68 protein-coding genes (2 of these 68 running past the window's edge) are annotated in these 115343 nt (G+C 73.3%); 32 read left to right on the plus strand and 36 right to left on the minus strand.

What is annotated here, in order from left to right; translation table 11 throughout:
• On the plus strand, positions 1 to 13271 hold the 3' portion of the coding sequence (locus L3i22_RS41405) for a type I polyketide synthase (protein ID WP_221322893.1). 2452 nt of this gene lie to the left of the window's left edge; 13271 of the gene's 15723 nt are visible here — the last part of the coding sequence; the start codon falls outside the window, past its left edge; it ends in the stop codon at positions 13269 to 13271.
• Positions 13272 to 13321: 50 nt separating this feature from the next.
• Here L3i22_RS41405 and L3i22_RS41410 read toward each other — a convergent pair whose 3' ends face one another.
• Together L3i22_RS41410 and L3i22_RS41415 are read right to left on the minus strand one after the other, a co-directional pair.
• On the minus strand, positions 13322 to 13909 hold the full coding sequence (locus L3i22_RS41410) for a dihydrofolate reductase family protein (protein ID WP_221322894.1): 588 nt from the start codon (positions 13907 to 13909) through the stop codon (positions 13322 to 13324).
• Between the two features lie 72 nt (positions 13910 to 13981).
• On the minus strand, positions 13982 to 14824 hold the full coding sequence (locus L3i22_RS41415) for a helix-turn-helix domain-containing protein (RefSeq protein WP_221322895.1): 843 nt from the start codon (positions 14822 to 14824) through the stop codon (positions 13982 to 13984).
• Positions 14825 to 14883: 59 nt separating this feature from the next.
• On the opposite strand from L3i22_RS41415, the gene L3i22_RS41420 reads away from it, so the two are divergent.
• The 4 genes from L3i22_RS41420 to L3i22_RS41435 are packed head-to-tail and all read left to right on the plus strand — an operon-like array spanning position 14884 to position 16827.
• Entirely contained in the window at positions 14884 to 15318 is a 435-nt protein-coding gene (locus L3i22_RS41420; RefSeq protein WP_221322896.1) for an SRPBCC family protein, read from the plus strand.
• Complete coding sequence (locus L3i22_RS41425; protein WP_221322897.1) at positions 15315 to 15731, plus strand: EVE domain-containing protein; 417 nt, start codon at positions 15315 to 15317, stop codon at positions 15729 to 15731. The genes L3i22_RS41420 and L3i22_RS41425 overlap by 4 nt, the downstream gene beginning before the upstream one ends.
• A complete protein-coding gene (locus L3i22_RS41430; protein WP_221322898.1) occupies positions 15728 to 16168 on the plus strand; it encodes a MarR family winged helix-turn-helix transcriptional regulator in 441 nt (146 codons plus the stop codon). The genes L3i22_RS41425 and L3i22_RS41430 overlap by 4 nt, the downstream gene beginning before the upstream one ends.
• Positions 16169 to 16212: 44 nt before the next feature.
• Positions 16213 to 16827: a hypothetical protein gene (locus tag L3i22_RS41435; RefSeq protein WP_221322899.1), complete on the plus strand. Its 615-nt coding sequence runs from the start codon at positions 16213 to 16215 to the stop codon at positions 16825 to 16827.
• A gap of 46 nt (positions 16828 to 16873) precedes the next feature.
• Here L3i22_RS41435 and L3i22_RS41440 read toward each other — a convergent pair whose 3' ends face one another.
• A complete protein-coding gene (locus L3i22_RS41440; RefSeq protein ID WP_221322900.1) occupies positions 16874 to 17434 on the minus strand; it encodes a hypothetical protein in 561 nt (186 codons plus the stop codon).
• 134 nt (positions 17435 to 17568) lie between these two features.
• On the opposite strand from L3i22_RS41440, the gene L3i22_RS41445 reads away from it, so the two are divergent.
• On the plus strand, positions 17569 to 20223 hold the full coding sequence (locus tag L3i22_RS41445) for a BTAD domain-containing putative transcriptional regulator (protein WP_221322901.1): 2655 nt from the start codon (positions 17569 to 17571) through the stop codon (positions 20221 to 20223).
• 47 nt (positions 20224 to 20270) lie between these two features.
• Complete coding sequence (locus tag L3i22_RS41450; protein WP_255658759.1) at positions 20271 to 20951, plus strand: DUF998 domain-containing protein; 681 nt, start codon at positions 20271 to 20273, stop codon at positions 20949 to 20951.
• A 27-nt stretch (positions 20952 to 20978) separates the two neighbouring features.
• Here the strand turns inward: L3i22_RS41450 and L3i22_RS41455 are convergent, their stop codons facing one another.
• Complete coding sequence (locus L3i22_RS41455; protein WP_221322903.1) at positions 20979 to 21452, minus strand: hypothetical protein; 474 nt, start codon at positions 21450 to 21452, stop codon at positions 20979 to 20981.
• 250 nt (positions 21453 to 21702) lie between these two features.
• Here L3i22_RS41455 and fxsT (L3i22_RS41460) point away from each other — a divergent pair, with 250 nt between their 5' ends.
• Positions 21703 to 24936: an FxSxx-COOH system tetratricopeptide repeat protein gene (fxsT, locus tag L3i22_RS41460; RefSeq protein WP_221322904.1), complete on the plus strand. Its 3234-nt coding sequence runs from the start codon at positions 21703 to 21705 to the stop codon at positions 24934 to 24936.
• 4 nt (positions 24937 to 24940) lie between these two features.
• On the opposite strand, the gene L3i22_RS41465 is transcribed toward fxsT (L3i22_RS41460), so the two are convergent.
• The 17 genes from L3i22_RS41465 to L3i22_RS41545 form a co-directional block, all read right to left on the minus strand.
• Positions 24941 to 26212: an HEXXH motif domain-containing protein gene (locus L3i22_RS41465; protein ID WP_221322905.1), complete on the minus strand. Its 1272-nt coding sequence runs from the start codon at positions 26210 to 26212 to the stop codon at positions 24941 to 24943.
• Complete coding sequence (locus L3i22_RS41470; protein WP_255657563.1) at positions 26209 to 27363, minus strand: FxsB family cyclophane-forming radical SAM/SPASM peptide maturase; 1155 nt, start codon at positions 27361 to 27363, stop codon at positions 26209 to 26211. Before L3i22_RS41470 ends, L3i22_RS41465 begins: the two co-directional genes overlap by 4 nt.
• Before the next feature lie 32 nt (positions 27364 to 27395).
• Positions 27396 to 27596, minus strand: coding sequence for a hypothetical protein (locus L3i22_RS41475; RefSeq protein WP_221322907.1), 201 nt, complete (start codon positions 27594 to 27596; stop codon positions 27396 to 27398).
• Positions 27597 to 27763: 167 nt separating this feature from the next.
• Entirely contained in the window at positions 27764 to 30637 is a 2874-nt protein-coding gene (fxsT, locus tag L3i22_RS41480; protein WP_221322908.1) for an FxSxx-COOH system tetratricopeptide repeat protein, read from the minus strand.
• Between the two features lie 625 nt (positions 30638 to 31262).
• Entirely contained in the window at positions 31263 to 32006 is a 744-nt protein-coding gene (locus L3i22_RS41485) for a thioesterase II family protein (RefSeq protein ID WP_221322909.1), read from the minus strand.
• The gene (locus tag L3i22_RS41490; RefSeq protein WP_221322910.1) at positions 32003 to 33280 is read right to left on the minus strand and encodes a methylaspartate mutase; all 1278 of its coding nucleotides are present in this window, start codon (positions 33278 to 33280) and stop codon (positions 32003 to 32005) included. Before L3i22_RS41490 ends, L3i22_RS41485 begins: the two co-directional genes overlap by 4 nt.
• Positions 33277 to 33693, minus strand: a complete 417-nt coding sequence (locus tag L3i22_RS41495; RefSeq protein ID WP_255657564.1) for a cobalamin B12-binding domain-containing protein — start codon at positions 33691 to 33693, stop codon at positions 33277 to 33279. The genes L3i22_RS41490 and L3i22_RS41495 overlap by 4 nt, the downstream gene beginning before the upstream one ends.
• A 28-nt stretch (positions 33694 to 33721) precedes the next feature.
• Positions 33722 to 34975: a type III PLP-dependent enzyme gene (locus L3i22_RS41500; RefSeq protein WP_221322911.1), complete on the minus strand. Its 1254-nt coding sequence runs from the start codon at positions 34973 to 34975 to the stop codon at positions 33722 to 33724.
• The gene (locus L3i22_RS41505; RefSeq protein WP_221322912.1) at positions 34975 to 36462 is read right to left on the minus strand and encodes a class I adenylate-forming enzyme family protein; all 1488 of its coding nucleotides are present in this window, start codon (positions 36460 to 36462) and stop codon (positions 34975 to 34977) included. The genes L3i22_RS41500 and L3i22_RS41505 overlap by 1 nt, the downstream gene beginning before the upstream one ends.
• Positions 36459 to 38027: an AMP-binding protein gene (locus tag L3i22_RS41510; protein ID WP_255657565.1), complete on the minus strand. Its 1569-nt coding sequence runs from the start codon at positions 38025 to 38027 to the stop codon at positions 36459 to 36461. Before L3i22_RS41510 ends, L3i22_RS41505 begins: the two co-directional genes overlap by 4 nt.
• The gene (locus tag L3i22_RS41515; RefSeq protein WP_221322913.1) at positions 38024 to 38272 is read right to left on the minus strand and encodes a phosphopantetheine-binding protein; all 249 of its coding nucleotides are present in this window, start codon (positions 38270 to 38272) and stop codon (positions 38024 to 38026) included. The genes L3i22_RS41510 and L3i22_RS41515 overlap by 4 nt, the downstream gene beginning before the upstream one ends.
• A 32-nt stretch (positions 38273 to 38304) precedes the next feature.
• On the minus strand, positions 38305 to 39204 hold the full coding sequence (locus tag L3i22_RS41520) for an ACP S-malonyltransferase (protein WP_255657566.1): 900 nt from the start codon (positions 39202 to 39204) through the stop codon (positions 38305 to 38307).
• Positions 39205 to 39328: 124 nt separating this feature from the next.
• Positions 39329 to 50254 (minus strand): SDR family NAD(P)-dependent oxidoreductase, encoded by a 10926-nt coding sequence (locus L3i22_RS41525; RefSeq protein ID WP_370644564.1) that lies wholly within the window; start codon positions 50252 to 50254, stop codon positions 39329 to 39331.
• Positions 50255 to 50274: 20 nt separating this feature from the next.
• Entirely contained in the window at positions 50275 to 55449 is a 5175-nt protein-coding gene (locus L3i22_RS41530; RefSeq protein ID WP_370644565.1) for a type I polyketide synthase, read from the minus strand.
• A gap of 97 nt (positions 55450 to 55546) precedes the next feature.
• Positions 55547 to 60235, minus strand: coding sequence for a type I polyketide synthase (locus tag L3i22_RS41535; RefSeq protein WP_221322916.1), 4689 nt, complete (start codon positions 60233 to 60235; stop codon positions 55547 to 55549).
• 6 nt (positions 60236 to 60241) lie between these two features.
• Positions 60242 to 68452, minus strand: coding sequence for a type I polyketide synthase (locus tag L3i22_RS41540; protein WP_221322917.1), 8211 nt, complete (start codon positions 68450 to 68452; stop codon positions 60242 to 60244).
• A gap of 19 nt (positions 68453 to 68471) precedes the next feature.
• Positions 68472 to 73553, minus strand: coding sequence for an SDR family NAD(P)-dependent oxidoreductase (locus tag L3i22_RS41545; protein WP_370644288.1), 5082 nt, complete (start codon positions 73551 to 73553; stop codon positions 68472 to 68474).
• 222 nt (positions 73554 to 73775) lie between these two features.
• Here L3i22_RS41545 and L3i22_RS41550 point away from each other — a divergent pair, with 222 nt between their 5' ends.
• The 7 genes from L3i22_RS41550 to L3i22_RS41580 all read left to right on the plus strand — a co-directional run bounded on the left by L3i22_RS41550 (position 73776) and on the right by L3i22_RS41580 (position 81342).
• Entirely contained in the window at positions 73776 to 75365 is a 1590-nt protein-coding gene (locus L3i22_RS41550) for a PQQ-binding-like beta-propeller repeat protein (protein ID WP_221322919.1), read from the plus strand.
• Positions 75366 to 75488: 123 nt separating this feature from the next.
• Positions 75489 to 76076 (plus strand): TetR/AcrR family transcriptional regulator, encoded by a 588-nt coding sequence (locus L3i22_RS41555; RefSeq protein WP_221322920.1) that lies wholly within the window; start codon positions 75489 to 75491, stop codon positions 76074 to 76076.
• 483 nt (positions 76077 to 76559) lie between these two features.
• On the plus strand, positions 76560 to 78923 hold the full coding sequence (locus L3i22_RS41560) for a nitrate- and nitrite sensing domain-containing protein (RefSeq protein ID WP_221322921.1): 2364 nt from the start codon (positions 76560 to 76562) through the stop codon (positions 78921 to 78923).
• Positions 78924 to 78970: 47 nt separating this feature from the next.
• Positions 78971 to 79396, plus strand: coding sequence for a roadblock/LC7 domain-containing protein (locus L3i22_RS41565; RefSeq protein WP_221322922.1), 426 nt, complete (start codon positions 78971 to 78973; stop codon positions 79394 to 79396).
• Positions 79393 to 79803 carry a DUF742 domain-containing protein gene (locus L3i22_RS41570; protein ID WP_221322923.1) on the plus strand — a complete coding sequence of 137 codons (411 nt, stop codon included), beginning with the start codon at positions 79393 to 79395 and terminating at the stop codon, positions 79801 to 79803. Before L3i22_RS41565 ends, L3i22_RS41570 begins: the two co-directional genes overlap by 4 nt.
• Positions 79787 to 80389, plus strand: a complete 603-nt coding sequence (locus tag L3i22_RS41575) for an ATP/GTP-binding protein (protein ID WP_221322924.1) — start codon at positions 79787 to 79789, stop codon at positions 80387 to 80389. The genes L3i22_RS41570 and L3i22_RS41575 overlap by 17 nt, the downstream gene beginning before the upstream one ends.
• Positions 80383 to 81342, plus strand: coding sequence for an ABC transporter substrate-binding protein (locus L3i22_RS41580; RefSeq protein ID WP_221322925.1), 960 nt, complete (start codon positions 80383 to 80385; stop codon positions 81340 to 81342). Before L3i22_RS41575 ends, L3i22_RS41580 begins: the two co-directional genes overlap by 7 nt.
• Before the next feature lie 54 nt (positions 81343 to 81396).
• Here the strand turns inward: L3i22_RS41580 and L3i22_RS41585 are convergent, their stop codons facing one another.
• From L3i22_RS41585 to L3i22_RS41600, 4 genes are all read right to left on the minus strand, one after another.
• Positions 81397 to 82992: a GMC oxidoreductase gene (locus L3i22_RS41585; protein ID WP_221322926.1), complete on the minus strand. Its 1596-nt coding sequence runs from the start codon at positions 82990 to 82992 to the stop codon at positions 81397 to 81399.
• Between the two features lies 1 nt (position 82993).
• Entirely contained in the window at positions 82994 to 84745 is a 1752-nt protein-coding gene (kstD, locus tag L3i22_RS41590) for a 3-oxosteroid 1-dehydrogenase (protein WP_221322927.1), read from the minus strand.
• A gap of 62 nt (positions 84746 to 84807) precedes the next feature.
• A complete protein-coding gene (locus L3i22_RS41595) occupies positions 84808 to 85833 on the minus strand; it encodes an LLM class F420-dependent oxidoreductase (protein ID WP_221322928.1) in 1026 nt (341 codons plus the stop codon).
• 1 nt (position 85834) lies between these two features.
• Positions 85835 to 86923 (minus strand): zinc-binding dehydrogenase, encoded by a 1089-nt coding sequence (locus L3i22_RS41600; protein ID WP_221322929.1) that lies wholly within the window; start codon positions 86921 to 86923, stop codon positions 85835 to 85837.
• A gap of 95 nt (positions 86924 to 87018) precedes the next feature.
• On the opposite strand from L3i22_RS41600, the gene L3i22_RS41605 reads away from it, so the two are divergent.
• The 4 genes from L3i22_RS41605 to L3i22_RS41620 are packed head-to-tail and all read left to right on the plus strand — an operon-like array spanning position 87019 to position 89781.
• Entirely contained in the window at positions 87019 to 87624 is a 606-nt protein-coding gene (locus L3i22_RS41605) for a TetR/AcrR family transcriptional regulator (RefSeq protein ID WP_221322930.1), read from the plus strand.
• Between the two features lie 39 nt (positions 87625 to 87663).
• Positions 87664 to 88416 carry a glucose 1-dehydrogenase gene (locus L3i22_RS41610; protein WP_221322931.1) on the plus strand — a complete coding sequence of 251 codons (753 nt, stop codon included), beginning with the start codon at positions 87664 to 87666 and terminating at the stop codon, positions 88414 to 88416.
• Position 88417: 1 nt separating this feature from the next.
• Positions 88418 to 89305 carry an SDR family NAD(P)-dependent oxidoreductase gene (locus L3i22_RS41615; RefSeq protein ID WP_221322932.1) on the plus strand — a complete coding sequence of 296 codons (888 nt, stop codon included), beginning with the start codon at positions 88418 to 88420 and terminating at the stop codon, positions 89303 to 89305.
• Complete coding sequence (locus L3i22_RS41620) at positions 89302 to 89781, plus strand: pyridoxamine 5'-phosphate oxidase family protein (RefSeq protein ID WP_221322933.1); 480 nt, start codon at positions 89302 to 89304, stop codon at positions 89779 to 89781. The genes L3i22_RS41615 and L3i22_RS41620 overlap by 4 nt, the downstream gene beginning before the upstream one ends.
• Before the next feature lie 17 nt (positions 89782 to 89798).
• Here the strand turns inward: L3i22_RS41620 and L3i22_RS41625 are convergent, their stop codons facing one another.
• Both L3i22_RS41625 and L3i22_RS41630 read right to left on the minus strand, forming a co-directional pair.
• The gene (locus L3i22_RS41625) at positions 89799 to 91307 is read right to left on the minus strand and encodes an aldehyde dehydrogenase (RefSeq protein WP_221322934.1); all 1509 of its coding nucleotides are present in this window, start codon (positions 91305 to 91307) and stop codon (positions 89799 to 89801) included.
• A gap of 27 nt (positions 91308 to 91334) precedes the next feature.
• Positions 91335 to 92066 carry an SDR family oxidoreductase gene (locus L3i22_RS41630; protein WP_221322935.1) on the minus strand — a complete coding sequence of 244 codons (732 nt, stop codon included), beginning with the start codon at positions 92064 to 92066 and terminating at the stop codon, positions 91335 to 91337.
• Between the two features lie 46 nt (positions 92067 to 92112).
• On the opposite strand from L3i22_RS41630, the gene L3i22_RS41635 reads away from it, so the two are divergent.
• The 4 genes from L3i22_RS41635 to L3i22_RS41650 are packed head-to-tail and all read left to right on the plus strand — an operon-like array spanning position 92113 to position 95418.
• Positions 92113 to 92850, plus strand: a complete 738-nt coding sequence (locus tag L3i22_RS41635; RefSeq protein WP_221322936.1) for an enoyl-CoA hydratase family protein — start codon at positions 92113 to 92115, stop codon at positions 92848 to 92850.
• Positions 92847 to 93692 carry a CoA transferase subunit A gene (locus L3i22_RS41640; protein WP_221322937.1) on the plus strand — a complete coding sequence of 282 codons (846 nt, stop codon included), beginning with the start codon at positions 92847 to 92849 and terminating at the stop codon, positions 93690 to 93692. The genes L3i22_RS41635 and L3i22_RS41640 overlap by 4 nt, the downstream gene beginning before the upstream one ends.
• Positions 93689 to 94372, plus strand: a complete 684-nt coding sequence (locus L3i22_RS41645) for a CoA-transferase subunit beta (protein WP_221322938.1) — start codon at positions 93689 to 93691, stop codon at positions 94370 to 94372. The genes L3i22_RS41640 and L3i22_RS41645 overlap by 4 nt, the downstream gene beginning before the upstream one ends.
• Entirely contained in the window at positions 94369 to 95418 is a 1050-nt protein-coding gene (locus L3i22_RS41650; RefSeq protein ID WP_221322939.1) for a nitronate monooxygenase family protein, read from the plus strand. Before L3i22_RS41645 ends, L3i22_RS41650 begins: the two co-directional genes overlap by 4 nt.
• Positions 95419 to 95483: 65 nt before the next feature.
• Here the strand turns inward: L3i22_RS41650 and L3i22_RS41655 are convergent, their stop codons facing one another.
• Complete coding sequence (locus L3i22_RS41655) at positions 95484 to 96449, minus strand: alcohol dehydrogenase catalytic domain-containing protein (protein WP_255657567.1); 966 nt, start codon at positions 96447 to 96449, stop codon at positions 95484 to 95486.
• 79 nt (positions 96450 to 96528) lie between these two features.
• On the opposite strand from L3i22_RS41655, the gene L3i22_RS41660 reads away from it, so the two are divergent.
• From L3i22_RS41660 to L3i22_RS41670, 3 genes are read left to right on the plus strand one after another with little or no spacing between them, the layout of a single operon-like run.
• Positions 96529 to 97686 carry a hypothetical protein gene (locus L3i22_RS41660; RefSeq protein ID WP_221322940.1) on the plus strand — a complete coding sequence of 386 codons (1158 nt, stop codon included), beginning with the start codon at positions 96529 to 96531 and terminating at the stop codon, positions 97684 to 97686.
• A 3-nt stretch (positions 97687 to 97689) separates the two neighbouring features.
• Positions 97690 to 98463, plus strand: a complete 774-nt coding sequence (locus tag L3i22_RS41665) for an SDR family oxidoreductase (protein ID WP_221322941.1) — start codon at positions 97690 to 97692, stop codon at positions 98461 to 98463.
• Between the two features lie 8 nt (positions 98464 to 98471).
• Complete coding sequence (locus tag L3i22_RS41670) at positions 98472 to 99587, plus strand: sulfotransferase (protein ID WP_221322942.1); 1116 nt, start codon at positions 98472 to 98474, stop codon at positions 99585 to 99587.
• A 23-nt stretch (positions 99588 to 99610) separates the two neighbouring features.
• On the opposite strand, the gene L3i22_RS41675 is transcribed toward L3i22_RS41670, so the two are convergent.
• The 3 genes from L3i22_RS41675 to L3i22_RS41685 are packed head-to-tail and all read right to left on the minus strand — an operon-like array spanning position 99611 to position 102524.
• Positions 99611 to 100483 carry a TIGR03619 family F420-dependent LLM class oxidoreductase gene (locus L3i22_RS41675; protein ID WP_221322943.1) on the minus strand — a complete coding sequence of 291 codons (873 nt, stop codon included), beginning with the start codon at positions 100481 to 100483 and terminating at the stop codon, positions 99611 to 99613.
• 2 nt (positions 100484 to 100485) lie between these two features.
• Positions 100486 to 101340, minus strand: a complete 855-nt coding sequence (locus L3i22_RS41680) for an acyl-CoA dehydrogenase family protein (RefSeq protein ID WP_221322944.1) — start codon at positions 101338 to 101340, stop codon at positions 100486 to 100488.
• Positions 101341 to 101348: 8 nt separating this feature from the next.
• A complete protein-coding gene (locus tag L3i22_RS41685) occupies positions 101349 to 102524 on the minus strand; it encodes an acyl-CoA dehydrogenase family protein (RefSeq protein WP_221322945.1) in 1176 nt (391 codons plus the stop codon).
• A 68-nt stretch (positions 102525 to 102592) separates the two neighbouring features.
• Here L3i22_RS41685 and L3i22_RS41690 point away from each other — a divergent pair, with 68 nt between their 5' ends.
• Complete coding sequence (locus L3i22_RS41690) at positions 102593 to 103726, plus strand: acetyl-CoA C-acetyltransferase (protein WP_221322946.1); 1134 nt, start codon at positions 102593 to 102595, stop codon at positions 103724 to 103726.
• On the opposite strand, the gene L3i22_RS41695 is transcribed toward L3i22_RS41690, so the two are convergent.
• Positions 103710 to 104804 (minus strand): nitronate monooxygenase family protein, encoded by a 1095-nt coding sequence (locus tag L3i22_RS41695; protein WP_221322947.1) that lies wholly within the window; start codon positions 104802 to 104804, stop codon positions 103710 to 103712. The genes L3i22_RS41690 and L3i22_RS41695 overlap by 17 nt on opposite strands.
• The gene (locus L3i22_RS41700) at positions 104794 to 106404 is read right to left on the minus strand and encodes an acyl-CoA synthetase (RefSeq protein ID WP_221322948.1); all 1611 of its coding nucleotides are present in this window, start codon (positions 106402 to 106404) and stop codon (positions 104794 to 104796) included. Before L3i22_RS41700 ends, L3i22_RS41695 begins: the two co-directional genes overlap by 11 nt.
• 55 nt (positions 106405 to 106459) lie before the next feature.
• Here L3i22_RS41700 and L3i22_RS41705 point away from each other — a divergent pair, with 55 nt between their 5' ends.
• Positions 106460 to 107239 (plus strand): crotonase/enoyl-CoA hydratase family protein, encoded by a 780-nt coding sequence (locus L3i22_RS41705; RefSeq protein WP_221322949.1) that lies wholly within the window; start codon positions 106460 to 106462, stop codon positions 107237 to 107239.
• A 28-nt stretch (positions 107240 to 107267) separates the two neighbouring features.
• Here L3i22_RS41705 and L3i22_RS41710 read toward each other — a convergent pair whose 3' ends face one another.
• Positions 107268 to 108809: an acyl-CoA synthetase gene (locus tag L3i22_RS41710; protein WP_221322950.1), complete on the minus strand. Its 1542-nt coding sequence runs from the start codon at positions 108807 to 108809 to the stop codon at positions 107268 to 107270.
• An 89-nt stretch (positions 108810 to 108898) separates the two neighbouring features.
• Here L3i22_RS41710 and L3i22_RS41715 point away from each other — a divergent pair, with 89 nt between their 5' ends.
• Genes L3i22_RS41715 through L3i22_RS41725 form a run of 3 tightly spaced genes read left to right on the plus strand, consistent with a single transcriptional unit; the run spans position 108899 to position 112037 of the window.
• Positions 108899 to 109846 (plus strand): Zn-ribbon domain-containing OB-fold protein, encoded by a 948-nt coding sequence (locus tag L3i22_RS41715; protein ID WP_221322951.1) that lies wholly within the window; start codon positions 108899 to 108901, stop codon positions 109844 to 109846.
• Complete coding sequence (locus L3i22_RS41720) at positions 109843 to 110892, plus strand: thiolase domain-containing protein (protein WP_221322952.1); 1050 nt, start codon at positions 109843 to 109845, stop codon at positions 110890 to 110892. The genes L3i22_RS41715 and L3i22_RS41720 overlap by 4 nt, the downstream gene beginning before the upstream one ends.
• Positions 110889 to 112037, plus strand: a complete 1149-nt coding sequence (locus L3i22_RS41725; protein WP_221322953.1) for a thiolase domain-containing protein — start codon at positions 110889 to 110891, stop codon at positions 112035 to 112037. Before L3i22_RS41720 ends, L3i22_RS41725 begins: the two co-directional genes overlap by 4 nt.
• Before the next feature lie 32 nt (positions 112038 to 112069).
• Here the strand turns inward: L3i22_RS41725 and L3i22_RS41730 are convergent, their stop codons facing one another.
• Positions 112070 to 113278 carry a cytochrome P450 gene (locus L3i22_RS41730; protein ID WP_255657568.1) on the minus strand — a complete coding sequence of 403 codons (1209 nt, stop codon included), beginning with the start codon at positions 113276 to 113278 and terminating at the stop codon, positions 112070 to 112072.
• A gap of 108 nt (positions 113279 to 113386) precedes the next feature.
• On the opposite strand from L3i22_RS41730, the gene L3i22_RS41735 reads away from it, so the two are divergent.
• A complete protein-coding gene (locus L3i22_RS41735; RefSeq protein WP_221322954.1) occupies positions 113387 to 114505 on the plus strand; it encodes a steroid 3-ketoacyl-CoA thiolase in 1119 nt (372 codons plus the stop codon).
• Between the two features lie 87 nt (positions 114506 to 114592).
• Here the strand turns inward: L3i22_RS41735 and L3i22_RS41740 are convergent, their stop codons facing one another.
• Positions 114593 to 115343 carry the 3' end of a cellulase family glycosylhydrolase gene (locus L3i22_RS41740; protein ID WP_221322955.1) on the minus strand. Its footprint extends 1013 nt past the window's final position, so the window shows 751 of its 1764 coding nt (coding positions 1014-1764); its start codon lies beyond the right edge, outside the window; it ends in the stop codon at positions 114593 to 114595.

Genomic DNA, 115343 nt, shown 5'->3' on the forward strand with positions numbered 1-115343 from the left:
TGACGGCGAAGCTCGGGGTGAAGGCCACCCGGCTCAACACCTCGCACGCGTTCCACTCGCACCTGATGGAACCGATGCTGGCCGAGTTCGCCGAGATCGCCGAGGTCCTCGACTACCAGCCCCCGCGGATCGCCGTCATCTCCGGCGTGACCGGGCGACCGGCCACCACCGCGCAGCTGTGCGACCCGGCCTACTGGGTCGGCCACGTGCGCGCCGCCGTCCGCTTCGCCGACACGATGACCACCCTCGCCGAGGCCGGCGTCACCACGTTCCTGGAGCTGGGCCCGGACGCCGTGCTCACCGCGCTGGGCGCCCGCTGCCTGGACGACGAGGCGGTGCTGGTGCCCGCGATGCGGCGCGGCCGCCCGGAGGCCGCCGAGCTGGTCGCGGCGCTGGGTGCGGTGCACGCGCACGGCGTCCCGGTCGACTGGGCCGCGTTCTTCGCCGGGCACGGCGCCCGCCGCGTCGAGCTGCCCACCTACGCCTTCCAGCGCCGCTCCTACTGGCTGCACGCCCCGGCCGCGACCGACACCGCCGGGCTGGGCCAGGCCGACGCGGACCACCCGCTGCTCGGCGCGGTCGTCCGGCTGGCCGGCGGCGGCGTGGTGCTGACCGGCCGGATCTCCGCCCGCACCCACCCGTGGCTGGCCGACCACGAGGTCGCCGGGGCGGTGCTGGTGCCCGGGACCGCCCTGGTCGAGCTCGCCGTCCGGGCCGGCGACGAGGCCGGCTGCGGCCGGCTGGAGGAGCTGACCCTGCAGCAGCCGCTCGTGCTGGCGGATGCCGCCACCGCGGTCGACGTGCAGGTCGTCGCCGGGGAACCGGGCACGAACGGGATCCGCACGGTGGAGATCCACGCCCGGCCCGCCGGGTCCGTGGACGAGCCGTGGACGCTGCACGCGGCCGGCACCCTCGCGCCGGACGGTGCGGTGGCCGAGGCCGCCGCCGGCGCCTGGCCGCCGGCCGGCGCCGAGCCGATCGACGTGACCGGCCTGTACGACACGCTCGCCGCCGCCGGCTACGGCTACGGCCCGGCGTTCCAGGGCCTGCGCGCGCTCTGGCGGCGCGGTACCGAGGTCTTCGCCGAGGTCACGCTCCCCGAGGCGGCCGGTGGCGCCGGCACCTTCGGGCTGCACCCGGCGCTGCTGGACGCGGTGCTGCACGCCACCGACTTCGCCACCGGCGCGTCCCTGGACGGCGCCACCCGGCTGCCGTTCGCCTGGACCGACGTGACCCTGCACCGCTCCGGCGCGACCGCGGTGCGGGCCCGGATCAGCGCGACCGGCAGCGACGCCGTCACCATCGACCTGACCGACCCGGCCGGCGCCCCGGTGGCCACGGTCGGCTCGTTCGTGGCCCGCGCCGTCGGTGGCGTGGCCCCGGCCGCGGGCGGTTCGCTCTACGAGGTCACCTGGCAGCCGGTCACGGTCCCGGCCGACACGCCGGCCGGGCGCACCTACCCGGACGTGGCGACGCTGCGCTCGGCGCTGGCCGCCGGCGAGAGCTTCCCGCAGTGGGTGGCCGTCAACGCGACCGGCGCGGGCGCCGACGTGCTCACCGGGCTGCACGACCGCACCGGTGACCTGCTCGAACTGCTCGCGGCCTGGCTGGGCGACGACGCGACCACCGGCACCCGGCTGGTCGTGGTGACCGGCGCGAACCCCGGCCTGATCGACGGCGCGGTGACCGGCCTGGTCCGCACCGCGCAGGCCGAGAACCCCGGCCGCGTCCAGCTCGTCGACCTGCCCGGCGGCGACCCGGCGCTGCTGGCCGCGGCGGTCGCCACCGGCGAACCGGAGCTGGCCGTCCGCGACGGCCGGGTGCTGGCAGCCCGGCTGGCCACCGCGGTGACCAGCGAGAACGACGAAAACCCGTGGACCGGCGGAACCGTGCTGATCACCGGGGGCACCGGCGGGCTCGGCGGGCTCGTGGCCGCGCACCTGGCCCGCGCTCACGGCGTACCCAAGCTGGTTCTGACCTCCCGTCGCGGCCCGGACGCGCCCGGCGCGGCGGAATTGGCCGCCGGCCTCGCGGATCTCGGCGCGGAGGCCGAAGTCGTCGCCTGCGACGTCACCGACCGCGCGGCCGTGCAAGCGCTGCTGGCCCGGATCGGCGACGACCTGACCGGAATCGTGCACACCGCCGGGGTGGTCGCCGACGGCCTGATCGGCAGCCTGGACCGGGCCGCGGTGGACGCCGTGCTGGCCGCCAAGACGGACAGCGCCTGGCACCTGCACGAGCTCACCCGCGACCTGCCGATCCGCGCGTTCGTGCTGTTCTCCTCGGCGGCCGGCACCCTCGACGGCGCCGGGCAGGGCAACTACGCCGCGGCCAACGCCGCCCTCGACGCGCTCGCCCACCAGCGGCACGCGGCGGGCCTGCCGGCCACCTCGCTGGCCTGGGGCCTGTGGACCGGCGACGCCGGGATGGGCGGTCAGCTGACCGCGACTGATCTGCAGCGGGTGGAGCGCTCCGGCCTCGCCCCGCTGTCCCCCGCGGAGAACCTGGCGCTGCTGGACGCCGCGATCGCCGGTGGGGTCACCGCCGCACTGCCGCTGCGCCTCGACCACCAGGCGCTGCGCAAGCGCGGCGAGCAGCTGCCGGCCATGCTGCGGGGCCTGATCCGCACGCCGGTCCGCCGCGCCACCGCGTCCGGCACCACCGCCGCCGCGCCGCAGGGTGAGCTGGCCCACCGCCTGGCCCAGCTCCCGCCGGCGGACCGCCCGGCCGTGCTGCTCGACCTGGTCCGCACGCACGTCGCCGCGGTGCTCGGCTTCGACGACCCGGCCGCGGTCGACCCGCGCCGGGCGTTCCAGCAGATCGGTTTCGACTCGCTCGGCTCGGTGGAGCTGCGCAACCGGCTCGCCGCGGCGACCGGGCTGCGGCTGCCGGCGACGCTGACCTTCGACTACCCGTCGTCGCGGGCGCTCGCCGAGCACCTGCGCGAGCTGGTGCTGCCGGAGGCCGCGACGCCCGAGGCCGTCGCGCCCAGCACGGCGCACGACACCGACGAGCCGATCGCGATCGTGGGCATGGCCTGCCGTTATCCCGGCGGGGTGGAGACGCCCGAGGATCTGTGGCGGCTGGTCGCCGACGGGGTCGACGGCATCACCGAGTTCCCGGTCAACCGGGGCTGGGACGTCGACGGCATCTACGACCCGGAGCCCGGCAAGCCCGGCAAGACGTACGCCAACGAGGGCGGCTTCCTGCACGACGCCGCCGAGTTCGACCCGGCGTTCTTCGGCATCTCGCCGCGCGAGGCGCAGGCCATGGACCCGCAGCAGCGGCTGCTGCTGGAGGTCTCCTGGGAGGCCGTGGAGCGCGCCGGGATCGACCCGCAGTCGCTGCGCGGCAGCCGGACCGGCGTGTTCGCCGGCGTGATGTACCACGACTGGGCGACCCGGCTCGGCGAGGTGCCCGAGGAGCTCGCCGGCTACCTCGGCAACGGCAGCCTGGCCAGCGTCGTCTCCGGCCGGGTGTCCTACGTGCTCGGGCTGGAGGGACCGGCCGTCACGGTCGACACCGCCTGCTCGTCGTCGCTGGTCGCGCTGCACTGGGCGATCCAGGCGGTCCGGCAGGGCGACTGCTCGCTCGCCCTGGCCGGCGGTGTGACCGTGATGGCCACGCCGGACACCTTCACCGACTTCAGCCGGCAGCGCGGGCTGGCCGCCGACGGCCGCTGCCGATCGTTCGCGGACAGCGCGGACGGCACCGGCTGGGGTGAGGGGGCCGGCGTGCTGCTGGTCGAGCGGCTCTCCGACGCGGTCGCGAACGGGCACCCGGTGCTCGCCGTGGTCCGCGGCTCGGCGGTCAACCAGGACGGCGCCAGCAACGGGCTGACCGCCCCGAACGGCCCGGCCCAGCAGCGGGTGATCCGGGCCGCGCTGGCCGGCGCCCGGCTGGCCACGACCGACGTGGACGTGGTCGAGGCGCACGGCACGGGCACCACGCTGGGCGACCCGATCGAGGCGCAGGCGCTGCTGGCGACCTACGGTCAGGATCGGTCGGAGCCGCTGTGGCTCGGCTCGATCAAGTCGAACATCGGGCACACCCAGGCCGCCGCCGGCGTCGCCGGGATCATCAAGATGGTCGAGGCGATGCGCCACGGCATCGTGCCGAAGACGCTGCACGCCGACGAGCCGTCGTCGAAGGTCGACTGGACCGACGGCAACGTCCGGCTGGTCACCTCGCCGGTCGAATGGCCGGATGCCGGCCGCCCGCGCCGCGCCGGGGTGTCGTCGTTCGGGATCAGCGGCACCAACGCACACGTGATCATCGAGCAGGCGCCCGCGGTCGAGGCGCCGGCGGCGACCGTGCCCGGCCCGGTGCCGTGGCTGCTCTCCGGGCACACCCCGGAGGCGCTGACCGGGCAGGCCACGCGACTGCTGGGCTACCTGGGGAGCACCGCCGAGATGGATCTCGCCGCCGCCGCGCGCACCCTGGCGACCGGCCGGGCCGCGCTGGAGCACCGGGCCGCGGTGGTCGCCTCGACCGAGGTGGAGTTCGCCGACGGCCTGAAAACGATCACCAGCGCCGAGGTCGCCGGCGGGAAGCTGGCGCTGCTGTTCACCGGGCAGGGCTCCCAGCGCCCGGGCATGGGCCGCGACCTCTACGAGCGCTTCCCGGTCTTCGCGGCGGCCTTCGACGCGACCGGTCTTCCGGCGCCCTGGGAGCTGTCCGAGCAGGAGTTGGCTCAGACCGGGAACACGCAGCCGGCGGTCTTCGGTTTTGAGGTCGCTCTCTATCGGCTCCTGGAGTCGTGGGGCGTCAAGCCCGACTATCTGGCCGGCCATTCGATCGGGGAGATCGCCGCAGCTCACGTGGCCGGTGTGTTCTCCCTGGAAGACGCGGTGAAGTTGGTGACCGCGCGTGGTCGGCTGATGCAGGCGCTGCCGGCCGGGGGTGTGATGGTCGCGGTGGCCGCTCCGGAGAGCACGATTCAGTTGGTCGACGGCGTCGACATCGCGGCGATCAACGGCCCGGCCTCCACGGTTTTGTCGGGAATTTCGGACCGGGTCGACGAGGTCGTGGCGGCGCTGGGCGGTGTGAAGGCCACCCGGCTGAACACCTCGCATGCGTTCCACTCGCACCTGATGGAGCCGATGCTGGCGGAGTTCGGACAAATCGCCCGCGAAATCTCCTACAGCGCGCCGACCATCCCGGTCATCACCGTCGGCGACGTGACCGATCCGGACTACTGGGTCGGGCACGTCCGCAACACCGTCCGCTTCCACGACATCGTCACCGACCTGCTCGGCCGGGGCGTGACCACCTTCCTGGAAGCCGGCCCCGACGCCACGCTGACCGGGCTCGGCCGGCAGATCACCGACGACGCCTCGTTCATCGCGCTGCAGCACCGCACCAGGCCCGAGCCGACCCAACTGCTCACCGGCCTGGCCACCGCCTGGACCCGCGGCACCGACCTCGACTGGCCCGCCCTGCTCGGCCCCGGCCCCCGCGCCGACCTGCCGACCTACGCCTTCCAGCGCCGCACCTACTGGCTGGACGCGGTCGAGTCGGCCACCGGCGGCCTCCGCCAGGCCGGCCTGGCCACCACCGACCACCCCCTGCTCAGCGCGATCGTGGTGGCCGCCGACGGCAACGGCGTCACGCTGACCGGCCGGCTGTCGACCGGCACCCAACGCTGGACCGCCGACCACGTCGTGCTCGGCTCGACCCTGCTCCCGGGGACCGGCTTCGTCGAGCTGGCCCTGCGCGCCGCCGACGAGGTCGGCTGCGACCTGGTCGACGAGCTGACCCTGGAGTCGCCGCTCGTGCTCCCGGCCCGCGGCGCGGTCGCCGTGCAGGTCACCGCCGGTGCCGCGGACGAGACCGGGCGACGGGCGTTCGCCGCCTGGACCCGGCCGGACGACGCCCCCGCGGACACCCCGTGGACCCGGCACGCCGTCGGCTTCCTCGCGACCGGCGCCCCGGCTCCGGCGGCCCCGCTCGACGAGTGGCCGCCGCCGGGCGCCACCCCGCTGCCGGTCGACGGGGCGTACCAGCGGCTCGCCGACCGTGGCTACGGCTACGGCCCGGTCTTCCAGGGCCTGCGGGCCGCCTGGCGCCGTGGCGACGAGCTGTTCGCCGAGGTCGCGCTCCCGCCGCAGGCACATGCCGACGCCGCCCGCTTCGGCATCCACCCGGCCCTGCTGGACACCGCGATGCACGCCGACCTGCTGCTGGAGGACGCCGACGACACCGGGGAGACGCTGCTGCCGTTCGCCTGGACCGGGGTGCGCCTGCACGCCGCCGGGGCGACCGCCCTGCGGGTCCGGGTGCGGCGGATCCGCGGCGCCGAGGTGTCCACCATGTCGGTCGCCGACGCCACCGGCGCGCCGGTGCTGACCGTGGACCGCCTGGTGTCCCGCCCGGTCAGCGCCGACCGGCTGGCCACCCCGGCCGCCGACGCGCTGTTCGGCGTGGAGTGGCGCCCGGCCCCGGAGGCGACCGGCACCGAGGTTCCGGAGGCGGTCGTGCTGCGCTCGCCGGACGGCGACGACCTGCCGGCCCGCACCCGGACCGCGGTCGTCGAGGCCCTGGCCGTGCTGCGGGACCGGCTCGCCGGGGACCGCACCGCGCCGCTTGTCGTGGTCACCCGCGCCGCGGTCGCGGCCGCCGCCGAGGACGACCCGGACGTGGTCAGCGCCCCGATCTGGGGCCTGGTCCGCGCCGCGCAGGCCGAACACCCGGGCCGGTTCGTGCTGCTGGACAGCGACGCCGACGTCCCGGACGCGCTGCTGGCCCGGGCACTGGCCACGGGCGAGACCGAGCTGGCGGTCCGCGAGGGCCGACTCCTGATCCCCCGCCTGGTCGCCGCCCCGGCCACCGAGCCGGTCGCCTGGACCGCCGAGGACACCGTGCTGATCACCGGCGGCACCGGCGGGATCGGCGCGCTGCTCGCCGAGCACCTGGTCCGGCAGGGCGTCGGCGGCCTGGTCCTGACCAGCCGCCGCGGCCCGGCCGCCCCGGGCGCGACCGAGCTGGCCGAACGCCTCACCGCGGCCGGCGCCACCGTGCGCATCGAGGCCTGCGACGTCACCGACCGGGCCGCGCTCGCCGCCTGCCTGCGGACCCACGGCGACGCGCTGACCGCCGTCGTGCACGCGGCCGGCGTCTCCGACAACGCGATGACCGCCGACCTGACCGCCGAGCGGGTGGCGGCGGTGCTGGCCCCGAAGGTCGACGCCGGCTGGCACCTGCACGAGCTGACCGCGCGCCTGCCGCTCAAGGCGTTCGTGCTGTTCTCCTCGGCCGGCGGCCTGGTGCTCGCGGCCGGGCAGGGCAACTACGCCGCGGCGAACGTCTTCCTGGACGCGCTGGCCCAGCATCGCCGGGCACGGCACCTGCCGGCGACCGCGATCGCGTACGGGCTGTGGACCGCGGAGACCGGGCTGGGCGGGGCGATCACCGCGGCCGACCTGGACCGGATGCGGCGGCTGGGCACGCCGGCGATCGAGAGTGCCGACGCCTTGGCGCTGTTCGACCGGGCGCTCGGCAGCGGGCTGCCGCTCGCGGTGGCGTTGCCGGTGGACCGGGCGGCGCTGGCCGCGCGGGGCGGGGACCTGCCGGCACTGTTGCGGGGCCTGGTCCGTACCCCCGCAGCCGCCCGCAGGGCCGCCGCAGCCGCGACCGGCGCAGCCACCGGAACCGCGCTGGAGCAGCGAATCTCCGGCCTCGACGAGGCCGCCCGCGACCGGCTGGTGCTCGACCTGGTCCGCGGGCAGGTGGCCGCGGTGCTCGGGCACGCGTCCGGCGACGCGGTGGCGGCCGACCGGGCGTTCAAGGAGCTCGGGTTCGACTCCCTGGCGGCCGTCGAGCTGCGCAACGCGCTGAACACGGCGACCGGGCTGCGCCTGCCGGCCACCCTGGTCTTCGACCACCCGACGTCCCGCTCGGTGGCGGACCTGATCCTGGACGGCCTCGGCCGGGCCAAGGCGGCCACGCCGCGGACGGCCACCCCGGTGGTCGCGGTCAACGGTGCCGACCCGATCGCCATCGTGGGCATGACCTGCCGTTATCCGGGCGGGGTGCGGTCACCGGAGGACCTGTGGCGGCTGGTCGCCGACGGGGTCGACGCGGTCGGCGCGTTCCCCGGCGACCGCGGCTGGGACGTCGGCGCGGTCTACGACCCGGAGCCCGGCCTGCCCGGCAAGACCTACTCGCGGGACGGCGCGTTCGTCTACGACGCCGCCGACTTCGACCCGGCCTTCTTCGGCATCTCGCCGCGCGAGGCCCAGGCGATGGACCCGCAGCAGCGGCTGCTGCTGGAGACCGCGTGGGAGACGTTCGAGCGGGCCGGCATCGACCCGCTGTCGGTGCGCGGCACGCAGACCGGCGTCTACGTCGGCGTGATGTACCACGACTACGGCAGCTGGCTGCGCGAGGTGCCGGACGACATGGCCGGCTACGTCGGCAACGGCAACGCCGGCAGCATCCTCTCCGGCCGGATCTCCTACGCGCTGGGCCTGGAGGGCCCGGCGGTCAGCGTCGACACCGCCTGCTCATCGTCGCTCGTCGCGCTGCACGTCGCGACCCAGGCCCTGGCCACCGGCGAGGTCAGCATGGCGCTGGCCGGCGGCGTGACCGTGATGAGCACCCCGGAGATCTTCGTCGAGTTCAGCCAGCAGCGCGGCCTCTCGCCGGACGGCCGGTGCAAGTCGTTCGCCGGCGCCGCCGACGGCACCGGCTGGGGCGAGGGCGCCGGGCTGCTGCTGCTGGAACGGCTCTCCGACGCGCGCCGCAACGGGCACGAGGTGCTCGCGGTGATCCGCAGCTCGGCGATCAACCAGGACGGCGCCAGCAACGGGCTGACCGCCCCGAACGGCCCGTCCCAGCAGCGGGTGATCCGCAACAGCCTGGACCGGGCCGGTCTGACCAGCGCGGACGTGGACGTGGTCGAGGCGCACGGCACCGGCACCCGGCTCGGCGACCCGATCGAGGCGCAGGCGCTGCTGGCCACCTACGGCCAGGACCGGCCGGCCGATCGGCCGCTGCTGCTCGGCTCGATCAAGTCGAACATCGGGCACACCCAGGCCGCCGCGGGCGTCGCCGGGATCATCAAGATGGTGCAGGCCATGCGCCACGGCGTGGTGCCGAAGACGCTGCACGTGGACGAGCCGTCGCCGGTGGTCGACTGGGAGGCCGGGCACGTCCGGCTGGTCACCGAGGCGGTCGCCTGGCCGGCCGTGGACCGGCCGCGCCGCGCCGCGGTGTCGTCGTTCGGGCTCAGCGGGACGAACGCGCACGTCATCGTGGAGCAGGCGCCGATCGCCGCCGAGCTTCCGGCTCCGGCCGCGGTGACGGGTCCGCTTCCGATCGGGATTTCCGGGCGTACGGCGGAAGCTCTCGAAGCCCAGACGGCCCTGCTCGCGGAAGCCGGCGGGAGTCGCCTCGACGTCGCGTTCTCGTCGTTCACGACGCGGGCGGCACTGGACCACCGGCGGATCCTGCTGGACGACCGGCAGATCACCGGGTCGGTCACGCCCGGATCGCTCGCCGTGCTCTTCACCGGTCAGGGTTCGCAGCGCCTCGGGATGGGTCGTGACCTGTATGAACGCTTCCCGGTCTTTGCTGCGGCCTTCGATGCGGCCGGCTCAAAGATCAAAAACATCGCTTGGGGTACGGACATTGCCGCGCTCGCGCAGACGGCCACCACTCAGGTCGCGATCTTCGCGTTCGAGGTAGCGCTCTACCGTCTGCTGGAGTCGTGGGGAGTTCGGCCCGACTATCTCGCCGGGCATTCGATCGGGGAGATCGCCGCGGCTCACGTGGCGGGTGTCTTCTCGCTCGAGGACGCGGTGAAGCTGGTGACCGCGCGCGGCCGGCTGATGCAGGCGCTGCCGGCCGGGGGTGTGATGGTCGCGGTGGCCGCTCCCGAGAGCACGATTCAGTTGGTCGACGGCGTCGACATCGCGGCGGTGAACGGGCCGGCGTCGACGGTTCTGTCGGGAGTTTCGGACCGGGTCGACGAGGTGGTCGCGGCGCTGGGTGGCGTGAAGGCGACGCGGTTGAACACGTCGCATGCGTTCCACTCGCACCTGATGGAGCCGATGCTGGACGAATTCCGGCACATCGTTTCTTCCGTCGATTTTTCCGATCCGCAGATCCCCGTCGTGACCGTCGGCGACGTCACCAGCCCGGACTACTGGGTCGAGCACGTGCGCAACACCGTCCGCTTCCACGACATCGTCACGGATCTGCTCGGGCGGGGCGTGACCACGTTCCTGGAGGCCGGACCGGACTCGACGTTGACCGGGCTGGGCCGGCAGATCAGCGACGACGCGGCGTTCATCGCGTTGCAGCACCGCACCCGCGACGAGTTGCTGACCGGGCTGGCGACCGCCTGGACGCGCGGCGTCGAGGTCGACTGGACGCCGCTGCTGGCCGGCGGTCGCAAGGTCGACCTGCCCACCTACGCGTTCCAGCGGCAGCGCTACTGGCTGGACGGCGGCCACACCAGCGCCGCCGACGCGGCCGGCATGGGCCTGACCCGGCCGGACCACCCGCTGCTCAGCGCCGTCGTCACGGTCCCCGGCACGGACACCACCGTGCTCACCGGGCGGCTCGCGCTCGGCGCCGAGGCGTGGCTGGCCGAGCACGCCGTGCACGGCAGCACGATCCTGCCCGGCACCGCGTTCGTCGAGCTGGCCCTGCACGCGGGGCTGCACACCGGCGCGCCGCTGCTGGCCGAGCTGGTCCAGGAGGCGCCGCTGCCGATCCCCGAGCGGGGCGGGCGCACGCTGCGGGTGGTCGTCGGGCCGCGGGACGACTCCGGGTACCGCCCGGTCAGCGTGCACACCCGGCCCGACGACGCGGACCAGGACGACCCGTGGACCCGGCACGCCGCCGGATTCCTCGCCCCGGAGGACGCCGGGGACGCCGCCGGGCTGACCGCCTGGCCGCCGGCCGGGGCCGACCCGGTCGACGTCTCCGGGCTCTACGACGAGCTGGCCGCGGCCGGCTACGGCTACGGGCCGGCGTTCCGCGGGCTGCGGGCCGCGTGGCGGCTGGGCGAGGACGTCTACGCCGAGGTGGCGCTGCCCGCGGGCAGTCACGCCGAGGCCGCCCGGTTCGGGATCCACCCGGCGCTGCTCGACGCGACGATGCACGCGCTGAGCTACGGCGGGACCGGGGCCGGGGCCGAGCAGGGCGCGACGATGCTCCCGTTCTCCTGGGCGGGCGTGTCGCTGCGGGCCGGCGGTGCGGACGCGGTCCGGGTGCGGCTGTCGCCGGCCGGGCCGGGCGCGGTGCGGCTGACCGTCGCCGACACGTTCGGGGCGCCGGTCGCGAGCGTGGCGTCGCTGACCCTGCGGCCGGTCACCCCGGCGCAGCTGGGCACCGGGTCCGAGGTCGCGAACTCGCTGTTCACGGTCGAGTGGGCACCGGTGGCCGGAACTGCCGGGAGCGGCGACGACGCCCGGATCGTCCGGGTCCTCGGCGCCGCCGACCTCGACGGCGTGCGCGGCGCGGTGACCGTGGTCGCCGCGGTCGGCGCACCCATCGGACTCGGCGGCGGGCTCGCCGCCGAGCTTGGCGGCGGGCTTGCCGCCGGGCTTGGCAGCGCGTCGGTGCCGGAGCGGGCGCGGGTCGCGGCCGAGGAGGCGTTGGGCCTGGTGCAGGCGTTCCTCGGGCGGCCCGAGCTCGACGACGCGCGGCTGGTCGTGGTCACCCGGGACGCGGCGACCGTGCCCGGGCACGACGTCGACCCGGCGGCGGCTGTGGTCTGGGGGCTGTTGCGCTCGGCGCAGGCCGAGCACCCGGGCCGGCTGGTGCTGCTCGACATCGACGGCGAGAACATCGGCGCCCGCGCCGGCAGCAAGAACGGCGGCGACGACATCAGCGGGCTGGTCGGTGACGAGATGCTGCGCCGGGCGGCCGGGGCCGGCGAGCCGGAACTCGCCGTGCGGGACGGGCGGCTGCTCGCGCCGCGGCTCGTGCCGGCCGCCGCGGTCGAGCCGGTGGTCTGGGACTCCGGCGACACGGTGCTGGTGACCGGGGGGACCGGGGGCCTCGGGGCACTGCTCGCGGAACATCTGGTGCGGGCTCACGGCGTACGAAAGCTGGTTTTGATCAGTCGTCGCGGGTTGCGGGCCCCCGGCGCGGAAGCCCTCCGCGAGCGACTCGCCGAAGCCGGCGCCGAGGTGCGGATCGAGGCGTGCGACGTCACCGACCGGGACGCGCTCGGCGGCCTGCTCGACGGTGTGACCGGGGTGATCCACGCCGCCGGAGTGGCCGGCAACGCCCTGGTCGCGGACCTCACGCCGGAGAAGTTGCGGCAGGTCATGGCCCCGAAGGTGGACGCCGGGCAGCACCTGCACGAGCTGACCGCGGACCGGCCGCTGAAGGCGTTCGTGGTGCTCTCCTCGGCCGGTGGCCTGGTGCTCGCGGCCGGGCAGGGCAACTACGCGGCGGCCAACGTGTTCCTCGACGCGCTCGCCCACCACCGTCGGCACCGGGGGCTGGCGGGCACCTCGCTGGCCTACGGGCTGTGGGAGGTGAGCACCGGGCTCGGCGGCGACCTGACCGATTCCGATCTCGAGCGGATGCGGCGGCTCGGCACCCCGGCGCTCACCGTCGAGGACGGGCTGGCGCTGTTCGACGCCGGGCTCGCGAGCGGGCGGGCCAACCTGGTCCCGATGCACGTGGACCCGGTGGCGCTGGGCGGGCGGGCGGACGACGTACCGGCGCTGCTGCGTGATCTCGCCCGGCGGCCGCGACCGGCCCGCCGGGAGGTCGCCGCGGGCCGGCCCGGTGTCGCCGACCTGGCGGAGCGGCTGACCGGGCTCTCCGCCGAGGACCGCGAGGCGCTGGTGCTGCGGCTGGTCCGCACGCACGTCGCGACCGTGCTCGGGCACGCCGGCCCGGACACCGTCGAGGTGGACCGGCCGTTCAAGGACCTCGGCTTCGACTCGCTGACCGCGATCGAGCTGCGCAACGCGCTGAACAACGCGACCGGGCGCAAGCTGCCGGCCACGCTGATCTTCGACCACCCGACCCCGCGGGCGGTGACCGCCGAGCTGCTGACCATGCTGGCCCCGGCGGCCGCCCCGCAGGCGACGGCGCTCGACGACCTGGCGCGGCTGGAAGCCCTGCTGGACAGCACCCCGCCGACGGCGGACGAGCAGGCCCGGATCGCGGCCCGGCTGCGCTCGCTGGCCGCCCGGCTGACCGGCGGCGCGGAGGTCGAGGACACCGACGGGCTCTCCGCGGCCAGCGCCGCCGAGCTGTTCGACATCCTCGACGCCGAACTGGGGGCCCTCCCGCACTGACCGCTGACGACTGACAGGGCCGCCGGGATGCTCCGGCGGCCCTGCTCGAACTATCGGCGCACGTCGAACTTGAGGTGCAGCACCCGCTCGCCCTGCACGACCACGTCCGGATCCGCCAGCAGATGCTGTCCGTCGACGCCGCCGAAGTAGCGCTTGCCCGAGCCGAACACCACCGGCACCACGTCCATCGCCACCGCGTCCACCAGGCCGGCCGCCAGGGCCTGGCCACCGACGTCGCCGGCGTTCACCGCGACGACGCGGTCCCCGGCGAGCTCCCGGGCCTTCGCGATCGCCGCCGGCACGTCCCCCACGAAGTGGTACGACGCCTCGGGGTGCCACCCCTCGGGCTTGGGCCGGTGCGAGACCACGACCACGTGGTCACCCGCCGGCGGCCGGCCCTCCCAGCCGTTCACCAGGTCGAACAGGTGCCGGCCCATGACGATCACGCCGATCGACTCCCACATCGACCGGACGTATCCCGCCGACGCCCGGGAGACCCGGAACCGGTTGCCGCTGCCGTCCCCGGTGATCGGGGTGTCCCCGCTGAAATACCAGTCGTGCAGGGGCCCGACCGCGTCCTTCTCGTCGGCGATGAAGCCGTCCACCGACACCACGCTGTGCATGATCACGCTGCTCACGGATACTCCCGGTTCTCTCGTGCCGTCTCCGGTGATCGTGTCGCGCCCGGGACGGCCGGGTCTTGTAGGAAATCACTCGGCGGGCATCGGCCCGCGGTCCGGCGGGAACCCCGGCTCGGCCGGAAATCGGCGGCGCAGGTCCAGGTACCCGGTCGGGGTGTGGCCGGTGAAGTCCTTGAACTCCCGGCTGAGGTGAGCCTGGTCGAAGTAGCCCGCGCGGTGGGCGAGCCGCGCCCAGTCGACCGGGCGGCAGTCGTCCACGGCGTGGATCAGCCGCGCGAAACGATAGATCCGGGCCACCCGTTTCGGGGTCACCCCGACGTGCGACTTGAAGAGCGTGGCCAGGTGGTTGACGCTCACCCCGGCCGCGTCGGTGAGCGCGCCGATCGGCACCGCACCGTGGGCGACGGCCAGCCGCCGGGCGGTGTACCGGACCAGTTCGAGGCCGTGCGCCGGCGCCGCGGCCAGTCGCGAGCGCAGCTCCTGCTCCAGGATCCGCAGGGTGCCGGCGTTCGGGGCGTCCTCGCCGGCCCGGTCGCGGATCCGCTCCACCGAGCGCTGCCAGACGTCGTCGACCGGCGCCCAGCGATCGCGCAGCTCATCGGCCGGCATGCCGACGAACGGCGCCATCCCCCACGGCTTGAAGTGCACGCCGACGAGCCGGACCCGGGCCGGGTACTCGAAGACGAACCGCCTGGTCCAGACGCCCATGAAGACGCCGTCGGCGAGCACCCCCGGGGGCACCGACGGGTCGGAGTCCCACATCCGGGCGGGCTCGCCGAGGTTGATGAACAGGTGCGCGGACGGCATCGGCGGCACGTTCATCCGGCGGTGCCGCGGCACGCCGGTGAGGTAGTAGATGTCGTCGACGAACCGGTCGAGCGGCGGGGCGGGCACCAGCGCGACGTACTCCATCGGTCCAGTGTCGCCGACCCGGGTTGCGTCCGAGATAGTAAGTGCGCATACTAGTTTGCATGACGACGATCGCCACCGCCCAGCTCACCTCCGACCTCCAGCCCCAGGCGTTCTTCGAGCGCTGGGCCGACATGGCCACCTGGCCGGAGTGGAACACCGACACCGCGTGGGTCCGCCTCGACGGGCCGTTCCGCACCGGCGCGACCGGCAAGCTCAAGCCCAAGGGCGGGCCGGTCACCCGGTTCGTGGTCACCTCGCTGGTCCCCGGGCGCGAGTTCACCGACGTCTCGCTGCTGCTCGGCGCCCGGCTGACGTTCCAGCACCTGGTCACGGTCGACGCCGCCGGCTCCACCACGGTCTCGGTCGAGGTCACCCTGACCGGCCCGCTCGCCTTCTTCTGGAACGCCGTCCTCGGCAAGGACATCGCCAAGGGCCTCGGCGCCGACCTCGCCCGGCTCGAGGCCGCCGCCCGCGCCGCCGGGGTGCCGGCATGACCAACTGGCTCGGGGTGGTCTGCCGCGACCACGTCCAGCGCGGCGTGGCGCTCGGCATCGCCCAGCTCGGCCACGGCAAGCGGGACGGGCTCGCCCGGCTCGCGGCCGGCGACGGCTTCGTCTACTACTCACCGCGCACCAGCCTGCGCGACGGCAAGCCGCTGCAGGCGTTCACCGCGCTCGGCGTGCTCGCCGACGACGAGCTCTGGCAGGCCGACGAGGGCGACTTCCACCCGTGGCGGCGCCGGGTCGACTACGTTGCCGAGGTGCGCGAGACCCCGATCCGGTCCCTCGGCCTGGAGCTGACCGCCCAGCCGGGCTGGGGGTTCCAGCTGCGCCGCGGGCTGGTCCGGCTCACCGACGACGACTTCGCCCGGATCGGCGCCGCCATGCGCGCCGGGGCGGCGGCATGAGCCTGGCCACTCAGCATGACAGCGCCGACGACAGCCCGGGGCTTCTTTTGTGGCAGGTGACCAACCGCTGGCAGGCCGCGCAGCGGGCGGCGCTGAAACCGTTCGACCTCACGCACGTGCAGTTCGTGCTGCTGGCCACGCTCACCTACCTGCAGGCGGCCGGGCCGGTCACCCAGAAGACCCTGGCCGACATGGCCGCCACCGATCCGATGATGACCTCCCAGGTGCTGCGCGCGCTGGAGAGCCGCGAGCTGGTGCACCGGCCCGCGCACCCGACCGACCGGCGGGCCCGGGCGGTGGCCGTGACCGACGCCGGGCGTGCCCTGGTCAACGCGGCCGTGGTCGCCGTGGAGGCCTGCGACACCACGTTCTTCGCGGGCCTGGGGGCCGACCTGCCCGGCTTCACCGCGGCCCTGCGTACCCTGCGCCGGTCCTGACCGGGTCTGGTCAATGCCGGGGGTCCGGCGGATGATCCAGGACTATGGACATTCGATCGTCAGCTCCCGAGCCACCCGTCCCGGTACGGGTGACGACGGGCCCCGGGCCGGTGAAGGCGACGCCGCAGGGCCCGGCCGGCGCCGAGGTGCTCGTGGTGGCCGCGGCGGCGATCTGCTGGTTCCTCGGGATCGGCTGGCTGGCCGCGCCGGGGCTGCCACTGCCGCCGCTGGCGGTGATCCCGGTCGTCGTCGTCGAGTCGCTGGTGGTGGTCATCGCCATGTCGCCGCCGCTCGGGCAGCGCTGGGAACGGCGCCTGACCCGGTTGCATCCGGCCATCGCCCGCCGGTGGCGCCTGCTGGCGGCGGCGACGATCGTCGCCGGGGTGGGCTCGGTGATCCTGGCCGCGGCGTATCCGGTGTTCGTGCCGTACCAGGAGATCTTCCGGGGCCAGCCGCAGAACTTCGACGGCGTCTACTACTCCGACAGCCACGGCGACCTGACCCGGATGTCCGGCACCGACTACCGGCACTCCGTCGAGTACTGGGAGATGGGCTTCCTGCTGGTCGGCGTGCTGATGAACAGCGTGGCCCTGGCGGTTCTCGCCGCCGGCGCCCGGAAGACGGCCCGGCGCCAGGCCGCGCAGGCCGGCGAAGGGTGACCACGACCGGAGCGGGCCGGTGGCCCGCTCCGGCGGCAGGCCCTGTCTAGGACGCGCAGGTCCAGGTGACGCTGCCGGAGACGGCCGGGCCGCCGCCGCCCTTGGTGCCGTCGGCGTTCTGCGTCGACAGGTCGGTGAAGACCCACTTGCCGCCGCCCTTGCCGTCGGTGGTCACGCTGCTCGTGGTGTTCGACTGGGTGAAGTACAGCTCCCCGCCGAAGCTGATCCCGGGCGGGCTCCCGCTGTCGGTGAGGCTGCTCTTCGCGTACGTTCCGGCGCCTTTGTAGTCTTTGATCATCGCCCCGACGAAGACCGTCCTGCCGTCGATCGTGTCGATCAGCATCTGTGGCAGCACCAGGTACGGCCGGCCGTCGCTGTCCTTCTCTCCGCCGCCGTACTGGTCGCAGGACCGGTAGTCGACGCCGTTGTTGGTCGGCATCGGCGCGTTGCTCTTGCCCTTGACGGTGACCGCGCCGCTGACCTCCACGGTCACCTCGGTGTGCAGGCTCCCGACCGACATGCCGGTGTCGCCGCTGTCGCCGGAGCCGCCGTCGGCCGCCTCGCCGGCCGAGCCACAGGCCGTCGTCGCCGACAGCAGTACCGCCATGGCGGCGAAACCGGCCAGCCGACCAGATCGATTGATACCGCTGAACATCCCTTTTGCTCCCCGTCCACTGGCGTTCGTCACTGACCTGGCTAGCGTGTGGGCGGGCACTGAAGAAACGCTTAAGACGGAGACGCATGCGGTACGAGGTACTCGGCCCGGTCCGGGTGATCACCGGCGACGGACACCCGGCCGCGTTGCCACCGCGGATGCGCGCCCTGCTGGCCGCGTTGATCGCCGGCGCCGGACGCCCCGCCTCGGCGGCCCGGCTGATCGCCGAGTTGTGGCCCGGCGACGTGCCACCGACCGCCGCGAGCGCCCTGCAGGTGCACGTCTCCGGCCTGCGCAAGATCGTCGGGGACGCGCTGACCACCACCTCCGGCGGGTACGCGCTCGCCGCCCGCGGCGACGCCGACGAGTTCGCCGCGCTGGCCGCCAACGGCGCCCTGGACGAGGCGCTCGCGCTCTGGCGCGGTCCCGCCTACGAGGGCGGCGGCGCCGGAGCGATCGTCGCGGCCGCCGCCGCGGCGCTGGAGGAGTCGCTGCTCGCCGTCCGCGTGCGGTGGGCCGACCGGGAGGTGGCGGCCGGTCGGCCGGTGCTGGCCGGCCTGAGCGCCTGGGTGGCCGCCGAGCCGACCTCCGAGCCGCTGGTCGAGCGCCTGATGCTGGCGCTGCACCGGGCCGGGCGGACCGCCGAAGCGCTGGACCTCTACGACCGCACCGCGCTGGCGCTGGCCGGGTACGAGACCGAGCCGGGCCCCCGGCTGGCCGCGCTGGCCGCCGCGGTCCGGCGTCGCGATCCCACCCTCGACCAGCCGTCTCCCGGCGTGCCCGGGGCACGCAACCGGTTCATCGGGCGGCGCCTCGAACTGGACCGGGTGATCCGGCTGCTCGGCACGAACCGGCTGCTCACCGTGGCCGGCACCGGCGGCGCCGGCAAGACCCGGCTGTCCGTGGAGCTGGCCCGCGAGGTGGCCGCCGAGTACGAGGCGGTGCACATCGTCGAGCTGGCCGGGCACACCACCGGGATGCTCGCCGAGCGGGTCGCGGCCGCCGTCGGCGCCCGCGAGGAGCCGGGCGTGCCGGTGACCGGCAGCGTGGCCCGCCGGCTGTCCGGCCGGGTCCTGCTGGTGCTGGACAACTGCGAGCACGTCCGGGCCGACGCCGCCCGGCTGGTCTACGACCTGCTGCCGCTGGCCCCGGCCCTGCGGGTGGTCGCCACCAGCCGGGAGCCGCTCGGGCTGGCCGGCGAGGTGGTCTTCTCGCTCGACGGGCTGACGCGGCCGGACGCGGTGCGCCTGTTCGACGCACGGGTGGCCGCGGCCCGCGGCGGCGTCGCGCTGCGGCCCGCCGAGCTGCCGGTCGCCGCCGACCTGTGCCGGCGGCTCGACGGGCTGCCGCTCGCGCTCGAACTCGCCGCCGCCCGGCTGCGCACTCTGCCGCTGGCCGAGGTGCTGGCCCGGCTGGACCGGCGGCTCGACCTGCTGGTCGGCACGTCGCCGGAGGCCCGGCACCAGACCATGCGGGCCGCCATCGACTGGGACTACGACCTGCTCGACGGCGCCCAGCAGCAGTTGTTCGGCCGGCTCGGCGTCTTCGCCGGCGGGTTCGGGCCGGCCGCCGCCGACGCGGTGGCCGGCCTGGACGCCGCCGAGACGCTCGCCCAGCTCGTCGACCGCTCGATGGTGGAGCAGGCCGGCGACCGTTACCGGCTGGTCGAGACCATGCGCCAGTACGCGGCCGAGCGCCTCCCGGCCGGCGATCCGGCCCACGAACGGCACGTCGCCCACTGGATCGAGCTGCTCACCGCCCCGCGCCCGCTCGACGCGGCCGGGCACGGCCGATGGATGGCCGGGACCGGCCGCGACTACGACAACATCGTGGCCGCGCTCGGCTGGTCGCTCGATCACGGCGACCCGGTCCAGGGGCTGACCATCGCGGCCGCGATGTGGTGGTACTGGTGGGTGACCGGCCGGATGGCCGAGGGCCGGGCCTGGCTGGGCCGGGCCCTCGACGCCGCTCCCGAAACCGCGACTCCGCCGCGCGGGCAGGCGCTGCGCGGGGCGGCCTCGCTGGCCCGCAACTCCGGTGACCTGGCCGCCGCCCGGACCCTCGGTGACCAGAGCCTGGCCACGTTCCGTGAGCTGGGCGACCGGCCCGGCATGATCGCGGCGCTGAACAACCTGTCGATCACCGCGCAGGGGCAGCAGGACTACGAGGCGTCGCTGGCCTACGGCTACGCCGGGCTGGCGATGGCCGAGGAGGACGGTGACCGGCGCGGGGTGGCCGCCGCGATGAACAACACCGCCGGGACGCTGCGCTGCGCCGGGCGCCTGGACGAGGCCGGGCCGCTGTTCGAGCGGGCCCTGGCGGCGTTCCAGGAGATCAGCGACCCGCGCGGCGAGGCGGCCGCGCTCAACAACCTCGGCATCGTGACCCGGCGCCACGGCCGGCTCGCCGCCTCCGGCGACTACCTGCGCGCGGCGCTGCGCCGCTACGCCGAGCTGGCGATCGTGGAGGGGCAACTGGACGCCGTCGAGGGGCTGGCGCAGGTGGCCGTGCTCGACGGCGACCCGGCCGCCGGTCTGGTCCTGCTGCTGGTCGCCGCCCGGGAACGCGGCACGCTCGGGTCGCCGCTGTTCACCCCGGACGAACTGGCCGACCGCGACGAGGCGGAACGCTCGGCCCGCTCGGCGCTGACCGCCGACGAGATCGCCCGGGCCCACCGGAGCGCTGCCGGGACCACCCTGGACGCGGCGGTGGCCGCGCTGTCCCGGCCTCCAGCGCCGTAGTCTGCAGGTCCCGGACAAGATCGGGACAGGACGACGAAACGGTGCCGATGCTGGTCGCGCGAAATTCCGTACCGTGGTGGGCCCTGCTGTCCTCGGCGGCGGCGCCGGTCGCGCTGATCGGCGGCTGGACGCTGGCCGCCCGGCGGCAACCGGCCGGCTTCGACAGCGCGGTGGACACGATCAGCGCGCTGGCCGCGCGGGACGCCGCCGACCGGTGGCTGATGACCGCGGCCCTGCTCTGCCTCGGCGTCTGCCACGTGGTGACCGCGCTCGGGCTGACCCGGGCCGCGACGGCCGGCCGGATCGTGCTCGGGCTCGGCGGGGCGGCGACGATGCTGGTCGCGGCGTTCCCGCTGCCGGACCCGGCGCACCCCGCGGCGGCCACCACCGCGTTCGGCGCCCTGGCCGTGTGGCCCGCGCTGGCCTGGCGCCGGCCCGACCGGGGACCGGGGGCAGCGCACTCGGACGTGTCACCGCTTGACCGGGGGCCGGTGGCGCTGCGGCCGGTCGTGTCGTCGGCTGCCGCGCTGGTGCTGCTCGGGCTGGTCGCGTGGTTCGCCGTGACCCTCGGCGCCGGCGGCCGGGTCGGCCTCGCCGAGCGCGTCGCCGCCGGCGCGCAGGCCTGCTGGCCCCTGATCGTGGTGTGGTCCGCGCGCCTGCATCCCAGGTTGTCCGCGCGGCCGCACGCCGGCCGCGCGGCCGGCCCGGGCAGCACCCGGACCGGCTGAGCGGTCGGCTCGAAATCAGGCGTCGGCTCAGATCGAGCGCCAGTGCAGGTCGCTCCCGGCCGACTGGTACCAGGTTCCGCAGGCCTGGATGCCCACCCGGTACTGGGTGCCCTGCCGCACCGACCCGTTGAAGATCTCCGTGCCGTAGGTCGAGCGCAGCACCAGGCTGAGCCCCGGCGCGTTGGGCAGCTCGGTGGACCGGCCCTCGGCCTGCCGATCCCGCACCCGCATGGTGTACGTGTTGTCCCCCCGCCACAGGTACCGGTACTCCACCGCGTGGGCCTTGGAGTAGCTGTGCTGGAGCCGGACCACCTGCCCGTCCCCGTTCGTCATCTCGACCGACGACATGGACGGCACGTAGTAGCTCAGCCGGCACCCGCCGGCCCGCGCCGCGGCGTTCGCGGCGGCGACCTGGGTGGTCAGGAACAGGGCCGTGACCAGGAGTGCGGCGCCGGCCATCCGGCGAAGAACAGTGGCTGCGGTGCGAAGCGTCGTTGTCATGCCCGTGGGAGTCGGGGAAAGCCCGAGTTAGTTCCACACCTCCCGGCCTGTTCACTCACCGGAGTGACTGGGCGTATGACAACACCACGATCGACCGGTACCGAATCCCCACCGGCGGCGATCCGGTTCGGGAACCAGAAAATCCGTTTGCGCCGAAGGCGTGGTAACCGGGATCGAAGCCACTGCCCGAGGTGGAATTCGGTTAGCATGCGGGCATACATCCGAAATCGCGCGCAGGGATTGATGAGCCGTGCCGGAAATCAAACCGCTCGACGCATTGGTCGATGCTTTGCTGCAGGTCGAAAGCCTGTCAGATGGAGACGCCCGCGATCGCGCGGTAGATCGGTCGGCCACTCTTATCCGCCGAAAATTCTCGACCCGGCGATCCCCTGATCCGCGCCGCGATCTGCTGTCGCTGATCAATTCCTATGATCTGCTCAGCGGCGCGGTAGTGATCTTCACTCAGGTCGTTGCCGACCACCACCAGGAGCCGGCCGCGACCCGGGTCGCCGAGCTGGCGCGCGAGCTGCGCGGTCCACTGCTGCTGTCGCCGCCCGACCGCTTCGATCTGTGCCGGGTCCTCAGCGAGGTGGGCACCACATCGGTCTTCAAGGCTCTCGACGACCTGGCCCAGGTGCCGGAGTTGCAGGACTTCAACATCTGGCAGGACTGGGACGCGGTTGTCCGGGTCATGGAACAACAGCCGGTCCCCAGCGACGGCGTGCCACCGCTGCTGCGCTTCGTTCTCCGTCTCGCCAAGCTGGTCGGCACCAACACCGGCAACTCGCTGCGGCAGTGGGCGGCCAATGTGGCAGGTGGCCTCGGTGTCTCCGAGACCACGTACGGGGCGTTGCGACTCGCCGAGCACAACGAGGCCGAGGCGAGCGAGCCACGACGGCGGGCGTCCGGCGCCCGAGCCATCCGCGGTGGCGTGCCGCTGCAGAACAACAACTTCACCGGTCGATCGACGCTCCTCGACCGGCTGGCCGACACGCTGGCCTCCGGGTCCAAGGCGGCAGTGCTGCCGCAGGCCGTGCACGGCATGGGTGGTGTCGGAAAGACCCAGCTGGTCCTGGAGTACGTGTATCGGCACCTCGAAGATTACGACCTGGTGTGGTGGATCCCCGCCGACACGGCCTCCGGCGTGCTTGCCTCTCTGGAGCAGTTGGCCGGCCAGCTCGGCGTCCGGCCCGGTGAGAACGCACACCAGACGGCCCGCCTCGTGCTCGACGCGTTGGCCGCGGGGACGATGAAGTGGCTGCTGGTCTACGACAACGCGAACGACCCCGACTCGATCGACGAATATCTGCCGTCCACCGGTGGGGATGTCGTCGTCACCACCCGCAACAAGGAATGGGCGGCGTTCGGCACCGACATTGAGGTCGACGTCTTCGAGCGGGACGAGAGTATCGACCTGTTGCGACGACGGACCGGCAACAGCATCAGCACCATCGACGCCGACCGCCTCGCCGATCGACTGGGTGACCTTCCGCTGGCGCTGGAGCAGGCGGCGTCGTGGCACCTTCTCACCCGGATGCCGGTCAGTCAGTACATCGAGCTGCTCAAGCAGCATCAGAAGGAACTGCTCTCCGAGGGCAAGCCGGCCGGCTACCCCGACTCCGTCGTCGCATTCGTCACCCTGGCGATCGACCGTCTTCGCACCGAGACCCCGGCCACCGCGCAATTGCTCGAGTTGTTCGCCTTCCTGGGCGGCGAGCCGGTCCCGGTCTCGTTGCTGCGCTACGGATACGCCGCCGAGGTGGTGGAGCCGCTGCGCACCCTGCTCGGCAGCCCGATCAAAATCAACATAGCGATCCGAGACCTCACCCAGTACGGCTTGGTCAAGGTCGACATCGCCCAGCGCCTTCAGGTTCACCGACTCGTTCAGGGCGTGCTCCGCGACGTCATGGACGATGCCGGGACCGCCGAGATCCTGCGGAGTGTGCAGAATCTGTTGGCCGAGGCGAACCCCGGCGACCCGGACGAGAAGAGCTCTCGCGCCGACCTCGACCTGCAGCGCGAGATCGGTCCGCACCTGCGGCCCGCCGACATGATCGGCGCCGAGAGCGACCGCGCGCGTACCGCGGTTCTCGACCACGTCCGCTACCTGTACAACATGGGCGACTACGAGAACAGCAACCGTCTGGCCACGGACTCGGTCGCCGTTTGGGAGCGGACGACGGACAATCCGCTGCTCGGGCCGCACGGTGAGCTGACCCTCAACGGCCGGGCACACATCGCCAACTCCCGGCGCGCGCTCGGCGAGAGCGAGCCCGCTGACGAGATCAACACCGAGACGTACGAGCTGATGCGCCAACACCTGGGGGAAAATGCCCGCCCGACCCTGGTCATGGGCAACCAGATGGGCCAGGCCACGCGCATCCGTGGCGACTACGCCGAGTCGTTGTCGTTCTCGCTCGAGTTGCTGGAACGCCACCGGCAGGTGTTCGACAAGCCCGCGCCCTACATCCTCCGGGCCCAGTCGAATGTCGCCGTCGCCTACCGCATGGTCGGCGAGTTCGCCGCGGCCGCGGAGATCGACCAGGCCACACTCGACTACTGGGAGTCGGCCGGGCCGGAAAGCACGGGTCGCGAGAGCGGCAACGTGCTCACCACCAGCTTCGGCGCCCTCGAGGCGTACATGAACATCGCGCGTGACTACTACGGATTGGGCGCCTACCAGGCGGGGATCGCGGTGGTCGAAGGCTGGCGCGAAGCATTGATCAACGAACGCAACGGCTCCCACCGCCTTGTTCTGCTGTCCGGCCGGACCTACGGGATCCTGCTTCGCAAGGCCGGTCGGCTCCAGTCGGCGGCCGCCGTGCTGAGCGACAACCTCGATCAGACACTCGCCCGATTCGGCCCCAACCACGAGTACACCGTCGCGGTTCTGACCAGTTACGGCAACGTGCTTCGTCAACGTGGCGACGTCGCCGGCGCGCTGCAGCATCTCCGTGAGGCCGTGCGTCGCTACCGGGAGTACTTCGGCGACCACCACCCGCTCACGCTGAGCGCCTTGGTCAACGAGGCGATCGCGCGGCGCGCCGCCCGGGAGTACGAGATCGCCGCCGCGCTCGACGCCGACGTCTACCAACAGCTCACCACGGTGTTGGGCGAGAACCACCCGTACACCCTCTGCGCGGGCACCTCGCTGGCGACCGATCACGCCCTGCGCGGCGACACGGCCGCGGCCCTGGCACTGTCGACGGACGTGTTCGAACGCAGCCGCCAGGCCTCCGGGGGGCCACACGACGCGAGGGACAACGCCGAACATCCCTACCTGAGCGCACGGGCCATCAATCTCTCCCACGACCTGCGCGCGGCCGGGGCTATCGATGACGCCGACGAACTGCTCCGCACTTCGCTGCAGGAGTTGAGCAAGGTGCTCGTCCCACCCCATCCGGAGTTCGCCGTTCACCCTGAAGTGACTGCGGCCAGAGCCGGCGATCGACTCGAATGCGACATCGAGTCGCCGCCGACCTGATCCCCTACGCGCGGGCGTTCGCTGCCGACCAACGCTGGTGGATCGCCGCATAGCGGCGGTCCGACTCGCTTGTCACCGGATCGGGCAGCTGCACCGCGAGCAGCGAATCGGCGAAGCGGCGCAGTTCCCCGGTGAACCGCTCACCGGCCGCGGTCAACGCCCCGGAGGACTCCACCTCGGCCAGGCTCTTGTCCACGAACAGACGCGCGTCGGCGAACTCCTGCACCGCGAGATCGGCCACACCGTCCGCGGCGCTCAGCGCCCGCCACGCGTCGGCCACTCCAGCGAACGCGTAGACGCCCTGGACGAGCCCGGCAAGCGGCCGCGGATCAGTGCGCCACGGCGCGAAATACCGCCCGGTGTCGGCCGGGTCGGTCAGTTCCTCGAGGCCGACCAGCCCGCTGAGCTTGGCATGCTGGAATTCGTGCACCATCGTCACCACGAGATCGGCGGCGGTCGCGGGACGCGTCAGCCCGAACACTCCGAACAGATGCCGGATGGTGGCGCTACGACTGGATCGACCGTCGTCCCGCAGCGGCACCAGCACGCGTAGTCCCGCCGCGAGCTCGGCCGCGCGATCCGGCAGATGGTCGGTGAGCAACTGCCACGCCTCGGCGAACAGGTCCTGCCAGCGCGCGAACTCGTCCGCGGGCAGCCTCGGCGCCGGCGGCGCGTGGTAGCCGTGCCGGAACAGGTCCAGGTCGTCCAGCGCCACCTCGATGCCGATCCCACGGGACTCCGCGCGCAACACCCGCACCGGCTGCCACTTGTCGTTGCCCGGCGCCGCCATGCTGGACCCGACGGCCGGCACGCCATTCGTGATGGTCAGGGTCACCGCCGCGCGGTCGCCGACGGTCAGCGACCCCAGCCCCGGCAGCGACACCGCCCCGTCGCGGGTCTGGATGATCATCTCGGTGTCGACGCCCGCGGCGGCGCAGGTCACCGCGGCCACCGAGCTGAGGTGCGCCAGGTCCGCGGGTGCGGCGATGCCCTGCGCGGCCGCCCGGTTGACGATCGTGACCCACGCGCCGACCTGCGGTGACCCCAGCACGCGGTCGGCCGCGGCCGGATCGGCCGAGCGCGCCGCGTCCAGCGCGGCGATGATGCGGTCGTGCTCGGCGGCCGGACCGGTCCAGCGGCGCAGCAGATCGGAGATCAACAGCAGGTGCTTGCTCAGCTGCGCCTGCGCCAGTGCCCGGCACGCCTCCGGACCGCCGTTGCCCGCGGCCAGATCGGTGAGCAGACGTTCGGGCAGCCGGTGGTAGGTCGTCGTCATGCGGTCACCATCCCGGCGAGGGCACGGGTATCGGCGACGACCCGATCCCGGGCGTGGTCGATGAACATGCGCAGGTCGGCGCAGTACACCGACGGATTCCGGAATCCGGCGCCCGGGCGGTACCGATGTGCGTAGTGGCCGCCGCCGCAGATGTTCCGGACCGGGCACGTCGAGCATTCGGCACCGAGCGCGGCGGCCCCGATCTGCCGGGCCACCACTCCCGGGTGTGCCAGAGCCGCGTCGAACTCGTCCCGGCTCACGTCAAGGCCCGTCGCACACGCGCCCGGGTAGGCCGACTTCAGTGCGTCGATCTGCTCGATCGCGCCGTCCGATTCCACGACGAGCAGGGCCGCGGGGCTCAACCCGACCTGCTCGGAGCGGGACGCGCCACCCAGGACCAGATCGACGACGCTCTCGAACAGCCGAACCGGGACCGGATCGGGATCGTCGTACCAGGCGTCGAACGCGGCCGTCAGCCAGCGGCCGTGACCGGACTGCTCGGGCGGCACCCCCCAGTTGGCATGGGGTAGCAGGAAGTCGATGGCCGGCGGCTCGAAGTCTCGCAGCGTGCGGTAGCAGGCGGACGGGTCGGTATCGGGTGACACGGTGCAGAGCAGGCCGCCGAACCCCGCGCGGAACTCGGCCTTGGCCAGCAGCGCCAGCGCCCGGCTGACCGCGGCGAAGGTGCCGCGGCCACGTCGGGTGACCCGGAACCTGTCGTGGTCGGCCGCCGCCCCGTCGACGCTGACCGCCACGGTGACATCGTGCCGGCGCAACTCGCGCAGAGCCGGCTCGGTCAGCAGGACTCCGTTGGTCTGAAGGCCGACCCGCACCTCGCAGTCCCCGGGCATCGCGGCCCGCATCCGCTCGGCGAGTTGCCCGATCCTGCTCGCGCCCAGCAGCATCGGCTCACCGCCGTGCAGCACCACCCGCACCTGCCGCAGACCGTGGTCACGCACATGACGACCGAGGCGCTCCGCAGTCGCGTCGAACACCTCGGACGGCATCACGGCCGGCCGGCCACGCCAGGACTGATCGGCATGTTCATACACGTAACAGTACGAACATGCCAGATTGCACCTTTGGTGCACTTTGACGATGACCTCATGGATCGGTGTCGGCCGCCAGCCTCCGGCGAGCAGACCCGCCATGTCGAGATCCTGGTAAGGCCACCCGATCATGGTTACGACTTGTCGATGAATGAGCTGAAGGCCGACAACACCCCATTGGGGTCCGTCAGGTCCGCCTGCAATCGTCTGATGGATCGGAGGACCGGTGAATCGCCGCGCTCATTCACCAGATCGGTCAGCGAAACGCCCACGACATCGACGAGCCCGGTTTCCCGTTGCCCGTCTCCCGCGATCGGGTCAGAAACGGCACTCACCGGAATCCCTCCATCACTCAACATTAAACGTGTAAACACCGCCGAACGTTGCCATGAGTGGACCGGACGGCCGTGCGCCCCGAAGGGGCGCAACCATCTTCGTCCACCGCTAAATGATCTTTACACATGCACCCGTAAAGGAATTTGACAAATTTTGTCAAAAACACTTAAACCAGCGGAGGCTCCAGCACGCAGTCGACCCGCTCACCCCGTGCGACCTCCATCGCCACCGGGTGCGCCGAGCCGTAGCGGGCTTCCAGCCGATGCAGCACCTCGAGCCGGTGGGCGGCGGCCTGCGGGAAATGCGCTGCCGCCATGTCGGCCGCCAGGTTCGCCTCGGCAGCGAGCACGTGGGGATGGTCACGGTGGTCGGGGTACGCCCGATGGGCGAACTCAACGGCCTTACGCGAGGCGACGAGCCGGCTCGGATGCTCGCCCACGGCGTAGTCCGAAGCCAGGTTGACCTGGGCGGCCACCGAAAAAGGGTGATCCCGGCCGACCCGGTCGATCAGGGTCTCGCTACCCGCGATGTCGATGCGCATCGCTCGCGGATGATCGCCTCGGGCCCGCAACACGTTCGCGAGATTGATCTCGGCGACCACTGTCATCGGGTTGCGGGGACCGAACAACCTGCGGTAATGGTCGATGACCTGGGAGATCTCGTCGAACGCCTCGTCAGTGCGGTTCAGCAGGTGCAGAGTGTTGGCCCGGCTCATGCGGAAGGCCAGCGGATACTCGTGACCCTCGCCGAACAGGCCGGCGCAGTCAGCGTACGAGCTCCCCAGCAGTTCGAGCGCCTTCTCCCGCTGACCGATCCCACGCCACGCGAGGGCCAGGGCCCGCCGCGCCAGCAACAGGCCCCGGTCCCGCCGAGTCGGCACGTGTGGATTGACGCGGGCCAGCATCGGCTGCACCTCAGAGAGAACGTCCTGGTAGCGCGCCTGACCGCAGAGATCCTCGGCAACCGCGTTCATCGACAGCAGGGTCCGCCAGTTGGCGTCGTCGAACCGCCGCAGGGACCGCTCCAGCGCCTCACGGTCAGCCCGCTCAGCGGCCTCGAACGCGCCGGTGAGCCGTTGGCTGATGGCGCGGTTGCGCAGGCTCATGATGGTGCGCGGATGGTCGTCGCCGAATCTCTCCCGGCACACCTTGTAGGTCTCGTCGTCGAACTCCAGCGCACGCCGGTAGTCGCCGGCGACCCGGAGGTCAGCGGCCCGGCTGCCGGCCATGGCCAGGGTGTAGGGATGACTGTCGCCGTACGCCGGATCCACACCCAACTGACTCATCGCTCCGCGAGTCAGTTCCCCGGCCCGCTCGTACTGCCCGGCCGCCCGCAGCGCGTTCGCCCATTCGTGCGACAACCGCAGCACCAGATGATCGTCCTGCGACGGGTCGTTGCCCGGCCGCCACGCGATGTAGGCCCGTTCTCCCAGTTCACAAGCCGCATGGTGATCACCGGCCTGATAGCGGAATCGGATCTGGTGGTACACCGTGTTACGCGCTCTCAGATCGGCTGACTGCACCAACTCGGTCGCGTCCACGTGCGCCGCGATCTCCAGGTACATGTCGGTGGCATCACGGTGATCGTCGGGTGGGCCCGGATCGGCGGCGGCCAGCAGCGCGTGGGCACGGCGGCGCGCCCGGTCGCCGCCCTCACCGGCCAGCACACCGCGCATCACCAGGCCGGCCAACGGGAGCACCTCGACGTTGTCGCCGGCGGTGAATCGGGCCAGACCTCGGCGGCGCAGCTCGCCGATCGCCAGGCTCAGCGCGACCGGGCCACGTGGCGTCTCGGCCAGGGCGGTGCCCGGATCCGCCGGGGCGCCCGCGCCCCGGCTGAGCAGGTCCTGCGAGATCGGCATCGGGGCGAACCACGACAACGCTTCCAACAGGCGAAATGCCTGGCCGTCCGCCATCTCCAACCGGTCCAGCGCCAGCAGCAGAACCAGCGACGCACTGCTGCCGTAACCGTCGGCCGGCACCGTCGTCAGGCACTCCGCCGGATCGACGCCGCTGGGCACCCCGAGCGGAACGCCGGCGGCCCGGCACCAGGACGCCACCTGTCGCACGGCGAGTGGTGACCGTCCGTACGTCTCCAGAATCGCCGCGACCCCGTGGGACGGCATCGACGGCTGGTACTCCCGCAGCAGGCGTTCCGCCTCGACCGACCCCAGATCGGGGACGTCGAGCCCGGTGCTCGACCCGTCATCGCCGAGCACCGGGTCCCTCGTCGTGATGATGACGTGGCCGCCATTCGGGACCAGCCGCAGGAGATCGGGATCATCGAGACCGTCGAAGATCATCAGGTACGGGAAATGGCGTGCCTGCAGCGCTTCGAAGACCAGCCGGACGGTGTGATCGACCCGATGACGGCAGTCGACCCCGAGCGTCGCGGCCAGCTCGATCAGGGCGACACGCGCGGTGTCCGACGTCGTGCACGGCACCCACCACAACGGCCCCTCGGCCGGATGATGCCGATCCAGGTAGTGCAGGACCGCCTGGGTCTTACCCGCTCCCACGCCACCGGAGAGCACCAGACGTACGTCGTGGTCGTTGGACAGCGCCAGGCGCATGTCGTCGATCAGCGCCTCCCGGCCGACAAAGCCGGGCGCGGACGGCGGGCGGGAGCCGGTGAGCGGAGCGGCTTGCACAGCCCGCGGCGGCGGGGGAGCCTCGACCGTCACCAGCGGGCCCACCGGGACGAGCGGAAGGGTCTCCTGCATCTCGTGCCGGGCAGCCGTCCACAAGATCCGCATGGCGGGCTCGGGGTCCGGATCGTCGTGCTCGGGCGACAGGTCGGCCAGCACCTTCAGCATCGATCGGACCTTCTCCCACGCGGGCACCACACCGCCACGCAGGATCCCGCCCACCGTCTCGTGGGACACCGACTGGTAGTCCTTGGCCGGAAGACGCACAGTCGCATCGGCTATCAGGCGGACCGGCGGCTGGGTGGCAGCGTCATAGATCTTGTGCACGGCCGAGACGAAGTCGCGCACCGGCCCGTCAGGGACTTTGTCGCGACCCGGCATGGGGATGGCCACGTCGATACGCTCCGGCTCGGTAGCGCGTCAATTTATGTCAAGCTCGAGGATTCCATGCCGCGGTAGGCGTCCACAATGGCAGTCCTTGCCCAGGACGTACATCCCGCTCGAGTTCTTTTGGCGAACACACGGACGAGTGATGGCAAGTCCTTATTGATCGTCCGACTCGTCAATTGACAAGCAATGATCACTGGTTTGGACATCGAGAAGGCCACTCGGGCCTGTCAAGAGATGTCGGCATCGAGGCGGAAGCCCTTTCGCTTGACTTCCGGACTATTCAGCCTTGGTCGTGTACCCCATGACCTTCCGAGGAGCTGACATGTTCGATCTACCCGATCCGCCGACCCTGATCGCCCTGGCCCGCCTGATCGAAGCGGCATCCGCGGCTCTCGTCGCCGCCACCGCTCTCTGGACCCGCCGACGGCCGCCCCGAGAACGTCGGCCCCGCCGAGGCCGCCTCCCCCGGCCCCAGCGACCACCCCGCTTCCGGCGGCCACCGCGCTACGGACGAACGCCCCGGCACGGACGTCGTCCGCACACCCAGCGGCCTCCCCGCCACCGGCAGCCACGCCGTAACCCGGACGAGGCGGCTGATTGAGACGGTGCCGGCCCGGGCGACGGCGTTCTACCGGTTCGTTTGCCGGGCCAGTATGTCGATGACCGCGGCAGCGTGCTCGTTCAGGTAGAAGTGGCCGCCGGGGAAGACCTGCAGGTTGAACGGGCCGGTCGTGCGGGCGCTCCAAGCCCGGGCCTCGGGCTCGGTGACCTGCTCGTCCCGGTCGCCGATCAGGGCGGTGATCGGGCAGGTCAGGGGTGGCCCCGGCCGGTAGCGGTAGGTCTCCGCGGCCCGGTAGTCGGCCCGCAGCGCCGGCAGCACGGTCCGCAGGATCTCCTCGTCCCGCAGGACCGCGGCGTCGGTGCCGCTCATCCGGGCCAGGTCGGCGACCAGGCGGTGGTCGTCGACCAGGTGCATGCCCTCGTCACGCGGGCGGGTCGGGGCGCCGCGGCCGGAGACGAACAGGGCGGTCAGGTCGGCGCCGGGCAGCCGGCGGGCGACCTCGAAGGCCAGGCTGGCGCCGAGGCTGTGGCCGAAGAACGTGACCGGGCGGTCCAGCCACGGTTCGAGCTGCGGGACGATCATCTCGGCGAGCTCGATCAGGTCGCCGACGCACGGCTCGTGCCGGCGGTCCTGGCGGCCCGGGTACTGCACGCCGAGCACGTCGGCGCGCGGGGCCAGGGCGCGCGAGACCGGGAAGAAGTACGACGCCGAGCCGCCCGCGTGCGGGAAGCAGACCAGCCGGGCGGGCGCCTCCGGGGCGGGGTGGAACCGCCGGATCCAGGCGCCGGTGTCCAGGGACGTGACGGTCATGGTGCGGCTCCGATCGGGGTGTCGTAGGAGCGCCGGACGTACGACAGGTCGTCGAGCAGGCCGGCCGAGGTGAGCACCCGGGTGCCGGAGCCCGCGGGCAGCGGCATCGAGCCGGTCGCGGCCCAGCGCAGCCGGCCGTCGGTGTCCAGGTACGCGCGGGTCCGGCCCATGTTGTCCGGGTGCAGGCAGAACGGGATGTCCAGGATCCCGTGCCGGAACGCGGCGAGCAGTGCCCGTCCCAGGTCGGCGTCCAGATTCAACACCGCATGGACAAGAGCGAGGGCTTCGCCGTACGTCTCCGAATCGTCTTGTGAAGGGGTTGGCGAAGCCCGCACGGCGCCGGCCCGTTCCAGCGCGGTGACGTTCTCGGCGATCGTCGGGATGCGCTGCGCCTCGGCCTCGGTCTTGACGATGAGCCGCTCGGCGCCGGTGGTCAGGGCGAGCTCGGCGGCCCGCTCGAGCAGCCGGTACGCGCCGGCCGTGGTGTACGGGTACACCCCCATGTACGCGTAGACGACGACGTGCCAGTTCGGGGTGGGCAGCAGGTCGGCGCAGAGCCGGCGCAGCGCCGCGACCGCCTCGACGTCCTGGGCGAAGTTGGTCTGCTGGGCGTAGCTGACCGACAGGCTGCGCACGCCGTGCTGGTGGAAGAAGAGGGCTTCCAGCACGCTGATCGCGACCAGTTGTGAGGGCGGGCAGAGCTGGCCGAGCATGCAGCCGCCGAACGTCTCCAGGTGCGGTTCGGCGCCGTGGTCGCGCAGCGTCGCGAACAGTTCGGTGCCGCGCCGCCAGTTGGCGACCGAGTCGGCCAGCGGGGTGCGGCCGTAGGGCAGGCAGTACGACACCGGGCCGCCCTCGCTGGCGTTGAGCCGCAGCGCGACCAGCGCCTCGAAGATGTGCGCCGGCACCGCGGACCCGTGCCGGACCTGGACCGGGAAGTCGTCGTCGCGGACCCCGTCGAGCAGGGCGCGGGTGACGTCGTAGGGGTGGTTGACGATCGGATAGCCGTTGAGCTGCACGCCGTCGGCGAGCGCCCGTTCGGCGGCGGCCAGGTCGGCGACCCGGGTGTAGCTGTCCAGCGTGATCGTGCCGACCGTGGTGGCCCGCGCCGCCCGGGTGGCCCGCAGGCCGGCCCGCATCCGGACCGGGTCGCTGATGCCCATCCGGGGCTGGACGACCAGGGACCCACGGCCGCCGCGGCGGCGCACGAACTCCCCGAAGTCGACCGGGGTGTCCGTGGCGCCGCCGCGGCTGACTGTGCCGCCGGGACTCATACCGGCACTCCGGTGCCGCGGACGAACTCGCCGAAGTCGACGCGGTGCGCAACACCGTCCTCGAAGACCTCGGTGAAACCGGCCGCGCGTAGTTCCTCGGAATAGGAGCCGCCGGTCACGCCGAGCTTGCCGCCGATCACCACCGGGGTGTCGAACAGTTCGGGACAGGCCCGCAGCGCGCCGATCACGCGCCGGCCGTCCTGGTGGCCGTGCCCGTTCACCGAGCTGATCGCGACCAGGTCCGGCCGCAGCTCACGGCACTCCTTGACGAGCAGGTCGTCGGGCACGCAGGCACCGAGGTTGGTGACCGTGTAGCCGTGTTCCTCCAGCAGCAGCTGCAGGAACACCAGGTTCCAGGTATGTGAATCGGAAGCCACGGTGGAGACGATCGCCAGGTGGTTGCCGTTGGACACAAAAACTCCATTCAGAAGGGATGCGGTGTCACATCCGGACGCGGGGTCCCTCGCCCGTCGACCAGGTGCGCTCGTGCTCGATCCGGGAGACCGAGACGACCTCGGTGCCACGGATGACCACCTCGGTCGGGGCCGGCCGGCCGAGGAACATCAGCAGGCTCGCGGTGGGTCCGTAGGCGCCGGCGTTCGGGATCGCGACGGTGTCGCCGATCGCCAGGTCGGGCAGGGCGATCTCCCGGCCCAGCACGTCGCCGGGCGTGCACAGCGGCCCGACCAGGCTGGCCTTGCGGGTCGGTTCGGCGTCCGGCTGCACCGCCACCGGCAGCAGCCGGCCCAGGCCGGACATCCCGCCGAAGGTGTTGATCCCGGCGTCGGCGATCACGAAGGACCGGCCGCGGCTCTCCTTGATGTTGATCACCCGGGTGATCAGGGTGCCGGACGCGCCGACCAGGTAGCGGCCGGACTCGCAGGCCAGCTGCGGGCTGCCGGTGCGCCACTCCGGGAAGTGCAGGTCGAGCGCGGCGGACAGCTCGTCGCGCAGCTTCGGGTACGACGCCCGGGCGCCCGGCACCGCGTACGGCACGGAGAACCCGCCGCCGATGTCGAGGAACCGCAGCGGCAGGTCGTGCTCGGCGCACAGCTCGGCCGCCACGCTCAGCGTGTGCCGGAACTCGCCGATCAGGCTCTCCTCGTCCCGCGCGTTGCTGAGCGGGAAGAAGTGCAGGCCGGCCAGCTCGGTGCCGGGCACCGCGCGCAGCGCCGGCATCTGCTCGGCGAGGGTCTCGCTGTCCAGGCCGAACTGCGACGGGGTGCCGGTCATCCGGATGCTGGTGGTGGCCGAGGCGGCCACGTGGTTGATCCGCAGCAGCGCCTGGGCGACGACGCCCTGCCGCTGGGCGGCGGCGCCGATGTGCTGCAGGTCGGTGAGCGACTCGACGGAGAACATCCGGACGCCGGCCAGCAGCGCCACGTCCAGCTCGCCGTCGGTCTTGCCGGGGCCGGTGTAGAGGGTGGTCGCCGGGTCGTGCCCGGCGGCGACCGACACGGCCAGCTCGCCGGTCGAGCTGACCTCGGTGCGGCAGCCGTGGCCGGGCGTGCCCTTGAGCGCGGTGAGCAGCTCCGGGTGCGAGTTGGCCTTGACCGCGAAGAACAGCTCGAACTCGGCGGGCAGCGCGCCCAGCAGCTCGTCGCGGGCCGCCTCCACCTCGTCCAGGTCGTAGACGAACAGCGGGGTGCCGTAGTCGGCGGCGAGCCGGTCGGCGAAGTCCTTGGACAGGCTCATCAGTCGTTCTCCAGCATCTCGACGAGGGCCTGCCGGGCGTTCTTGCCGTGCAGGGTGAGCGGGAAGGTCTCCAGGACCCGGCAGACGGCCGGCACCTTGGCCGGTTCCAGGCGTGCCGCGAGCTCCTTGACGACCACCTTCGGGGCCAGGTCCGACTCGACGAAGATGGTCAGGTCGTGGCCGTTGCCGGGCGGCACCGCGGCGGCGGCGCGGACCCCGCCGATGTCCATCGCGGCGGCCTCGATCTCGGTGGTGCTCATCCGGATGCCGCGGCGCTTGAACATGTCGTCGCGGCGGCCCTCGAAGTACAGGTAGCCGTCGGCGTCGACGCTGCCGTAGTCGCCGGTGTGCAGGCGCAGCTCGCCGGCGGCGGTGCGCCGGAACGTCTTCGCGGACAGCTCGGGCAGCCGCCAGTAGCCGGGCATCACGTGCGGGCCCTCGACGCAGATCTCGCCGACCGTGCCGGCCGGCACCTCCACGCCGTCGGCGTCCAGGACCCGGACGGTGGTGCCGCGGAACGGCCGGCCGACCGAGTCGGGGCGGTCGCGGTCCTCCTCCGGGGGCATCACGGTGATCCGCTTGCACTCGGTCTGGCCGTACTGGCGGACCACCCGGACCCCGGGGAACGTCGCGCGCAGCGTCTCGATGGTGGCCGCCGGCAGCGCCGCGCCGGTGTTGCTGATCAGCCGGACCGGCGGCATCGGGTCCTCGGAGCGCTTGGCCAGCAGCGTGATCATGGTGGCCAGCGACGGCACGATCGGCACCACGGTGGTGCCGGTCTCCCGCATCCGGCGCAGCAGGACCAGGTCGGACTCGTTGTCGGCGAGCACGATCTCGGACCGGCCGAGCGCGCAGAGCAGCACCTTGTAGAGGCCGTAGTCCCAGGACAGCGGGAAGCGGCAGAACACCACGTCGTCCGGGCGGTAGTCCATCTCCGCCTGGATCGCCCGGGAGGCGAAGGTGACCTGGGCGTGCGGGGCCATCACCGCCTTGGGCCGGGCGGTGCTGCCGGAGGTGTAGATCAGCGCGGCCAGGTCGGTCGGCCGCACCTGGGTGGTCCGCGGCGAGCGCGGGCCGCGGGACAGGTGCAGGATGTCCAGGGCGACGTCGTCGAAGTCGTGGACCGGCGCGACGTCGAGCTCCTTGAGGTTCTCGGCCAGCTCCGGGGTGGCGATGATCAGCGCCGGGTCGGCGTCGCGGACCACCGAGGCCAGGTGGAACTGCTTCATCGACTTGTTGATCGGGACCAGGACCGCGCCGGCCCGGGACGCGCCGTAGAACATCGCGACCAGCTCGATGCGGGTCGGCGACTGGACCAGGACCCGCTCGCCGGGGCTCACGTTCTGCGCCCGCAGCCAGGTGGCGAACGCGTGCGCGCGGTTGGCGAGCTGGGCGTACGTCCAGCGACTGGTCGCGTCCCGGACCGCCCACCGGGTCGGCGAGTCGTGCTCGGCGTCGTCGAGGAGCTCGTGCACCAGCTGGTTCATGACCGTTCTCCTGTCCTGAGCTGGGAGGTCGCCTCCGCGGTGAGCCGCAGCCGGTCGATCTTCTTGTTGGTGTTCAGCGGGAACTCGGTGACGTGCCGGTAGTGCCGCGGGACCATCTGCGCGGGCACGGTGCGCCCGATGTGGCGGGCCAGCGCGGCCGGCGCCTGCTTCGCGCCGGTGTAGAAGACGAGCAGCTCGGTGGTGCCGCCGACGGCCGCGCCCACGGTGACCGCGTCCTCCACGCCGGGGGCGCTGCGGGCCGCGTGGTCCATCTCGCCCAGCTCGACGCGCAGCCCGTGCACCTGGACCTGGGAGTCGGCCCGGCCCAGGTAGACCAGCTCGCCACCGGCCACCTCGGCGACCAGGTCGCCGGTGCGGTAGTAGACGCGCCCGTCCAGCTCCAGGTAGCGGCCGGCGTCGTGGCGCGGGTCGAGGTAGCCGGCCGACAGCTGCGGGCCGGCGATGCACAGCTCGCCGTCGACGATCCGCTGGTCGTGCCCGTCGTGCAGGTGGCCGAGCGGGACCACGCCGTTCACGCCGATCGCCGTGGAGACCGCCGGGGACCAGGTGTGCCGGTGCGTGGTGATGGTGATCTCGGTGGGGCCGTAGACGTTGACCACCGACGAGTTCGGCGCCGCGGCCTGCCAGTCGGCGGTGTCGGTGAAGCGCAGCGCCTCGCCGCCGAAGTACGTCCAGCGCAGCGTCGGCATCGCGCCGGGCTTGAGCCGCCCGGTGCGCCGGACCAGGCCGATCGTGCTGGGTGCGGAGAACCACACGGTCACGCCCTGCTCGGTGACGAACCTCGGCAGGTCCCGGTAGTGCGGGCCGAGCACCGCGACCAGCCGGGCGCCGGCGCCCCACGCGCACCACAGGTCGGAGACGGCCGAGTCCCAGTTCAGGTTCGCGGCCTGGGAGAAGACGTCGTCGGCGGTGAAGTCGTACCAGCTGTCCATCAGGTCGAAGTAGTGGTTCAGGTTCGCGTGGCTGAGCCGGACGCCCTTCGGGGTGCCGGTCGAGCCGGAGGTGAACAGGATGTAGGCGATGTCGCGCGGGTCCGGCCGGAACGGCTCGTCCAGCCGGTGCTCCGGCACCGTCACGATCGGCCGGGTCACGTCCGCCTGGCCCGCCGCCACCAGCACCGGCAGGTCGACCCCGAGTTCGCGCAGCTTCGGCAGCAGTTCGGCGCCCTCCGCGTCGACGAACAGGGCGCGCACGCCGGCCGCGCGGATCATCTCGACCAGGCGGGCGGCCGGGAAGTCGGTCAGCATCGGCGCCGCGGTGGCGCCGGCATAGAGACAGGACAGAATTCCGAGGTACGCCTCCACACCGCGACCCGCGAGCACGGCGATCGGGGCCGGGCGGGGCAGGACCCGGCGCAGCGAACCGGCGTACTGCAGCGCCAGCTCGTGCGCCTCGGTGTAGCTGACCGTGCGGTCGCCGGCCTGGATCGCCGTACCGTCAGGGTTGGTTCTGAGGCCGCGCCCGAAGCGGGCATGGACCCCGCCGGGGGCTCCCCCGGCCGGGGTCACCGGTCCGGGGGAGGCCACCATGTCGAGCGTCGTCATGAGACTGTCTCGACCATCTTCGACACGCCGTCCCAGAGGGCTCCGGGGGTGGCAAAGGTCTGCATGTTCAACATGTCGTCACGGAAGCGCACGTCGTACTCGGCCTCCAGGACGCCCATCATCTCGATGATTCCCATCGAGTCCAGGCCGAGATCGCGCAGGCTGGTGTCCGCCTCGAGCTGCTCGTCGGCCTCCAGGAACGGAACGAACCGGCGCAGGATCTCCTCGAACTTGGCATCCCACATGTCACTGGCTCCTTGGTTGTGTGGTGAACGGATCAGGCCGCGACGCGTCGGCGCGGCTGCATCACGGAACGGGGATTGGCCGGTACGACCGTGAACGCCCCGGTCGTGCACGGCACCCGGGTGAACAGGCTGTCCGCGCCGGCCACCAGCAGCGTCCCGACACCCAGGCCGCGCAGCGTGGCGACGACGTCCGGCCAGCGCACCGGGCGGACGAAGCCGTCCAGCAGCCACTCGCGGACCTCGGCGCCGGTGCCGCGCGGCTTGCCGTCGAGGTCGGCGATCAGCGGGACCACCGGGTCGGCGAACCGCATCCCGGCGATCACCTCGGCCTCGGCGCGGCGCCGCAGCTCCCCGAAGGCGCGGGAGTGCATCGGCGGGCGCAGCGTGTAGAGCGGCAGGCCGCCGGCCGCGCGCAGCCCCTGCTCCAGCCAGCCGAGCCGGTGCTCGCGCAGCGACAGCATGGTGAAGTCGACGTCGACGTAGCAGGAGATGTCGTACCACTCGCCGGCCTCGTCGAGCTCGGCGAGCAGCTCGGCGAGCAGCGCCGGCGGGGTCCGGGCGAAGGACTGGGTGACCACGTCGGTGTGGCTGGTGGCGAAGTAGTCGGTCATCAGGCCGGCGAACCCGGCGGTCATGGTGACCGCGTCGGCGAAGTCGAGCGCGCCGGCCCAGACCGCGGCGGCCTTGCCCCCGAAGCTGGGGCCGGTGACCGCGACCGGAGCCGCGTCGCTCCGGTCGGCGTGCCAGTCGGCCAGGGCCAGGCAGTTCACCAGGAAGGCGAGCTGCGCGGCCGGGCTGTAGTCGCCCGGGGTCTCGCGGTAACGGCGGACCAGCGAGTACCCGAGCACCCGGTCGGCCTCGGCGACCCGGCGGCGGGCGAACGGATTCGCCACCATGAACCGGGAAACCTCGTCGAATGACGTCGGGCCCATTCCGGGGAATACCAATGCCGTTGCGTTCCGGATTTCCTCGGACATCTCCGTGATCCCCATTCCAGTCAACTCTTGCATTTCAATAATCCGCTGGCCGGGGGCCGTAGATAAGCCCCTAGCGCCCCTATCCGAGAAGCCATTCGTCGACGACCCGCGCGGTGGTGTCCACATCGGATTCGACGAGGGTGAAATGGGTGCCCGGAACCGTCCGGACGGCGTCCGCGCCGTCCCAGGTGGCCTGCCACGAGGTGTCCCCGGCCGGCTGCTCCACGAACGAGTCGGCGGCCTGCACGAACAGCACCGGGGCGCGCACCGGCTCCTTCTCGAAGTCGGGCAGCAGGTCGACGTACCGGCCGAACGCGGACAGCTGGGCGCTGTCGAACGGGCCGAACGTGACCTCCTTCTCCGGGATGGCCATCGCCATGTGCCCGAAGATCCCGTCGTGCTCGGCCCGCACCGGGTAGCTGTCGAGCAGCACCACCCCGCTGACCGCGGCGCCTTCCCGCTCCAGGTGGGCGGCGGTCGCGTGGGCCAGCAGACCCCCGGAGGAGAAGCCGAGCAGGACGAACGGCTCCCCCTCGGCGGCGGCCAGGACCGCGGCGGCCAGCACCCGCACCGCCGCGTCGAACGAGGCCGGAACCGGCTCGTCGCGCCCGAACCCGGGCGTCGGCAGCGCGGTGACGTGCCGGCCACCGGTGAGCCGGGCGGCCAGCCGGGCGTGCTGGTGCACCCCGCCGGCGATGGTCGGCGTACTCAGGCAGATCAGCCGGGGCACGTCCCCGGTCCCGGCGGCCAGCGTGACCGGCGCCGGCAGCGGCGAGTCCGCCGGGCCGTCGAACGCCGGTCGCAGATCGGCGACGCTCTTCAACATGGCCAGCGCGGGCTGCAGCCGTCCGGCCAACACCCCGTCCAGGAACAGCTGGTAGAGCGTGTCCGGGGCGGACCGCGGCCGCTCGATCGCGGCGCCGGTCCCGGCCAGCGCCGGGTCGGCCTGGACGACCCGGGCCAGCTCGGCCGGGGTCTTCGCGTCGAACACCGCCATCGCCGGCAGCGACAGCTCCAGCGCCGCGTTGATCCGGTTGCGCAGCTCGACCGCGGTCAGCGAGTCGAACCCGGACTCCAGGAAACCGCGCTCCGGCTCGACGTCCGCCGGGCCGCTGTAGCCGAGGATCTCCGCCGCCCAGCCGCGCACCAGATGGGTGAGCTGCGCCAGCTGCGCCTCGTCGGCCAGGCCCCGCAGGGTGGTCAGCGGCGAGCCGGCGGCCCGGGTCGCGGCCGCCTTCGGACGCGCCGCCGGGACCAGGCCACGCAGCAGCGCGGGCAGCTCGTCGGTGCGCTTGCGCAGCGCCGCGCGGTCGATCGGCATCGGCACCAGGTGCCCGCGGCCATCGGCGACCGCGCGGTCGAGCAGGGTGAGCGCGTCGGCGGCCGGCAGCGCGGGCAGGCCGAGCCGGTCCATCCGCTGCCGGTGGCCGTCGTCCATCAGGCTGGTCAGCCCGGTGTCGGCCTGCCACAGGCCGTAGCTGAGCGCGGTGGCCGGCAGCCCGTTCGCCCGCCGGTGGGCGGCGAGCCCGTCGAGGTAGACGTTCGCGGCCGCGTAGTTGCCCTGCCCGGCCGCCAGCACCAGGCCGCCGGCCGAGGAGAACAGCACGAACGCGGTCAGCGGGCGGTCCCTGGTCAGCTCGTGCAGGTGCCGGGCGGCGTCCGCCTTCGGGGCCAGGACGCGGCGGACCTGGTCGGCGGTCAGGTCGGCGACCAGGCCGTTCGAGGCGATGCCGGCGGCGTGAACAATTCCGGTCAGGCCGTCGCCAATTCGCTCCACCAGCGCCGCCAGGGCGCCACGGTCGGCGACGTCGCAGGCAACGGCCTCGGCTGCGCCGCCGAGATCCGCGAGGCGGGCGGTCAATTCCGCCGCGCCGGGCGCGTCCGGGCCGCGACGAGAGGTCAAAATCAGCTTGCGTACGCCGTGAGCGCGCACCAGATGCTCAGCCACGAGCGCGCCGAGCCCACCCGTCCCGCCGGTGATCAGCACCGTCCCGTCCGGGTCCCAGACCGGCCGCTCCCCCACCTCGGCCGAGGCGGGCGTCAGACGCGGCACCAGGGCGACCTCGTCGCGCAGCGCGGCCTCGGGCTCCCCCGACGCCAGGACCCGGCCGAGGGTCGCGTCGGTGACCGCGCCGTCGGCGTCCAGCAGCACGAACCGGTTCGGGTTCTCCGCCTGCGCGGCCCGGACCAGGCCCCACACCGGGGCGACCGCCGTGTCCACGTCCTCGCCCGGCCGGGCCGCGACCGCGTTGCGGGTCAGCACGACCAGCTTGGACGCGGCCAGCTCCGGTCGGCCGAGCCACGCCTGGATCAACTCCAGGGCAGCGACCGTGGCGTCGGCCGGCAGCGCGCCGCCGACCTCGACCACGATCGCGTCGGCCACCGGTGCCTCGCGGATATCGGTGGCCCGGACGATCGTCGCGGTACCGGACGTGGTCGACGGGGCCGGACTCCAGACGATCTCGAAGAGGGCGCGGGCGGCGGAGTCGGTGGCGGGGGCGGCGGTGACCGGGCGCAGGGTCATCGAGCGGACCGACGCCACCGGGGCGCCGGACTCGTCGGCCAGGTCCAGGGAGACCGAGGTGGCGCCGGTCGGGGCCAGCCGCACCCGGACCGCGTCGACCCCGGCGGCGTGCAGGGTGACGCCCTCCCAGGAGAACGGCATCAGCGTGCCCGGGTCGCTCTCCCCCTCGCCGAGCGCGCCGAAGCCGAGCCCGTGCATGGTCGCGTCGAGCAGCGCCGGGTGAATCCCGAACCGGCGTGCCTCGGCGCGGGCCTGCTCCGGCACGGCCACCTCGGCGTAGACGACGCCGTCCCGGCGCCACGCCGCGCGCAACGCCTGGAACGTCGGCCCGTAGCCGTAGCCCCGGTCCTGCAGCGTGCCGTAGAGATCGGAGACGTCGACCGGCTCCGCGCCCGGCGGCGGCCACTCGGTCAGATCGGCGGAGCCGGTGGCCGCGTCGTTCGCCGGGTGGGCGGTGGCGGTGGCGAGGAAGCCGGTGGCGTGCTGGGACCACTCGTCGGCGCCGGCGTCGGCGCGCGAGTAGACCGTGAGCGGGTGGCGGCCGGCCTGGTCCGGGCCGTCCACGACGACCTGCACGGCGACCGTGCCGGGGCCGGGGAAGACCAGCGGGGCCTGCAGGGTCAACTCGTCGACCAGGTCGCAGCCGACCTCGTCGCCGGCCCGCAGCGCGAGCTCGACGAACGCGGTACCGGGCAGCAGCACGTCCCCGAGCACCTGGTGGTCGGCGACCCACGGCGTGGCGCCGACCGACAGCCGGCCGGTCAGCACGACCCCGCCGGAACGCGGGGTGGCGACGACCGCGCCGAGCAGCGGGTGGCCGGCGCCGGTGACGCCGATCGAGGTGGGGTCGGTGGCCGGCTCGTCGTCGAGCAGCCAGAAGTGGCGGTGGTCGAAGGCGTAGGTGGGCAGCTCGGTGCGGCGGGCACCGGTCCCCTCGAACGGGCCGGCCCAGTCGACGGCGACGCCGCTGGTGGCCAGGCCGTTCAGGAGCTCGAACTCCTCCGGCCGGGTGCGGTGCTGCAGCGCGATGAACGTGGCGTCGTCGGTGATCTGCCGGCCGAGCCCGGTCAGCGTGGCGTCGGGGCCGGCTTCCAGGAAGGTGGTCACGCCCCGGCCGAGCAGGTCGGTGACGATGTCGTGGAAGCGGACGGTGTTGCGGACGTGCCCGACCCAGTAGTCCGGATCGGTCACGTCGCCGACGGTGATGACCGGGATGGTCGGCGCGCTGTAGGAGATTTCGCGGGCGATTTGTCCGAACTCCGCCAGCATCGGCTCCATCAGGTGCGAGTGGAACGCATGCGAGGTGTTCAGCCGGGTGGCCTTCACACCGCCCAGCGCCGCCACGACCTCGTCGACCCGGTCCGAAATTCCCGACAAAACCGTGGAGGCCGGGCCGTTGATCGCCGCGATGTCGACGCCGTCGACCAACTGAATCGTGCTCTCCGGAGCGGCCACCGCGACCATCACACCCCCGGCCGGCAGCGCCTGCATCAGCCGACCACGCGCGGTCACCAACTTCACCGCGTCGTCGAGCGAGAAGACACCCGCGACGTGAGCTGCGGCGATCTCCCCGATCGAATGCCCGGCGAGATAGTCCGGCTTGACTCCCCACGACTCCAAGAGCCGGTAAAGGGCTACCTCGAACCCGAAGACCGCCGGCTGCGTGTTCCCGGTCTGCGCCAACTCCTGCTCGGACAGCTCCCAGGGCGCCGGAAGACCGGTCGCGTCAAAAGCTGCCGCGAACACCGGGAAGCGCTCGTAGAGGTCGCGGCCCATGCCCAGGCGCTGCGAACCCTGACCGGTGAAGAGGAGCGCCAGCTTGCCGCTGTCGACCGATCCGGTCACCGCGCCGAGGGCCGCGATCACCTCCGCCCGGTCCCGCCCGACGACGACCGCCTGGTGGCCGAGCGCCGCCCGGGTCGTCACCGTCGAGAACCCGACGTCGAGAAGGTCCAGGTCGGGCCGAGCCGCCAGGTGCCCACCGAGTCGCGCGGCCTGCCTGACCAGCGCATCCGCCTTGCGAGCCCGCAGCACCACCGGCACCACGACGTCCGCACGACGCGGCGTGGCGGCCGGGACCGCGATCGGGCCCTGCTCGATGATCACGTGCGCGTTGGTGCCGCTGATCCCGAACGACGACACCGCGGCCCGGCGGGGCCGGTCCACGGCCGGCCAGTCGACCGCGTCGGTGACCAGCTCGACGCTGCCGGCCGTCCAGTCCACCATCGGCGACGGCTCGTCCACGTGCAGCGTCTTCGGCACCACGCCGTGCCGCATCGCCTCGACCATCTTGATGATCCCGGCGACCCCGGCCGCGGCCTGGGTGTGCCCGATGTTCGACTTGATCGACCCGAGCAGCAGCGGCGTCGCCCGGTCCTGACCATAGGTCGCGAGCAGCGCCTGCGCCTCGATCGGATCACCGAGCGTGGTGCCGGTGCCGTGCGCCTCGACCACGTCGACCTGGTCGGCGGTCAGCCCGGCCGAGGCCAGCGCGGCCCGGATCACCCGGCGCTGCGACGGCCCGTTCGGCGCGCTGAACCCGTTGCTGGCGCCGTCCTGGTTGACCGCCGAGCCACGGATCACCGCGAGCACCTCGTGCCCGTTGCGCCGCGCGTCCGACAGTCGTTCCAGCACGAGCAGGCCGGCGCCCTCGCCCCAGCCGGTGCCGTCCGCGGCGCCGGCGAACGCCTTGATCCGGCCGTCCGGCGCGAGCCCGCGCTGCCGGCTGAACTCGACGAACATCGCCGGGGTGGCCATCACCGCGACCCCGCCGGCCAGCGCGAGTGAGCACTCGCCGCTGCGCAGCGACTGCATCGCGAAGTGCAGCGACACCAGCGACGACGAGCAGGCGGTGTCGACGCTGATCGCCGGTCCCTCCAGGCCCAGCGTGTACGCGATCCGCCCGGACACCAGCGAGCCGCCGGTGCTGTCCACGCCGTAGTCGTGGTACATCAGCCCGACGAACACCCCGGTCGAGCTGCCGCGCAGCGAGTTCGGGTCGACGCCGGCGCGTTCCAGGGCCTCCCACGCGGTCTCCAGCAGCAGCCGCTGCTGCGGGTCCATCAGGATCGCCTCGTTCGGGCTGATCCCGAAGAACGCCGGGTCGAAGCGGGCCGCGTCGTAGAGGAAGCCGCCCTCGTTCGCGTAGGTCTTGCCGGGCTTGCCGGGCTCCGGGTCGAACACCGCCGGGTCCCAGCCGCGGTCGGCCGGGAAGTCGCCGAGCGCGTCGACGCCGCCGGCGACCAGGCGCCACAGGTCCTCGGGCGAGGCGACCCCGCCCGGGTAGCGGCAGGCCATGCTGACGATCGCGATCGGGTCGTCGTCGCGGGGCTTCGGGGTGGCGGCCGGGGCGGGCAGCGGTTCCACGTCCGTACCGGAAATGGTCTCCAGGATGTGCCGGGCGACCGCGACCGCGCTGGGGTGGTCGAAGACCAGCGTGGGCGAGAGCCGCAGGCCGGTCGCGGTGTTCAGCACGTTGCGCAGCTCGACCGCGGAGAGCGAGTCGAAGCCCAGGTCCTTGAACGCCCGGTCGGCGGCGACCGCGTCGGCGCCGGCGTGCCCGAGGACCGCGGCGACCTGCCCGCGGACCAGTTCCAGAACGGTCGTCTCGCGGTCGGCGGGGTCGAGGCCGGCCAGTTCGCGGGCCAGCGAGGAGCCGCTCCCGGCCGGTCCGGCGGTGCGCCGGCGCGCCGCCGGGACCAGGCCACGCAGCAGCGCCGGCAGCTCGTCGGTGCGTTTGCGCAGCGCCTGCCGGTCGACCGGGACGGCGACCAGGGCCGCGAGCCCGCTGCCGACCGCCCGGTCGAGCAGCGTGAGCGCGTCGGCGGTGGGCAGCGCGGGCAGGCCGAGCCGGTCCATCCGCTGCAGGTGGCTGTCGTCCATCTGGCTGCTCATGCCGGTCTCGGCCTGCCACAGGCCGTAGGCGACGGCGGTGGCCGGCAGCCCGGCCGCGCGGCGGTGCTCGGCGAGCGCGTCCAGGAACACGTTGGCCGCGGCGTAGTTGCCCTGCCCGGCCGCGAGCACCAGGCCGCCGGCCGAGGAGAACAGCACGAACGCGGTCAGCGGCAGGTCGCGGGTCAGCTCGTGCAGGTGCCAGCCGGCGTCCACCTTGGGGGTGAAGACCAGGTCGATGTGCTCGGTGGTCAGATCCACGGCCATGCCGTTGGCGGCGACGCCGGCGGCGTGCACGACCCCGGTCAGGCCTGATCCGATCCGGTCGATCAGCGCCTGCAGGGCGTCGCGGTCGGCGACGTCGCAGGCGACGATCTCGGCTTCGCCGCCGAGATCCGCGAGGCGGGCGGTCAATGCCGCCGCGCCGGGCGCGTCCGGGCCGCGACGGGAAGTCAGAACCAGCTTGCGTACGCCGTGCGCCCGCACCAGATGCTCAGCCACGATCGCGCCGAGCCCACCCGTCCCGCCGGTGATCAACACGGTCCCGTCCGCGTCCCAGACCGGACCGGCCTCGACCGTCCGGGGCGCGAGTCGCGGCACCCGGACCTGCCCGGCCCGCACCGCCAGCTCCGGTTCCCCGGTCGCCAGGGCCTGGGCGAGGATCCCGTCGGTGACGTCGCCGTCGGTGTCCAGCAGCACGAACCGGTCCGGGTTCTCCGCCTGCGCGGCCCGGATCAGGCCCCACACCGGCGCGACGGCCGGGTCGATCGGGTCGCCGTCCTGCACGGTGACCGCGTCCCGGGTCCGCACGACCAGCCGGGAGCCGGCCAGGCGCGGCTCGGCGAGCCAGCGCTGCACCAGGTCGAGCGCCTCGACGGTGACCGCCCGGGCCCGCTGCGGGACCGTGCCATCGGTGGGAGCGGCGATCTCGGCGAGCACCACCGGGGGCTGCGCGTCGGGGTCCAGGTCGGCGTACCGGACCCAGGTGGTGTTGCCGGCGACCGCGCCCGGGGCGGGCAGCCAGTCGATGCCGAACAGCGCCTGGTCGGCGCCGGCCGCCGCGGGGGCCAACTGGGCCGGCGACACCGGGCGGGAGACCAGCGAGCCGACGGTCAGCACCGGGCGGCCGTGCTCGTCGGCGACCGCGAACGACATGCTGTCGGTGGTCGGGGTGACGATCCGGACCCGGACCGCGGCGGCCCCGGCGGCGTGCAGGGTGACGTCGTTCCAGGCGAACGGCAGCAGGGTCTGCTCGCCCTCGGCGGCCTCCCGGTCACCGAGCATCGCGGCGTGCATCGACGCGTCCAGCAGCGCCGGGTGCACGCCGTAGGCGGCCGCCTCCTCGTGCCCGGACGCCGGCAGCGCGACCTCGGCGAACAGCTCGTCGCCGCGGCGCCAGGCGGCCCGCAGGCCCTGGAACATCGGGCCGTAGGCGTAGCCGAGGTCCAGCAGCTTCTCGTACGCCCCGGTCACCGCGACCGGCTCGGCGCCCGGCGGCGGCCAGGCCACCAGGTCCGGCGCGGTCGCGGCGGCGGCGACGCCGAGCACCCCGGCGGCGTGCTGCACCCAGGGCTGGTCCGGGCCGTCGGCCCGGGAGAAGATCTCGACGGTACGGCGGCCGGCCGCGTCCGCCCCACCGACGACGACCTGCAGGGTGGCCCCGCCGTCGGCCCCGGTCAGCACCAGCGGCGCCCGCAGGGTCAGCTCCTCCAGCGACTCGCAGCCGACCTCCTCGCCGGCCCGCAGCGCGAGCTCGACGAAGCCGGTCCCGGGCAGCAGCACGCTGCCGAGCACCTCGTGGTCGGCGACCCACGGGTGCCGGTCGAGCGAGAGCCGGCCGGTCAGCACCAGCCCACCGGACTGCGGGGCGGCGACCACCGCGCCGAGCAGCGGGTGCTCGAAGCGGGTCAGCCCGGCCGCGGTCAGCCGGCGGGCGGCGCCCCCGGTCCAGGCGTCGCTGAAGTCCCACTCGTCGATCCAGAACCGCTGGTGGTCGAAGGCGTACGAGGGCAGGTCGACCGGCCGGCCGGCGGGCAGCAGCGCGGTCCAGTCGACCGGCACGCCCCGGGTCCAGGCGCCGGCCACGCCGGTGAGCAGCTCGCGCTCCTCGGACCGGTCCCGGCGCTGCAGCGCGAGCACGGCCACGCCGTCATCGGCAATGTCATGGTCCAGGCTCTGCCGGGCCATCCCGGTCAGCACCGCGTCCGGCCCGACCTCGAGGAACGTGCGCACCCCGGCGGCGCGCAGGGTGGTCACCGTGTCGGCGAAGCGGACCGCCTCGCGCACGTGCCGCACCCAGTAGCCGGCGGTCGCGATCACCTCGGGGTCGGCGATCGCGCCGGTGACGTCGGAGACCACCGGGATCGCCGGCGGGTGGAAGGTGATGCCGCGCAGCGCCTCGGCGAACTCGTGCAGCATCGGGTCCATCAGGTGCGAGTGGAACGCGTGCGAGACGTTCAGCGCGGTCGACCGGACGTCCAGCCGGACCACCAGCGCCTCGACCGCCTCCCGGGTACCGGAGACCACCACCGCGCCGGGCGCGTTGATCGCCGCGATGTCCACGTCCGGGGTCAGCAGCGGGCGGACCCGCTCCTCGGGCGCGGCGACCGCGACCATCGCGCCGCCGACCGGCAGCGCCTGCATCAGCCGGCCGCGCGCGGCGACCAGGCGGCCCGCGTCGGCCAGCGAGAACACCCCGGCCACGTGCGCCGCGGCGACCTCACCGATCGAGTGCCCGGCCAGGTAGTCGGGCTGGACGCCCCAGGACTCGATCAGCCGGTAGAGCGCGACCTCGAAGGCGAAGACCGCGGCCTGGGTGTGGACCGTCTGCGCCAGGTCGGTGCGGGAGGTGCCCCAGGCAATGTCCTTGATCGGCAGGCCGGTCGCGGCCACCGCCGCGTCGAACGCCGCCGCGAACACCGGGAAGCGCTCGGCCAGCTCGCGGCCCATCCCGAGGCGCTGCGAGCCCTGGCCGGTGAACAGCACCGCGACGCCGCCGCCGGTGACCGTGCCGGTCACGGCCGGGGTCGCGCCGGTCAGAGCGGCGACGACCTCGTCGGTGCCGGCGCCGAGCGCGACGGTCCGGTGCTCGAACACCGCCCGCCCGGTGACCAGCGCGCGGGCCGTGCCGGCCAGCGGCGCACCGCCGGCGAGCAGGCCGGCCAGCCGCTGGGCCTGGCCGGTCAGCGCGGTCGCGGTCTTCGCGGTGACGGTGATCGGGGTCAGCGTGTGGGTGACCGGCGCGACCGGCTCGGCCGGCTCCTCGGCCGGGGCCTGCTCGATGATGACGTGCGCGTTCGTACCGCTGATCCCGAACGACGAGATGCCGGCCCGGCGCGGCTGGTCGGTCTCCGGCCAGGCGACCGGCTCGGTGAGCAGCTTGACGTTGCCGGCCGTCCAGTCGACGACCGGGGTGGGGGTGTCGACGTGCAGGGTGCGCGGCATGACGCCGTGCCGGATCGCCTGGACCAGCTTGATGATCCCGGCGACCCCGGCCGCCGACTGGGTGTGCCCGATGTTCGACTTGATCGAGCCGAGCCACAGCGGCCGGTCCTCGGGACGCTCCTGCCCGTACGTGGCCAGCAGCGCCTGCGCCTCGATCGGGTCGCCCAGCGTGGTGCCGGTGCCGTGCGCCTCGACCAGGTCCACCTGGTCCGGGCTGAGCTGCGCGCTGGCCAGCGCGGCGGCGATCACCCGGCGTTGGGAGGGGCCGTTCGGCGCGCTGAACCCGTTGCTGGCGCCGTCCTGGTTGACCGCCGAGCCGCGGACCACGGCGAGCACCCGGTGGCCCTTGCGGCGGGCCTCGGCGAGCCGCTCGACGATCAGGACGCCGGCGCCCTCGCCCCACGACGTGCCGTCCGCGCCCCCGGCGAACGACTTGCACCGCCCGTCCGGGGCCAGCCCGCGCTGCCGGCTGAACTCGACGAACACCTCGGGGGTGGCCATCACCGCGACGCCGCCGACCAGGGCCAGCTCGCACTCGCCGGAGCGCAGCGCCTGGATCGCCCAGTGCAGCGCGACAAGCGACGACGAGCAGGCGGTGTCGACCGTGACGGCCGGGCCCTCCAGGCCGAGCACGTACGAGATCCGCCCGGAGGCGTTCGCGCCGGTGCTGTTGTTGGCCGCGTAGTCGTGGTACATCATCCCGGCGAAGACCCCGGTCGAGCCGCCCTTGAGGGTGGCCGGGTCGATCCCGGCGTGCTCGAACGCCTCCCACGACGTCTCCAGCAGCAGCCGCTGCTGCGGGTCCATCAGCAGCGCCTCGTTCGGGCTGATCCCGAAGAACGCCGGGTCGAAGTCGCCCGCGTCGTGCAGGAAGCCGCCGTGCTTGCTGTAGGTGTGCCCGACCTTGCCCGGCTCGGGGTCGAAGACGCCGTCGACGTCCCACCCGCGGTTGTCCGGGAACTCGGAGATCGCGTCGACGCCGTCGTCGACCAGCTTCCACAGGTCGTCGGCGGAGGCGACCCCGCCGGGGTACCGGCAGGCCATCCCGACGATCGCGATCGGCTCGCGAGCCGCCGCGGTGAGCTTGCGGTTCTGCGTCCGCAGCCGTTCGGTCTCCTTGAGCGACGCCCGCAGCGCCTGGATCACCTTGTCCGCTGAGTCAGCCATCAGAGGTTCCTGCTTCCCGTGTGCGCGTCGTCGAGATCGAGGTCGAGGCCGCTGAGGGCCATGCTGATGAGGGCGTCGGTGTCCATCTCGTCGATGGACGGCTCGTCGCCGGCGGTGGGTTCGGGGTCGCCGCCCGCCGCGCCGCCCAGTTCCAGCAGCGCGTCGAGCAGGCCGGCCGCGCGCAGGCGGGCCAGCGGGATGTCGAGCAGGATCCGCCGCACCTCGGCGTCGCCGTCGTCGGCCGCGCCGTCCGGCGCCAGCTCGTCGAGCAGGTAGCCGGCCACGTCGGCCGGGGTCGGGTGGTCGAAGACCAGGGTGGCCGGCAGCCGGAGCCCGACCGCCGAGCCCAGCCCGGTCCGGAACTCGACCGCGGTCAGCGAGTCGAAGCCCAGGTCGTTGAAGGCCCGGCCGGCCTCGATGCCGCCGGCGTCCGGGTGCCCGAGCGTCGTCGCGGCCTGGTTGCGGACCAGGTCGACGAGCAGGGCGAGCCGGTCCGCGGCGGGCAGCGCGGCCAGCTGCCGGGCGAAGGCTTCGGTGGTCTCCGGCGCCGGCGCCGCGGCCTTGCGGGCGGGCCGGGCCAGCGCGCGGAACAGCGCCCCGGCGCGGTCCTCGGTGCTCTCCAGGGACCGGACGTCCAGGTTGATCGGGACCAGCGTGCCCGCGTCCAGCGCGGTCGCCGCGTCCAGCAGGCGCATGCCCTGCTCGGCGCCGATCGGGCTGACCCCGGAGCGGGCCAGCCGGCGCAGGTCGGCCGCGGACAGCTCGCCGGACATCCCGCCGCCGACGTCCCACAGGCCCCAGGCCAGCGACTGCGCCGGCCGTCCGGTGGCGCGCCGGCGGGTGGCCAGCGCGTCCAGGAACGCGTTGGCGGCGGCGTAGTTGGCCTGACCGGGCGCGCCGAGCACCGCCGAGGCCGAGGAGAAGAGCACAAAAGCGGTCAGCGTACGGTCGCGGGTCAGCTCGTCCAGGTGCGCGGCGCTGTCGGCCTTGGCCCGCAGGACGGCGGCCAGCCGCTGCGGGGTCAGCGTCGCGAGCGCGCCGTCGTCGACCACGCCGGCGGTGTGCACGACCGCGCTGAGCTCGACGTCGGCCAGCAGGGCGGCGAGCGCGTCGCGGTCGGCGGTGTCGCAGGCGGCGATCCGGACGGTGGCCCCGGCGGCGGTGAGCCGGTCACGCAGCTCGCTCGCGCCGGGGGCGGCCGGGCCGCGGCGGCTGACCAGCAGCAGGTCACGGACGTCACGCTCGGTCACCAGGTGCTCGGCGACCAGGGCGCCGAGCGCGCCGGTTCCGCCGGTCACCAGCACGGTCCCGGCCGGCCCGAACGCGGAGGCCGGGGTGTCGTCGCCGGTCGCCGCGCGGGTCAGGCGGGCCGCGTAGACCACGCCGTCGCGGACCACGACCTGCGGTTCCGGCAGGGCGAGCAGGGCGGGGAGGGCGACGCTGCCGTCGGTGTCGGCGAGCAGGATCCGGTCCGGGTGCTCGGCCTGCGCGGAGCGGATCAGGCCGTGGACCGCGGCGGCGGCCACGTCCGGCACGTCACCTTCGGTGAGCGCGATCGCGCCGCGGGTCAGGACCGCCAGGCGCGTTCCGGCTTTCGCCGGGTCGTCAAGCCATTGCTGTACGGCGGTGAGCACGTCCCGGGTCGCCGAGTGCACCGCCGCGAGGTCGGCACCCCCGGTCACCTCCACTGTCATGACGTCCTCAGCGACCGCCTCGGATCCGGCGGGCACCGGGATCGGGGTCCAGTCGAGCTGGAACAGCGACGACTGGCCGGCCGCCGCGTCCAGCTGGGCGGCGGAGATCGCCCGCAGCGCCAGGGAGTCGACGGTCAGGACCGGGCGGCCGGCCGCGTCGGCGACCCGCAGCGCGACGGTGCCGGGGCGGACGGCGGTGAGGCGGATCCGCAGGTTGGCCGCGCCCGGCGTGCCCAGGGTGACCCCGGACCAGGCGAACGGGAGGGTGGCCCGCTCGCCGCCGGCCGAGGAGAACGTGACGGCGTGCAGGGCGCTGTCGAGCAGGGCCGGGTGCAGGCCGAACGCCTCGGGGTGGGTGCCCTCGGGGAGGCGGATCTCGGCATACACGTCGTCGCCGGAGCGCCAGGCCGCCCGCAGGCCCTGGAAGACCGGGCCGTAGCCGAGTCCGGCCTCGGCGATGCCGGCGTAGAAGCCGTCGACGTCGAGCTCCTCGGCGTCGCGCGGCGGCCAGGCGATCAGGTCCGGGGTGACCGGTGCGGCCGGGGCGAGCAGGCCGTTCGCGTGGGTGGTCCAGGGCGCGTCCGGGCCGTCGGCGTCGGCGCGCGAGTGCACGCCGACCGGGCGGCGGCCGGTCTCGTCGGCGGGGCCGACCACCACCTGGATCCGCACGCCGCCGCGGTCGGGCAGGGCCAGCGGCGCGGCGATGGTCAGTTCGTCGATCCGGTCGCAGCCGGTCTCGCGGCCGGCCCGCAGGACCAGTTCGACGAAGCCGGTGCCGGGGAAGAGCGCCACGCCGCCGATCCGGTGGTCGCCGAGCCACGGCTGGTCGCGCAGCGAGAGCCGGCCGGTGAGGGTGACGCCGCCGGTCTCCGGGGCCGGGATGACCGCGCCGAGCAGCGGGTGCCCGGCGGTGTCGGCGCCGGCCGAGGCGAGGTCGGCGGTGGCGCCGGGGGCGGGCTGGATCCAGTAGGTGCGGTGCTGGAACGGATACGTCGGCAGGTCGATCTTCCGGCCACCCGCCAGCAGCGGCGTCCAGTCGATCTCGACGCCCCGGGTCCAGGCGGCCGCCAGGCCGGTCAACAGCTCGTCGCGGGTGCGGTGCTGCAGCGCGATGAACGCCGCGTCGTCGGTGATCTGCCGGCCCAGCCCGGTCAGCGTCGCGTCCGGCCCGGCTTCCAGGAACGTGGTCACGCCCCTGGCCAGCAGGTCCGTGACGATGTCGTGGAAGCGAACCGTGTTGCGGACGTGCTCGACCCAGTAGTCCGGATCGGTCACGTCGCCACCGGCGGTGACCACCGGAATGGACGGCGTGCCGTAGGAGATCTCGCGGGCGATCTGCCCGAACTCCGCCAGCATCGGCTCCATCAGGTGCGAGTGGAACGCGTGCGAGGTGTTCAGGCGGGTGGCCTTCACGCCGTCGCCGAGGGCCGCGACCACCGCGACGACCCGGTCCGAAATTCCCGACAAGACCGTGGAGGCCGGGCCGTTGATCGCCGCGATGTCGACGCCGTCGACCAGGTCGATCGCGCTCGCCGGCGCGGCGACCGCGACCATCACGCCACCGGCCGGCAGCGCCTGCATCAGGCGGCCACGGGCGGAAACCAGCTTCACGGCGTCTTCCAGGGAGAAGACACCGGCCACGTGAGCTGCGGCGATCTCGCCGATCGAGTGGCCGGCCAGGTAGTCGGGCTTGACGCCCCAGGACTCCAGGAGGCGGTAGAGGGCGACCTCGAAGGCGAACACCGCCGGCTGGGTGTTCCCGGTCTGCGCCAACTCCTGCTCGGACAGCTCCCAGGGCGCCGGAAGACCGGTCGCGTCGAAGGCCGCCGCGAAGACCGGGAAGCGCTCGTAGAGGTCACGGCCCATGCCGAGGCGCTGGGAACCCTGGCCGGTGAAGAGCACGGCGAGCGAGCCGGGCGTCACCGTCCCGGTGATCCGCTGGTCGCCGAGCAGGATCCGGCGGTGGTCCAGCGCCGCCCGCGTCGTGAACGACGAGAACGCCACGTCCAGCGGGTCGCCGGGAGCGGCGGCCAGGCGGGCGGTCTGCGCTTCGAGGGCGTCGGCGGTCTTGGCCGACACCGCGATCGGGAGCGGGCCCTCCGCCGTACGGGAAACCGGGTTTGCGGTTGACGGGTTTTGGGCTTCCTCGACGATGACGTGGACGTTCGTGCCACTGACGCCGAACGAGGAGATGCCGGCGCGGCGGGGCTGGTCGGCGGCCGGCCACGCGACCGCCTCGCTGAGCAGGCGGATGTTGCCGGCGGACCAGTCGACGTGCGAGGACGGCTCGGTGACGTGCAGGGTGCGCGGCATCAGGTCGTGGCGCAGCGCCTGGATCATCTTGATCACCGCGCCGACGCCGGCCGCGGCCTGGGCGTGCCCGATGTTCGACTTGATCGAGCCGAGCCACAGCGGGCGGTCCGCCGGGCGGCCCTGGCCGTACGTGGCGAGCAGCGCCTGCGCCTCGATCGGGTCGCCGAGCACGGTCCCGGTCCCGTGGCCCTCGACCACGTCGATGTCGCCGGTGGTCAGTCGCGCGTCGGCCAGCGCCTGCCGGATGACGCGCTGCTGGGACGGGCCGTTCGGGGCGGTCAGCCCGTTGCTGGCGCCGTCCTGGTTGACCGCCGAGCCGCGGATCACCGCGAGGATCGGGTGGCCGTTGCGCTCGGCGTCGGCGCGGCGCTCCAGCAGCAGCAGGCCGCCGCCCTCGGACCAGCCGGTGCCGTCGGCGCTCTCCGAGAACGGCTTGCACCGGCCGTCCGGGGCGAGCCCGCGCTGCTTGCTGAACGCGATGAACGGCGCCGGGGTGGCCATCACCATGACGCCGCCGGCGAACGCCAGCGAGCACTCCCGGCGGCGCAGCGCGGTGGCCGCCAGGTGCAGCGCGACCAGCGACGACGAGCAGGCGGTGTCGATCGTGACGGCCGGGCCCTCCAGGCCCAGCGCGTAGGCGACCCGGCCGGAGATGACGGCCGCCGCGGTGGCCGTGGTCAGGTACGCCTCGGCCGCTTCCGGGGCCGCGGCCAGCAGATACTCGTAGTCCTGCTGGCCGGAGCCGGCGAAGACGCCGACCGGCTTGCCGCGCAGGCTCAGCGGGTCGATGCCGGCCCGCTCCGCGGTCTCCCAGGCCAACTCGAGCAGGATCCGCTGCTGCGGGTCCATGGTCAGCGCCTCGCGCGGCGAGATGCCGAACAGCGCCGGGTCGAAGCCGGCCGCGTCGTCGAGGAAGCCGCCCTCGCGGACGTAGCTGGCGCCGGCCGCGTCCGGGTCGTCGTCGTGCAGGGCGTCCACGTCCCAGCCGCGGTCGGCCGGGAACTCGCTGATCGCGTCGGTCCCGTCGGCGACCAGGCGCCACAGGTCGTCGGCGGACTCGACCCCGCCGGGGTACCGGCAGCCCATCGCCACCACGACGATCGGGTCCTGCTCCTCGGTCTCGACCTCCTGCAGCCGCAGGCGGGTCTGGTGCAGCTCCGACGTCACCTTCTTCAGGTATTCGAGGAGCTTCTCGTCGTTGCCCATCGGGGGTCACCGGTCCTTCGCGTCGCAGCGGTACAGGAGGTCAGGGAGGTCGCGGCTGCTAGAGGCCGAGTTCTTGGTCGATGAAGGCGAAGACGTCCTCCGCCGAGCCCGCGTCGAGCCGGTCGCCGACGGCCGCGCCGCCGTCCGAGCCGAGGGTGGTGGTGAGCCGGGCCAGGACCGCCTGCAGCCGGGCGGTCATCCGGTTCCGGTCGATCTCGTCGGCGGTCAGCTCGCCGGCCGCCTGTTCGAGGCGGTCCAGCCAGGTCAGGGCGTCGCCGCCGGTGTCGCAGAGCGCGCCGTGCAGGTGCTCGGCGAGCGCCGCCGGGGTGGCGTAGTCGAAGATCAGCGTGGTCGGCAGCTTGCGGCCGGTGGCCTGGCCGAGCCGGGTCCGCAGCTCGACCGCGGAGACCGAGTCGAAGCCCAGGTCGTCGAAGGCCCGGCCGGGGTCGACGGCGGTGCCGGAGTCGTAGCCGAGGATCCCGGCGACGCCGTCCCGGACCAGGTCGAGCAGGATCCGCTGCTGCTCGGCGGCGGGCAGCCCGTCGAGGCGGGCGGCCAGCTCGCTGCCGCCGGCGGTGTCCGCGTCGCCGTCGGCGAGCGCGGCCCGAACCTCGGCGAGCTCGTCCAGCAGCGGGCGGCGGCGAGCCATCGTGTACGTCGGAGCGAACGCCGCCCAGTCGATGTCGGCCACCACCAGCGACGTGTCGTCCTGTTCGAGCGCCTGGCGCAACGCGGCGACGGCCAGGTCGGCGGGCATCGCCGGGGCACCGATCCGGCGCATCGCGGCGGCCAGCTCCTCGTCGACCATGCCGGTCCGCCAGGCGCCCCAGGCGATCGCGGTGGCGGTCCGGCCGGCCGCGCGGCGGCGCACCGCGAGCGCGTCGAGGTAGGAGTTGGCGCTGCCGTAGGCGCTCTGCCCGCCGCTGCCCCACACCGCGGAACCCGACGAGAACAGCACGAACGCGTCCAGCTCCCGGTCGCCGAGCAGCTCGTCCAGGTGCTCGGCGCCGGCGATCTTGGCGTGCCCGACCTCGGCGAACTCGGCCAGGCTCAGCTCGTCCAGCCCGGCGAGGCGCTGGGCCAGGCCGGCCGCGTGCACCACGGCGCGCAGCGGGCGGTCCGCGGGGATCGCCGCGAGCAGGGCGGCGACCTGGTCGCGGTCGGCGATGTCGCAGGCGGCCAGGGTCACCTCGGTGCCGGCCGCGGTCAGCTCGGCCGCCAGCTCGGCGGCGCCGGTCGCGTCCGGGCCCCGGCGACTGGTCAGGACCAGGTGCTCGGCGCCCTCGGCGGCCAGCCAGCGGGCCAGGTGGGCGCCGATGCCGCCGGTGCCGCCGGTGACCAGCACGGTGCCGCGCGGGCGCCACTGACGCTTCACCGGCGCGCCGCCGGTGGGGGCCGGGACCAGGCGGCGGGCGAACAGGCCGTTCGGGCGGACCAGGATCCGGTCCTCCCCCGCTCCGGACACCAGCACCGCGCCGAGCCGGCGCAGGGTCGCCTCGTCGGCGTCGGCGGGCAGGTCGGCGATGCCGCCCCAGGTGGCCGGCAGGTCCAGGGACAGGCCGGTGGCCAGGCCCCAGAGCCGGGCCTGGGCCGCGTCGACCGGCGTCCGCTCGGTCTCCAGGGCCATCGCCCCGGCGGTCAGCAGCCAGAGCGGCGCGCCGATCTCGGCGTCCAGCAGGGCCTGGACCAGGGTGACCGTGGCGGCGGCGCCGCGGGTCAGGGTCGGGTGCCCGCCCGGCTCGCCGTCCAGGGCGAGCAGGGACAGCACGCCGGCCGGCGGCTCCACGGTGCGCAGCCGGGCGGCCAGCTCGGCGCGGCCGGGGTCGGTGACGTCGAACTGGACCACCTTGTTGCCGCGGCGGGTCAGTTCCTTGACGACGGCGGCCGAGCGGTCCTCGCCGGGCGGGGCGACGACCAGCCAGGTGCCGGTGCGCGGGGTGTCGGCCGGCTCGGCGAGCGGGCTCCAGGTGAGCCGGTAGCGCCAGGAGTCGACGGTGGTGCGCTGCTGGTGGTCGGCGCGCAGGGTGGCGATCGCCGGGAGGGTGGCGCCCAGGGCGGCCGGGTCGACGGCGAGGCGCTCGGCGAGGTCGGTCCACTCCTGGCGTTCGATGAAGTCCCAGAAGGTGGCGTCGAGCGGGTCGGTGGAGGCGGTGGCCGGGGGCTCCTCGGCGGACCAGTAGGTCTTGCGCTGGAACGCGTAGGTGGGCAGGTCGGTCTTGCGGCCGCCGGCCAGCAGCGGCGTCCAGTCGATCTCGACGCCCCGGGTCCAGGCGGTGGCCAGGCCGGTCAGCAACTCGTCCCGATTGCGGTGCTGCAGCGCGATGAACGCCGCGTCGTCGCTGATCTGCCGCCCGAGCCCGGTGAGCGTCGAGTCCGGGCCGGCTTCTAGGAAGGTAGTCACGCCTCGGCCGAGCAGGTCCGTGACGATGTCGTGGAAGCGGACGGTGTTGCGGACGTGCTCGACCCAGTAGTCAGGATCGGTCACGTCACCACCGGCGGTGACGACCGGGATGGTCGGCGACGAATAGGCGATCTCGCGGGCGATTTGTCCGAACTCTGAGAGCATCGGCTCCATCAGATGCGAGTGGAACGCGTGCGAGGTGTTGAGCCGGGTCGCCTTGACGCCCAGCTTCGCGACCAGCGCTTCAACTTTGTCCGAAATTCCCGACAAAACCGTCGACGCCGGCCCGTTCACGGCCGCAATGTCGACACCGTCAACCAACTGAATCGCGCTCGCCGGAGCGGCCACCGCGACCATCACACCCCCGGCCGGCAGCGCCTGCATCAGCCGGCCACGGGCGGAAACCAGCTTCAGCGCGTCGTCCAGGGAGAACACACCCGCCACGTGAGCTGCGGCAATCTCTCCGATCGAGTGACCGGCGAGGTAGTCGGGCTTGACTCCCAGGGACTCCAGGAGGCGGTACAGGGCGACCTCGAAGGCGAAGACTGCAACCTGGGTATGGACCGTCTTGGCGAGCTCGGCTTCGTCCGTACCCCAAGCAATGTCTTTGATCTTTGAGCCGGCCTGGTCGAAGGCCGCGGCGAAGACCGGGAAGCGCTGGTAGAGATCGTGACCCATGCCGAGGCGCTGGGAGCCCTGGCCGGTGAACAGGACGGCCAGCGGGCCCGGGGTCACCACGCCGGTGATCGGCCGGTGGTCCGCGGCGAGGCCGGCGAGCAGTTCGTCGCGGTCGGCGGCGAGGACGACGGTCCGGTGGGCCAGCGCGGCGCGGGTCGCGAACGAGGAGTGCGCCACGTCCAGGAGCGTGTCCGCGGGACGGGCCGCCAGGTGCGTGTGCCAGCGGTCGAGCTGGGCGGTGAGGGCCTCCGGCGTACGCGCGGAGATCGCGACCGGAAGCGGACCGGCCGGCGCGGCCGCGGCCGGGACCGGCGCGACCGGCGGCGCCTGCTCCAGGATCACGTGCGCGTTCGTGCCGCTCAGGCCGAACGAGGAGACCCCGGCCCGGCGCGGGTGACCGTTGTCCGGCCACGGCCGGCTCTCGGTCAGCAGGCGGACGTGGCCGGCGCTCCAGTCGACCACCGTGGACGGCTCGTCGACGTGCAGGCTGGGCGGGAGGACGCCGTGCCGGATCGCCTGGACCATCTTGATGATCCCGCTGACGCCGGCCGCGGCCTGGGCGTGCCCGATGTTCGACTTGATCGAGCCGAGCCACAGCGGACGGTCCGCCGGACGACCCCGGCCGTACGTCGCGAGCAGCGCCTGCGCCTCGATCGGGTCGCCGAGCACGGTCCCGGTGCCGTGGCCCTCGATCGCGTCCACTTCGTTGGCGGTGAGCCCGCCGGTGGCCAGCGCCGCCTCGATGACGCGCTGCTGGGACGGGCCGTTCGGGGCGGTCAGGCCGTTGCTGGCGCCGTCCTGGTTGATCGCCGAGCCGCGCACCACGGCGAGCACCTCGTGGCCGTTGCGCCGGGCGTCGGAGAGGCGCTCCAGCAGCAGCAGGCCGGCGCCCTCGCCCCAGCCGGTGCCGTTGGCCGCGTCCGCGTACGCCTTGCAGCGCCCGTCCGGCGCGAGCCCGCGCTGCTGACTGAAGCCGATGAACGAGGCCGGCGTGGACATCACGGTCACGCCGCCGGCCAGCGCGAGCGAGCACTCGCCGGCGCGCAGCGACTGCATCGCGAAGTGCAGCGCGACAAGCGACGACGAGCAGGCGGTGTCGACCGTGACGGCGGCGCCCTCCAGCCCGAGGCTGTAGGCGACCCGGCCGGAGACGACGCTGGCCAGCCCGCCGGTGCTGCCGCCGACGCCGTAGTCGTGGTAGACCACGCCGGTGAACACCCCGACCCGGCTGCCGCGCAGCGACTGCGGGTCGATGCCGGCCCGCTCGAACGCCTCCCACGACGTCTCCAGCAGCAGCCGCTGCTGCGGGTCGGTGTCGGCGGCCTCGCGGGGACTGATCTTGAAGAAATCCGCGTCGAAGTCCCCGGCGTCGTGCAGGAATCCACCCTCGGTCGAGTAGGTCCTGCCCGGCGTGGCCGGCTCCGGGTCGTAGAGGTCGGTGGGCCAGCCGCGGTTCACCGGGAACTGGGTGATCCCGTCGCGGCCCTCGGCGACCAGCTCCCACAGGTCCTCGGGGCTGCTGACACCACCCGGGAAACGGCAGCTCATCGCGACGATGGCGATCGGCTCGCGGGCCTCGTCCTCGAGTTCCCGCAGCCGCCGCTGGGACTGCTGCAGCTCGGCCGTGGCGCGTTTGAGGTAGTCACGAAGTTTGTCGTCGTTCGCCATCGCTGATCAACCAATCTCGGCGTGGTCGGAGTCGGAGGTGCCGGCGAGGCCGAGCTGTCCGTCCAGGGCGGCGAACAGCTCGTCATCGGTGGCGGAGTCCAGGTCGAAGTCGTCGTCGGGGTCCGGGTGGGTGGCGCTCTCGTCGCCGCGCTGCCAGCGGCGCAGCAGCGCCTCCAGGCGGGTGGCGACCCGGGCCCGGCCGCCGTTCACCTCGGCGCGGCCCAGCAGCTCGTCGAGCCGGTCGACCTCGGCGAGCACGGTCGCCACCGGGTCCTCGGCGCGCGGGGTGAGCAGGTCACGGACCAGCGCGGCGACCGCCTCCGAGGTGGGGTGGTCGAAGACCAGCGTGGCCGGGAGGGTCACCCCGGTCGCCTGGTTGAGCCGGTTGCGCAGCTCGACCGCGGCGTTGGAGTCGAACCCCAGCTCCTTGAACGGCCGGTCCGGGGCGACCTCGTCGATCGACCCGTGCCCGAGGACCGCGGCGACGTGCGTCCGGACCAGGCGCAGCAGCATCCGGTCGCCGTCCCCGGCCGGCAGCCCGGCCAGGGTGTGCCGCAGGCCGGTCGGGTCGGCGGCCTCCTCGACCGGGCCGGCGGTCACCGCGCCGGTCCGGGCGCCCGGCTCGTGCGACATCCAGAAGCGGCGGCGGTCGAAGGCGTACGTCGGCAACGGCACCACCCGTCCGCCGGCCAGCAGCGGCGCCCAGTCCACCGGCACCCCGCGGGTCCAGGCGGCGGACACTCCGGCGAGCAGCTCCCGGACCTCCGGACGACTCCGGTGCTGCAGGTTCAGGAACGTGGCGGCGTCGCTGATCCGGCGGCCCAGCCCGGTCAGCGTGGCGTCCGGGCCGACCTCCAGGAACGTGCTGACGCCCCGGCCGAGCAGGTCGGTGACCACCTCGGCGAAGCGGACCGTGGCGCGTACGTGCCGGACCCAGTAGGCCGGGTCGGTGACCTCGGCGCCGACCGCGACGATCAGCGGGATGGCCGGCGGGGCGAAGGTGAGGCCGCGGACCACCTGCTCGAACTCGGCGAGCATCGGCTCCATCAGGTGCGAGTGGAACGCGTGCGAGGTGTTCAGCCGGGTGGCCTTCACCCCGAGTTCCGCGACGACCTCCTCGACTTTGTCCGAGATTCCCGACAGAACGCTTGAGGTAGGGCCGTTCACGGCGGCGATGTCCACGCCGTCGATCAGGTTGATCGCGCTTTCCGGTGCTTCCACCGCGACCATCACCCCGCCCGGCGGCAGCGCCTGCATCAAGCGGCCCCGTGCGGTCACCAGCTTCACCGCGTCGTGCAGTGAGAGGACACCGGCCACGTGCGCCGCGGCGATCTCCCCGATCGAGTGCCCGGCCAGGTAGTCGGGCCGGACGCCCCACGACTCCAGGAGCCGGTAGAGGGCGACCTCGAAGGCGAACACCGCGGGCTGGGTGTTGCCGGTCCGGGCCAGCTCCTCCGCGGACAGCTCCCAGGGCGCCGCAAGACCGGTCGCGTCGAACGCGGCGGCGAAGACCGGGAAGCGTTCGTACAGGTCACGACCCATGCCGGGGCGCTGCGAGCCCTGCCCGGTGAACAGCATCGCGGTCTGCCCGGAGGCCACCGCGCCGAAGATTCCGGTGCCGTCGGCCAGCCGGCGGCTGAGGTCCTCGGTGTCGTCGGCGAGCACGACCAGGCGGTGTTCCAGGGCAGCCCGGGTGTGGAACGAGGACCACGCGAGGTCGGCCAGGGAACCGGTCGCGGTGGCGGCGAGGCGGGCCGCCCCGCCGGCGACGGCTCCGGGCGTCCGTGCCGAGATCGCGACCGGGAGCGGTCCGGCCGTCTCGTCAACCACGGCGCTTGCCGGATTGACCGGACCCTGTTCGAGGATGACGTGCGCGTTCGTGCCGCTGAGCCCGAACGACGAGACCGCCGCCCGCCGCGGCCGGCCCACCTCGGGCCACGCGACCGGCTCGGTCACCAGCCGCACGTTCCCGGCGTCCCACTCGACCACCGGCGACGGCTCGTCGACGTGCAGGGTCTGCGGGACGATCCCGTGCCGCATGGCCTGGACCATCTTGATGATCCCGGCGACCCCGGCCGCGGCCTGGGTGTGCCCGATGTTCGATTTGACCGACCCGAGCAGCAGCGGAAGATCAAGATCACGACCTTGCCCGTACGTCGCCAGCAGGGCTTGCGCCTCGATCGGATCGCCCAGCACGGTGCCCGTGCCGTGCGCCTCGACCACGTCCACGTCGGCGGCGCGCAGTCGCGCCCCGGCCAGCGCGGCCCGGATCACCCGCTGCTGGGCCGGCCCGTTCGGCGCGGTCAGCCCGTTGCTGGCGCCGTCCTGGTTGACCGCCGAGCCGCGGACCACGGCGAGCACCTCGTGGCCGTTGCGCTCGGCGTCGGCGAGCCGTTCCAGCAGGAGCAGCCCGGCGCCCTCACCCCAGCCGGTGCCGTCGGCCGCGCCGGCGAACGACCGGCAGCGGCCGTCCGGGGACAGGCCGCGCTGCTCGCTGAAGTAGCAGAGCATCTCCGGGGTGGACATCACCGTCACGCCGCCGGCCAGCGCGAGCGAGCAGTCGCCGGCGCGCAGCGCCTGGATCGCCCAGTGCAGCGCGACCAGCGACGACGAGCAGGCGGTGTCGACCGTGACGGCCGGGCCCTCCAGGCCCAGCGCGTAGGAGACCCGGCCGGAGACGATGCTGCCGGCCGCTCCCCCGGCGTAGTCGTGGTACATCACGCCGGTGAAGACCCCGGTATCGCTGCCGCGCAGCGCGCTCGGGTCCAGCCCGGCCCGCTCCAGGGTCTCCCAGGCCACCTCCAGCAGCAGCCGCTGCTGCGGGTCCATGCCGACCGCCTCGCGCGGCGAGATCTCGAACAGCGCCGGGTCGAAGTCGGCGGCGTCGTAGAGGAACGCGCCGTGCCGGGTGTAGCTGCGTCCCGGCTTGCCCGGCTCCGGGTCGTAGATGCCGTCCAGGTCCCAGCCGCGGTCGGCGGGGAACTCGCCGACCGCGTCGGCCCCCTCGGCGACCAGCTGCCACAGGTCCTCCGGCGAGGCGACCCCACCCGGGAACCGGCAGGCCATGCTGACGATCGCGATGGTGTCGTCGGCGGTCGCCGCCGGTGCCGCCACGACCGGCGCGGGCGCCTGGGCGCCGAGCAGCTCGTCGCGCAGCAGCCGGGCGGTGGCGGCGGCGGTCGGGTGGTCGAAGACCAGCGTCGCCGGCAGCCGCAGCCCGGTCGCCGCGCTCAGCGCGTTGCGCAGCTCGACCGCGGTGAGCGAGTCGAAGCCCAGGTCGCTGTAGGGCCGCTCGGGGGCGATCGCGTCCGCCGAGGAGTGCGCGAGCACCGCGGCGACCTGCTCGCGGACCAGCTGCAGCAGCTGCCGGTCGCGGTCCGTCGCGGACAGCCCGCTCAGCCGGGTGACCAGCGTGTTCGCGGTGCCACCGGCGGCGGCGCGGGCCCGGGCGGGGCGCCCGGCGGAGAGGCCGCGCAGCAGCGCGGGCGGTTCGTCGGTACGCGACCGCAGCGCCGCCCGGTCCACCGGCAACGGCACCAGGTGCGGCGCGCCGCTGCCGACCGCCCGGTCGAACAGCTCCAGAGCCTCCGGCGTGCCCAGCGCGGGCAGGCCGAGCCGGCGCATCCGGTCCCGATCGGTGTCGGTCAGCTCGGCGGCCAGGCCGGAACCGGCGTCCCACAGCCCGTAGGCCAGCGCGGTCGCCGCCAGGCCGCGGCCGTGCCGGTGCGCGGCGAGCGCGTCGAGGAAGATGTTGGCCGCCGCGTAGTTGCCCTGCCCGGCCGCGAGGACCAGCCCGCCGGCCGAGGAGAGCAGCACGAACGCGCGGATCGGCAGGTCCTGGGTGAGCTCGTGCAGGTGCCAGGCGGCGTCCGCCTTGGGCGCCAGCACCGACCCGATCCGGGCCTCGTCGAGGTGCTCCAGCAGGGCGTTGTCGCCGACCCCGGCGGCGTGGACGATGCCGGTCAGGTCGGCGCCGATCGCGGCGATCAGCCCGGCCACGGCGGCCCGGTCGGCGACGTCGCAGGCGACGACGCGGACGGTGACGCCGGCCGCGGTGAGACGCTCGGCCAGCTCGGTCGCGCCCGGGGCGGCCGGGCCGCGGCGGCTGGTCAGGACCAGGCCGCGGACGCCCCGCTCGACCAGGTGCCCGGCGAGCAGCGCGCCGAGGCCGCCGGTGCCGCCGGTGATCAGCACGGTTCCGCCGGTCCACGGGTCGTCGCCGGTCGCGGTGACGCCGGCCGGCACCAGGCGGGGGGTGCGCAGCTCGCCGTCGCGCAGGGCCAGCTCCGGCTCGCCGGTGGCGATCGCCCGGGCCAGCAGGTCCGCGTCCAGCTCCTGGTCCGGGGCGGTGTCGGTGTCCAGCAGCACGATCCGGTCCGGGTGCTCGGCCTGGGCCGCCCGGACCAGGCCCCAGACCGGGGCGGTGGTGACGTCCACGTCGTCGGCCGGGGCGGCCGGGACCGCGTGGTGGGTGACCAGCACCAGCCGGGAGTCGGCGGCCTCCGGGCGGGCCAGCCAGCGCTGCACCAGGAGCAGGGTGTCGACGGTGGTCCCGCGGGTCCGGGCCGGCACGTCGCCGGTGGTTCGCGGCGCGATCGAGGCGACCACGGTCAGGTGGGTGCCGGCCGCGCCGATCAGGTCCAGGTCGTCCGGCTCGTAGATGTGCACGATCTCCGGCTGCGCTGCGGTGCCGGTTGCTCCGGGCGCGGCCGTCCGGGCGGCGGGGCCGGGGTTGGGGACGGCCGGCCAGGCGATGCTGAGCAGGGCGTCCTCGGTGGCCGGGGGTGGGGTCAGCCGCTCGGCGGTCAGCGGGCGGGAGACCAGCGCCTCGACGGTCAGCACCGGCCGGCCGGTGCCGTCCGTGACGAGCAGGGCGATCCGGTCGGCGGCCGGGTGGGTGATCCGGACCCGGGCCGCGGTGGCGCCGGCGGCGTGCAGGGTCACACCGGTCCAGGCGAACGGCAGCTCGGTGCCGTCGCCGTCGCCGGTGTCGCGCAGCAGTTCGGCGTGCATGGCCGCGTCCAGCAGCGCCGGGTGCAGGCCGAACGCGGTGGCGTCGGGGTGGGCCGGGGCCGGGAGCGCCACCTCGGCGTACAGGTCGTCGCCGAGCTGCCAGGCGGCGGTCAGCCCCTGGAAGACCGGGCCGTAGCCGTAGCCGCTCGCGCGCAGCCGGTCGTAGGCGTCCCCGGTGGCCAGCGCCACCGCGCCCGGCGGCGGCCAGGCGGTCAGGTCGCCGGGGGTGTCCGCGTCGTCGCCGGTCAGGGTGTCGGTCAGTTCGCCGCTGACGTGGCGGAGCCAGGGGGTGTCGTCGGAGGCCTGCTCGGGGCGGGACCAGATCTGGACCGGGCGGGCGCCGGCGGTGGTCTTCTCGCCCACCACCACCTGCAGCCGGACGCCGCCCCGGGCGGGCAGCACCAGCGGCGCCTCCTGGACCAGGTCGGCCAGGACCGGGCAGCCGGCCTCGTCGCCGGCGCGCAGGGCCAGGTCGACGTAGGCGGTGCCGGGCAGCAGGACCGAGCCGAGCACCTCGTGGTCGGCGAGCCAGGGCTGGGTGTCGAGGCCGATCCGGCCGGTGAGGGTCACACCGCCGGTATCCGGGTTCGGGATGACGGCGCCGAGCAGCGGGTGGTCCGGCCGGGTGAGACCGATGGCGGCCGGGTCGGTGCCGGCGGCGGTGGTGTCCGGCCAGAAGCGGCGGCGGTCGAAGGCGTAGGTGGGCAGCTCGATCCGGCGGGCGCCGGCCAGCAGCGGGGTCCAGTCGGGCTCGGCGCCGCGGGTCCAGGCGGTGGCCAGGCCGGCGAGCAGCTCCGGCTCCTCCGGGCGGATCCGGTGCTGCAGGGCGATGAACGTGGCGGTGTCGCTGATCTGCCGGCCGAGGCCGGTGAGGGTGGCGTCCGGGCCGGCCTCCAGGAACGTGGTCACGCCCCGACCGAGCAGGTCAGTGACGATGTCGTAGAAGCGGACGGTGTTGCGGACGTGCTCGACCCAGTAATCCGGATCGGTCACGTCACCACCGGCAGTGACTACCGGGATGGCCGGCGCGCGGTAGGAGATTTCCCGGGCGATTTGTCCAAACTCCGCCAGCATCGGCTCCATCAGGTGCGAGTGGAACGCGTGCGACGTCTTCAGCCGAGTGGCCTTGACGCCCAGCTTCGCGACCACCGCGTCGACCCGGTCCGAAATTCCCGACAAAACCGTCGAGGACGGGCCGTTCACCGCGGCGATGTCGACGCCGTCGATCAGCTCGATGGCGCTCTCCGGGGCGGCGACCGCGACCATCACCCCGCCCGTGGGCAGCGCCTGCATCAGGCGGCCGCGCGCGGAAACCAGCTTCACCGCGTCGTCGAGGGAGAAGACACCGGCCACGTGAGCTGCGGCGATCTCGCCGATCGAGTGGCCGGCCAGATAGTCGGGCTTGACGCCCCAGGACTCCAGGAGGCGGAACAGGGCTACCTCGAAGGCGAAGACCGCCACCTGCGTGTGGACCGTCTTGGCGAGCTCGGCTTCGTCCGTACCCCAAGCAATGTCTTTGATCTTTGAGCCGGCCGCATCGAAGGCCGCGGCAAAGACCGGGAAGCGCTGGTAGAGATCGTGACCCATGCCTAGTCGCTGGGAGCCCTGGCCGGCGAACAGGACCGCCAGGCGGCCGTCGGCGACCTCGCCGGTGACGACGCGGTCGCCGATGACTCCGGCGCGGTGCGGCAGGCGTGCCCGGCCGGTGAGCAGGGAGTAGGCGATGTCGGCGGGCGTGCCCGGGTGGTCCTGGATGCGGGTGATCTGGCCGTCGAGCGCCTCGGGCGTGCGGGCCGACACCAGCAGCGGCACCAGCCGGTCGGCGAGTTCGGCAGGGGCGGGCGCGGCGGCGGCAGGGGCGGGCGGGGCCTGCTCGAGGATCACGTGGGCGTTGGTGCCGCTGAGGCCGAAGGACGACACCGCGGCGCGGCGCGGGTGGTTCCGGTCCGGCCAGGCGATCGCCTCGGTGAGCAGGCGGACCTCGCCGGCCGCCCAGTCGACCATCGGGGACGGCTCGTCGACGTGCAGGGTGCGCGGCAGCGTCCCGTACCGCATCGCCTGGATCATCTTGATGATGCCGGCGACGCCGGCCGCGGCCTGGGTGTGCCCGATGTTCGACTTGATCGAGCCGAGCCAGAGCGGCTGGTCCGCCGCGCGCCCCCGGCCGTACGTGGCCAGCAGCGCCTGGGCCTCGATCGGGTCGCCGAGGGTGGTGCCGGTGCCGTGCGCCTCGACCGCGTCGACGTCGGTCGCGGCCAGTCCGGCGCCGGTCAGCGCGGCCCGGATGACCCGCTGCTGGGCGGGCCCGTTCGGGACGGTCAGGCCGCTGCTCGCGCCGTCCTGGTTGATCGCCGAGCCGCGGACCACGGCGAGCACCTCGTGCCCGAGCCGCTGGGCGTCGGAGAGCTTCTCGACGACGAGCACGCCGACGCCCTCGCCCCAGCCGGTGCCGTCGGCGCCACCGGCGAACGGCTTGCACCGGCCGTCCGGGGCCAGCCCGCGCTGCTCGCTGAACTCGACGAACGTGGTCGGCGTGGACATCACGGTGACGCCGCCGGCCAGCGCCAGCGAGCACTCGCCGCTGCGCAGCGACTGGATCGCCAGGTGCAGCGCGACCAGCGACGACGAGCAGGCGGTGTCGACCGTGACGGCCGGTCCCTCCAGGCCGAGCACGTAGGAGACGCGGCCGGAGACGATGCTGCCGGCCGAGCCCTCCGGGTAGTCGTGGTACATCACGCCGGCGAACATGCCGGTGCTGCTGCCACGCAGCCCGGACGGGTCGACGCCGGCCCGCTCCAGCGCCTCCCACGAGGTCTCCAGGAGCAGCCGCTGCTGCGGGTCCATCTCCAGGGCCTCGCGCGGCGAGATGCCGAACAGCTCGGCGTCGAAGTCGGCCGCGTCGTAGAGGAACGCGCCCTGCCGGGTGGAGCAGTGGCCGGGCTTGCCGGGCTCCGGGTCGTAGATGCCGTCCAGGTCCCAGCCCCGGTCGGCCGGCCAGTCGCCGACCCCGTCGCGACCGTCCAGGACGGCCGCCCAGAGCTGCTCGGGCGAGGTCATCCCGCCGGGGAAGCGGCAGGCCATGCCGACCACGGCGATCGGCTCGCTGCCGGCCGAGGCCAGCCGGTCGTTCTCGGCGCGCAGCCGCTCGTTGTCCCGCATCGACCGGCGCAGCGCCTCGACGATCTGATCCACAGACGTGTTCACGGCAGGTGCCGCCTTCCGGTCAGTTCGGTCCGCCGACGGCGAGCGCCGCGGCGACCAGGTCGTCAATGGCCATGTCGGAGATCGCGCCGGCGTCCGGCGCGGGCGTCGTGCTGTCCTGAGGCGCCAGCGCCAGCAGTGCGTCGAGCAGCCCGGCCGAGCGCAGCGTGCCGACCGGGATCGCCTCGATCAGGCGTTTCGCGGTCGCGTCGTCGACCGTGGGCAGCACCGGCGGGGCCAGCTCGGCGAGCAGGAACCGGGCCAGCAGCCACGGGCTGGGGTAGTCGAACATCAGGGTGGCGGGCAGCCGCAGCCCGGTCGCGGCGGCCAGCCGGTTGCGCAGTTCCAGGGCGCCGAGCGAGTCGAGGCCCAGGTCGGTGAAGCCCTTGCCGGCACCGATGCCGCGCGGGTCGTCGTGGCCCAGCACCGCGGCGGCGTGCCCGCAGACCAGGTCGAGCAGGACGGTCTCCTGCTCGTCGGCGGCGAGGGTGGCCAGGTGGCCGGTGAGGTCGTCGCCGCGGGCCGCGACCGGGGCGGTCACCGGCGCCGGGACCAGTCCGCGCAGTGCGGGCGGGACGGTGCCGGCTCGGCGCAGCGCCGGCAGGTCGAGGTCGAGCGCGACCGGGACCGGCTCGGCGCCGGCCAGCGCCGCGTCGAACAGGGCCAGGCCCCGCTCCGGGCCGAGCGGGCGGACGCCCGAGCGGCTCATCCGCCGCACGTCGGCGGCGGTCAGCTTGTCGTCCAGGCCGCCGGTGCCGGTCCACAGGCCCCAGGCGATCGAGGTGGCCGGCAGCCCGGCGGCGGCCCGGTCCCGGGCGAGCGCGTCGAGGTAGGCGTTGGCGGCGGCGTACGCGCCCTGGCCGGCCGCGTCGAGCAGCCCGGACGCCGAGGAGAAGAGCACGAACGCGGCCAGGTCCCGGGTCAGCTCGTGCAGGTGGCCGGCGGCGTCGACCTTGGGCCGGAGCACGGCGGCGAGCCGGTCCGGGGTGAGGCCGGTGAGCACGCCGTCGTCGAGCACGGCGGCGGTGTGCACGACGGCGGTCAGCGGACGACCGGCGGGCACCGAGGCGATCAGGGCGGCGACCGCGGCGCGGTCGGTGAGATCCACCGCGTACGGGGTGACGTCCGCGCCCCGCTCGGCCAGGTCGGCGACGAGCTCGGCGACGCCGGGTGCGGCAACACCGCGGCGGCTCGCCAGGACGAGGTGACGTACGCCGTACGCGGTGACCAGGTGCCGGGCGACCAGCGCGCCCAGGCCACCGCCACCGGTGATCAGCACGGTGCCCGCCGGGTCCAGGGTGACCGGCGTACCGGACGGCGGGGCGGGCGCCAGCCGGGGCACGGTCAGGGTGGTCCCGCGGATGGTGAGTTCGGGTTCGCCACTGGCGACGGCCGTGCCGAGCAGCTCGGCGGGCACGTCCCGCCCGCCGGTGTCGGCCAGCACGATCCGGCCCGGGTTCTCCGCCTGGGCGGCCCGGACCAGCCCGGCCGCCGGGGCCTGGGCCCGCGAGCCGTCGGTGGTGACCAGCAGCGTGCGGTCGCTGTTGCCGGCGTCGGCGAGCCAGCGTTGCAGCAGCTCCAGGGTTCGTACCGGGTCGGTGTCGGCCGCGGCCGCGGTGAACGGCACCGGGGCGGCCGGCGGGGTGATCGGGGTGGCCTCGACGCGGTAGAGCGGCGCGTGGGTCTCGCCGGTCGCGGCCGGACGGGACACCAGCGAGCCGACGGTCAGGACCGGGGCGCCGGCCGCGTCGGCGACGACCAGCGAGATGCTGTCGGCGGCGGTACGGACCAGCTTGACCCGGACCGCCGGGCCGGCCGAGCCGTGCAGCGTGACGTCGCTCCAGACGAACGGCATCATCGCCGGGGCGTCCGGGGCGTCGTCGAGCCCGTCCACGTGCATCGCCGCGTCCAGCAGCGCCGGGTGCACGCCGTAGCGGTGCGCGTCGGCGCGGTGCTCCTCGGGGAGCGCGACCTCGGCGAACCGCTCCTCGCCGCGCTGCCAGGCGGCGCGCAGTCCCTGGAAGGCCGGGCCGTAGTGGTGCCCGGCCGCGGCCAGGCGCTCGGCGAGGCCGGTCAGGTTCAGCGGGGTCGCGCCGGGCGCCGGCCAGACGCTGAGCACCGCCGGGGCGGTCGCCTCGGCCGGGGCGAGCGTGCCGTGCGCGTTGCGGATCCACGGCAGTTCCTCGCCGGAGGCGTCGGCCTGCCGGGAGAAGACCGCGACGCCGCGCCGCCCGCCCTCCGGCGGCCCGACCACCACGCGGATCGCGGCGCCGCCGGGCCCGGCGACCGGAAGCGGGGCCTCCTGGATCAGCTCGGCCAGGCGGGGCGTGTCGGTCACGGCCGCGGCGTGCAAGACCATTTCGAGGTACGCGGTACCGGGCAGGATCGCCGTGCCCCCGATGCCGTGGTCGGCGAGCCACGGCTGACCGGCCGGGTCGAGCCGCCCGGTGAGCACCGTGAGGTCCGCGCCCGGGACGGCGACCGCCGCGCTGAGCAGCGGGTGGTCCTGCCCGGTCAGGCCCATCGCGGCCGGGTCGGCGCCGGTGACCGGCGCGTCCTGCCAGTAGCGCTGGCGTTGGAAGGCGTAGGTGGGCAGGTCGATCCGGCGGCCGCCGGCCAGCAGCGGCGCCCAGTCGACCCCGGCGCCGCGGGTCCAGGCGGTGGCCAGCCCGGTCAGCAGCTGGAGCTCCTCGGGCTGCGTGCGGTGCTGCAGCGCGATGAACGTGGCGTCGTCGCTGATCTGCCGGCCCAGGCCGGTGAGCGTGGCGTCCGGGCCGGCCTCCAGGAACGTGTCGACGCCGCGGTCGAGCAGGCGGGTGACCACGTCGTGGAAGCGGACGGTGTTGCGCACGTGGCCGACCCAGTAGCCGGGGTCCAGCACGTCGCCGTCCGCGACCAGCACCGGGATCTGCGGGACGGCGAAGTCGATCTCCTGGACGACCTGCCGGAACTCGTCCAGCATCGGTTCCATCAGGTGCGAGTGGAACGCGTGCGAGGTGTTCAGCCGGGTGGCCTTGACGCCCAGCTTCGCGACCACCGCGTCGACCCGGTCCGAAATTCCCGACAAAACCGTGGAGGTCGGGCCGTTCACGGCGGCGATGTCGACGCCGTCGATCAGCTCGATGGCGCTCGCCGGGGCGGCGACGGCGACCATCACGCCACCGGCCGGCAGCGCCTGCATCAGGCGGCCACGCGCGGAAACCAGCTTCAGCGCGTCGTCGAGGGAGAAGACACCGGCCACGTGAGCCGCGGCGATCTCGCCGATCGAGTGGCCGGCCAGGTAGTCGGGCTTGACTCCCCACGACTCCAGGAGGCGGAACAGGGCTACCTCGAACGCGAAGATCGCGACCTGGGTGGTGGCGGTCCGGGCGAGCGCGTCCACGTCCGTACCCCAAGCAAGGTCTTTGATCTTTGAGCCGGCCTGGTCGAAGGCCGCGGCGAAGACCGGGAAGCGCTGGTAGAGGTCGCGGCCCATGCCCAGGCGCTGCGAGCCCTGGCCGGTGAAGAGGACCGCGAGTTTGCCGCCGGTGACCGCGCCGGTGATCCGGTCGTCGCCGAGCAGGACGCGGCGGTGCTCCAGGGCGGCGCGGGCGGTGAAGGAGGAGAAGGCGACGTCGAGGCGGTCGCCGGGAGCCGCGGCGAGGCGCGCGGTCTGGGCGTCGAGGGCCTCGGGGGTGTGCGCGGAGACCGCGATCGGGAGCGGGCCGGGGTGCGGCGCGCGCTCGGCCGGCGCGTCGGCCGGGGGCGCCTGCTCGACGATGACGTGGGCGTTCGTGCCGCTCAGGCCGAACGAGGAGATCGCGGCGCGGCGCGGGCGGTCGGCGGCCGGCCAGTCGACGGTCTCGGTGGCCAGCTCGATCCGGCCGGCCGACCAGTCGACGACCGGGGACGGCTCGTCGACGTGCAGGGTCTTCGGCACGACGCCGTGGCGCATCGCCTGGACCATCTTGATGATCCCGGCGACGCCGGCGGCGGCCTGGGTGTGCCCGAGGTTCGACTTGACCGAGCCGAGCAGCAGCGGGACCGACCGGTCCTGACCGTAGGTCGCGAGCAGCGCCTGCGCCTCGATCGGGTCGCCCAGCGTGGTGCCGGTGCCGTGCGCCTCGACCACGTCGACCTGGTCGGCGGTGAGCCGGGCGGCGGCCAGCGCGGCCCGGATCACCCGGCGCTGGGCCGGTCCGTTCGGCGCGGTCATGCCGTTGCTGGCGCCGTCCTGGTTGACCGCCGAGCCGCGGACCAGACCGAGGATGGTCCGGCCGTTGCGCTGGGCGTCGGAGAGCCGCTCCAGCAGCAGCAGGCCGGCGCCCTCGCCCCAGCCGGTGCCGTCGGCGGCGCCGGCGAACGCCTTGCAGCGGCCGTCCGGCGCGAGGCCGCGCTGCTCGCTGAAGTAGATCAGCATCTCCGGGGTGCTCATCACGGTGACCCCGCCGGCCAGCGCCAGGGTGACCTCGCCGGCGCGCAGCGCCTGGCAGGCCTCGTGCACCGCGACCAGCGACGACGAGCAGGCGGTGTCGATGCTCAGCGCCGGGCCCTCCAGCCCGAGGGTGTAGGCGACCCGGCCGGAGACCAGGCTGCCGGCGCTGCTGCCCGCGTAGTCGTGGTACATCACGCCGGCGTAGACGCCGGTCGCGGTGCCCAGCAGCGAGCGCGGGTCGATGCCGGCGCTCTCGCAGGTCTCCCAGGTGGTCTCCAGCAGCAGGCGCTGCTGCGGGTCCATGCCGAGCGCCTCGCGCGGCGAGATGCCGAAGAACGCCGGGTCGAAGTCGGCCGCGTCGTGCAGGAAGCCGCCGTCCCGGGCGTAGCTCTTCCCGGGCTTGCCGGGTTCCGCGTCGTAGAGGCCGACCAGATCCCAGCCGCGGTCGACCGGGAACGGGGTGACGGCGTCGCCGCCGTCGGCCACCAGCCGCCACAGCTGCTCCGGCGAGGAGACCCCGCCGGGGAACCGGCACGCCATGCCGACGATCGCGATCGGCTCGCAGCTCCGCGCCTCCAGCTCGCCGACCTGCCGGCGGGCCTCGCGGAGATCGACGGTGGCCCGCTTGAGATAGTCGAGGAGTCGTGCTTCTTCGCTCATCCCTGCCGCCTTGCCTCGAAGCAATTTCACATGAGCATTTCGAGGCTCAATCTAGGAATCGCGGCGGCCGGGACATCACCCCTGCGCGTCGGCTCGGACCCTTATCCGCTGGTGGTCGCGGGTGCGCCCGGCGGGAGTGGGGTTCGTAGGGGTACCACCCGGGTCAATGCGAGAGCTAGCTTTCGGTCGATCACTTCAGGGCTGCCGAAATCAATTCCTTTGTAAATCCGGAGGATCGTCATGCTGCGCTCGTTGCGTTCCACATCCGTACGATTGGCCGGCGCTTTCGTCGCGGTGGCGCTGGCCGCCGCGGCCGTTCCGCTGACCGAGGCCACGCCGGCCGCCGCCAACCCGCTGACCGACTGGACGATGAACGGTCACGACCTGCTGAACACGCGGGCCAACCTGCTGGAAACGAAGATCACGACGAAGACCGTGAGCCGGCTCAAGCCGAAGTGGAAGTTCACCACCCACGGAGACGTGTCGGCGACGCCGACGGTGGCCAAGGGCGCGGTCTACTTCCCGGACTGGGGCGGCTACCTCTACAAGGTCGACGCGGCCACCGGAGCGCAGGTCTGGTCGCACCAGATCTCCGACTACGACGGGGTGGCCGGCTCGATCTCCCGGACCGCCGTGGTCATCTCCGGCAACACCCTCTACCTGGGTACGCAGACCGGCGCGCGACTGCTCGCCGTCGACGCCACCACCGGCGCGCTGAAGTGGAGCACCCAGCTCGACCCGCACATCGCGGCGATCCTGACGATGTCGCCGATCGTCTACAACGGCGTCGTCTACGAGGGTGTGTCGTCCACCGAGGGCGAGATGTCGGCGTTCGACCCGACCTACAAGTGCTGCACGTTCCGCGGCAACTTCAACGCCGTCGACGCGACCACCGGCGCGGTGCTGTGGAAGCGCTACATGGTCCCGGACAACGGCGGCCAGCCGACCGGGTACGCCGGTGGCGCGATGTGGGGCACCCCGTCGATCGACCCGGTCCGCGGCACGGTCTTCGTGACCAGCGGCCAGAACTACCGCGTGCCGGACAGCGTCAACGCCTGCCAGACCGCCGGCGGCACCCCGCCGCAGTGCTACTCCCCGGACAACCACATCGACTCGATCCTGGCCCTGGACCTGAAGACCGGCGCGGTCAAGTGGGCGACCGGGGCGATGCGGTTCGACGCCTGGAACGCCTCGTGCATCCCCGGCCTGCCGCCGAACAACTGCCCGGCCAACCCCGGCTACGACTACGACTTCGGCGACGGGGCGCACCTGTTCGCGTACAAGGACGCCACCGGCAAGATCAAGGAAGCGGTCGGCGGCGGCGAGAAGAGCGGCGAGTACTGGGCGATGGACCCGGAGACCGGCGCGGTGCTGTGGAGCGCGGCGGCCGGCCCCGGCGGGCACGTCGGCGGGATCATGTGGGGCACGGCCTGGGACACCAAGCGGATCTACCTGGCCGAGGCGGACTTCTTCCACACGCCGTACACGCTGCCGAACGGCACCACGATCACCGGCAGCAGCTATGCCGCGCTGAACCCGAGCAACGGCCAGATCCTCTGGCAGGTGGCCGACCCGAACCCGGGCTTCGCGTGGGGGCCGCTGACCGTGGCCGCGGACGTGCTCTACGGCAGTGACACCAGCGGGCACATGTACGCGATGGACTCGGCGACCGGCAGCATCCTCTGGGACTTCGCGGCGCCGTACTCGTCGAACGCCGGCGCGGCCGTCGTCGACGGGGTCGTCTACTGGGGCAACGGCTACCAGAAGTTCGCCCTCGGGGCGGGCACCACGGGCAGCTTCACCACCGGAACGTTCTACGCCTTCTCGGTGGACGGCAAGTAAATCCCCTTCCGTCCGATTCATGCGGGGCCCGGCTGAGCCGGGCCCCGCACCCGTCGCTCTACCTGCGGAAAAGCCTTGTACTTTCGTTTCATACGGATGTCTTAGACGAGTAGGATCGCCGCCATGGGAAATCGAGAGGCTCTGCTGGAGGGCGCGAAACACTGCCTGTACGAGAAGGGCTACGCCCGCACCACGGCGCGCGACATCTCGACCGCCGCCGGCACCAGCCTGGCCGCCATCGGCTATCACTACCGCTCGACCGAGGCCCTGCTCAACGCCGCCCTGTTCCAGATCATGCAGGAGTGGGGCGACGAGATGTCGAAGGCGCTGGCCGCCGACGACCTGGCCGACGCCGGCCCGCTGGAGCGCTTCGAGGCGGTCTGGGTGCGGATCATCGAGTCGTTCCAGGCGCACCGCGCGCTGTGGGCGATGCAGCTCGAGGCGCTGACCCAGAGCCAGCACCAGACCGAGGTCCGCGACCAGCTCGCCGGCGGGCTGGCGGCGGCGCGGCTGGGGCTGGCCGAGCTGTTCGACGTCTCGCCGATCCCGGCCACACCGGCGGAGACGGTCGCGGTGGGCACGTTTCACCAGGCGCTGCTGACCGGTGTCCTGACCCAGTGGCTGATCGACCCGGAGCAGGCGCCGTCGGCGGCGGACCTGACCGCCGCGCTGCGCCGGATGGCGACCACGATCGCCCCGGCCGCGCCCTGACCCATTCGGTCACCCGCCTTTGCCGCGCCGGATCGGGCGGAAGAATCAATTCTGACGCCGACCGGTCACCAATCCGGAAAGGCCGCCCCGCCGCCGGATCCGGTCCCGTGTTTTCGCCGGGCCGAGCGGCCCGCGTCCCCGGCGGCCGGGCTTCGTGCCGGGCGGGCGTCGCGCGGGCGGCGTTGGCAGCAAGTTCACAGGGAGCGACTGAGAGCGCTCCCATATGACCGGGAGTAGTCGCGTAGCTGCATAAAGAGGTTGCAGCGCAGTAAATTTCGCCCCGCGGTGTTGACCACCAAGGACAAAGGGCAGATCCTATTCCGGCGATCATGGAGGATCGGCCCCATTCCCCCGGGGCCGCATTTCGCGCTGTTCCGCCTCTCGACTTTGCATCACCACGTAACGGTATTTCCGTAGTGAATTCGACTTTGCCTGCCGGCCGTGACCGCGCCCGGGCCGGCAGTCGACAGAGGAGCTGATCGCTTGTCCGTCCACGCTGAGGACGCCGAGCAGTCCGAGCCGGTCGGGGACAACCCGCCCGAGCCCAGCGCCGGTCCCACGGACCGGGCGACTCGGCGTCGCCGGACCGGCGGCACCATCCGCCAGCGCGTGGTCCGCACCCTGGCCCTACCCGTCGCGACCACCCTGGTGCTGCTCACCATCGTGGCGGTCAGCGAGATCGACAACTACCGTACGGCCGCCGCGACCGCGCACGCCGTCACCCTCGACCTCGCGGTCCAGGAACTGGTCCAGGGGTTGCAGACCGAACGTGGCCTGGCGGCAGGCCTGCTCGGCGGCAACGACGCGTTCAGCACCGAGCTGCAGCGCGCCCGCAACCAGGTCGACCTGCGCCGCGGCGAGGTGGAGCGGCTGACCACCGGCGGCGGTACGGTCGCCGACCGGGTCTCCGTCGCGGTCCAGGCGCTGGACGGCCTGACCAGCGTCCGGGCCGGCACCGACACCGGCTCCGGCAAGCAGGTCGCCACCGTCGGCTACTACACCGCGCGGATCGCCGACCTCGGCAACCTCGACTTCGACCTGGACAGCACCGGCGACGCCGAGCTGCGCCAGGGCGCGGCCGCGCTGGAGTCGCTCGGCGCGGTCAAGGAGGCCACCGCCCAGGAGCGGGCGTTCCTCAACGGGGTCTTCTCCGCCAGCGGTTTCAAGCGGGGCGAGTTCCTCCAGTTCGTGACCATGCGGGCGACCCGGGACGCGTCGCTGACCGCCTTCGACCGCTACGCCGACCAGGCCGCGAAACAGGGCCGCGACTACACCATGGACACCGGTGCGGCGCGCGAGGCGGCCTACTTCGAGCGGCTCGCGCTGCTCTCCGGCGACGGCAAGTATCTCCAGGTCAACCCGCAGTCCTGGTGGTCCGCGCAGACCACCGTGCTGGACGACATGCTGCAGTTGCAGCACCACGTCGGCTCGGTCATCACGGCGCGCGCCGCGGCGCTGAAGGACGACGCCTCGACCCGGATGGGCGTGCTGCTCGGCGCCGTGCTGCTCTGCCTGGCCGGCTCGGTCTGGCTCGCCACGGTCGCCTCGAAGTCGGTGGCCCGGCCGCTGGCGCTGCTGGCCGGCGAGGCCAACCAGCTGGCCAGCACCCAGCTGCCGGAGGCGGTGCAGCGGGCCTCGGCCGGCACCGCCACCGAGGCGCCACCACCGGTGCTCGTGCCCCGCGGCTCCAGCGACGAGGTCCTGCTGGTGGCCGACGCGTTCGACCGGGTGCAGGAGACGGCGTACGCGCTCGCCACCGAGCAGGCGGTGCTGCGCCGGACCACCGCCGAGTCGCTGGCCAACCTGGGCCGGCGCAACCAGAACCTGCTCCGCCGCCAGCTCGCCTTCATCACCAAGCTGGAGCGGGAGGAGGCCAGCCCGACCGGCCTGGCGAACCTCTTCGAGCTCGACCACCTGGCCACCCGCATGCGCCGGAACGCGGAGAGCCTGCTGGTCCTGGTCGGCGCGGCGAGCCCGCGGCAGCTCTCCGAGCCGCTGATGGTCCCGGACGTGATCCGCGCCGCGGTCTCCGAGGTCGAGGAGTACCGCCGGGTCACGCTGCGCCGGGTGGACGACGTGCTGGTGGCCGGCTCCACGGTCAGCGGCATCGCGCACATGCTCGCCGAGCTGATCGAGAACGGCCTGTCGTTCTCCCCGCCGGACATGGACGTGGAGATCCACGGCCGCCGGATCGGCACCGGCTACCTGATCGCGGTCACCGACCAGGGCGTCGGGATGACCCCGGAGGAGATGCAGCGGGCCAACGCGCGACTGCGCGGCGAGGGTGACTTCATCACCGCGCCGGCCCGGTTCCTCGGCCACTACGTGGTCGGCCGGCTGGCCCAGCAGATGGGCATCGAGGTCCAGCTCACCCCGTCGCCGGTGACCGGCGTGACGGCCCGGATCACGCTGCCCGCCGAGATCCTGACCGACCAGCCGGCGGTCACCGCGGGCCGGCCGGCCCGGTCGCCGGCCCGGCAGGTCACCGCCACGGTCGAACCGGCCCGCCCGCAGCGGCGGCTCACCGCCGAGCAGGCCCCCGCCGCGGCCGTGACCAGCACGGTCGCCACCGCCGACCGGACCCTCACGGCAACCGCCATCGAGTACGTGGTGGTCGACGACACCGTGCCCGGCCCGTCCGGCGACGACGCCCCGCGGACTCCGAACGGCCTGCGCAAGCGCATCCCCCGCGCGCAGCGTGGCCAGCCACGGGCGGACGCGCCCAGCACCGCGCCGGTGGAGCGCCCGGCCCCGATCAGCGACTCGCCGGAGGCGGTGCGGGACCGGCTCAACGCGCTACGCGGTGGCATTCAGCGTGGTAACGCCGAAACAGCGGGGTTGTCGTGACCGGTACCCCGAAATGGCCCCTTGGCAGCAACCTGGAAAGAAGAATGATGAGCGTTGACACCTCGGCGGACCGGCACCAGTTCAATTGGCTGCTCGGCAACTTCGTACACCAGACGGACGGTGTGCGTGACGCCGTCGCGGTGTCCTCGGACGGGCTGCTGATCGCCAGCTCGGACGGGCTGAACCGGGCCGAGGCGGACCAACTGGCCGCCATCGTCTCCAGCCTGGCCAGCCTGGCCCGCAGCGCGTCGCGCAAGTACGACTTCGACGGCCTGAAACTCATCATGATCGAGATGCACCGGGGCTTCCTGCTGGTGTCGGTCATCTCCGGTGGCAGCGTCCTCGGCGTGGTGGCCGGCAGCGAGTCCGATCTCGGCCTGGTCGGCTACGAGATCTCGCTGCTCGCCGACCGCTTCGGCGGCCTGCTCACGCCGGCGTTGATCGCAGAGTCCCGGCAACACCTACCGCGATGAGCGGGACCAATTGGGACGCCGAGCCCGGGGCGTTGCCGTATGCGGGTAGCCGGTCGTCCGGGCTGCACTCCGGCGAGCTGGACGAGGATCCGGTGATCCGCCCGTTCATGCTCACCAACGGGCGCACCCAGCCGATGCAGGACGGCCTGCGGGTCGAGACGCTGCTGCGCGCGGCCCCGGCCGCGCTGTCGGCCCCGCTGCGCTTCGAGTCGCGGCGCATCGTCGAGCTCGCGCAGTCCCCACGGTCGGTCGCGGACCTGTCGGTGGCGCTGCGCGCGCCGCTCGGCGTGGTCCGGGTGATCGTGGCCGATCTGATCACTCAAGGATTCCTCGCCGTGGAACAACAGCCCGAGGAGCTCTCCACCAGTTTGATCGAAAGGATCAGGGATCGTGTCCGGGCGCTCTAGCGAGCCGTCGGCAGCGCACCCCATCGCTGTCAAGATCGTCATCAGCGGCGGTTTCGGGGTCGGCAAGACCACTTTCGTGGGTGCCATCTCCGAGATCGAACCGCTGGTCACCGAGGCCGAGATGACGGAGAAGTCGATCGGTATCGACGACACGTCCGCGGTCTCCGAGAAGACCACCACCACGGTCGCCCTCGACTTCGGCCGGATCACCCTCGACGACGCGCTGCTGCTCTACCTGTTCGGCACGCCCGGGCAGGACCGCTTCGCGTTCCTCTGGGACGACCTGGTCACCGGCGCGCTCGGCGCGATCGTGCTGGTCGACACGCGGCGGATCGAGGACTCCTTCCCCGCGATCGACTACTTCGAGGAGCACGAGATCCCGTTCATCATCGGCGTCAACCGGTTCACCGGCGCGCAACGCTTCTCCCCCGACGAGGTCCGCGACGCGCTGGGCGTCAGCGCGGGCATCCCGATGGTGGAGTGCGACGCCCGCGACCGCGAGTCGGTGAAGAACGTGCTGGTCTCGCTCACCGAGGAGGTGCTCGCCAAGCGCGCGGGCCGGGCCCGGGCGGAGTCGACGTGGTGAGGCGCGGGCTCGCCCGGGCGCTGGCCGTGCTCGGCCTCGCGGCGCTGGCCGGCTGCTCGGGCACCGAGGCGGCGATCACCCCACCGCCCGGGGCACCCGCCCAGGCCAGCTGCGGCAAGGTCAACATCGCGGTCAACCCCTGGTCCGGGTACGCCGCCGACGCCGCCGTCGTCGGATACCTGCTCAAGACGGAGCTCGGCTGTCAGGTGGTGGCCACCCAGCTGAGCGAGACCACCTCGTGGGCGGGCCTGTCCGACGGCAGTGTCGACGTGATCCTGGAGAACTGGGGCCACGACGACCTGAAGCGCAAGTACATCGACGGCCAGAAGGTCGCCGTCGAGATGGGCCTGACCGGCAACAAGGGCATCATCGGCTGGTACGTCCCGCCGTGGATGGCCGAGGAGTACCCGGACATCACCGACTGGACCAAGCTCAACGACCGGGTCGAGCTGTTCCGGACGGCGAAGTCCGGCGACAAGGGACAGTTCCTGGCCGGTGACCCGTCGTTCGTCACCAACGACACCGCGCTGATCACGAACCTCAAGCTGGACTACACCATGGTCTACGCCGGCAGCGAGGACAAGCTGATCGCCGCGTTCCGGCAGGCGCAGAAGAACAAGACGCCGCTGCTCGGCTACTTCTACGAGCCGCAGTGGCTGCTGACCGACGTCAAGCTGGTGCACGTCCCGCTGCCGAGGTACACCCCCGGCTGCGACAGCGTCCCGGACAAGATCGCGTGCGACTACCAGCCGTACGACCTCGACAAGATCGGCCGGAAGGCGTTCGTCGACTCGGGCTCGCCGGCGGCCGGTTTCATCCGGAACTGGACCTGGACCAACGCCGACCAGAACGAGGTCGCCCGGGACATGACCCAGAACCACCTGTCCGCCGAGGACGCCGCCAAGAAGTGGGCCGAGGCGCACCGCACCACCTGGGAGACCTGGCTCGACTGAGCGGACCGACGGGAAGGCCGGGTGACGGGCGCCGCGACGCCCGCCACCCGGACGTCAGGTCAGGTCGGTGGCGATGATCCGCTCGATGTTGCGCTCGGCCAGGGCGGTGATCGTGACGAATGGATTGACCCCGGTGCTGCCCGGGATCAGCGAGCCGTCCATCACGTACAACCCCGGGTAGCCGGGCAGCCGGCCGTAGTTGTCGGTCGCCACGTTGAGCACGCAGCCGCCGAGCGGGTGGTAGGTGAAGTCGTCGCCCCAGACCTTGTTCGCCCCGAACAGGTCGCTGCGATACACCGTGGCCTGCGCCTTGTTGATGGTGTCGAAGACCCGTTTCGCCGCGGTGACGGCCGGCTGGTTCTGCGCCGTCTGCCAGCTGAGTCCGACCGTCCCGGTCGAGGAATCGTACAAGAATCGGGCCCTGTTCGGGTTTTTGGTTATCGCCAGGTAAAGGCTGATCCACAGCTCGGTGCCGGCCGGGAAGGGCGCGATCTCGGCGAAGACCGGACCGGCCGCGTCCGCCCAGTTGTCGATGCCCATGGCCGGCATGCCCGATTCCAGCGCGCCGGTGGTGTTCCACAGGTGCTGGGCGCGCGCCACCATGACGTTGCCGTTGTTGCCCCAGCCCTGCCCGACCGCGTCCGGCAGATCCGGCAGCCGGCCTTGCGCGCGCATCGCGACGAGCAACTTGCTGGTGCCGACACTGCCTGCGGCGAAGAAGACCCGATCCGCGCGTACGGTCTTGACGGCGACCGTGGCGCCGGCGGTGTCGATCTGGTTCATCGTCACCGAGAAGCCACCCAGGCTGTTCGGGGCGACGGCGGTGACCACGTGCTGTGCGGTGATCGTCAGCCGCCCGGTGGCCGCGGCCGCCGCGAGGTAGGTCTTGTCCAGTGACCGCTTGCCGTGGTTGTTGCCGTAGATGACCTCGCTCGCCAGTGCCGACCGGGGCACCGTGCCGGCCTGTTCCTTCGCCATGTAGCCGAAGTCGTACACGTTGTTCAGGAACGTCGTGGTGTAACCGGACGCCTGGGCCTGGTCCCGGCTGACCCGCGCGTACCGGTAGCAGTCGGCGGTCTCGAACCAGGCGGTGTCGATGGCGTTGACGCCGAGGGCGGCGTTGGCGCGCGGGAAGTACGTGGCGTACATCGCGGCGACGTCGACCGAGGGCAGGATCTCGGCGAGGTAGTCGCGCTTGGGCACCACGGCCATGCCGCCGTTGACCAGCGAGCCGCCGCCGACGCCCCGGCCCTGGTAGACCCGGATGCCGGCGAACTTCTCCGAGTCCAGCACCCCGGTGTACCGGGTGATCGACTTGTTGGCGCCGATCCCGAGGAAATAGCCGACCGGCTGGTCGGTGGTGGTGCGCAGCCAGTACGAGCGCTGGTCCGGGTCGAGCATGTCGCAGAAGATCGCGCCGTCCGGGCCGGCGGTGTTCCACGCCATGCCCATCTCGACGACGGCGGTGGCGACGCCGGCCTGGGTCAGGCGCAGCGCGGCGACGGAGCCGCCGTAACCACTGCCCACGACCAGGGCCGGCACGTGGTCGCCGTCGGCCAGAGCGGCCCCGGCGGCGGCGGCTCTCGCGAACAGCACGGCGGCCGGGGCGCCGAGAGCGGCGGCACGCAGCAGGGTGCGACGACTGGTCATCTCAGGCACCCGCCATCTCGTCCGCCGCGATGTAACCGAAGGTCATGGCGGGGCCGATGGTGGAGCCGGCACCCGCGTAGCTGTGCCCCATCACCGCGGCGCTGGAGTTGCCGGCCGCGTACAGCCCGGGGATGACCGAGCCGTCGGCCCGCAGCACCCGGGAGCGCGGGTCGGTCCGCAGGCCGCCCTTGGTGCCGAGGTCACCCGGCACAATCTTGCAGGCGTAGTACGGGGCCAGCCAGAGCGGCGCGAGGCAGGAGTTCGGGATGACCGCCGGGTCGGTGTAGTAGTGGTCGTAGGCGCTGTCGCCGCGATGGAAGTCGACGTCCTTGCCGGTGAGCGCGAACCCGTTGAACCGGGCGACGGTCGCCGACAGCGCCGGCGCCGGCACCCCGGTCCTGGCGGCGAGCCCGCCGAGCGTGACGTCCTTGACGACCGCGCCGGAGGAGTACCAGGAGTCCGGGAACGGTGACGCCGGCGCGATGTCGCGGAACAGGTACCGGTTGCGGTAGTTCTGGTCGAAGATCAGCCAGGACGGGATGTCCGGGGTGACCCCGTTCTTGTCGTACATGACGTGCACGACGTCGCTGTAGGGCGCGGCCTCGTTGACGAACCGCTTCCCGGTGCTGTTGACCAGGATGCTGCCCGGCAACGTCCGCTCGGCCAGGCAGAAGTACGGCTCGTCGGGCAGCGGGATGGCCGGCCCCCACCACGCGTCCTCGAGGAAGTCGGTGGCCGCGCCGGCGAGCAGCCCGGCCCGGATCCCGTCGCCGGTGTTCTCCCTGGCGCCCACCGTCCAGTCGACGCCGATCGGCTGCCGCTGGTAGGCCAGGCGCATCGACAGGTTGTGCTCGAAACCGCCGGCCGCCACCAGCACGCCCCGGGTGGCGGTGACACTGGTCGCGACGCCACCGCGGGTGACGACGACCCCGGTGACCCGCCCGCCGGCGTCGATCAGCAGATCGGTCAGCGGCGTGTTCAGCCAGACCCGCACCCCGGCCGAGGCCAGCCCGGCGCGCAGGGCCCCGGCCAGCGCCTGTCCCATGGTCAGCGGGGTCTTCCCGGCCAGCACCGCGGCGGTGTAGCGGGCGACGCACTCGGCCGCGACAGCCGTGCCCTCGACGTTGACCAGTGACAGGTTCAGCCACTTGTAGTCGGCGCTGAACACGGTCAGGCCGGCCGGGGTCGCCAGGTACGCCGGGTTGAGGTTGGCCAGCTCCGCGCCGAGCAGCTTGCCGTCGAACAGGTCCGGCTCGATCGAGCGGCCGCGGGCGATGCCGCCGGGCAGCTCGGGGTAGTAGTCGGAGTAGCCGTCCATGTAGCGGAAGCGCAGCGGGCTGTTCGCCGTCACGAACGAGATCATCGACGGCCCGTTGTCGAGGAAGGCCTGCTGCTTGGCGGTCGGCACGTCACCGTCCACGACCGCGGCGAGGTAGGCGGCCGCCTTGGCCGGGGTGTCCGGCACCCCGGCGGCGAGGATGACCTGGTTGTTCGGGATCCAGATGCCGGCGCCGGAGCGGGCCGCCGAGCCGCCGAAGGTCGGCGCCTTCTCCACGACCAGGACGCTGAGACCGCGTTTCGCGGCGCGCAGCGCCGCGGTCATCCCGGCGGCGCCACAACCGACGACCACGACGTCGTACGAGGCCTGGGCGGCCCGTGCCGGGCTGCCGAGCGCGGACGAACCGGCGACCAGGCCGGTTCCGAGAGCGGCGGCGCCGGCCAGAACCTGGCGCCGTTTGAGGTGACCGGACATGTGAGCTCCTCGGACGTTGGAGCTATAACGCGTTCTACTATCGATCCGCGCTGCCCATGATGTCAAAGGGATCCGTCTATGAGAACGTGTTTCAACTCCACGACTTCCTTGACCCGTTCCGCGCGGGTTGCCGCCAGCGGCGAGACCAGCAGCGTGGTCACGCCCGCAGCGGCCAGCCGGGCAACCCGGTCGCGCAGGTCGGCCGGTGGTCCGACCAGCGCCGTCGCGTGCACCAGCCGCTCGGGAACGGCCGCGGCCGCCTCGGCCCGCCGGCCGCTCCGGAACAGCTCCCGGATCGTCGCCGTCTCGGCCACGTAGCCGTACCGGCGGACCAGGTCGCCGGCGAAGGTCCCCATCCCGCCGATGTAGAGGGCCAGCTGAGCGCGATGCCGAGCCAGCAGGTGGTCGGTGGGCTCGGCCACCGCGAACGGCAGCGGCACCATGACGTCCAGCGGCCCGAGCGCCGGGTCCCGGCGCGCGCGACCCTCGGCGAGCGCCGGGCCGAACACCTCCGGCGACACCGCCGGGTCGAGGAAGAGCGCCTGCCAGCCGTCGGCGATCTCGGCCGCGAGGGCGACGTTGCGCGGTCCCATGGCGGCCAGCAGGATCGGGATGCGGTCGCGGACCGGCCGGTTGATCAGCTTCAGGGGCCGGGCGGGCGGCAGCGGGATCCGGTAGCGCTCCCCCTCGTGCACCAGCGTCTCCCGCCGCCACACCCGTCGGCAGATCTCCACGATCTCCCTGGTCCGGGCCAGCGGCGCGTCGTACGCGACCCCGTGAAAGCCCTCGATCACCTGCGGGCCGGAGGCGCCGAGGCCGAGCGAGAACCGCCCGCCGGAGACGTAGTCGAGGCCGGCCGCGGTCATCGCGGTCAGCGTCGGTGTCCGGGTGTAGAGCTGCATCACCCCGGAGGCCAGCTCCATCCGGGTGGTGCGGGCGGCGAGGTAGCCGAGCTGGCTGACCGCGTCGAAGCTGTACGCCTCGGGCACCACCACCAGGTCGGCGCCGGCCGCCTCGAACTCGGCGACCTCGTCCACCGCCTGCGCGAAGCCCTCCCCGCCGTAGCCGAGCTGAATGCCCAGCCGCATGTCAGGCGCCCGGGTCCGAGACGATCACCTGGCGGATCACATCGCCCCGGCCGAGCGCGGCGAGCGCCTCGTCGGCCTGCTCCAGCCGCAGCCGGTGCGAGATCATGCCCGCCAGGTCCAGCCGCCCGGCCCGCCACAACGCGATGAGCTTCGGGAAGTCCCGCGGGGGGTACGCCGATCCGTACAGCGAAGGAATGATCCGCTTTCCCTCGAAGAGCAGTTCGAAGGGGTTGAACTCGACCAGGTGCTCGGCCCGGCCGGCGCCGACCACGACGACCGTGCCGCCGCGGCGGGCCGCGGTCCAAGCAGTGCGCAGGGTCTGCGGGAGGGCCACCACGTCGAAGGCGTAATCGAAGCCCTCGCCGCCGGTGATCCCGGTGACCAGGTCGCTGAGCTGCTCGGGAGCGACCGCGTGGGTGGCGCCGAAGCGGCGGGCCACGTCGAGCTTGGCCGGCACGGTGTCGACGGCGGCGATGATCGCGGCGCCGGAGACCCGGGCGCCCTGGATCGCGGCGATGCCGACGCCACCGCAGCCGATCACCACGACGGTGTCGCCCGGCCGGACCCGGGCGGTGTTGACGACGGCGCCGACCCCGGTCATCACGCCACAGCCGACCAGCGCGGCCACGTCGTAGGGCACGTCGGCCTCGATCGGCACGGCGCCGATCCGTGGCACCACCATCTCCTCGGCGAACGCGCCGCACCCGGCCATCCCGAAGATCGGCAGGTCGCCGGCCATGAACCGGGGCAGCGCGTAGCCGGCCATCACGTGGGTCATGCACAGGAACGGCTCGCCGCGCCGGCACTCGGCGCAGGTGCCGCAGGAGGGCAGCCAGTTCACGATCACCCGGTCGCCGGCGGCCAGGTCGTCCACCCCGTCGCCGACCTCGATCACGTCACCGGCCGCCTCGTGGCCGAGCACCGCGGGCATCGGCTGGGGCAGGCCGCCGTCACGGGCGGACTGATCGGAGTGGCAGACCCCGGCCGCGCGCACGCGGATCCGGATCTCGCCCGGGCCCGGCCCGAGCACCGTCACATCGTCGCGAATGTCGAGTTTCTCGCCCAGATCGTGGAGTACCGCGGCCCGCACCTCGCCACCTCCCTCAAGGAATTAGAACACGTTCTACGCTAGGCGGAGGCGCGCGCCCGAGCAAGCGATTGGTCGGGTGGGCCATAATCGGCCAGGTGACGACCACGAAGAAGGCGGCGCCGCCGTCGGAGCGCCGGACCCATCTGATCCGGCTGGCCGCCGACCTGTTCGCGGAGAAGGGATTCCGGGCCACCACGGTCCGGGAGATCGCGGACGCCGCCGGCATCCTGTCCGGCAGTCTCTACCACCACTTCGACTCCAAGGAGTCGATCGGCGACGAGATCCTGCGCGGGTTCCTCGACGACGTGCTCGGCGGTTACCGCGAGGCGGTCGCGGGCGTCGACGACCCTCGCGCCGCGATCGAGCGGATGGTGCGCTTCAGCACGGCGGCGCTGAGCCGGCACCGGGCCGCGCTCACCATGCTGCAGAACGACTGGGCCTATTTCAGTGCCCAGAAACGCTTCGCCTATCTGCGTACGGCGATGAAGGAGATCGAGCAGACGTGGCTCGACCAGTTGGAGCGGGGCAAGCAGGACGGCCAGTTCCGTCCCGATCTCGACGCCCGGCTGGCCTACCGCCTGCTGCGCGACATCCTCTGGATCCCCACGTCGTGGAAGCAGGCGCGGGGGAAGTCGTGGAGCACCGACGAGATCGTCGACGGTCTGCTCCGGCTGCTTTTCGACGGCATCATCGCGCGCTGACGGTGTTACCGTACCAAGCAAGCGCTTGGGAGGTTCGCCATGGGCCGTCTGGACGGCAAGGTCGCTCTCATCACCGGCGGGGCCCGCGGCATGGGCAAGTCGCACGCCCGGCACTTCGCCGCCGAGGGCGCCCGGGTGGTGCTCGGGGACGTGCTCGACGACAAGGGCGCGGCGGTCGCCGCGGGGCTCGGTGGTGTCTACGTGCACCACGACGTGACCAGCGAGGCGGACTGGGCCGCCGCGATCCGGGCCACGCTCGACGCGTACGGGAGAATCGATGTTCTGGTCAACAACGCCGGCATCCTGAGGCACGGGCCGATCGCCGAGATGGACCCGGCCGAGTTCCGCCGGGTCCTCGACGTGAACCTGGTCGGCTGCTGGCTCGGCGTGCACTTCGCCGCGCCGCCGATGATCGCGGCCGGCGGCGGCTCGATCGTGAACGTGTCGTCGATCGAGGGTTTCGCCGGCGCGGCCGGCCTGTCGGCGTACAGCGCCAGCAAGTTCGGCATCCGCGGCATCACCCGGTCCGCGGCGCAGGAGCTCGGCCCGTCCGGCATCCGGGTCAACTCGGTGCACCCCGGCGGCGTGATGACCTCGATGGCGATCGCCGCCGCCGAGCATCTGACCGGCGTCGACCCGGCCGCGTTCCTCAAGTCGCTGCCGATCGCCCGGTTCGCCGAGCCGATCGAGATCTCCCGGCTGGTCGCGTTCCTCGCCTCGGACGAGTCGTCCTACACGACCGGCGCCGAGTTCCTCGCCGACGGCGGGCTGCTGGCCGGGCCGGGATACTGAGATGGGGTCCCTCGACGGCAGGATCGCCGTGGTCACCGGCGCCGGCCAGGGCCTCGGCGCGGCGGAGGCCCGAGCGCTGGCCGGCGAAGGCGCCCGTGTCGTGCTCAACGACCTGCCCGGCCCCGGGCTCGACGAGGTGGCCGCGGAGATCCCGGAGGCCGCGGTCTGCCCCGGCGACATCGCCGAGTGGTCGACCGGGGAGGCGCTGCTGGCCGCGTTCGGCGGAATCGACATCCTGATCAACAACGCCGGGGTGCTGCGCGATCGGATGATCTTCTCGATGTCCGAGCAGGAGTGGGACACCGTGATCCGGGTGCACCTGCGCGGGCACTTCGTGACCACGCGGCTGGCCACGGCGCACTGGCGGGAGCGGAGCAAGGCGGCCGGTGGCCCGGTCTACGCCCGGATCGTGAACACCGCCTCCGAGGCCTTCCTGCTCGGCTCCGCCGGGCAGCCCAACTACGCCGCCGCCAAGGGCGGGATCGTCGCGCTCACCCTGGCCACCGCGCGCGGCTGTGAGCGGTACGGCGTGCGCGCCAACGCCATCTGCCCGCGCGCCCGGACAGCGATGACCGGCTCCCTGATGGGCCCGTCGCCGGACGGTCCCGACCCGCTCTCCCCCGATCGCGTCGCGCCGCTGGTCACCTACCTGGCCGGGCCCGCCGGGGAACGGATCACCGGGGAGGTCTTCGTGGCGCACGGCGACGTGGTGGCGCTGCTCGGGCCGCCGACGGTCCGGGCCGCCTTCCACGCCCCGGGCGGGCAGTGGACTCTCGACGAGCTGGACGCCACGCTGGGCAAGGTCTTCACCGCCGGCCCGCCGCGCCCCGGCTTCGTCTGCGCGGAGACGCTGCCGCTGGCCGGCGAGACCTTCGGGGAGGCCCCGTGAAACAGCGCGACACCGTATCGATGCCCGCGTCCGAGATCTCCGCGCTGCTGGCGGACAGCCACAAGCTGCAACTCGCCACCATCAACCCGGACGGCACGCCGCACCTGGTCAGCATGTTCTACGGGATGCGCGACGACCGGATCGCGTTCTGGACCTACCGGGCCTCGCAGAAGGCGCGCAACCTGGCCCGCGACCCGCGGGTGACCTGCCTGGTCGAGGACGGCGACGACTACTTCGAGCTGCGCGGCGTGCAGGTGACCGGCGAGGTGACCGTGATCGGCGACCTCGCCGGGGTGACCGAGGTCGGCCGGCTCGTCGCCGCGCGGATGCCCAGCCCGGTGGTCGGCGACCTGCCGCCCGCCGAGGTGGCCGCCGCCCTGGAGCTCTACGTCGCCCACGCGGCGACCAAGCGGGTGGCCTACCTGGTCAGGCCGACCCGGGTGATCAGCTGGGACCACCGCCGCCTCACCGGCTGAGGCGGTGGCGGGCCGGGCTACATCATCTCGTCGCCCGTGGGGATCAGGACCGTCTTGAGCTCCGTGTAAGCCTCGATCGACGCCCGGCCACCCTCGCGCCCGAGCCCCGACTGGCCGAACCCGCCGAACGCCACGTGCGGCTCCAACTGGTAGCCGTTGATGCCCACCGTCCCGGCGCGAACCGCCCGGGCCATCCGGATCGCCCGCTTCACGTCCGTGGTGTAGACCGTGGCTGCCAGCCCGTACGACGTGTCGTTGGCCAGCCGGATCGCCTCCTCCTCATCGGTGAACGGCACGACCGCGAGCACCGGCCCGAAGATCTCCTCCTGGGCGATCGTCGCGCTGTTGGCGACGTCGGCGAAGACGGCCGGCTCGACGAAGTTGCCGGCGGACAGGTCGCCGTCCGGGCGTCCGCCGCCGCACACCAGCCGGGCGCCCTCGGCCTGCCCGCGCTCGATGTAGCCGAGCACCCGCGCCAGCTGCCGGTCGTTGATCAGTGGCGACGCGGTGACCTCCGGGTCGAACGGGTCGCCGTAGGTCACCAGCGTCGTCATGCCCTGCGCGATGGCCAGGAACTCGTCGTACACGTCCCGGTGGACCAGCGCCCGCGAGTGCGCCACGCACGCCTGGCCGGAGAGGCCGAGCGTCACGGTGCCCATGGTGAGGGTGGCGGCCGCGTACACCTCGGCGTCCGGGAAGACGATCGACGGGCTCTTGCCGCCGAGCTCCAGACTGACCCGTTTCATGCCGTCGGACGCGGCGGCGAGGACCCGTCTGCCGACCGCCCGGCTGCCCGTGAACGTGATCTTGTCGATCAGCGGGTGGGTGATCAGCGCCTCGCCGGTCGGGTCGCCCGGGCCGGTCACCACGTTGAGCACGCCCGCCGGAAGCCCGGCCTCCTCCAGCAGCTTCGCCAGGCGCAGCACCGAGAACGAGGCGAGCTCCGACGGCTTGAGCACGACCGTGCAGCCGGCCGCCAGGGCCGGTGCGACCTTCTGCGCGGTGAGCAGCAGCGGGCCGTTCCACGGCACCACCGCGGCCACCACCCCGACCGGCTCGCGCAGGGTCATCACCAGGTGGTCGCCGCCCTGATAGCCGGGCAGCGTCTCGCCGGCCAGCTTGTCGACCCAGCCGGCGTGGTGGTCGAAGACGTCGGCGACGCACTCGACCGACATCGCGTACTCGTCGCCGAAGGTCAGCGGCACGCCGTTGTCGAGCGCCTGCAGGGTGCGCAGCTCGTCGGTGTGTGCGCGGATCAGCTCGGCCGCCCGGCGCAGCACGGTGATCCGCTGTTTGGCCCGCGACCGCGGCCACGAGCCCTCGTCGAAGGTCTGCCGGGCGGCGCGCACGGCCGCGTCCACGTCGGCCGGCGAGGCGACCGCGAAGTCGCCGACCTGTTCCCCGGTGGCCGGGTGCCGGTGGGTCCACGTGCGGCCGTCGGCCGCGGCACGCCAGGCGCCACCGATCAGCAGCTCGCCGGTGGACAGGCCGATCGCGTCCCGCTTCGTCTTGATCGAAAGAACCATCGGGCACCTCTTTTTTTGGAACAGGTTCTATTTCTGCGCACGGTACGCCGCATCGCGCGGGTCCGCCAGATACCCCGGCCACTCACCGCCGCCGTGCACCGCGACGGACGCCCCGGTCACGTAGGACGCCAGCGGCGAGGCCAGCAGCAGGCAGACCCCGGCGACGTCCCCGGGTGCCGCCGCCCGCCCCATGGGCACCGTGCGCGCCACCGCCTCGGGGTCGAGGAGACCCTCGATCGGGCCGGGGACGACGCAGTTGACCCGGACGGCCGGCGCCCACTCCGCCGCGAGACTGGTCGCGAGGTGGTGCAGGCCGGCCTTGGCCGCGCCGTAGGCGGCGCTGCCCGGCGACGGTCGCGTGCCGCTGACGCTGCCCACCATGAGGATCACGCCCCCGCCGGGCTGCGCCTGCATCACCGCGTTGGCCGCCTGCGAGACGTGCAACGGGGCGACCAGGTTGAGCTCGACGATCTTCGCGTGCAGCCGGGGCGACGCGGTCGCGGCCGGGACGGCGGGAGCCCCGCCCGCGTTGTTCACCAGCACGTCCACGCCGCCGAGCCGCTCCTGAGCCGCGGCGATCAGCGCGGCGGCCTGCCCGGGGTCGCGGATGTCGGCGCGCACGAAGCCGGCCGGCCCGTCGTAGGAGCCGCGGCCGCAGACCAGCACCCTCGCGCCGGCTGCGAGGAAGGCGGCCGCGATCGCGGAGCCGATCCCGCGGGTGCCGCCGGTGACGACCACGCGGCGACCGGTGAAGTCCATGCCGTCACGCTAGCTCACCAAGCAAGCGCTTGGTTAGACTCCGGGCATGGGCGTACACCTGGAACCCGGCGCCGTCGCCGAGGTGGTGATCGACTTTCCGCCGGTCAACGCGGTGCCGGCGGCCGGCTGGCAGTCCATCGCCGACCTGCTCACCGCCGCCGGCGACGACCCGGCGACCCGGGTGGTGGTGCTCTCCGCACGCGGCCGGGGCTTCTGCGCCGGGGTCGACCTCAAGGAGATGCAGCGCGACGAGGGCCACCAGGCGCTGCTCGCCGCGAACCGGGGATGCGCCGCCGCGTTCGCCGCCGTCTACGACTGCCCGGTCCCGGTGATCGCCGCCGTCCAGGGATTCTGCCTCGGCGGCGGCATCGGCCTGGCCGGCAACGCCGACCTGATCGTCGCCGCCGACGACGCCACCTTCGGCCTGCCCGAGGTCGACCGGGGCGCGCTCGGCGCGGCCACCCACCTGGCCCGGCTCGTGCCACCGCGGCTGATGCGGGCGATGGTCTACACCTGCCGCACGGTCACCGCCGCCGACCTGCACCGCTTCGGCGCCGTCCACGAGGTTGCGACCACCGGCGGGCTGCCGGCGGCGGCGCGGGCGGTCGCGGAGTCGATCGCGGCCAAGGACCCGGTCGTGATCCGGGCGGCCAAGCAGGCGCTCAACGGCATCGACCCGGTCGACGTGAAGCGGTCCTACCGGTTCGAGCAGGGTTTCACCTTCGAGCTCAACCTCAGCGGCGCGGGCGACCGCGCCCGGCAGAAGTTCGTGGAGGGCCGATGACGGTGGTGATGAGCATCGACGACGTGGTCGCCGAGCTGCGGGACGGGATGACGGTCGGGGTCGGCGGCTGGGGGTCACGCCGCAAGCCGATGGCGCTGGTCCGGGCGGTCTGCCGGGCCGGTCTGCGCGACCTGACGGTGGTCTCCTACGGCGGGCCGGACGTGGGGCTGCTGATCGCGGCCGGCTGCGTGCGGCGCGTGGTCACCGGGTTCGTGTCGCTGGACAGCATCGCGCTCGAGCCACACTTCCGGCAGGCCCGCCAGCAGGGCACGATCGAGCTGACCGAATACGACGAGGGCATGCTCTACTGGGGTCTGCTCGCCGCCGCCCACCGGCTGCCGTTCCTGCCGACCCGGGCGGGGCTCGGCTCCGACGTCATGCGAGTCAACCCCGAGCTGCGGACGGTCCGATCGCCGTACGCCGATGGCAGTGATCTTGTCGCCATGCCCGCCGTGACCCTGGACGCCGCGCTGGTCCACCTGAACCGCGCCGATCGTCGCGGCAACGCCCGTTATCTCGGCCCGGATCCGTACTTCGATGATCTGTTCTGCCTGGCCGCCCGCCGGCGTTTCGTCTCCTGCGAGCGGCTGGTCAGCACCGCGGAGCTGATCGGAAGCGGACCCCCGCAGGGCCTGCTGCTCAACCGGATGATGGTCGACGGCGTGGTGGAGACGCCACGCGGGGCCCACTTCACCAGCTGCGTCCCGGATTACGACCGCGACGAGGCGTTCCAGCGCGACTACGCGGCCGCCGCCGCCGCGCCCGGGACGTGGGAGCTGTTCCGGGCCACCTACCTGGACGGCGACGAGGAGCACTACCGGAAGGCGGTGGCCGCACGATGAGCCGGGCGGACGTCTGCGTGACGGCATGCGCCGACGCCTGGCGCGGCGACGGCGCGGTGCTCGCCTCCCCCACCGGCCTGATCCCCCGCCTCGGCGCGCGGCTCGCCCAGCTCACCTTCTCCCCCGACCTCCTGCTCACCGACGGCGAGGCGACGCTGACCCACGACGACGAGCCGGAGGGGTGGCTGCCCTACCGCGCGGTGTTCGGCGTGGTCGCGGCCGGCACCCGGCACGTGATGATGGGGGCGAGCCAGCTCGACCGGTTCGGCAACCAGAACATCTCCTGCGTCGGCGACTGGCATCGCCCGGCCCGGCAGCTGCTCGGCGTGCGAGGCGCACCCGGCAACACGATCAACCACACCACCAGCTACTGGGTGCCCCGGCACGAGCCGCGGGTCTTCGTCGAGCACGTCGACATGGTGTCCGGAATCGGTCACGATCGGGGCGCCGTCGAGATCCGGGTGGTGGTGACGAACCTGGCCGTGCTGGACTTCGCCACCCCGGACCGCTCGATGCGGCTGCGCTCGGTGCATCCCGGGGTGCCGGTGGCCGACGTCCTGGCCGCCACCGGCTTCTCCCTGGTCGTACCGGCCGAGGTACCGGTCACCCGGGAGCCCGCCCCCGCGGAGATGACGATCATCGAGCGGCTCGACCCGGACGGCCTGAGGCGGCTCCGATGAGGACCCGGCTCACCGACCTGCTCGGCTGCCACCACCCGATCGTGCAGGCCGGCATGGGCTACGTGGCCGGGGCGGGCCTGGTCGCGGCGACGTCGGCGGCCGGCGGCTTCGGTATCGTCGCCTCCGCCACGATGACCCTCGACCAGTTGCGGGCCACCCTGGAGAGGATCCGCGCCCGCACCGACGCGCCGTTCGGCGTCAACATCCGCGCCGACGCTCCGGACGCCGGGGAGAGAATCGATCTGCTCGTACGGCACCAGGTCCGGCTCGCCTCGTTCGCCCTCGCCCCGAACCGGGAGCTGATCCGCCGCTGCGCCGACGGCGGCGTGCTCACCATGCCGTCCGTCGGCGCTCGCCGGCACGCCGAGAAGGTGGCCGGTTGGGGCGTCGACGCCGTCCTGGTGCAGGGCGGCGAGGGCGGCGGGCACACCGGCCCGGTGCCGACGACATTGCTCCTGCCGCAGGTGGTGGACGTGGTCGGCGTCCCGGTCGTCGCGGCCGGCGGTTTCTTCGACGGGCGGGGCCTGGTCGCGGCACTGGCCTACGGCGCGTCCGGCATCGCCATGGGCACCCGTTTCCTGCTCACCGCGGAGAGCCCGGTCTCCCCCGACGTGAAACGCCGCTACCTGGCCGCCGACGTCACCGGCACGGTCGTCACCACCCGCATCGACGGCGTGCCCCACCGGGTCCTGCGCACCCCGTTCGTCGACGCACTGGAACACGCCGGCCGCGTCGCGGCGCTGAGCCGGGCGCTGCGCAACGCCGCGTCGTTCCGCCACCGGTCCGGCCTGTCCTGGCCGGCCCTGCTCCGCACCGGCCGCGCCACCCGCCGGGCCGGCTCGCTGTCCTGGGCACAGACCCTGATGGCCGCCAACACCCCGGCGCTGCTCCACGAGTCGATGGTGGAGGGCAACCCGGCGGCCGGCGTGATGTCCGCCGGCCAGGTCACCGGCCTGATCGACGACGTACCCACCTGCGCCGGCCTGATCACCCGCATCATGACCGAGGCCGACGCCCGGCTGGCCGCCCTCACCGCCCTTCGCTGACCCGCCTGCCGGGCGGCGAACGCGGACGACCCTCGCAGCCAGACGATCGGCGTGCCGTCGCGGTGTCAGAGGACGACGACGGCGCGGGCGGTGAGGGTGCCGGCGGCCAGGTGGGCGTAGGCCTCGCCGGCGTCCTGGAACGAGAACTCCTGGACCTGGTTGCGGATCAGGCCGGCCGAGGCGAGGGCGATCACCTCCTGGGCGTCGGCGATCGACGAGCCCTGGAAGGTGAACACTTCGCCGTCGGCGGGCAGGGTGCCGAACCACGGCCGGCTCAGGCTGCCGCCGGCCGAGCCGATCAGTCCGTACGCACCGCCGGGCCGGACCGCCCTGATGCCGGCGGCAATGGTCTCGTCGGTGCCGACGAAGTCCAGGACGACGTCGGCGCTCCCGGTCAGCGACGTCGTCGCCTCGTGGGCCCCGACCGATCGGGCGTACGCCAGGCGCGGCTCGGAGATGTCGACGGCCACCACCCGGGCGCCGGTCAGGATCCGCAGGAACTGGACCGCGAACGCACCCAGCCCGCCCGCGCCCACCACCACGGCGGTGCCGCCGGGCGCGACGCGGGGCCGGGCTCGCCGCACCGCGTGATACGCGGTGGCGCCCGCGTCGGTCAGCGGGCCGGCGTGCCGCGGATCCAGGTCGCCCAGGGGCAGCACGCCGCGCCGGTCGGCGACCACGTACTCGGCCAGGCCGCCGTCGTGGCCGTAGCCGCGCCCGGCCAGGCCGCGCGGGCAGGCGTTGTCCATGCCGCGGACGCAGAGCCGGCAGGTGCCGCACGAGGTGGGCGAGACCAGCGCCACCGGTGTCCCGTCGGGCAGCCGGCCGGCCGTCTCGTGGCCCAGCGTGAACGGCATCGACCAGCCGAGCCGAACGCCTGCCGCCTGCGGCATCCGGCGCATGGTGAGGTCGGAGCGGCACAGCCCGCACCCGGCGACCCGGACCAGCACCTGCCCCGGCCCGGGTGCCGGCTCCGGCACCTCGCAGTGTTCCGGCGGGGCACCCCAGCTGGTCATCCGATAGGCGCGCATGATTCTCAGACTGGAACACGTTCCACTGATATTCAAGTGCTCGGTTGCCCTGGAGTTAGAACGCGTTCTAGCATGAGTCGTGTTTACTCAGCCGTTCGCCGACGCCGTCGCACAGGCCGAACGCATCGTCGCCGAAGCCCCGCACATCCGCGGCGAGCAGGACCTGATCGAGGGCTACGACTATCTCGCCGGCGGCATCCGGGCCTCGATCCAGATGGCCTGGGCCTACGACCGCGATTTCCCCTACTTCGTGCGCTCCACCGGGCCGTACACGAAAATGGGTCTGGATAATCCGGACACCCTCTACTTCCATGCGTGGCTGCGCGACGACGCCGAATATGTGGTGACCGGCCGCCGGGGCAGCACCACCGACCTGAGCTTCCAGATCCTCGACGGCTCCTACTCGCCGGTCAACGTCCCGGGCAGCCTCGCCGCCTTCGACGACCGGGAGATCGGCATCGCCGCCGACGGCAGCTTCGAGATCCGTTTCGGACCGGGCCTGACCGGCCGCAACGCGTTCCCGCTGGCGCCCGGCTCGGTCATGCTCGTGGTGCGCGAGGTGTTCAGCGACTGGTCGAGCGAACGACCCGGGATGCTGCGCATCCATCGGGCCGATCGGCTCGGCGCCGGGCCCGCGCCGCTCACCCGGGAAATTCTTGCCCGGCGGTACGCCGTGGCGGGCAAGATGCTCGTCGGACGCGTGCGCACGTTCCTCGCGTTCGCCGAGCGTTTCTACCTGAACCTGCCGGTCAACACGCTCACCACGCCGCGGCCGACGCCCGGCGGCTTGGCCACGCAGTACTCGTCGGCCGGGCACTACGAGCTGGACGACGAGCAGGCCATGGTGGTCACCGTCCCGGTCTCCGACGCCCCCTACCAGGGCCTCCAACTCGGCTCGATGTGGTACGTCTCGCTGGACTACCACCATCACCAGACCAGCCTCACCGTGCCGCAGGCGCGCGTCGACCCGGACGGCATGATCCGGTACGTGATCAGCGAGCGCGACCCCGGCGTGGCGAACTGGATCGAGCGCACCGGCCACGACCGCGGCTACGTGCAACTGCGCTGGCAGCGGCTGTCCCGCGCGCTGACCGAGGCCGACGGTCCCCGGGTGGATGTGGTCGCCGTCGACGACCTGCCCAAGCAACTGCCCTACTACGAGCCGATCGGCCCGGAGTCGTGGCGGGAGCGGATCGCCGCCCGGCAGGCCGCCACCGCGGCCCGGATGCTGGGCTGACGCGTGCTCACCGACAAGGTGGTGCTGGTCGCCGGAGTGGGCCCCGGCCTGGGCCGGGCGCTCGCGGTGCGGGCCGCCCGGCACGGCGCCGACGTGGTGCTCGCCGCCCGCACCGAGTCCTACCTGACCGAGGTGGCGGGGAAGGTCACCGCGGCCGGCCGCCGTGCGCTGGCCGTGCCGGCCGACCTCACCGACGACGACTCCAGCGCGGCTCTCGTGCGGGCCGCGCTCGACGAGTTCGGCCGGGTCGACGGCCTGGTCAACAACGCGTTCGCGATGCCACCGATGCGCAGCCTCGGCAAGGTCGACCTGGACGACCTGCGGTCGGGCTTCGACGTCAACGTGCTCGCCGCGCTCCGGCTGACCCGGCTGCTCACCCCGGCGCTGGTCGAGAGCGGCGGCGCGGTCGTGATGGTCAACTCGGCGGTGCTGCGGCACTCACGACGTCCGTTCGGGCCGTACAAGCTCGCCAAGGCCGGGCTGCTCGCGGTCGCGCAGAACCTGGCGAGCGAGCTCGGCCCGCGCGGCGTGCGGGTCAACTCGGTCGCGCCCGGCTGGATCTGGGCGGACAGCCTGCGCATGTGGTTCGACCATCAGGCCGCGCAGCGCGAGGTGCCGCCGCAACAGATCTACGACGAGATCGCCGCCACCACCGACCTGCGCCGGCTGCCCGAGCCGGACGAGGTGGCCGACGCCGTGCTGTTCCTGCTCTCCGGGCTGGCCCGGGGCATCACCGGCCAGTGCCTGGACGTGAACTGCGGCGAGTTCCACCACTAGGGAGGATCATGCCCAGCGCGCGGACCGACGTCGGCACCGTCGACGACCTGCACGCCTCGGCGTCCCGGCTCACCGGACTCGACGACTTCGGCTCGGACGGGTACCGCGAGGGGCTGGGGGTGCTGCTCGAGGCGTACGCGCAAGAATCGCGTCTGACCCCGGACGGCAGCAAGATGACCAGGGGCATGTTGCGCGCGGCTCTGGTCTCACGGCTGCTCAGCGAGGCGGCCTGGAAGCAGTTCCCGGAGCATGCCGGCGTCCCGATCCCGCGGCCGGTGTTCGTCACCGGGCTGCCGCGCACCGGCACCACCGCGCTGCATCGGCTGCTCACCGCCGATCCCGCGCACCAGGGCCCGGAGCTGTGGCTGACCGAGGCGCCGCAACCGCGGCCGCCGCGCGCGACGTGGGACGAGAACCCGGTCTACGCGATGCTGCGGGAGGGGTACGAGCGGGCCGACCCGGCGCTGCTGGGGGCACACTACATCGCGGCCGACCAGGTCGAGGAGTGCTGGCGGCTGCTGCGCCAGTCGATGACGTCGGTGTCGTTCGAATGCCTGGCGCACCTCCCGTCGTACTCGTCGTGGCTGGCCGGCCACGATTGGACCGCCGCGTATCGACGGCATCGGCGCAACCTCCAGCTGATCGGCCTGCACGACCGGGACCGCCGCTGGGTGCTGAAGAACCCCAGCCACCTGTTCGCCCTGGACGCACTGCTCGCCGTGTACCCGGACGCCGTGGTGATCCAGACGCACCGCGCGCCGCGGACCGTGATCGCATCGGTGTGCAGCCTGAACGCGCGGGCCTCGGCCGGGTGGTCGACGACGTTCCGCGGGGAGGCGCTCGGGCGGGCGCAGCTCGCGCTCTGGTCCCGGGGGCTGCGCACGTTCGCGGCCGACCGCGCGCGGCACGACCCGGCGCACTTCGTCGACGTCGACTACGACGACCTCGTCGCGGACCCGCTGGGGACGGCCGGGATCGTCTACGACCGGCTGGGGGCGCCCCTGACCGCGGCGGCCCGCGCCGCCATGACCTCGTCGCAGGCCTCGCCGAGAGGGCCGGCGCATCGGTACGACCTGGCCGACTTCGGGCTGACCGTGGCCGAGGTGGACGCCGCTTTCAGGTGAACTGGCCACTTCACCTCGCCGGCTCAGGTGAAGTGGCCGATCACCTCGTCGGCGAAGCGGCGCAGGCCGTCGCGCTTGGCGGCCAGGTCGCCGTCGAAGCCGGTGCCGTAGAAACGCCACGGGACCACGATCGCGTCGGTGACGCCGGCCTCGGCCTGCTGGCGGAAGCCGTCCAGGCCGAAACGGTCGATGCAGACCGCCTGGATCTCGAAGGGCCGGTCGGCGCGACCGTACTCGGCACGCAGGTGGGCCAGGCGGTCGATCGTCGCGCGCAGGTCGTCGAAGCGCATCATCGCCGAGGACCAGCCGTCGCCGACCCGGGCGGCACGGCGCAGCGCCACGTCGGCGTGGCCGCCGACGTAGATCGGGACCGGCTCGGCCGGGGCGGGGCTCATCTGGAGGCGGCCGAACTCGAAGTGCTTCCCGTGGTACTCCACCATGCCGCCGCCGAGGATCAGTCTCAGCACCTCGATCGCCTCGTCACCGCGCGCGCCACGGTCCTCGAACGGGGCGCCGCACCACAGCGACTCCTCCGGTGACCAGCCGAGCCCGACGCCGAGGCCGAAGCGGTTGCCGGTCAGATGGGCCACCGAGCCGACCTGGCGGGCCAGCAGCACCGGGTTGCGCGGGCCGAGCTTGAGCACCTGCGTGTAGAACCGGATGCGGGTGGTGGCCGCGCCGAGCGCGGCGGCCGTCACCAGCGGGTCCGACCAGGGCGTCCCGGCGTTCCAGAAACGGCTTCCATCCGGGGTGTACGGGTATTTCGCACTGACCTCCTCGGAGTAGAAGAGCGAGTCGGGCAGGGCGATGGACGCGAAGCCGCACTCCTCGGCGGTCCGCGCCAGATCGATGAGCTGGTCGAGGGGGCTGAGCGCGATGCCGAGGCTGAACTTCATCCTCAAACTGTAACGTGTTCTAGATTCCGCGGGAAGGTGTCCGCCAGCGCCAGCAACTGCCGGGTCGCGCCACCCAGCAGGAACTCGTGGTGCTTCGCGGCCAGGAAGTAGCGGTGCAGCGGGTACTCGACGTCGAGGCCCACGCCGCCGTGCACGTGGACCGCGGTGTGCAGGACGCGGTGACCGGCCTCGGCCGCCCAGAAGCCGGCCGTGGCGACCTCGGCCGGGCCGGGCGACCAGGCCGCCTGCCACAGGGCCAGCCGCAGGGCCTCGACGTCGATGTGCGCGTCGGCGAGCCGCTGCGAGACCGCCTGGAAGGAGCCGATCGGGCGGCCGAACTGGATCCGGGACCGGGCATACTCCGCGGTCATCTCCAGGGCCCGCTCGACCACGCCGAGCTGGGCCGCGCAGGCGCCGACCGTGGCCCGCGCGGCGAGCCAGCCGGCCGCGCCGGCCAGCCGTTCCGGCCCCAGCATGACGTCCGGCCCGTCCGGGACCAGGACGAGGGCGGCCGGGATCGGGGCGCCCGCCGCCGGCGCCACGGTCAGCACCAGCTTTCCCTGCCCGGCCGGGACGGCCCAGGTGGCGACCTGCTCGTCGGTGCCGAACCGGGCGATCGCCGACGCGGCGGCCACGATCGACGGGAGGAACGGCACGGTGGCGGCGGCGCGGCCCAGCTCGATCAGGATCGCGCATTGCTCGATCAGCCCGTACCCCTCGCCGCCCTTGTCCTCGGGAAGTGTCGCGGAGAGCACGCCGGCCTCGGCCAGCGCCGGCCACAACGGACGACCGGAGGCCGCCAGGTCACGGGTGAGCGCGGCCAGCTCGCGCGCCTCCTCGCCGATCGTGAAGTCCATCGGGCCTCCTAACGTCTGACCGGCAGGCCGAGCGCGCCGGCCGCGATGATGTCGCGCTGCACCTCGTTGGCGCCGCCGCCGAAGGTGAGGATCAACGAGGCGCGGTGCATCCGCTCGATCCGGCCCTGCAACAGGGCGCCGGGCGAGCCCCCGCGGATCGTCGCGGCCGGGCCGAGCACCTCCATCAGCAGCCGGTACGCCTCGACGGCGAGCTCGGTGCCGTACACCTTGCCGGCCGAGGCACGCACCGCCGCGGGCGGGCCGTCACCGCCGGCGGCCACCCGCCAGTTCAGCAGTTTGAGCACCTCGGTCTTGGCGTGCACCCGGGCCAGGTGCAGCCGCACCCACTCGCGCTCGATCGCCCCGGTCTCCGCGGCCCACGCGGTCACCTCGTCGAGCGCGCGGCGCAGCGGAGCGGCCGAGGTGAGCGCGACCCGCTCGTGGTTGAGCTGATCGGTGATCAGGCGCCAGCCCTCGTTCTCGGCGCCGACCCGCGCCGAGACGGGCACGCGCACGTCGTTGTAGTACGTGGCGCTGGTGGTCGGGCCGGCCACGGTACGCACCGGCGTCCACGAGAAGCCGGCGGCGTCGGTCGGCACCACCAGGATCGACAGCCCCCGGTGCCGGGGCGCGTCCGGGTCGGTGCGGCAGGCCAGCCAGACGTAGTCCGCGTACCGGATCAGGCTGGTCCACATCTTCTGGCCGTTGATCACGTAGTCGTCGCCGTCCCGGACCGCCCGGGTGCGCAGCGCCGCGAGGTCGGTGCCGGCGTCCGGCTCGGAGTAGCCGATCGAGAAGTGCGCCTCGCCCGCCGCGATCCGCGGAAGCAGCTCGGCCCGCTGCTGCTCGGAGCCGTGCCGGGCGATGGTCGGCCCGACCGTGTAGATGGTCAGGAACGGCACCGGCACCCCGGCCATGGCCGCCTCGTCGGCGAAGATGAGCTGGTCCACCCGGGACCGCCCACCACCGCCGTGCTCGACCGGCCAGCCCAGCGCCAGCCAGCCGTCCCGGCCCAGGCGGCGCACCACCGCGCGGTAGGCCTCGCCGTCGCCGTACTCGCCGTCCCCCTGCTCGCCGTCGCCGCCGGTGAGCGCCGCGCGCAACTCCGGCGTCAGCAGAGCGGCGAAGTACGCCCGCAGCTCTTGGCGCAGCCTCTCCTGGTCCGGTGTGTATCCCACGTGCATTGCGGCCGCCCGGGGTCGTAGATTAGAACAGGTTCTAGTACAGTCCATCCGGCGGAGAGGCGTCAACCGTGGAAACGGCCTACTTGGCGGCGGCGGCCCGTTCCGCGGTCGGCAGACGTGGTGGCGGCCTGTCCGGGGTGCACCCGGCCGACCTGGCCGGGCAGGTCATCGCGGCGCTGCTCGACCGCGCCGGCGTCGACCCGGGCGCGGTGGACGACGTGGTGCTGGGCTGCGTCGACACGCTCGGGCCGCAGTCCGGCGACATCGCGCGGACCGCCTGGCTCGCGGCCGGCCTGCCCGACCACGTGCCCGGGGTGACCGTCGACCGGCAGTGCGGGTCCGGCCAGCAGGCCGTGCACTTCGCGGCGCAGGCCGTCATGAGCGGCACGGCCGATCTGGTCGTGGCCGGTGGGGTGCAGAGCATGAGCCGGGTGCCGATCGGCAGCGCGATGCGGCCCGACGGGCCGTACCGGGGATCCGCCGGCTGGGCGGCCCGCTACGGCGACCAGGAGATCGACCAGTTCCGCAGTGCCGACGACATCGCCGCCACCTGGGACCTGAGCCGCGCCGAGCTGGAGGAGTGGGCCCTGACCAGCCATCGGCGGGCGATCCGGGCGATCGACGAGGGCCGGTTCCGGGCCGAGATCGTGCCGCTCCCGGAAACCGGCGCCGACGAGGGCCCGCGCCGGGACACCACCGCCGCGCGGATGGCCGGACTGCCCCCGCTGCGGCCCGGCGGCGTCACCACGGCCGCCACCTCCAGCCAGCTCGCCGACGGCGCCGCGGCCCTGCTCGTCGCGTCCGCCCGGGCCCTGCACGAGCACGGCCTGCGGCCGCGGGCCGCCATCCGGCACCTCTCCGCACGCGGTGGCGACCCGGTGCTGATGCTCACCGCGCCGATCGAGGCGACCGCGCACGCCCTCGCCCGGGCCGGCCTGGGAGTCGCCGACATCGACCGTTTCGAGGTCAACGAGGCGTTCGCCAGCGTGCTGCTCGCCTGGCTGCGCGAGACCGGCGCCGACCCGGCCCGGGTCAACGTGAACGGCGGCGCGATCGCGCTGGGCCACCCGCTCGGCGCGACCGGCGCCCGCCTGATGACCGGCCTGCTCCACGAGCTGGAGCGGTGCGGCGGGCGCTACGGCCTGCTGACCATGTGCGAGGGCGGCGGCCAGGCCAACGTCACCGTCATAGAACGTCTCTGAGGCGGGTCAGGGTCTCGTCGGCCTCGGACAGCAGGTCGGCCATGACGGCGGCGACCGGGCGGACCTCGTTCATCCGGCCGACGATCTGGCCGACCGGCATCGGCACCACGGTCGGGTCGCCGGACTCCATCAGGCGGGTGTGCGCCTCGGCCACCAGCAGGTTCTGCAGCGGCATCGGCAGCGGGCCGGGCGCCTGCGCGGCGCTCCAGGCGTCGGTCCAGCGGTTGCGTAGCAGCCGGGCCGGCTTGCCGGAGTAGATCCGGCTGCGGACGGTGTCCGAGGAGCGGGCCTTGAGCAGGGCCTCCCGCAGCGCCGGCGTGCTCTGGTACTCGGCGGTGCCGAGCCAGACCGAGCCCATCCAGACGCCGCGCGCGCCGAGTGCGAGGGCCGCCGCGATCTGCCGGCCGCTGCCGATGCCGCCGGCGGCGAGCACCGGCACGCCCGCCCCGACCGCGTCGACCACCTCCGGCACCAGGACCATGCTGGCGATCTCGCCGGTGTGGCCGCCGGCCTCGTAGCCCTGGGCCACCACGATGTCGACTCCGGCCGCGACGTGGCCGCGGGCGTGATCGGCGCGGCCGGCCAGCGCGGCGACCGGCACACCGTGCTCGTGGGCCTGGGCGATCACGTCCGGCGGCGGCGGGCCGAGCGCGTTGGCGATCAGCCGGATTGGGTGGTTCAGCGCCACCTCGACGTGGGAGCGGGCCACCGAGTGCAGCCAGCCGAGCACGCCGGCCCTTCGCTCCGCGCCGACGCCCAGCGGTGGGACGCCGAGGCGCAGCAGGGTCCGCTCGACGAAGTCGCGGTGGCCCTCCGGGATCAGCCGGTCGAGGTCGGCGGCCACGCCCTCGGCCGGCTCACGGCTGGGCATGACGACGTCGACGCCGTACGGGAGACCCTGGGTTTGATCGTCCAGCCAGGTGAGGACGGAGTCGAGCTCGTCGGCGTCGTTGAACCGCACGCAGCCGAGAACGCCGAGGCCGCCGGCCCGGCTGATCGCCGCGACCACCTGCTCGGACGGGCTGAAACCGACCACCGGGTGCTCGATGCCGAGACGTTCGCACAGGTCAGTCCGCATGGCTGGCCTCCTCGGCCGGGTGCTCGGCGGCATGCTGGTGGGCCCAGCGGTAGTCCGCCTTGCCGCTGATCGTGCGGTGGATCTCGTCGACCACCCAGACCGCGCGGGGCACCTTGTAGCCGGCGATCCGCTCGCGCAGGTGCTCCTCGACGCCGGCCAGGTCCGGTTTCGCGCCGGGCCGGGCCTGCACGAGCGCGGCCACCCGCTGCCCGAGCCGCTCGTCGGCGAGGCCGATGACCAGGGCGTCGAAGATGTCGGGGTGCTCCTTCAGCGCGCCCTCGACCTCCTCCGGGAAGACCTTCTCGCCGCCGGTGTTCACGCAGGTGCTGCCGCGGCCGAGCAGGGTGATGGTGCCGTCCTCCTCGAGCCGGGCGAAGTCGCCGGGGAACGCGTGGCGCACGCCGTCGACCTCGGTGAGCAGGGCGGCGGTCTTCTCCGGATCCTTGTAGTAGCCGAGCGGGAGGTAACCGCTCTTGGCGAGCCGGCCGACCCCGCCCGGCGGCACCGGACGGTTGTCGGCGCCCAGCACGACGGTGGTGGGGCCGGGCATGACCCGCGGGTCCTCGACGGCGCCGCCGGGCACGTCGGCGACCACGCCGAGACCGGTGAATCCGGTCTCGGAGGCGCCTATCGCGTCGGTGACCAGCACGTCCGGCAGCAGTTCGAGGTATTGCCGCTTGACCGCCGGGGAGAACAGTGCGCCGCTGGAGTTGACCGCGCCCAGCGAGGAGCCGTCGTAGCGGCCGGAGGCGTACGCCTCGATGATCGGGCGGGCCATCGCGTCGCCGATCAGCACCATCCCGTTGACCCGGCGCCGCTCGATGACGCGCCAGACCTCGTCCGGGTCGAAGTGCGGCAGCATCACCACGGTGTCGCCGGCGAACAGCGTCATCAGCGCGGCCCACTGCGCGTTGCCGTGGATCAGCGGGGCCAGGCAGAGCCGGGTCATGCCATCCGTGCCGGCGCCGCGCCGGGACTGCTCCCACTCGTCTTCCAGCGGAATGCCGGTCATGAAGTCGACGCCGCCGCCGAGGGCGCGCCACACGTCCTCGTGCCGCCAGAGCACGCCCTTGGGGTAGCCGGTGGTGCCGCCGGTGTAGAGCAGGTAGATGTCGTCGCCGGAGCGCTCGCCGAAGCTCCGGGCGGGGTCGCCGGCGGCCAGCGCGTCCGCGTAGGGGACGCCGTCGGCTGGTCCGTCGTGGCCGTCCGGCAGCACCACCACGGTGTGCACACCGGCCGTCGAGGGCAGCACCGCGGCGACCCGGGGCGCGAAGCGGCGGTCGTGGACCAGCGCGGACAGCTCGGCGTCGGCGAAGAGGAAATGTAACTCGTTCTCGACGTACCGGAAGTTGACGTTCACCATCGCGGCACGCAGCTTGTAGATGGCGATCATGGCCACCACGGCCTCGATCGAGTTGCCCGCGTACAGGCCGACGTGGTCACCCTCCCGTACGCCGTGATCATGCAGGAAGTGCGCCAGCCGGTTGGCTCGCTCCTCCAGCTCGGCGTAGCTGATCTCCTGCTCGCCGAAGCACAGCGCGATCCGCTCGCCGAAGGTGTCGGCCGCATGCTCGAACAGGTCCGCAATATTTGCCGCCATCACCAGAAAGTAGAACCTGTTATCGTTCGTGGCAAGCTCTTCCGGAGGAGACACTGTGGAACCGCACGCGATCGTCGAGCAACGCGGACCGATCCTGATCGTCACGATGAACCGGCCGCGGGTCCGCAACGCGCTCTCCGCCGAGATGATGGCGATCATGCGCGACGCCTGGGACCGGGTCGACGGCGATCCGTCGATCCGGGTGGCCGTGCTCACCGGGGCGGGCGGCGCGTTCTGCGCGGGCGCCGACCTGAAGGCGATGACCCGGTCACACCCGGGCGACACCGTCGACGGCGCCGACCTGTCCCGGATCGACGCGCTGCTCAAGGGCCGGCGGCTGAGCAAGCCCCTCGTCGCCGCGGTGGAGGGGCCGGCGGTCGCCGGCGGCACCGAGATCCTCCAGGCCACCGACGTCCGCGTGGCCGGGGAAAGCGCGCGGTTCGCGGTGTCCGAGGCGCGCTGGGGCCTGTTCCCGCTCGGGGGATCCGCGGTGCGGCTGGTACGGCAGATCCCGTACACCATCGCGGTCGACATGCTCGTCACCGGCCGCCAGCTGAGCGCCCGTGAGGCCAGGGAGGCCGGCCTGATCGGTCACGTGGTGCCGGACGGCCAGGCACTCGACAAGGCGCTCACGCTCGCCGAGGCGATCGCGGCGAACGGGCCGGTCGCGGTGCAGGCCATCCTGCGCACCATCCGCGAGACCGAGGGGCTGGCCGAGAATGACGCTTTCGCCGTCGAGTCGAAGATCGGGATGGCGGTGTTCCGCAGCGAGGACGCCAAGGAGGGCCCGCGGGCGTTCATCGAGAGGCGGGCCCCTCGGTTCAAGGGACGCTGACGCGGGCGCTCCCGGCCCGGGCCGCGCGTCAGATGGCCCGTTCCCGGCCGGCCCAGTAGGGGTCGCGGAGCAGGCGCTTGTAGAGCTTGCCGTTCGGGTCCCGGGGCAGCTCGCCGACGTAGTCCACGGTGCGCGGCAATTTGAATCGGGCCAGCCGGCCGGCCAGGAAGCTCAGCAGCTGGGCGGTCAGTTCGGGGCCGGGGGTCGCGTCCGGTGACGGCTGGACCACGGCCTTGATCTCCTCGCCCCACTCGTCGTGCGGGACCCCGAAGACCGCGACATCCGCGACCGCCGGGTGGGTGGCCAGCTCGTTCTCGATCTCGGCCGGGTACACGTTCACGCCACCGGTGATGATCACGTCGCTCTTGCGGTCGCAGAGGTAGAGGTAGCCGTCGTCGTCCAGGTAGCCGATGTCGCCGACCGTGAACATGCGCCCTCGCCAGGACTGGCGGGTCTTCTCGGCGTCGCCGAGGTATTCGAACGTGGCGTCGCCCATCTGCAGGTAGACCGTGCCGGGCTGACCGGCCGGGGAGTCCTCCCCGGCCGCGTCGAGGATCCGGATCCGGGAGCCGGGCCAGGCCTGCCCGACCGAGCCGGGCCGCTTCAGCCAGTCGGCGGCGGTGATCAGGGTGCCGCCGCCCTCGCTGGCCGCGTAGTACTCGACCACCACCGGGCCCCACCACTCCAGCATCCGGCGTTTGACCTCGTGCGGGCACGGCGCGGCGCCGTGGATCATCACCCGCATCGAGCTCAGGTCGTAGCCGTCCCGCACCGGGGAGGGCAGCGCCAGCAGGCGACGGAACTGGGTGGGCACCATGTGGCTGTGGGTGACCCGGTGGCGTTCGATGAGCCGGAGCATCTCCTCCGGGTCCCACCGGTCCATCACCACGACCGGGTGCCCGAACTGCAGCGAGATCACCGCGAAGTTCATCACCGCCGTGTGGTAGAGCGGCGAGCAGCACAGATGCACGTGCCCGTCGAAAGGCGAAAGACCGAAAAGACCGAAGAACCACAGCGACACCGGGGGTACGACGTCAGGGTCGGCCCCGGTCAGCGGCCGGCGCACGCCCTTGGGCCGCCCGGACGTGCCGGACGTGTAGACCATCAGCGCTCCGGACGTCCGTGGTGCGGGCCGGCCGGACCCGCCGTCGCCCAACGCCGCGAGCGGGCCGAAGCCGGCGACCGCGCCCACCGCGAACCGGGCGGGCACCCCGGCCTCCGCCGCGGCGGCGACCGCGGCCGGCGCGAAGCGCTCGTGGGCGACGAACGCCTTCGCACCGCTGTCGCGCAGGATGTACGCGACCTCCGCCGCCGTCAGGTGCCAGTTCAGCGGCACCGAGTAGAGGCCGGTCTGCAGCGTCGCGAACTCGACCGCGAGCAGGTCGGCGCCGTTGGGCAGCAGCATCGCCACGGTGTCGCCCGGGACCAGGCCGGACTCCTGGAGGCCGCGCCCGATCCGGTCGGCCCGGGCGGCCAGCTCGCCGTACGTGACGGTGTGCCCGTCCGGGTCGACGACCGCGAGCCGCTCCGGGTCCCGGCCCGCGATGTTCCACAGTCCGACGTCACTCATGGACAATATTCTATAACGCGTTCCAGTTCTGGAACAGGCGCTGGGCAGCGCACTTGATTGGCCGAGTTAGAACGTGTTTCACTGGAAATGTGGATGCTCCCCCGCTCTCCGCCCCGCTGACCGTCAGCTTCGACTACACGCGCTCGCTCGGCCCGGTGCTGGGCCGGTTCATGACCGGCCTGCGCGACCGGCGGATCCTCGGCAGCCGCACCTCGGACGGCCGGGTGCACGTTCCGCCGCTCGAATACGATCCGGTCACCCACGAGCCGGTGACCGACCTGGTCGAGGTGCGGACCACCGGCACCGTGACGAGCTGGACGTGGACCGACCGGCCGCTCGACGGGCAGCCACTGGACCGGCCGTTCGGGTGGGCGCTGATCCGGCTCGACGGGGCCGGTACCGCGCTGCTGCACGCCGTCGACGCCGGCGAGCGCGGCCGGATGCGCACCGGGATGCGGGTCCGGGTCCGCTGGGCCGCCGACCGGACCGGGCACATCCGGGACATCGCCTGCTTCGAGCCCGGCGACTCGGACCCGGCCGAGCCGGCCGGCGACGGTGCGCCGGTCACCGTGATGACCACCCCGATCCGGCTGTCGTACACCCACACCACCTCCGCCGACGAGAGCCGCTACCTGCGCGCCCTCGCCGAGGGGCGACTGCTCGGGCAACGCTGCCCGGTCTGCCGCAAGGTCTACGTGCCGCCCCGGGTCTGCCCCGCCGACGGTGTGCCGACCGAGGAGGAGGTGGCCGTCCGTGACCACGGCACGGTGACCACGTTCTGCGTGGTGAACGTGCCGTTCGCGGGGCAGCGGCGGGAACCGCCGTACGTGGTCGCGCAGATCCTGCTCGACGGCGCCGACATCCCGATCCCGCATCTGATCCTCGGGCTGCCCGCCGACCGGGTGCGGATGGGCATGCGGGTCGCCGCGGTCTGGCGCGACCCGCGGAGCTGGACGACCACACCGGAGAACATCGCGCACTTCCGTCCGACCGGCGAGCCGGACTCGCCGTACGAGTCGTACCGGGAGCACCTGTGAACGAGGTCGCCGTCATCGGATTCGCGCAGGCGCCCTGCCTGTCGTCGGCCGGCACCACGAGCGGCGTCGAAACCCTCGTCCCGGTCTTCCGGGAAGCCCTGGCCGAGGCCCGGCTCGACCGGCGTGAGGTCGACTTCTGGTGCTCCGGGTCGTCGGACTACCTGGCCGGGCGCGCGTTCTCGTTCGTCAACGCGGTCGACGCGATCGGGGCGTGCCCGCCGATCTGCGAATCGCACGTGGAGATGGACGCGGCGTGGGCGTTCTACGAGGCGTACGTGAAGATCCTCGCCGGCGAGGCGGAGACCGCGATGGTGTACGGCTTCGGGAAGTCCTCGGCCGGGCAACTGCGCCGGGTCCTCGCGCTGCAACTGGACCCGTACACGGCCGCACCGCTGTGGCCCGACTCGGTGAGCGTGGCCGCCCTGCAGGCCCGGGTCGCACTGGACGCCGGGATCGTCACCGAGCGCGCGATGGCCGAGGTCGCGGTGCGCAGCCTTGCGGACGCGGCTCGCAACCCGTACGCGCAGATCTCCGGTGTCTTCGATGTTGACGATCTTCTCGCCGGAGCCTACGTGGCCGATCCGCTGCGGGTGCACGACTGCGCCCCGGTCTCGGACGGCGCGGCCGCGCTGGTGCTGGCCTCGGGTGAGCGCGCCCGCCGGCACCCGAGGCGCGCCTGGATCAGCGGGATGGCGCACCGCGTCGACCCGCAAGGGCTCGGCGAACGGGACCTGGCCGCGGTGCCGTCCGCGAGCGCCGCGGCAGCCGCGGCCGGCCTGCCCGGCGATCTCGACGTGGCCGAGCTGCATGCCCCGTTCACCCATCAGGAGCTGCTGTTACGTGCCGCGCTCGGGCTCGGCGACCGGGTCAGGATCAACCCGTCCGGCGGGGCGCTCTGCGGCAACCCGATGTTCTCGGCCGGCCTGGCCCGGATCGGCGCGGCGGCGCGGGAGGTGATGACCGGCCGGGCACGGCGGGCGGCCGGGCACGCCACCAGCGGACCGGCGCTGCAACAGAATCTCGTGTGCGTCCTGGAGGCGAAGTGATGCGAGCGGCCGTGCTCGGAACCGGGCAGACACACCACCGGACACGACGCACCGACGTGTCGATGGCCGGACTGTGCCGCGAGGCGATCGACCGGGCCCTCGCCGACTCCGGCGTCGACTGGCCGCAGATCGACGCGGTGGTCGTCGGCAAGGCGCCCGACCTGTTCGAAGGCGTGATGATGCCCGAACTGTTCCTGGCCGAGGCGCTCGGCGCCGCCGGACGGCCGCTGCTGCGGGTGCACACCGCCGGCTCGGTCGGCGGCGCGACCGCGAACGTGGCGACCACCCTGGTCAAGGCCGGAGTGCACCGCCGCGTGCTGGCCGTCGCGTTCGAGAAGCAGTCCGAGTCGAACGCGATGTGGGCGCTGTCGATCCAGCCGCCGTTCACCGCTCCGATCGGCGCCGGGGCGGGCGGCTACTTCGCGCCGCACATCCGCGCCTACATCCGGCGGTCACACGCGCCGGGGCACATCGGCGCCCTGGTCGCGGTCAAGGATCGGCGCAACGGGGCGCTCAACCCGTACGCCCACCTGCGGCAACCGGACATCACGCTGGAATCGGTGCAGGCCTCGGCGATGTTGTGGGACCCGATCCGGTACGACGAGACCTGCCCCTCCTCCGACGGGGCGTGCGCCATGGTGATCGGCGACCAGGCCGCGGCCGAAGCCAGCGAACGGCCGGTGGCGTGGATCCGGGCGACCGCGATGCGCACCGAGCCGACGTTCTTCGCCGGCAAGGACCACGTCAACCCGCGGGCCGGCGCCGAAGCGGCCCAGGCGCTCTGGGCGGCGGCCGGCATCACCGACCCGCTCGACGAGATCGACGTCGCCGAGATCTACGTGCCGTTCTCCTGGTTCGAGCCGATGTGGCTGGAGAACCTCGGCTTCGCCGACGCCGGGCACGGCTGGAAACTCGTCGAATCGGGCGAGACCCGGATCGGCGGACGGCTGCCGGTCAACCCGTCCGGCGGGGTGCTCTGCTCCAATCCGATCGGCGCCTCCGGCATGCTGCGCTTCGCCGAGGCGGCCATGCAGGTGATGGGCCGCGCCGGCGAGCACCAGGTGGCCGGGGCCCGGACGGCGCTCGGCCACGCCTACGGCGGAGGCTCCCAGTTCTTCTCGATGTGGGTGGTCAGCAGTACCTGACGCCCTCGGTGCGGCTCAGCCGGAATTGACAGTCATCGATAACGTACCGGCAGGTGTTTGAGGCTGTTCAGCCAACCGGATCGCAGGCGCTCGGGCGGGCCGGCCAGGGTGATCCCCGGCATCTGGTCGGCGATCGCGTTGAAGAGCAGGTCGATCTCCAGCCGGGCCAGGTTCGCGCCGAGGCAGAAGTGCGCGCCGCTGCCGCCGAAGCCCAGGTGCGGGTTGGGGCTGCGGGTGATGTCGAACCGTTCCGGGTGGTCGAAGACCTCCTCGTCGAAGTTCGCCGAGCCGTAGAAGAGCGCGACCCGGTCACCCTTGGCGATCCGCTGGCCGCCGAGCTCGGTGTCCCTGGTCGCGGTGCGCTGGAAGACGTTCACCGGGGTGGCCCAGCGGACGATCTCGTCGACCGCCGTGCGCGGCCGGGTCGCCTGGAACGCCGCCCACTGATCGGGGTGTTCGAGCAGTGCCAGCATGCCGTGCGAGATCGCGTTGCGAGTGGTCTCGTTGCCGGCCACAGCCAGCATCAGCACGAAGAAGCCGAATTCGTCGGTGGACAGGTGCTCCCCGCCGATCTCGGCGTGCACCAGCGTGGACACGATGTCGTCACGTGGGCACACCTGACGGTCCTCGGCCATCTTCATGGCGTAGCCGAGCAGCTCCATGGCCGGCTCCAGCGGGTCGGCGGCGCCGTTGTACTCCGGGTCGTCGTAGCCGATCATCGAGTTCGACCAGTCGAAGACGTTGCGCCGGTCCTCCTGCGGCACGCCGAGCAACTCGGCGATCGCCTGCAGGGGCAGCTCGCAGGCGACCTCGGTGACGAAGTCGCCGGCGTCACCCGCGCACGCCTCCCGGACGATCCGCTCGGCGCGGGTGGCCAGTGACGACCGCAGGCTGTTGATCGCCCGCGGGGTGAAGCCGCGGGCGACGATCGCGCGCTGCTGAGTGTGCTGCGGCGGGTCCATGTTGAGCATCACGTAGCGCTGCATGTCGATCCGCTCGCGGGGCATGCCCGCCTGGAACCGGGCGATGGCGGTGTTCTCCCAGCTGGAGAACGTCTCGCTGTCGCGGGACACGGTCATCACGTCGGCGTGCCGGGTCACCGCCCAGTAGCCCTCGTCGTCGAAGCCGGCGCTGCCGCGCGCCTGCGGAATCCATCGCACCGGGGTGGTGCGGCGCATCTCGGCGAACTCCTCGTGCGGGACGCCGTGGACGTAGATCTCCGGGTCGGTGAAGTCGATCACGGCTCCTCCTCGGTAACAGGTTCTACCGATTCAAACATGCCCGAACCCGCTATAGGTACGGCCATTGTGCTTTGATATAGAAACACGTTCTAATTTCTTGGAGGTACGGTGGGTGTCCCGGTGATCGTCGAAGCGGTGCGCACCCCGATCGGCCGCCGCGGTGGCCTGCTCTCCGGCGTGCACCCGGCTGAGCTGCTCGGCGCCGCACAGCGAGCGCTGATCGACCGTGCCGGGCTCGAGGCAGCGCGCGTCGAGCAGACCATCGGCGGCTGCGTCACGCAGGGCGGCGAGCAGTCCGGCAACGTCACCCGGACCGCCTGGCTGCACGCCGGCCTGCCGCACACCACCGGCTGCGCGACCATCGACGCCCAGTGCGGCTCGGCACAGCACGCCGCCCACCTGATCGCCGGGCTGATCGCGGCCGACGCCATCGAGACCGGCATGGCCTGCGGGGTGGAGTCGATGAGCCGGGTCCCGCTGCGGGCCAACCTCGGCGACGCCGGCGTGCCCCGGCCCGACTCGTGGGACCTCGACCTGCCCAACCAGTACGTCGCGGCCGAGCGGATCGCCGACCGGCGCGGCCTGACCCGCGAGGATCTGGACCGGTTCGGGGTTCGCTCGCAGGCCAACGCGGCCCGCGCGTGGCGGGAGGGGCGTTTCGACCGCGAAGTCGTGCCGGTCGTGGGCGTCGACCGCGACCAGGGGCTGCGGGACACCACCATGCCGGGGCTGGCCGGGCTGCGGCCGGTGCTGCCCGGCGGGCGGCACACCGCCGGGACCTCCTCGCAGATCTCCGACGGCGCGGCGGCGGTGCTGATCATGGATGCCGAGCCGGCACGGAGGCTGGGGTTGCGGCCGCGGGCCCGGATCCGGGCGCAGTGCCTCATCGGGGCGGAGCCGCACTACCACCTGGACGGGCCGATCGCGGCCACCGATCGGGTGCTGGCCCGCACCGGGATGAAGATCGAGGACATCGACGTGGTGGAGGTGAACGAGGCGTTCGCCAGCGTGGTGCTGTCCTGGATGAGCGTGCATCAGGCCGATCCGGAGCGGGTCAACGTCAACGGTGGCGCGATCGCGCTCGGTCATCCGGTGGGCAGCACCGGCGCCCGGCTGATCACCACGGCGTTGCACGAGCTGGAGCGGTCGGGTGGGACGACGGCACTGGTCACGATGTGTGCCGGCGGCGCGATGTCCACCGCGACCATCCTCGAGCGGATGTCATGAGGACGGTGGCGCCGGTGGTCCGGGCGCTGACGGCCCCGCCGATGGAAGCGGCCGGGTCGCGCCGACCGCGACCCGGCCACGGTTTCCTCACCAGGAGATACCGGAAGCCCAGTTCAGCAGTTCGGTGCGGGCGGTGGTGAGTGTCGCGGCCGGGATGGCGGCGGCATCGGAGGTGTTGACGATCAGGGCGACGTGCACGCTGCCGGACGTGGCGCCGGAAGCGGTCAGCAGGAGACGCTGGGCGGTGGCGGCGCCGGTCTCGGTCGTGGCGGCGACGGCGCCGGTGGACGGAACCCCGGAGACGGCGCCGAGATCGCTGATCACGGTGGTGCGGGCCGGGCCGAACGAGCCGGGAAGGTGCAGCTCGGTCGGCGCGGTGACGGCGGTGTCCCGCCAGACCAGGACGCCGTACTGACGGGAGGCGACCAGGGAGGCGATGGTGGTGAGCCGGGCGGGAACCGTCAGCCAGGACTTCTGGGCGCCGGAGCCGGCGAAGCCGTCGCGGGCCAGGTCCTCGTAGGCGAAGGCCAGGGTGTGGCCGGCCACCGCGGAGGGGTAGAGGCGGTCGAGGACGCGGCGATCGAGGCGCAGGGCACCGCCGGCGATCACCGAGTGATCCTCGCCGTTCCAGGCGTCCCCGGTGGTCTGGACCTTGCCGGGGTTGCCGTTCATCGGCTCGGAGTGGCGGCCGCTGTAGACGTCCCAGTGCCACTGCGTTCCGGAGAGGACCACGCCGGAGGTCGCCGCGCTGTTCCAGAAGGCCGCTCCGGAGAGCCGGGAGTCCAGGCCCTGGTACATGGCACGGACCATCCACGGCGTACGGGAGTTGCTCATGGCA

This window comes from Actinoplanes sp. L3-i22 (assembly GCF_019704555.1).
Taxonomy (GTDB): Bacteria; Actinomycetota; Actinomycetes; order Mycobacteriales; family Micromonosporaceae; genus Actinoplanes.

Coding starts and splice junctions, on each gene's coding strand:
- L3i22_RS41415 (WP_221322895.1), bottom strand. CDS start 14,824: ATGGAGTACGTCGCGCTGGTGCCCGCCCCGCCGCTCGACCGGTTCGTC.
- L3i22_RS41420 (WP_221322896.1), top strand. CDS start 14,884: ATGACGACGATCGCCACCGCCCAGCTCACCTCCGACCTCCAGCCCCAG.
- L3i22_RS41425 (WP_221322897.1), top strand. CDS start 15,315: ATGACCAACTGGCTCGGGGTGGTCTGCCGCGACCACGTCCAGCGCGGC.
- L3i22_RS41430 (WP_221322898.1), top strand. CDS start 15,728: ATGAGCCTGGCCACTCAGCATGACAGCGCCGACGACAGCCCGGGGCTT.
- L3i22_RS41435 (WP_221322899.1), top strand. CDS start 16,213: ATGGACATTCGATCGTCAGCTCCCGAGCCACCCGTCCCGGTACGGGTG.
- L3i22_RS41440 (WP_221322900.1), bottom strand. CDS start 17,434: ATGGCGGTACTGCTGTCGGCGACGACGGCCTGTGGCTCGGCCGGCGAG.
- L3i22_RS41445 (WP_221322901.1), top strand. CDS start 17,569: ATGCGGTACGAGGTACTCGGCCCGGTCCGGGTGATCACCGGCGACGGA.
- L3i22_RS41450 (WP_255658759.1), top strand. CDS start 20,271: ATGCTGGTCGCGCGAAATTCCGTACCGTGGTGGGCCCTGCTGTCCTCG.
- L3i22_RS41455 (WP_221322903.1), bottom strand. CDS start 21,452: ATGACAACGACGCTTCGCACCGCAGCCACTGTTCTTCGCCGGATGGCC.
- L3i22_RS41465 (WP_221322905.1), bottom strand. CDS start 26,212: ATGACGACGACCTACCACCGGCTGCCCGAACGTCTGCTCACCGATCTG.
- L3i22_RS41470 (WP_255657563.1), bottom strand. CDS start 27,363: ATGGCGGGTCTGCTCGCCGGAGGCTGGCGGCCGACACCGATCCATGAG.
- L3i22_RS41485 (WP_221322909.1), bottom strand. CDS start 32,006: ATGACCGTCACGTCCCTGGACACCGGCGCCTGGATCCGGCGGTTCCAC.
- L3i22_RS41490 (WP_221322910.1), bottom strand. CDS start 33,280: ATGAGTCCCGGCGGCACAGTCAGCCGCGGCGGCGCCACGGACACCCCG.
- L3i22_RS41500 (WP_221322911.1), bottom strand. CDS start 34,975: ATGAGCCTGTCCAAGGACTTCGCCGACCGGCTCGCCGCCGACTACGGC.
- L3i22_RS41505 (WP_221322912.1), bottom strand. CDS start 36,462: ATGAACCAGCTGGTGCACGAGCTCCTCGACGACGCCGAGCACGACTCG.
- L3i22_RS41510 (WP_255657565.1), bottom strand. CDS start 38,027: ATGACGACGCTCGACATGGTGGCCTCCCCCGGACCGGTGACCCCGGCC.
- L3i22_RS41515 (WP_221322913.1), bottom strand. CDS start 38,272: ATGTGGGATGCCAAGTTCGAGGAGATCCTGCGCCGGTTCGTTCCGTTC.
- L3i22_RS41520 (WP_255657566.1), bottom strand. CDS start 39,204: ATGGGCCCGACGTCATTCGACGAGGTTTCCCGGTTCATGGTGGCGAAT.
- L3i22_RS41535 (WP_221322916.1), bottom strand. CDS start 60,235: ATGGCGAACGACGACAAACTTCGTGACTACCTCAAACGCGCCACGGCC.
- L3i22_RS41555 (WP_221322920.1), top strand. CDS start 75,489: ATGGGAAATCGAGAGGCTCTGCTGGAGGGCGCGAAACACTGCCTGTAC.
- L3i22_RS41565 (WP_221322922.1), top strand. CDS start 78,971: ATGAGCGTTGACACCTCGGCGGACCGGCACCAGTTCAATTGGCTGCTC.
- L3i22_RS41570 (WP_221322923.1), top strand. CDS start 79,393: ATGAGCGGGACCAATTGGGACGCCGAGCCCGGGGCGTTGCCGTATGCG.
- L3i22_RS41585 (WP_221322926.1), bottom strand. CDS start 82,992: ATGACCAGTCGTCGCACCCTGCTGCGTGCCGCCGCTCTCGGCGCCCCG.
- kstD (WP_221322927.1), bottom strand. CDS start 84,745: ATGTCCGGTCACCTCAAACGGCGCCAGGTTCTGGCCGGCGCCGCCGCT.
- L3i22_RS41595 (WP_221322928.1), bottom strand. CDS start 85,833: ATGCGGCTGGGCATTCAGCTCGGCTACGGCGGGGAGGGCTTCGCGCAG.
- L3i22_RS41610 (WP_221322931.1), top strand. CDS start 87,664: ATGGGCCGTCTGGACGGCAAGGTCGCTCTCATCACCGGCGGGGCCCGC.
- L3i22_RS41615 (WP_221322932.1), top strand. CDS start 88,418: ATGGGGTCCCTCGACGGCAGGATCGCCGTGGTCACCGGCGCCGGCCAG.
- L3i22_RS41625 (WP_221322934.1), bottom strand. CDS start 91,307: ATGGTTCTTTCGATCAAGACGAAGCGGGACGCGATCGGCCTGTCCACC.
- L3i22_RS41630 (WP_221322935.1), bottom strand. CDS start 92,066: ATGGACTTCACCGGTCGCCGCGTGGTCGTCACCGGCGGCACCCGCGGG.
- L3i22_RS41635 (WP_221322936.1), top strand. CDS start 92,113: ATGGGCGTACACCTGGAACCCGGCGCCGTCGCCGAGGTGGTGATCGAC.
- L3i22_RS41640 (WP_221322937.1), top strand. CDS start 92,847: ATGACGGTGGTGATGAGCATCGACGACGTGGTCGCCGAGCTGCGGGAC.
- L3i22_RS41645 (WP_221322938.1), top strand. CDS start 93,689: ATGAGCCGGGCGGACGTCTGCGTGACGGCATGCGCCGACGCCTGGCGC.
- L3i22_RS41650 (WP_221322939.1), top strand. CDS start 94,369: ATGAGGACCCGGCTCACCGACCTGCTCGGCTGCCACCACCCGATCGTG.
- L3i22_RS41655 (WP_255657567.1), bottom strand. CDS start 96,449: ATGCGCGCCTATCGGATGACCAGCTGGGGTGCCCCGCCGGAACACTGC.
- L3i22_RS41670 (WP_221322942.1), top strand. CDS start 98,472: ATGCCCAGCGCGCGGACCGACGTCGGCACCGTCGACGACCTGCACGCC.
- L3i22_RS41675 (WP_221322943.1), bottom strand. CDS start 100,483: ATGAAGTTCAGCCTCGGCATCGCGCTCAGCCCCCTCGACCAGCTCATC.
- L3i22_RS41680 (WP_221322944.1), bottom strand. CDS start 101,340: ATGGACTTCACGATCGGCGAGGAGGCGCGCGAGCTGGCCGCGCTCACC.
- L3i22_RS41685 (WP_221322945.1), bottom strand. CDS start 102,524: ATGCACGTGGGATACACACCGGACCAGGAGAGGCTGCGCCAAGAGCTG.
- L3i22_RS41695 (WP_221322947.1), bottom strand. CDS start 104,804: ATGCGGACTGACCTGTGCGAACGTCTCGGCATCGAGCACCCGGTGGTC.
- L3i22_RS41700 (WP_221322948.1), bottom strand. CDS start 106,404: ATGGCGGCAAATATTGCGGACCTGTTCGAGCATGCGGCCGACACCTTC.
- L3i22_RS41710 (WP_221322950.1), bottom strand. CDS start 108,809: ATGAGTGACGTCGGACTGTGGAACATCGCGGGCCGGGACCCGGAGCGG.